The sequence below is a fragment of the Aminobacter niigataensis genome (genome assembly GCF_014200015.1).
In the GTDB taxonomy this organism is placed as follows: Bacteria; Pseudomonadota; Alphaproteobacteria; order Rhizobiales; family Rhizobiaceae; genus Aminobacter; species Aminobacter niigataensis.
The window spans coordinates 167,875-277,470 of record NZ_JACHOT010000003.1 but is presented as its reverse complement, the minus strand read 5'-3'; the positions used below and the strand labels follow the sequence as shown (position 1 = coordinate 277,470).

At 64.3% G+C, this 109,596-nt stretch carries 117 protein-coding genes and 1 tRNA gene (2 of these 118 cut by a window edge); 62 read left to right on the top strand and 56 right to left on the bottom strand.

The window, feature by feature from the left end; all coding sequences use genetic code 11:
* On the top strand, positions 1-990 hold the 3' portion of the coding sequence (locus GGQ99_RS14410) for a sodium:proton antiporter (protein ID WP_183263055.1). 438 nt of this gene lie to the left of the window's left edge; only the last 990 of its 1,428 coding nucleotides appear in the window; its start codon lies beyond the left edge, outside the window; the stop codon is at positions 988-990.
* A 139-nt stretch (positions 991-1,129) separates the two neighbouring features.
* On the opposite strand, the gene GGQ99_RS14405 is transcribed toward GGQ99_RS14410, so the two are convergent.
* From GGQ99_RS14405 to gcvA (GGQ99_RS14370), 8 genes are all read right to left on the bottom strand, one after another.
* Positions 1,130-1,837, bottom strand: coding sequence for an ABC transporter ATP-binding protein (locus GGQ99_RS14405; protein WP_183263054.1), 708 nt, complete (start codon positions 1,835-1,837; stop codon positions 1,130-1,132).
* On the bottom strand, positions 1,834-2,571 hold the full coding sequence (locus tag GGQ99_RS14400) for an ABC transporter ATP-binding protein (protein ID WP_183263053.1): 738 nt from the start codon (positions 2,569-2,571) through the stop codon (positions 1,834-1,836). The genes GGQ99_RS14405 and GGQ99_RS14400 overlap by 4 nt, the downstream gene beginning before the upstream one ends.
* Positions 2,568-3,533: a branched-chain amino acid ABC transporter permease gene (locus GGQ99_RS14395; RefSeq protein ID WP_183263052.1), complete on the bottom strand. Its 966-nt coding sequence runs from the start codon at positions 3,531-3,533 to the stop codon at positions 2,568-2,570. Before GGQ99_RS14395 ends, GGQ99_RS14400 begins: the two co-directional genes overlap by 4 nt.
* On the bottom strand, positions 3,530-4,411 hold the full coding sequence (locus GGQ99_RS14390; RefSeq protein ID WP_108605760.1) for a branched-chain amino acid ABC transporter permease: 882 nt from the start codon (positions 4,409-4,411) through the stop codon (positions 3,530-3,532). Before GGQ99_RS14390 ends, GGQ99_RS14395 begins: the two co-directional genes overlap by 4 nt.
* Positions 4,412-4,564: 153 nt before the next feature.
* On the bottom strand, positions 4,565-5,869 hold the full coding sequence (locus GGQ99_RS14385) for an ABC transporter substrate-binding protein (protein ID WP_183263051.1): 1,305 nt from the start codon (positions 5,867-5,869) through the stop codon (positions 4,565-4,567).
* Between the two features lie 165 nt (positions 5,870-6,034).
* The gene (locus tag GGQ99_RS14380; protein ID WP_425486806.1) at positions 6,035-7,462 is read right to left on the bottom strand and encodes a hypothetical protein; all 1,428 of its coding nucleotides are present in this window, start codon (positions 7,460-7,462) and stop codon (positions 6,035-6,037) included.
* A gap of 823 nt (positions 7,463-8,285) precedes the next feature.
* Positions 8,286-9,590, bottom strand: a complete 1,305-nt coding sequence (pncB, locus tag GGQ99_RS14375; protein WP_183263050.1) for a nicotinate phosphoribosyltransferase — start codon at positions 9,588-9,590, stop codon at positions 8,286-8,288.
* Between the two features lie 169 nt (positions 9,591-9,759).
* On the bottom strand, positions 9,760-10,722 hold the full coding sequence (gcvA, locus tag GGQ99_RS14370; RefSeq protein ID WP_108605757.1) for a transcriptional regulator GcvA: 963 nt from the start codon (positions 10,720-10,722) through the stop codon (positions 9,760-9,762).
* 208 nt (positions 10,723-10,930) lie between these two features.
* On the opposite strand from gcvA (GGQ99_RS14370), the gene speB reads away from it, so the two are divergent.
* From speB to GGQ99_RS14330, 8 genes are all read left to right on the top strand, one after another.
* Positions 10,931-11,992: an agmatinase gene (gene speB / locus GGQ99_RS14365; RefSeq protein ID WP_108605756.1), complete on the top strand. Its 1,062-nt coding sequence runs from the start codon at positions 10,931-10,933 to the stop codon at positions 11,990-11,992.
* A gap of 93 nt (positions 11,993-12,085) precedes the next feature.
* The gene (locus GGQ99_RS14360; protein WP_183263049.1) at positions 12,086-12,889 is read left to right on the top strand and encodes a transporter substrate-binding domain-containing protein; all 804 of its coding nucleotides are present in this window, start codon (positions 12,086-12,088) and stop codon (positions 12,887-12,889) included.
* Between the two features lie 3 nt (positions 12,890-12,892).
* On the top strand, positions 12,893-13,561 hold the full coding sequence (locus GGQ99_RS14355; RefSeq protein WP_108605754.1) for an amino acid ABC transporter permease: 669 nt from the start codon (positions 12,893-12,895) through the stop codon (positions 13,559-13,561).
* Entirely contained in the window at positions 13,558-14,205 is a 648-nt protein-coding gene (locus tag GGQ99_RS14350) for an amino acid ABC transporter permease (protein ID WP_108605753.1), read from the top strand. The genes GGQ99_RS14355 and GGQ99_RS14350 overlap by 4 nt, the downstream gene beginning before the upstream one ends.
* 79 nt (positions 14,206-14,284) lie before the next feature.
* On the top strand, positions 14,285-15,373 hold the full coding sequence (locus GGQ99_RS14345) for an ABC transporter substrate-binding protein (RefSeq protein WP_183263048.1): 1,089 nt from the start codon (positions 14,285-14,287) through the stop codon (positions 15,371-15,373).
* A 195-nt stretch (positions 15,374-15,568) separates the two neighbouring features.
* Positions 15,569-16,606 (top strand): ABC transporter ATP-binding protein, encoded by a 1,038-nt coding sequence (locus tag GGQ99_RS14340; RefSeq protein WP_108605752.1) that lies wholly within the window; start codon positions 15,569-15,571, stop codon positions 16,604-16,606.
* A complete protein-coding gene (locus GGQ99_RS14335; RefSeq protein WP_108605751.1) occupies positions 16,603-17,457 on the top strand; it encodes an ABC transporter permease in 855 nt (284 codons plus the stop codon). Before GGQ99_RS14340 ends, GGQ99_RS14335 begins: the two co-directional genes overlap by 4 nt.
* Positions 17,454-18,254, top strand: a complete 801-nt coding sequence (locus GGQ99_RS14330) for an ABC transporter permease (RefSeq protein WP_108605750.1) — start codon at positions 17,454-17,456, stop codon at positions 18,252-18,254. The genes GGQ99_RS14335 and GGQ99_RS14330 overlap by 4 nt, the downstream gene beginning before the upstream one ends.
* Positions 18,255-18,290: 36 nt before the next feature.
* Here GGQ99_RS14330 and GGQ99_RS14325 read toward each other — a convergent pair whose 3' ends face one another.
* Entirely contained in the window at positions 18,291-19,694 is a 1,404-nt protein-coding gene (locus GGQ99_RS14325) for an MATE family efflux transporter (protein WP_108605749.1), read from the bottom strand.
* A 185-nt stretch (positions 19,695-19,879) separates the two neighbouring features.
* Positions 19,880-20,773 (bottom strand): transcriptional regulator GcvA, encoded by an 894-nt coding sequence (gene gcvA / locus GGQ99_RS14320; RefSeq protein ID WP_108605748.1) that lies wholly within the window; start codon positions 20,771-20,773, stop codon positions 19,880-19,882.
* A 132-nt stretch (positions 20,774-20,905) separates the two neighbouring features.
* On the opposite strand from gcvA (GGQ99_RS14320), the gene GGQ99_RS14315 reads away from it, so the two are divergent.
* Both GGQ99_RS14315 and GGQ99_RS14310 read left to right on the top strand, forming a co-directional pair.
* Positions 20,906-21,085 carry a hypothetical protein gene (locus GGQ99_RS14315; protein WP_246389596.1) on the top strand — a complete coding sequence of 60 codons (180 nt, stop codon included), beginning with the start codon at positions 20,906-20,908 and terminating at the stop codon, positions 21,083-21,085.
* A gap of 99 nt (positions 21,086-21,184) precedes the next feature.
* Positions 21,185-21,820 (top strand): HAD family hydrolase, encoded by a 636-nt coding sequence (locus GGQ99_RS14310; RefSeq protein WP_183263046.1) that lies wholly within the window; start codon positions 21,185-21,187, stop codon positions 21,818-21,820.
* A 1-nt stretch (position 21,821) separates the two neighbouring features.
* Here the strand turns inward: GGQ99_RS14310 and GGQ99_RS14305 are convergent, their stop codons facing one another.
* The 12 genes from GGQ99_RS14305 to GGQ99_RS14250 form a co-directional block, all read right to left on the bottom strand.
* Positions 21,822-22,580, bottom strand: coding sequence for a class II aldolase and adducin N-terminal domain-containing protein (locus GGQ99_RS14305; protein ID WP_183263045.1), 759 nt, complete (start codon positions 22,578-22,580; stop codon positions 21,822-21,824).
* 64 nt (positions 22,581-22,644) lie between these two features.
* Positions 22,645-23,280, bottom strand: coding sequence for an urease accessory protein UreG (ureG, locus tag GGQ99_RS14300; protein ID WP_183263044.1), 636 nt, complete (start codon positions 23,278-23,280; stop codon positions 22,645-22,647).
* Positions 23,277-23,717, bottom strand: a complete 441-nt coding sequence (locus tag GGQ99_RS14295) for a DUF3995 domain-containing protein (RefSeq protein WP_183263043.1) — start codon at positions 23,715-23,717, stop codon at positions 23,277-23,279. The genes ureG and GGQ99_RS14295 overlap by 4 nt, the downstream gene beginning before the upstream one ends.
* Positions 23,714-24,406, bottom strand: a complete 693-nt coding sequence (locus GGQ99_RS14290; protein ID WP_183263183.1) for an urease accessory protein UreF — start codon at positions 24,404-24,406, stop codon at positions 23,714-23,716. Before GGQ99_RS14290 ends, GGQ99_RS14295 begins: the two co-directional genes overlap by 4 nt.
* Positions 24,378-24,932, bottom strand: coding sequence for an urease accessory protein UreE (locus GGQ99_RS14285; RefSeq protein WP_183263042.1), 555 nt, complete (start codon positions 24,930-24,932; stop codon positions 24,378-24,380). The genes GGQ99_RS14290 and GGQ99_RS14285 overlap by 29 nt, the downstream gene beginning before the upstream one ends.
* Before the next feature lie 186 nt (positions 24,933-25,118).
* Positions 25,119-25,574: a DUF29 domain-containing protein gene (locus GGQ99_RS14280; RefSeq protein ID WP_183263041.1), complete on the bottom strand. Its 456-nt coding sequence runs from the start codon at positions 25,572-25,574 to the stop codon at positions 25,119-25,121.
* A gap of 158 nt (positions 25,575-25,732) precedes the next feature.
* The gene (locus GGQ99_RS14275) at positions 25,733-26,278 is read right to left on the bottom strand and encodes a peroxiredoxin (RefSeq protein ID WP_108609579.1); all 546 of its coding nucleotides are present in this window, start codon (positions 26,276-26,278) and stop codon (positions 25,733-25,735) included.
* Positions 26,279-26,426: 148 nt separating this feature from the next.
* The gene (gene ureC / locus GGQ99_RS14270; RefSeq protein WP_183263040.1) at positions 26,427-28,139 is read right to left on the bottom strand and encodes an urease subunit alpha; all 1,713 of its coding nucleotides are present in this window, start codon (positions 28,137-28,139) and stop codon (positions 26,427-26,429) included.
* The gene (locus GGQ99_RS14265) at positions 28,139-28,444 is read right to left on the bottom strand and encodes an urease subunit beta (RefSeq protein ID WP_108605740.1); all 306 of its coding nucleotides are present in this window, start codon (positions 28,442-28,444) and stop codon (positions 28,139-28,141) included. Before GGQ99_RS14265 ends, ureC begins: the two co-directional genes overlap by 1 nt.
* Before the next feature lie 11 nt (positions 28,445-28,455).
* On the bottom strand, positions 28,456-28,710 hold the full coding sequence (locus GGQ99_RS14260) for a DUF1272 domain-containing protein (RefSeq protein WP_183263039.1): 255 nt from the start codon (positions 28,708-28,710) through the stop codon (positions 28,456-28,458).
* 7 nt (positions 28,711-28,717) lie between these two features.
* Entirely contained in the window at positions 28,718-29,020 is a 303-nt protein-coding gene (locus GGQ99_RS14255; RefSeq protein WP_183263038.1) for an urease subunit gamma, read from the bottom strand.
* A 15-nt stretch (positions 29,021-29,035) separates the two neighbouring features.
* The gene (locus GGQ99_RS14250; protein WP_183263037.1) at positions 29,036-29,890 is read right to left on the bottom strand and encodes an urease accessory protein UreD; all 855 of its coding nucleotides are present in this window, start codon (positions 29,888-29,890) and stop codon (positions 29,036-29,038) included.
* A 194-nt stretch (positions 29,891-30,084) separates the two neighbouring features.
* On the opposite strand from GGQ99_RS14250, the gene GGQ99_RS14245 reads away from it, so the two are divergent.
* The 3 genes from GGQ99_RS14245 (at position 30,085) to GGQ99_RS14235 (ending at position 32,415) form a co-directional block, all read left to right on the top strand.
* Positions 30,085-30,339: an acyl carrier protein gene (locus GGQ99_RS14245; protein ID WP_108605736.1), complete on the top strand. Its 255-nt coding sequence runs from the start codon at positions 30,085-30,087 to the stop codon at positions 30,337-30,339.
* A 1-nt stretch (position 30,340) separates the two neighbouring features.
* On the top strand, positions 30,341-31,552 hold the full coding sequence (locus tag GGQ99_RS14240) for a beta-ketoacyl-[acyl-carrier-protein] synthase family protein (RefSeq protein ID WP_108605735.1): 1,212 nt from the start codon (positions 30,341-30,343) through the stop codon (positions 31,550-31,552).
* A 158-nt stretch (positions 31,553-31,710) separates the two neighbouring features.
* Positions 31,711-32,415: a glutathione S-transferase family protein gene (locus GGQ99_RS14235; RefSeq protein WP_183263036.1), complete on the top strand. Its 705-nt coding sequence runs from the start codon at positions 31,711-31,713 to the stop codon at positions 32,413-32,415.
* 29 nt (positions 32,416-32,444) lie between these two features.
* On the opposite strand, the gene GGQ99_RS14230 is transcribed toward GGQ99_RS14235, so the two are convergent.
* The 3 genes from GGQ99_RS14230 to GGQ99_RS14220 all read right to left on the bottom strand — a co-directional run bounded on the left by GGQ99_RS14230 (position 32,445) and on the right by GGQ99_RS14220 (position 34,624).
* Complete coding sequence (locus GGQ99_RS14230) at positions 32,445-32,762, bottom strand: hypothetical protein (RefSeq protein ID WP_108609578.1); 318 nt, start codon at positions 32,760-32,762, stop codon at positions 32,445-32,447.
* A gap of 95 nt (positions 32,763-32,857) precedes the next feature.
* Entirely contained in the window at positions 32,858-33,466 is a 609-nt protein-coding gene (locus GGQ99_RS14225; RefSeq protein ID WP_108605733.1) for a nucleoside triphosphate hydrolase, read from the bottom strand.
* A 72-nt stretch (positions 33,467-33,538) separates the two neighbouring features.
* On the bottom strand, positions 33,539-34,624 hold the full coding sequence (locus tag GGQ99_RS14220) for a hypothetical protein (RefSeq protein WP_108605732.1): 1,086 nt from the start codon (positions 34,622-34,624) through the stop codon (positions 33,539-33,541).
* Positions 34,625-34,895: 271 nt separating this feature from the next.
* Between GGQ99_RS14220 and GGQ99_RS14215 the strand changes: the two genes are divergently transcribed.
* Entirely contained in the window at positions 34,896-35,885 is a 990-nt protein-coding gene (locus tag GGQ99_RS14215) for a serine hydrolase (protein WP_183263035.1), read from the top strand.
* A 56-nt stretch (positions 35,886-35,941) separates the two neighbouring features.
* Here GGQ99_RS14215 and GGQ99_RS14210 read toward each other — a convergent pair whose 3' ends face one another.
* Both GGQ99_RS14210 and GGQ99_RS14205 read right to left on the bottom strand, forming a co-directional pair.
* Positions 35,942-36,343 carry a (R)-mandelonitrile lyase gene (locus GGQ99_RS14210; RefSeq protein WP_183263034.1) on the bottom strand — a complete coding sequence of 134 codons (402 nt, stop codon included), beginning with the start codon at positions 36,341-36,343 and terminating at the stop codon, positions 35,942-35,944.
* Positions 36,344-36,526: 183 nt separating this feature from the next.
* Positions 36,527-37,114: an IMPACT family protein gene (locus GGQ99_RS14205; RefSeq protein WP_183263033.1), complete on the bottom strand. Its 588-nt coding sequence runs from the start codon at positions 37,112-37,114 to the stop codon at positions 36,527-36,529.
* Between the two features lie 223 nt (positions 37,115-37,337).
* On the opposite strand from GGQ99_RS14205, the gene GGQ99_RS14200 reads away from it, so the two are divergent.
* Positions 37,338-37,414: transfer RNA gene (locus GGQ99_RS14200), tRNA-Arg, on the top strand.
* Between the two features lie 233 nt (positions 37,415-37,647).
* Here GGQ99_RS14200 and betI read toward each other — a convergent pair.
* Positions 37,648-38,196 (bottom strand): transcriptional regulator BetI, encoded by a 549-nt coding sequence (gene betI / locus GGQ99_RS14195; protein WP_246389595.1) that lies wholly within the window; start codon positions 38,194-38,196, stop codon positions 37,648-37,650.
* On the opposite strand from betI, the gene GGQ99_RS14190 reads away from it, so the two are divergent.
* The 9 genes from GGQ99_RS14190 to GGQ99_RS14150 all read left to right on the top strand — a co-directional run bounded on the left by GGQ99_RS14190 (position 38,135) and on the right by GGQ99_RS14150 (position 48,584).
* Positions 38,135-40,339: a CocE/NonD family hydrolase gene (locus GGQ99_RS14190; protein ID WP_246389594.1), complete on the top strand. Its 2,205-nt coding sequence runs from the start codon at positions 38,135-38,137 to the stop codon at positions 40,337-40,339. The two genes, betI and GGQ99_RS14190, sit on opposite strands and share 62 nt — an antisense overlap.
* A 110-nt stretch (positions 40,340-40,449) precedes the next feature.
* Complete coding sequence (locus GGQ99_RS14185; protein WP_183263030.1) at positions 40,450-41,895, top strand: ABC transporter substrate-binding protein; 1,446 nt, start codon at positions 40,450-40,452, stop codon at positions 41,893-41,895.
* A 54-nt stretch (positions 41,896-41,949) separates the two neighbouring features.
* Complete coding sequence (locus GGQ99_RS14180) at positions 41,950-42,915, top strand: ABC transporter permease (RefSeq protein ID WP_183263029.1); 966 nt, start codon at positions 41,950-41,952, stop codon at positions 42,913-42,915.
* Positions 42,915-43,754 (top strand): ABC transporter permease, encoded by an 840-nt coding sequence (locus tag GGQ99_RS14175; protein ID WP_108605620.1) that lies wholly within the window; start codon positions 42,915-42,917, stop codon positions 43,752-43,754. The genes GGQ99_RS14180 and GGQ99_RS14175 overlap by 1 nt, the downstream gene beginning before the upstream one ends.
* Complete coding sequence (locus GGQ99_RS14170) at positions 43,754-44,743, top strand: ABC transporter ATP-binding protein (RefSeq protein ID WP_183263028.1); 990 nt, start codon at positions 43,754-43,756, stop codon at positions 44,741-44,743. The genes GGQ99_RS14175 and GGQ99_RS14170 overlap by 1 nt, the downstream gene beginning before the upstream one ends.
* A complete protein-coding gene (locus tag GGQ99_RS14165) occupies positions 44,740-45,495 on the top strand; it encodes an ATP-binding cassette domain-containing protein (RefSeq protein WP_183263027.1) in 756 nt (251 codons plus the stop codon). Before GGQ99_RS14170 ends, GGQ99_RS14165 begins: the two co-directional genes overlap by 4 nt.
* Before the next feature lie 358 nt (positions 45,496-45,853).
* Positions 45,854-46,426 (top strand): sigma-70 family RNA polymerase sigma factor, encoded by a 573-nt coding sequence (locus tag GGQ99_RS14160; protein WP_055981680.1) that lies wholly within the window; start codon positions 45,854-45,856, stop codon positions 46,424-46,426.
* Entirely contained in the window at positions 46,423-47,085 is a 663-nt protein-coding gene (locus GGQ99_RS14155; protein ID WP_183263026.1) for an anti-sigma factor, read from the top strand. Before GGQ99_RS14160 ends, GGQ99_RS14155 begins: the two co-directional genes overlap by 4 nt.
* Positions 47,082-48,584 (top strand): S8 family serine peptidase, encoded by a 1,503-nt coding sequence (locus GGQ99_RS14150; protein ID WP_183263025.1) that lies wholly within the window; start codon positions 47,082-47,084, stop codon positions 48,582-48,584. The genes GGQ99_RS14155 and GGQ99_RS14150 overlap by 4 nt, the downstream gene beginning before the upstream one ends.
* 6 nt (positions 48,585-48,590) lie before the next feature.
* On the opposite strand, the gene GGQ99_RS14145 is transcribed toward GGQ99_RS14150, so the two are convergent.
* On the bottom strand, positions 48,591-48,812 hold the full coding sequence (locus tag GGQ99_RS14145; protein ID WP_183263182.1) for a DUF2171 domain-containing protein: 222 nt from the start codon (positions 48,810-48,812) through the stop codon (positions 48,591-48,593).
* Positions 48,813-49,075: 263 nt separating this feature from the next.
* Here GGQ99_RS14145 and GGQ99_RS14140 point away from each other — a divergent pair, with 263 nt between their 5' ends.
* Genes GGQ99_RS14140 through GGQ99_RS14125 form a run of 4 tightly spaced genes read left to right on the top strand, consistent with a single transcriptional unit; the run spans position 49,076 to position 52,558 of the window.
* Positions 49,076-49,948, top strand: a complete 873-nt coding sequence (locus tag GGQ99_RS14140; protein ID WP_246389603.1) for a metal ABC transporter substrate-binding protein — start codon at positions 49,076-49,078, stop codon at positions 49,946-49,948.
* The gene (locus GGQ99_RS14135; protein ID WP_183263023.1) at positions 49,945-50,859 is read left to right on the top strand and encodes a manganese/iron ABC transporter ATP-binding protein; all 915 of its coding nucleotides are present in this window, start codon (positions 49,945-49,947) and stop codon (positions 50,857-50,859) included. The genes GGQ99_RS14140 and GGQ99_RS14135 overlap by 4 nt, the downstream gene beginning before the upstream one ends.
* The gene (locus GGQ99_RS14130) at positions 50,856-51,716 is read left to right on the top strand and encodes a metal ABC transporter permease (RefSeq protein ID WP_183263022.1); all 861 of its coding nucleotides are present in this window, start codon (positions 50,856-50,858) and stop codon (positions 51,714-51,716) included. Before GGQ99_RS14135 ends, GGQ99_RS14130 begins: the two co-directional genes overlap by 4 nt.
* Positions 51,713-52,558 carry a metal ABC transporter permease gene (locus GGQ99_RS14125; protein ID WP_183263021.1) on the top strand — a complete coding sequence of 282 codons (846 nt, stop codon included), beginning with the start codon at positions 51,713-51,715 and terminating at the stop codon, positions 52,556-52,558. The genes GGQ99_RS14130 and GGQ99_RS14125 overlap by 4 nt, the downstream gene beginning before the upstream one ends.
* 38 nt (positions 52,559-52,596) lie before the next feature.
* Here the strand turns inward: GGQ99_RS14125 and GGQ99_RS14120 are convergent, their stop codons facing one another.
* The 5 genes from GGQ99_RS14120 to GGQ99_RS14100 form a co-directional block, all read right to left on the bottom strand.
* The gene (locus GGQ99_RS14120) at positions 52,597-53,709 is read right to left on the bottom strand and encodes an ABC transporter ATP-binding protein (protein WP_183263020.1); all 1,113 of its coding nucleotides are present in this window, start codon (positions 53,707-53,709) and stop codon (positions 52,597-52,599) included.
* A gap of 30 nt (positions 53,710-53,739) precedes the next feature.
* Positions 53,740-55,404, bottom strand: a complete 1,665-nt coding sequence (gene bglA / locus GGQ99_RS14115; protein ID WP_183263019.1) for a beta-galactosidase BglA — start codon at positions 55,402-55,404, stop codon at positions 53,740-53,742.
* 4 nt (positions 55,405-55,408) lie between these two features.
* Entirely contained in the window at positions 55,409-56,563 is a 1,155-nt protein-coding gene (locus tag GGQ99_RS14110) for a carbohydrate ABC transporter permease (protein ID WP_183263018.1), read from the bottom strand.
* A gap of 1 nt (position 56,564) precedes the next feature.
* On the bottom strand, positions 56,565-57,581 hold the full coding sequence (locus GGQ99_RS14105) for a carbohydrate ABC transporter permease (RefSeq protein WP_108605608.1): 1,017 nt from the start codon (positions 57,579-57,581) through the stop codon (positions 56,565-56,567).
* A gap of 120 nt (positions 57,582-57,701) precedes the next feature.
* Positions 57,702-59,057, bottom strand: a complete 1,356-nt coding sequence (locus tag GGQ99_RS14100; RefSeq protein WP_183263017.1) for an ABC transporter substrate-binding protein — start codon at positions 59,055-59,057, stop codon at positions 57,702-57,704.
* A 355-nt stretch (positions 59,058-59,412) separates the two neighbouring features.
* Between GGQ99_RS14100 and GGQ99_RS14095 the strand changes: the two genes are divergently transcribed.
* From GGQ99_RS14095 to gndA, 3 genes are all read left to right on the top strand, one after another.
* A complete protein-coding gene (locus GGQ99_RS14095) occupies positions 59,413-60,432 on the top strand; it encodes a substrate-binding domain-containing protein (protein WP_108609560.1) in 1,020 nt (339 codons plus the stop codon).
* A gap of 104 nt (positions 60,433-60,536) precedes the next feature.
* Positions 60,537-60,977 (top strand): Fur family transcriptional regulator, encoded by a 441-nt coding sequence (locus tag GGQ99_RS14090; RefSeq protein ID WP_108605606.1) that lies wholly within the window; start codon positions 60,537-60,539, stop codon positions 60,975-60,977.
* A gap of 135 nt (positions 60,978-61,112) precedes the next feature.
* On the top strand, positions 61,113-62,531 hold the full coding sequence (gene gndA, locus GGQ99_RS14085) for an NADP-dependent phosphogluconate dehydrogenase (RefSeq protein WP_183263016.1): 1,419 nt from the start codon (positions 61,113-61,115) through the stop codon (positions 62,529-62,531).
* On the opposite strand, the gene GGQ99_RS14080 is transcribed toward gndA, so the two are convergent.
* Positions 62,528-63,583, bottom strand: a complete 1,056-nt coding sequence (locus GGQ99_RS14080; protein ID WP_425486813.1) for a LacI family transcriptional regulator — start codon at positions 63,581-63,583, stop codon at positions 62,528-62,530. The genes gndA and GGQ99_RS14080 overlap by 4 nt on opposite strands.
* Before the next feature lie 497 nt (positions 63,584-64,080).
* Between GGQ99_RS14080 and GGQ99_RS14075 the strand changes: the two genes are divergently transcribed.
* The 4 genes from GGQ99_RS14075 to GGQ99_RS14060 all read left to right on the top strand — a co-directional run bounded on the left by GGQ99_RS14075 (position 64,081) and on the right by GGQ99_RS14060 (position 67,978).
* Positions 64,081-64,827, top strand: a complete 747-nt coding sequence (locus tag GGQ99_RS14075) for a sugar phosphate isomerase/epimerase family protein (RefSeq protein WP_183263014.1) — start codon at positions 64,081-64,083, stop codon at positions 64,825-64,827.
* 10 nt (positions 64,828-64,837) lie between these two features.
* Complete coding sequence (locus tag GGQ99_RS14070) at positions 64,838-65,980, top strand: Gfo/Idh/MocA family protein (RefSeq protein ID WP_183263013.1); 1,143 nt, start codon at positions 64,838-64,840, stop codon at positions 65,978-65,980.
* A 204-nt stretch (positions 65,981-66,184) separates the two neighbouring features.
* Entirely contained in the window at positions 66,185-67,237 is a 1,053-nt protein-coding gene (gene mgrA, locus GGQ99_RS14065) for an L-glyceraldehyde 3-phosphate reductase (protein ID WP_183263012.1), read from the top strand.
* 327 nt (positions 67,238-67,564) lie between these two features.
* Complete coding sequence (locus GGQ99_RS14060; RefSeq protein WP_108605600.1) at positions 67,565-67,978, top strand: Fur family transcriptional regulator; 414 nt, start codon at positions 67,565-67,567, stop codon at positions 67,976-67,978.
* Here GGQ99_RS14060 and GGQ99_RS14055 read toward each other — a convergent pair.
* Both GGQ99_RS14055 and polA read right to left on the bottom strand, forming a co-directional pair.
* Positions 67,975-68,604: a LysE family translocator gene (locus tag GGQ99_RS14055; RefSeq protein WP_183263011.1), complete on the bottom strand. Its 630-nt coding sequence runs from the start codon at positions 68,602-68,604 to the stop codon at positions 67,975-67,977. The genes GGQ99_RS14060 and GGQ99_RS14055 overlap by 4 nt on opposite strands.
* Position 68,605: 1 nt before the next feature.
* A complete protein-coding gene (gene polA / locus GGQ99_RS14050) occupies positions 68,606-71,584 on the bottom strand; it encodes a DNA polymerase I (RefSeq protein WP_183263010.1) in 2,979 nt (992 codons plus the stop codon).
* A gap of 777 nt (positions 71,585-72,361) precedes the next feature.
* Between polA and GGQ99_RS14045 the strand changes: the two genes are divergently transcribed.
* The 5 genes from GGQ99_RS14045 to GGQ99_RS14025 all read left to right on the top strand — a co-directional run bounded on the left by GGQ99_RS14045 (position 72,362) and on the right by GGQ99_RS14025 (position 75,384).
* Entirely contained in the window at positions 72,362-73,750 is a 1,389-nt protein-coding gene (locus tag GGQ99_RS14045) for a M20/M25/M40 family metallo-hydrolase (protein ID WP_183263009.1), read from the top strand.
* Between the two features lie 77 nt (positions 73,751-73,827).
* Entirely contained in the window at positions 73,828-74,445 is a 618-nt protein-coding gene (locus GGQ99_RS14040) for a ribonuclease D (protein ID WP_183263008.1), read from the top strand.
* 82 nt (positions 74,446-74,527) lie between these two features.
* On the top strand, positions 74,528-74,827 hold the full coding sequence (locus tag GGQ99_RS14035; RefSeq protein WP_108605594.1) for an ATP-binding cassette domain-containing protein: 300 nt from the start codon (positions 74,528-74,530) through the stop codon (positions 74,825-74,827).
* A 71-nt stretch (positions 74,828-74,898) separates the two neighbouring features.
* Positions 74,899-75,147 carry a hypothetical protein gene (locus GGQ99_RS14030; RefSeq protein WP_183263007.1) on the top strand — a complete coding sequence of 83 codons (249 nt, stop codon included), beginning with the start codon at positions 74,899-74,901 and terminating at the stop codon, positions 75,145-75,147.
* A 36-nt stretch (positions 75,148-75,183) separates the two neighbouring features.
* Positions 75,184-75,384, top strand: coding sequence for a hypothetical protein (locus tag GGQ99_RS14025; RefSeq protein WP_183263006.1), 201 nt, complete (start codon positions 75,184-75,186; stop codon positions 75,382-75,384).
* An 18-nt stretch (positions 75,385-75,402) separates the two neighbouring features.
* On the opposite strand, the gene GGQ99_RS14020 is transcribed toward GGQ99_RS14025, so the two are convergent.
* Together GGQ99_RS14020 and GGQ99_RS14015 are read right to left on the bottom strand one after the other, a co-directional pair.
* Positions 75,403-75,783 carry a pyridoxamine 5'-phosphate oxidase family protein gene (locus tag GGQ99_RS14020; protein WP_343061732.1) on the bottom strand — a complete coding sequence of 127 codons (381 nt, stop codon included), beginning with the start codon at positions 75,781-75,783 and terminating at the stop codon, positions 75,403-75,405.
* A gap of 159 nt (positions 75,784-75,942) precedes the next feature.
* On the bottom strand, positions 75,943-76,332 hold the full coding sequence (locus GGQ99_RS14015) for a COG4315 family predicted lipoprotein (protein ID WP_183263005.1): 390 nt from the start codon (positions 76,330-76,332) through the stop codon (positions 75,943-75,945).
* A gap of 259 nt (positions 76,333-76,591) precedes the next feature.
* Here GGQ99_RS14015 and GGQ99_RS14010 point away from each other — a divergent pair, with 259 nt between their 5' ends.
* The 5 genes from GGQ99_RS14010 (at position 76,592) to GGQ99_RS13990 (ending at position 81,460) form a co-directional block, all read left to right on the top strand.
* Positions 76,592-76,825: a hypothetical protein gene (locus GGQ99_RS14010; RefSeq protein ID WP_108605591.1), complete on the top strand. Its 234-nt coding sequence runs from the start codon at positions 76,592-76,594 to the stop codon at positions 76,823-76,825.
* Positions 76,826-76,991: 166 nt separating this feature from the next.
* Positions 76,992-79,187 (top strand): transglycosylase domain-containing protein, encoded by a 2,196-nt coding sequence (locus GGQ99_RS14005; RefSeq protein WP_183263004.1) that lies wholly within the window; start codon positions 76,992-76,994, stop codon positions 79,185-79,187.
* 188 nt (positions 79,188-79,375) lie between these two features.
* Entirely contained in the window at positions 79,376-80,230 is an 855-nt protein-coding gene (locus tag GGQ99_RS14000; protein WP_183263003.1) for a hypothetical protein, read from the top strand.
* 273 nt (positions 80,231-80,503) lie between these two features.
* Positions 80,504-81,028 carry a MarR family winged helix-turn-helix transcriptional regulator gene (locus tag GGQ99_RS13995; protein WP_183263002.1) on the top strand — a complete coding sequence of 175 codons (525 nt, stop codon included), beginning with the start codon at positions 80,504-80,506 and terminating at the stop codon, positions 81,026-81,028.
* A gap of 90 nt (positions 81,029-81,118) precedes the next feature.
* Complete coding sequence (locus GGQ99_RS13990; protein ID WP_108605587.1) at positions 81,119-81,460, top strand: DUF6616 family protein; 342 nt, start codon at positions 81,119-81,121, stop codon at positions 81,458-81,460.
* Between the two features lie 56 nt (positions 81,461-81,516).
* On the opposite strand, the gene ybaL is transcribed toward GGQ99_RS13990, so the two are convergent.
* Together ybaL and GGQ99_RS13980 are read right to left on the bottom strand one after the other, a co-directional pair.
* Positions 81,517-83,319, bottom strand: coding sequence for a YbaL family putative K(+) efflux transporter (gene ybaL / locus GGQ99_RS13985; protein WP_183263001.1), 1,803 nt, complete (start codon positions 83,317-83,319; stop codon positions 81,517-81,519).
* A 193-nt stretch (positions 83,320-83,512) separates the two neighbouring features.
* Complete coding sequence (locus GGQ99_RS13980; RefSeq protein ID WP_108605585.1) at positions 83,513-83,962, bottom strand: baeRF12 domain-containing protein; 450 nt, start codon at positions 83,960-83,962, stop codon at positions 83,513-83,515.
* A 264-nt stretch (positions 83,963-84,226) separates the two neighbouring features.
* Here GGQ99_RS13980 and GGQ99_RS13975 point away from each other — a divergent pair, with 264 nt between their 5' ends.
* The 6 genes from GGQ99_RS13975 to GGQ99_RS13950 are packed head-to-tail and all read left to right on the top strand — an operon-like array spanning position 84,227 to position 89,132.
* Positions 84,227-84,412: a hypothetical protein gene (locus GGQ99_RS13975; protein WP_159097856.1), complete on the top strand. Its 186-nt coding sequence runs from the start codon at positions 84,227-84,229 to the stop codon at positions 84,410-84,412.
* On the top strand, positions 84,409-85,860 hold the full coding sequence (cysG, locus tag GGQ99_RS13970; protein WP_183263000.1) for a siroheme synthase CysG: 1,452 nt from the start codon (positions 84,409-84,411) through the stop codon (positions 85,858-85,860). Before GGQ99_RS13975 ends, cysG begins: the two co-directional genes overlap by 4 nt.
* Positions 85,857-86,162, top strand: coding sequence for a DUF2849 domain-containing protein (locus GGQ99_RS13965; RefSeq protein ID WP_108605583.1), 306 nt, complete (start codon positions 85,857-85,859; stop codon positions 86,160-86,162). Before cysG ends, GGQ99_RS13965 begins: the two co-directional genes overlap by 4 nt.
* 16 nt (positions 86,163-86,178) lie before the next feature.
* On the top strand, positions 86,179-87,849 hold the full coding sequence (locus tag GGQ99_RS13960; protein ID WP_183262999.1) for a nitrite/sulfite reductase: 1,671 nt from the start codon (positions 86,179-86,181) through the stop codon (positions 87,847-87,849).
* Positions 87,824-88,582 carry a phosphoadenylyl-sulfate reductase gene (locus GGQ99_RS13955; RefSeq protein ID WP_183262998.1) on the top strand — a complete coding sequence of 253 codons (759 nt, stop codon included), beginning with the start codon at positions 87,824-87,826 and terminating at the stop codon, positions 88,580-88,582. Before GGQ99_RS13960 ends, GGQ99_RS13955 begins: the two co-directional genes overlap by 26 nt.
* 10 nt (positions 88,583-88,592) lie before the next feature.
* Positions 88,593-89,132 (top strand): DUF934 domain-containing protein, encoded by a 540-nt coding sequence (locus GGQ99_RS13950; protein WP_183262997.1) that lies wholly within the window; start codon positions 88,593-88,595, stop codon positions 89,130-89,132.
* A gap of 2 nt (positions 89,133-89,134) precedes the next feature.
* Here GGQ99_RS13950 and GGQ99_RS13945 read toward each other — a convergent pair whose 3' ends face one another.
* Positions 89,135-89,296 (bottom strand): hypothetical protein, encoded by a 162-nt coding sequence (locus GGQ99_RS13945; protein WP_246389593.1) that lies wholly within the window; start codon positions 89,294-89,296, stop codon positions 89,135-89,137.
* A 296-nt stretch (positions 89,297-89,592) separates the two neighbouring features.
* Here GGQ99_RS13945 and grpE point away from each other — a divergent pair, with 296 nt between their 5' ends.
* The 3 genes from grpE to GGQ99_RS13930 all read left to right on the top strand — a co-directional run bounded on the left by grpE (position 89,593) and on the right by GGQ99_RS13930 (position 92,350).
* A complete protein-coding gene (gene grpE, locus GGQ99_RS13940; RefSeq protein ID WP_108605578.1) occupies positions 89,593-90,225 on the top strand; it encodes a nucleotide exchange factor GrpE in 633 nt (210 codons plus the stop codon).
* A gap of 121 nt (positions 90,226-90,346) precedes the next feature.
* Positions 90,347-90,979, top strand: coding sequence for a trimeric intracellular cation channel family protein (locus tag GGQ99_RS13935; protein WP_183262996.1), 633 nt, complete (start codon positions 90,347-90,349; stop codon positions 90,977-90,979).
* A gap of 69 nt (positions 90,980-91,048) precedes the next feature.
* Positions 91,049-92,350 (top strand): NAD(P)/FAD-dependent oxidoreductase, encoded by a 1,302-nt coding sequence (locus GGQ99_RS13930; protein ID WP_183262995.1) that lies wholly within the window; start codon positions 91,049-91,051, stop codon positions 92,348-92,350.
* Positions 92,351-92,413: 63 nt separating this feature from the next.
* On the opposite strand, the gene GGQ99_RS13925 is transcribed toward GGQ99_RS13930, so the two are convergent.
* The 12 genes from GGQ99_RS13925 to sppA form a co-directional block, all read right to left on the bottom strand.
* Positions 92,414-92,890, bottom strand: a complete 477-nt coding sequence (locus GGQ99_RS13925; RefSeq protein ID WP_183262994.1) for an SRPBCC domain-containing protein — start codon at positions 92,888-92,890, stop codon at positions 92,414-92,416.
* Between the two features lie 28 nt (positions 92,891-92,918).
* Positions 92,919-93,272, bottom strand: coding sequence for an MmcQ/YjbR family DNA-binding protein (locus GGQ99_RS13920; RefSeq protein WP_183262993.1), 354 nt, complete (start codon positions 93,270-93,272; stop codon positions 92,919-92,921).
* Positions 93,273-93,276: 4 nt separating this feature from the next.
* Entirely contained in the window at positions 93,277-94,158 is an 882-nt protein-coding gene (gene olsB, locus GGQ99_RS13915; protein ID WP_183262992.1) for a l-ornithine N(alpha)-acyltransferase, read from the bottom strand.
* 150 nt (positions 94,159-94,308) lie between these two features.
* Positions 94,309-96,597, bottom strand: a complete 2,289-nt coding sequence (locus tag GGQ99_RS13910; protein ID WP_183262991.1) for a PAS domain-containing hybrid sensor histidine kinase/response regulator — start codon at positions 96,595-96,597, stop codon at positions 94,309-94,311.
* A gap of 91 nt (positions 96,598-96,688) precedes the next feature.
* Positions 96,689-97,387 (bottom strand): SH3 domain-containing protein, encoded by a 699-nt coding sequence (locus GGQ99_RS13905; RefSeq protein WP_159091513.1) that lies wholly within the window; start codon positions 97,385-97,387, stop codon positions 96,689-96,691.
* Positions 97,388-97,742: 355 nt separating this feature from the next.
* Entirely contained in the window at positions 97,743-98,234 is a 492-nt protein-coding gene (lspA, locus tag GGQ99_RS13900; protein ID WP_108605571.1) for a signal peptidase II, read from the bottom strand.
* Between the two features lie 9 nt (positions 98,235-98,243).
* The gene (locus tag GGQ99_RS13895) at positions 98,244-99,080 is read right to left on the bottom strand and encodes a TrmH family RNA methyltransferase (protein ID WP_108605570.1); all 837 of its coding nucleotides are present in this window, start codon (positions 99,078-99,080) and stop codon (positions 98,244-98,246) included.
* On the bottom strand, positions 99,077-100,171 hold the full coding sequence (locus GGQ99_RS13890; protein ID WP_183262990.1) for an RsmD family RNA methyltransferase: 1,095 nt from the start codon (positions 100,169-100,171) through the stop codon (positions 99,077-99,079). The genes GGQ99_RS13895 and GGQ99_RS13890 overlap by 4 nt, the downstream gene beginning before the upstream one ends.
* Before the next feature lie 159 nt (positions 100,172-100,330).
* A complete protein-coding gene (lhpI, locus tag GGQ99_RS13885) occupies positions 100,331-101,296 on the bottom strand; it encodes a bifunctional Delta(1)-pyrroline-2-carboxylate/Delta(1)-piperideine-2-carboxylate reductase (protein WP_108605568.1) in 966 nt (321 codons plus the stop codon).
* A 39-nt stretch (positions 101,297-101,335) separates the two neighbouring features.
* Positions 101,336-101,665 (bottom strand): lipopolysaccharide assembly protein LapA domain-containing protein, encoded by a 330-nt coding sequence (locus GGQ99_RS13880; protein ID WP_108605567.1) that lies wholly within the window; start codon positions 101,663-101,665, stop codon positions 101,336-101,338.
* Positions 101,666-101,706: 41 nt separating this feature from the next.
* Positions 101,707-101,991 carry an integration host factor subunit beta gene (locus tag GGQ99_RS13875; protein WP_055981346.1) on the bottom strand — a complete coding sequence of 95 codons (285 nt, stop codon included), beginning with the start codon at positions 101,989-101,991 and terminating at the stop codon, positions 101,707-101,709.
* 42 nt (positions 101,992-102,033) lie between these two features.
* Entirely contained in the window at positions 102,034-103,008 is a 975-nt protein-coding gene (gene sppA, locus GGQ99_RS13870) for a signal peptide peptidase SppA (protein ID WP_183262989.1), read from the bottom strand.
* Between the two features lie 267 nt (positions 103,009-103,275).
* Between sppA and lptC the strand changes: the two genes are divergently transcribed.
* The 6 genes from lptC (at position 103,276) to ptsN (ending at position 108,501) form a co-directional block, all read left to right on the top strand.
* Positions 103,276-103,995, top strand: coding sequence for an LPS export ABC transporter periplasmic protein LptC (gene lptC / locus GGQ99_RS13865; RefSeq protein ID WP_108605565.1), 720 nt, complete (start codon positions 103,276-103,278; stop codon positions 103,993-103,995).
* On the top strand, positions 103,964-104,545 hold the full coding sequence (locus GGQ99_RS13860) for an LptA/OstA family protein (RefSeq protein ID WP_183262988.1): 582 nt from the start codon (positions 103,964-103,966) through the stop codon (positions 104,543-104,545). Before lptC ends, GGQ99_RS13860 begins: the two co-directional genes overlap by 32 nt.
* A gap of 71 nt (positions 104,546-104,616) precedes the next feature.
* Entirely contained in the window at positions 104,617-105,366 is a 750-nt protein-coding gene (gene lptB, locus GGQ99_RS13855; RefSeq protein ID WP_246389600.1) for an LPS export ABC transporter ATP-binding protein, read from the top strand.
* 204 nt (positions 105,367-105,570) lie between these two features.
* Positions 105,571-107,106, top strand: coding sequence for an RNA polymerase factor sigma-54 (gene rpoN, locus GGQ99_RS13850; protein ID WP_183262987.1), 1,536 nt, complete (start codon positions 105,571-105,573; stop codon positions 107,104-107,106).
* Positions 107,107-107,386: 280 nt separating this feature from the next.
* The gene (hpf, locus tag GGQ99_RS13845; RefSeq protein ID WP_108605561.1) at positions 107,387-107,971 is read left to right on the top strand and encodes a ribosome hibernation-promoting factor, HPF/YfiA family; all 585 of its coding nucleotides are present in this window, start codon (positions 107,387-107,389) and stop codon (positions 107,969-107,971) included.
* Positions 107,972-108,036: 65 nt separating this feature from the next.
* On the top strand, positions 108,037-108,501 hold the full coding sequence (gene ptsN, locus GGQ99_RS13840) for a PTS IIA-like nitrogen regulatory protein PtsN (RefSeq protein WP_108605560.1): 465 nt from the start codon (positions 108,037-108,039) through the stop codon (positions 108,499-108,501).
* A gap of 97 nt (positions 108,502-108,598) precedes the next feature.
* Here ptsN and GGQ99_RS13835 read toward each other — a convergent pair whose 3' ends face one another.
* Together GGQ99_RS13835 and GGQ99_RS13830 are read right to left on the bottom strand one after the other, a co-directional pair.
* Complete coding sequence (locus GGQ99_RS13835) at positions 108,599-108,856, bottom strand: BQ00720 family protein (RefSeq protein WP_183262986.1); 258 nt, start codon at positions 108,854-108,856, stop codon at positions 108,599-108,601.
* A 62-nt stretch (positions 108,857-108,918) separates the two neighbouring features.
* Positions 108,919-109,344, bottom strand: coding sequence for an Hsp20 family protein (locus GGQ99_RS13830; protein ID WP_108605558.1), 426 nt, complete (start codon positions 109,342-109,344; stop codon positions 108,919-108,921).
* Between the two features lie 129 nt (positions 109,345-109,473).
* Here GGQ99_RS13830 and GGQ99_RS13825 point away from each other — a divergent pair, with 129 nt between their 5' ends.
* A protein-coding gene (locus GGQ99_RS13825; protein WP_183262985.1) for a nucleoside hydrolase crosses the window boundary here: on the top strand, positions 109,474-109,596 show its 5' portion. Its footprint extends 819 nt past the window's final position; 123 of the gene's 942 nt are visible here — the first part of the coding sequence; the start codon lies at positions 109,474-109,476; its stop codon lies beyond the right edge, outside the window.

Here is a 109,596-nt window from a genome sequence, read left to right as displayed (position 1 = left end):
ACGACAGGCGCGTCGATGATCCTGATCCGCCCGATCATCCGTGCCAACGACAACCGGCCGTTCAACGCCCATGTCGTCGTCTTTTTCATCTTCCTGGTGTCCAACATCGGCGGCTCGCTGACGCCGCTCGGCGACCCGCCACTGTTCGTCGGCTTCCTCCGCGGCGTCGATTTCTTCTGGACCACGGCCAATCTGTGGCGCGAGACGCTGTTCGTCGGCGGCATCGTGCTCGCTACCTTCCTCGCACTCGACTGGTTCCTGCACAGCCGCGAGCAGGGCCAGCCCAAGATCAAGGACCCGACACCGGACTCCAAGGTCCGCATCCGCGGCGTCGCCAACATCGTCCTGCTGGGCGGTGTCATCGGCGCTATCCTGCTGTCGGCTTCGTGGAAGCCCGGCATCGCCTTCACCATTCAGGGCGTGCACGTCGAACTGCAGAATCTCGTCCGCGACGCCATCATCGTGGTGCTTGCGCTCGTCTCGCTGCGCATCACCCGTAAGGAGTACCGCGCCGCTAACGGCTTCAACTGGGGCCCGATCCTTGAAGTGGGCAAGCTGTTTGCCGGCATCTTCGTCTGTATCGTGCCGGTCATTGCCATTCTGCGGGCAGGGGTCGACGGTGCCTTTGCGCCATTGGTGTCGATGGTCACCGGGCCGACTGGCGCACCCAACGACCTCGCCTATTTCTGGCTCACCGGCATACTGTCGTCTTTCCTCGACAATGCGCCGACCTATCTCGTGTTCTTCGAGCTGGCCGGCGGCGATCCTAAGGAGCTGATGACCACGTTTGCCTCGACGCTGGCGGCGATCTCGGCGGGCGCGGTGTTCATGGGCGCCAACACCTATATCGGCAACGCGCCCAACTTCATGGTCTATGCCATTGCGCGCGAGAGCGGGGTCAGGATGCCCGGCTTCTTCGGCTACATGCTGTGGTCGGGCGCGGTGCTGATCCCGACCTTCCTGATCGCCGGCTTTGTGTTCTTCGGGTGAGGGGCAGCTCCCCCTCATCCGGCCGCTGCGCGGCCACCTTCTCCCCGTTGGGGAGAAGAGGTTGGCGGTGACCTTTCAGAGCTCCTCTCCCCAGCGGGGAGAGGTCTGCCGAGCGAAGCGGAGGCAGGGCGAGGGGGCTCTACCCCACGCCGACATAGCGCCTGACCAGCGCCGGATCGTCGCGCAGCCGTGCGACGTCCACCGTCTCGCGGTTGCGGCCGTTCTCGATGAAGGCGACACGGTCGGCAACCGATAGCACCGCATCCACCCGCTGTTCCACCAGGATGGTCGAAACCCCGCGCTCGCGTAAGCCGGCCACCGTCTCGCGGATCCTGGCGATCATCGACGGCATCAGCCCCTCGGTCGGTTCGTCGAGCAGCAGCACCTCGGGTTCGAGGCACAGCGCACGCGCCATCGCCAGCATCTGCTGTTCGCCGCCCGACAGCGTGCCGGAGCGCTGCTTCAGCCGGTCGCGCAGCAGCGGAAACAGGTCGAGCACGCTTTCCCGCACCGCCTTGCCCTTTTTGCGCGTCATCAGGCCGATCTCGATGTTCTCGGCGACGGTCAGTTCGGCAAACAGGCGGCGGCCCTGCGGCACGTAGGCGACACCCGCCTTCGGCACCTCATGCGCCGGCAGTTCCGTCAGTTCGCGCGCGCCCAGTTTGATGGAGCCGGCGCGGGCCGGCACCAGACCCATGATCGCCTTCAGCGTCGTCGTCTTGCCGGCACCGTTGCGACCGAGCAGGCACAGCACTTCGCCCTTGCGCAGTTCCAGGTCGAGCCCATGTAGCACCTGCACTTCGCCGTAGAAGCAATAGAGGCCGCCGATCGTCAGCGCCGCGCTCATGCGCTGGCCTCCTGCGCGGTGCCGAGATAGGCTTCCTGCACGGCCGTGTTGGCGCGGATTTCGGCCGGGCTGCCCTCGGCCAGTATCTTGCCGGCATTGAACACGGTGATGCGCCGGGCCAGCTCCATCACGACCTGCATGTTGTGCTCGATCAGCAGCACTGTGGCGTCCCTGGCGATCTCGCGCACCAGGGCGATGAAGCTATCGATCTCGCCGTCCGAAAGGCCCTGCGTCGGCTCGTCGAGGATGAGCAGGCGCGGCTTGAGCGCCAGTCCCATCGCAACTTCCAGCAAGCGCTGGTGGCCGTAGGCCAGCGCGCCGGCTTGTTCGTGCGCGCGGGCGGCCAGACCGACGCGCTCCAGCGCTTCCATCGCGCCCTGCCGCACCGCGCCACGCGATCTGCCGTCGGTCAGCGTGCGCTGCACCGGCAGGGCCACGTTCTCGTAGGCGCTGAGATTGGCGAACACGCTGGTGATCTGGAACGTGTAGGCGATGCCGCGCCGCACCCTGAGATGCGCCGGCATGTCGGTGATGTCCTCGCCGTCGAACACGATGGTTCCCGCACTCGGCGCATAGCGCCCGCAGACGAGGCTGACAAAGGTCGTCTTGCCGGCGCCATTGGGACCGATCACCGCCCGGATCTCGCCTGGCTCGATCGAGAAATCGACATTGTCGACGGCGCGCAAGCCGCCGAAGTGACGCGACAGTCCTTTCGTCGTCAGAAGCGGCGTCATGGCAGCCACCTGAGCCAGCGTTCGCGGAGTGTGCCGAGCACGCCCTTGCGGAAATAGAGCACCAAAAGGATCAGCACCGCGCCGACCACCAGCATGTAGGCCGAGGTGTAGCCGCTGGTGATGTCGATGACGTAGTACATGAACAGCGTGCCGATCAGCGGCCCGAGCGTCGTTGCGGCACCGCCGAGCAGTGCCCAGAGCAGCGGCAGGATCGAATATTGCACCGAAGCGAAGGTCGAGCCGACATAGCCGAACAGCAGCGCGTAGGCGGCGCCCGCTGCCGCGCAGATAACGCCCGATATCACCACCGCCGTAAGCTTGTTGGCGAAGGTGTCGTAGCCGAGCATCCTGGTCCGCTCCTCGTTTTCGCGGATGGCGACCAGCACGCGGCCGTGGCGCGAGCGTACGATGGCGAGCGTGGCGAACAGGGCTGCAGCAAACAGCGCCACCGCCAGCAGGTAGCGCGTGGTTGGGTTGGTCAGGTCGAGCGTTGCGGTGCCGAGCGTGATCCGCCGCGCCTGCTGCTGCAGCACCAGCCCTTCGTCGCCGCGCGTCCATTCGCCGAAATAGAGCGTGGTGAGGTAAAACACCTGGGCGAACATCATGGTCACGATCATGAAGGCGACGCCCGATGTCCGGAGCGCCAGCAGGCCGATGACCAGCGACATGACAAGGCCTGCACTGACCCCGCCGGCAAAGGCCGCCGGCACGCCCCAGCCGAGATGGTAGAGCGGCAGGCCGGCGCCATAGAGCCCTGCGGCGAAGAACATGGCATGGCCGAGGCTGAGCAGCCCGACATAGCCGAACAGCAGATTGTAGCCCATGGCGAAGACGGCGAGCACCAGCACCCGCGCCAGCACGCCATGATGATATTCGGGCAGTACGAAATTCAGCGCGACGAGCAGGGCTATGACCGCCACATGCAACGCGTAGACCTTTGCCGTCGCTTCGCCTCCGATCATTTCGCTGCCGTTCCGAACAGGCCCTGCGGCCGGAACACCAGCACCATGGCGACAATGAGCGTTGCAATGATCTTGGCGAGCGTCGGCGAGAAGAACACCGAGATGATGCCGTCGGACACGCCGATCAGAAGGGCGGCAATGACCGTGCCGCGCAGCGAGCCGAGCCCGCCGATGATGACGACGATGAACGATAGCAGTAGAGGGTCGAGCCCCATCAGGTAATGCGCCTGCTGGATCGGCACGATCAGCACGGCGGCGATCGCGGCGAGCATGGCGCCGAGCGCGAACACCGCGCCATAGACGCGTCCGACTGGGATGCCGAAGGCCTGCGCCGTCTCGCGGTCATACTGCGTCGCCCGCATCACCAGCCCGATGCGCGTGCGCGTCAGCACGAACCAGGTGGCGAGCAGCAACAGCGCCGAGGCCGCAATGATCGACAGCTTGTAGCCGGAATAGCCAAACCAGGGCAGTTGGATGCGGTAGTTGAACGGCGGCGCCACCGGCCGCGCCTCGGGGCCGTAGAAGGTCAGCGCCAATTGCTGGATGATGTAGAGCAGGCCGATGGTGGCGACGATGGTGGCTTCCGGGTTGTATTCGACGCGGCGCAGCACCAGCCGCTCCGACACCCAGGCAATGGCGCCGACGATCAGCGGCGACACCACCAAGGCGACCGCGAAGCCAAATGCGGGATGGCCGGTGAGTGTGGTGGTGATCGCCCATGCCAGAACGGCGCCCAGCATGAAGAACTCGCCATGGGCGACGTTGACGATGCGCATCACGCCGAACACCAGCGACAGGCCGAGTGCCGTCAGTGCCAGCACCGCCGAGGTGACCAGCCCTTCGAGCGTGGCGAGCAGGAGATGCGGGAAGAAGGCCATTCAGGTGCGGCGTCCTTACCCTCCCCCTTGTGGGGAGGGTGACCGCGAAGCGGTCGGGTGGGGGTACAAAGGCTCAGTTAAGCGGTTGGCAACCCCCACCCCGGCGCTTCGCGCCGACCCTCCCCACAAGGGGGAGGGTGGGGTGCCGCACCCTCACAGCGGCTGCGTCGTGTAATCACCTTCCGGTTCGTACATGCCGTCCTCGATCGACGTCCGGTGCACGACGTTGAGCTTGCCGCCTTCGACCTTGGAGATGTTCTGGTGGCCGAAGACCTGGTGGATCTTGCCGTTGAACTTCTTGTCGCCTTGGGGATGCTCGGGGCCTTCCTTGAATTCGGTCAGCGCCTCGGTCGCCTCGACCAACTTGGCACGGTCCTCCGGCCCCTTGTAGCCCGAATCCTCCATCGCCTTCTTGATGACGTAGAGCGTCTCCCAGCAGCCGAACATGTGGGCCGCGGTCGACACGTCCTTGGCGTCTGTCGTCGAGGCGCCATTGTCGTCGATGCCGACGGCCGCGCGATAGGCTTTCTGCGCCTCGCTGTCATTGGCCTGGGCGTAGCGCGGCGAACCTTCCCAGAAATGGCTGCCGTCGAGGAACTCGAGGCCCGGGCTGTTGATGTCGACGGCTTCGAGCGAGTCGATGAAACCAAACAGCTGCGGCTTGTTCGAGCCGTAGAATTCGCCGAGTTCCTTGACGAAGGTCAGAACGCCTGGGCCGACCATGACGTGGTACAGCACCTCGGTGTCGGCCGGGATCTGCGGCAGGTATTTGGTGAACGAGCTTTCGGTCGGCGGGATCGGGATTTGCGCCACCACCTCGCCGCCCTGTGCCTTGATGGCGGGCGCGAAATAGTCGCGGTGATCGTAGCCGAATGCATAGTCCGGATAGATCATCGTCACCTTCTTGCCGAGGTTGGCGGCGACCCAGGGCGCGACCGAGGTGACCTGCGAGCGCACGTCGGTGATGCCCGGCTGGAACACCCAGCGGTTCAGCTTGCCCGAGGCGACGTGGTAGCCCTCGCTGACGACGTAATAGGGGATCTTGAGCTCGCCGGCGGTCGGCGCCGAGCCGACGACGACGTGGGAAAACAACGTGCCGAAGACAATGTCGGTCTTGTGCTGGCTGGCGAACTTGGCGACCACTTCGGCGCCGCGCTTGGGGTCGGTGCCGTCATCCTCGACGATGATCTCGACCGGGCGGCCGTTGATGCCGCCGGCATCGTTGATCAGCTTGACCGCGGCGTTGGTGGTCTTCTCGTACCAGCGGCCATAGGCGGCGCCGATGCCGGTGCGGTGGGCCTGGAAGCCGATCTTGATCGGCGCCGACGACTGCGCCTGCGAATAGCGCACGAAGCCCGGTGCGGCCATCAGACCGGCGCCTGCGGCCAGACCCTTGAGTGCGGTGCGGCGCGTCAGGCCTGATTTGCCGAGGTCGAAGAAGCGTTTGCTGTCAGTCATGCCCTATCCCCTTGCCGTGCGTTTTGACCAACGTTCGCGTGGATGTGAAGCCGTTCCCCCCTGAACATGGACCGGGGCGAAAAATTGCATGTATACAAACTAGATCACCAATCCCCGGAGGTGGCAATAGTTGCTTCCCCAAGGTCAAAACCAGCTGCATTTGCACTATCCGGCCGTGGCTGTCGAGAGCAGCCAGAGGCCGAAAACAGTGTAGCCGATCATCAGCAATGTCAGCGGCAACTGGCTAAGCGAGGCGCGGGCCGCGGAGGGGTGCAGCCGCCAGGCGAGCAGGTGGGCGACAAGCACCGCCAGCACGTGTCCGCCGACGATCGCCGTCGCCTGCAGGTTCCACAGCAACCAGGCGGAATTCGCGCCCATGGCGACGCCGGCCTCGACCGGCATATGCGCCGTGCCGAACAGGTTCCAGCCGCGCGCGAACGGGTCCGACAGCGCCACCAGCGCGTATTGGCCGTTGACCAGCAGCGATGTCAGGTAGTGCGAGAAATGATAGGCGTGCGCGATCGGAACGATCGACCAGACGAACAGGCAGGTGGATTTTTGGAGGGGCTGTGTGCTGCGAACCAGCCTTTCGCCGACAAGGACGGCGAGCAGGCCGATCGCGGCAAGCAGGATAAACATCGCCGCCAGGCCGAGGCTGTTGGTGGCGACAAGTGCCGAGCGGCCGGGCAATTCGAGCGGGTTGATACCGTTGAGGCCAAGCCAGAAGAAGGTCTTGGAAAAGCCGTCGAAGGACACCGAAGCCAGTGTCGCGAGCAGGAACAGCGCTCCCGAGGGCGGCAGCGCTTCGGCCTCGTTGAGCTTGGCGCCGGGCCAGCACAAGGCGAGCTTCAGCCCGTTGCCCTGTCGGTCGCCCTCGACAATACCGAAGTGCGCGATCATGGCGAAGAACGCCGACAAAAACTCGCCCTGCCGGCTCCAGCGCTCGAAGCCGAAGGCGAGCATGGCGGCGAAGGAGAACAGCCAATAGCTGCCGACGGCGATGGCGAGGCGCGCCGGGTCGTCGGGGGCGGGGTAGATCAGCTCGAACCAGGCGAAGGCAAAGAACAGGATGAAGGCCGGCCAATAGCCGACCCAATCGGGCAGGCGCAGCGGGCTGTCGCCCCCGGCCTTGGCGCCGAATGCTCGACTGACCAGGCGATACGGCCCGTACCATGGGTTGAGCCAATGCCACAGATTGCCGAACAGGCCCTGGGCCAGCGTCAGCCCGACCCAGAGCAGTGTCCAGATCGTCAGCGGCAGCGGGTTGGACAGCGGGTCGCGTGAGCCGATGAACCCGGCGGCGACAAGAGTTGCGAAGACGGCGAAGGACACGAGGCTGACAGGCAGCCGCAGGTCGGGGATCGAACCGAGCGGCAAACGCCGGCGCCAGAAGGCTGTCAGCCGCTCCGGTGGCAGCAGCGCCAACACCAGGAAAGATGCTGCCACGGCCAATGCTGCGCCGGCTATGTAATGGCCGGTCGGCAACAGCAGGACATGGCCGCGGTCGGAGGCATGGGCGAGCGCGGGCAGGGTTTGCGATGCGGTTATGGCGCATGCGGCGAGCATCGCCGCCGCGCTGCGCCGAATGGTCATGGCTGTGTTGGTTCCCCGCATCACGCTCCCGATGTGCCATATGGCTTGGGTCGCGGGAAGGCATTTGCCTTCTCCCCTTGTGGGAGAAGGTGCCCCGCAGGGGCGGATGAGGGGTGTTGGACGGAGTGCGGCGTTTCCGAATTCCCTCCGAGAGCGCCCATTTCTCCAAACTCTCGTTTCTTCCAACACCCCTCATCCGTCTTGGCGCTGCGCGCCAATCCACCTTCTCCCACAGGGGGAGAAGGCAGGTCGCGCGCTTCCGCCCCGCCCGGTGTTCTTGTCCCGCTCAGTCGGCTTTCACCGCCTTGGGGGCTCATCACCCAGCAGGAGATCCGACCTCCCGCCAGCCCGGCACCGGCGCTTTCGCCCGCTGTCTGGTGCCACGCGGAATGGTTACAGATGGTGACAGTTTGCGCTTGGTGGGCCATTCCATTCTGGACCGCAGCGGCAACTGCCGCGTCACGGCATGGATCCCCGGGTCTCCGCACGTCGCTTCGCTCCTGCTCCGCCCGAGGATGACGAAGGCATCCGGCTTCGCGGCCAATCGTCAACGTCAGAGATTGGTAAGTCGACGGAACTGTTCCTCGTCTTATCCGCCGGTGTCCTGGCATTCCCTGCTAATTGCAAATTTCGGCGACTAGCCGAAAGCCAGCATGCCTCGTCATCCTCGGGCGGAGCAGGAGCGAAGCGACGTGCGGAGACCCGGGGATCCATGCCGTGACGCGGCAGTTGCCGCTGCGGTGCAGAAAAGCCCGAAGCGACCAAGCGTGGAAAAACCCTCCACCTTCGATGGGACCAGCCCGTGCCGCCCCCCAAACCCGGCTTAAACCTTCACCAACTGTTCCACCCGATCCTTCTCGCCGAAGATGCGGAGGTAGCGGGCGATTTCCTTTTTGTCGCCGGTGGCCTTGGCCGGGTTGTCGGAGAGCTTGACCGCGGGGCGGCCGTTGGCCTCGGTGACCTTGCAGACCAGCGAGATGGCGTTGAGCCGGTCGGTTTCCTTGGGCGCGCAGCCCTCGAAATCGTTGGTCAGGTTGGTGCCCCAGCCGAAGGACATGCGCACCTTGCCCTCGAAATGGCGGTAGGTCTCGATGATGGTGTCGACGTCCAGGCCGTCGGAGAAGATCAGCAGCTTCGAGCGCGGGTCCTGGCCCTTCTTGCGCCACCACTCGATGATGCGCTCGCCGCCCTCGATCGGCGGGGCGCTGTCGGGGCGGAAGCCGGTCCAGTCGGCGACCCAGTCGGGCGCGTCGCGCAGGAAGGCGGCCGTGCCGAAGGCGTCGGGCAGGACGATCAGGAGATTGCCGCCATAATAGCGCTGCCAGTCGCGCAGCACCTTGTAGGGTGACTGCTTGAGTTCGTCCTCGCTGTTGGCGAGTGCTGCATAGACCATAGGCAGCTCATGCGCGTTGGTGCCGAGCGCCTCGAGGTCGGTGTCCATCGCCAGAAGCACGTTGGAGGTGCCGGTGAAGGCGTCGCCGATGCCTTCCTTGAGCGCCTCCACGCACCAGCGCTGCCACAGGAACGAGTGGCGGCGGCGGGTGCCGAAGTCGGAGATCTTGATCTCGGGCAGCATCTTCAGCTGCTCGGTCTTGTCCCACATCTTGGCCTTGGCGCGGGCGTAGAGCACGTCGAGCGCGAAGGGGCCGAAGGCCTTCATCGCCGAGCGCGAGCGCAGCTCGTTGATGATGGCGAGCGCGGGGATTTCCCACATCGAGGTCAGCACCCACGGGCCGGCGAAGGTCAGCTCATATTGGCCGTCCCGCTTCTCCAGGTGATAGGGCGGCAGCTGGAAGTTCTCGAGCCAGGCGAGGAACTCGGGCTCGAAGATCTGCTTGCGGCCATAGAAATTGTTACCGCCGAGCCAGATCATCTCCTTCTTGGAGAAGCGCAGGGTGCGGGCATGGTCGAGCTGTTCGCGCAACTCGCCCTCGTCGATCTCCTCGGCGAGCTTGACCGACGTCGCGCGGTTGATCAGCGAAAAGGTGGCGTCGACCTTGGGGTGCATGCCCCAGATCATCTGCAGCATCAAAAGCTTGTAGAAGTCCGTGTCGAGCAGCGAGCGGACGATCGGATCGAGCTTCCAGGTGTGGTTGTACACCCGCCTTGCAATATCGGTCCTGGCCATGCCGCTTCATCCTCCTTGGCGCATCCGCCCTGTCGGGCAGGCGCGCGCCGCATCCTCGCTGTTAGCATTGGGATATCGCGCGGGGGCGATCAAGGCGCAGGCGAGAAAAAAGCAGCCTTGGCCCTATGGTTGCATCGGCCGAGCAAGAAAGATGAGGCGGTCCTAATGCTTAGCCGGTCGCCGTTGCTTTCTGCCCGCGGCGCTTGCGGATGCTGATCTGGCCGGTGACGGCCTGTTCGGTGCGCGCCGGTAGCTCCTCGCGTTGGGCGAACAGCCAGTCGATGAAGACCTGGGCGATGGGCGCCGATTTCACCTCGTTGCGGCAGACCACATAGAAGGCGTCGACCGCCGGCACCGACAGGTTGAACGGCGTCACCAGCTGTCCCCTGGCGAGCATGCTCGACGCAGTGACGCTGTCGCCCAGCGCCAGGCCGTGGCCGTGGACCGCGGCTTCGGTGGTCAGGCTCGCGCCCGACATGTGGTGCTGCTGCACCGGCCTAACGTCGAGCGCGTCGGCGGCCGCCAGCCAGGTGTGCCATTCGCGGCCGTCGTCGGCATGCAAAAGCACGTGGTCGGCAAGGTCGCGGACGCTGCGGATCGGCCGGTTGTTGATCAGCGTCGGGCTGACGACGGGAAACAGCTCCAGCGTCGACCATTTTTTCAGCCAGCAGTCGGTCCAGCTGCCGTCGCCATAGAGCACGCAGACATCGACGTCGGGCGCATGGATGTCGCGCGGATCGTTGGAGGCGTTGAGGCGCAGGCTGATGCCGGGATATTGCGAGGTGAAGCCGCCGACACGGGGCACCAACCAGAGCGACAGCAGCGCCGGCACGCAACTGACCGTCAGCTTGCCCGAACTCGTCGGCCGCGTCATGCGCGCGGTGGCCGAGGCGATGCTTTCGAAGGCGCCGGTCACGGCCGGCAGCAGCTCGGCGCCCTGCGGGGTCAGCTTCAGCCGCGAGCCGGCGCGCTCCAGCAGCTTGACCTTGAGCGTTGCCTCCAGCGCCCGGATCTGGTGGCTGATGGCGCCATGGGTGACGTTGAGCTCGCCCGCCGCCTTGGTTAGCGAGCCATGGCGGGCGGTCGCCTCGAATGCGCGCAGCGGGTTCAGCGGGGGCAGGCGCCGGGACATGAAATCTCCGTGTGGAGTGGCGTCGCACTGTGAGAAATTCTCACACCGAAGACCTTAACATTATCAATTGCTATTTCAACGGCGCTGCCGGAAACTCACCGCAATAACAACCAAAAAGCATGCGGGGAACACGAGATATCAGGCTGACCGCCGGGAGCGGACGGCCGCAGGCGATCGTTCCCGCATTGCGACTTTTGAGGAGGCAATCATGGGTTTCGACGTCAACAAGCTTGCCGAGCTGCGCCAGAAATACGGCGAAGGCCACGGCGGCGATCTGTTCGACCCGAAGTTTCGCCGTGTCGCCGACAAGATCTTCAACAAGGCCGGAACCCGGCTGGCGCCCTATTCGGGGGTGCCGACGTTCCTGACAGCCCCCTATCTCCAGGTCGACAACGACAATCCCGATTTCGGCGACCTTCAGGTCGCGATGATCGGCGTGCCGATGGATCTCGGCGTCACCAACCGTCCGGGTTCGCGTTTCGGCCCGCGCGCTCTGCGCACCATCGAGCGCATCGGGCCTTACAATCACGTGCTCGACTGCGCCCCGGTGCAGGAGCTGCGCGTGGCCGACATCGGCGACGTCCCGTTCCGCAGCCGCTATCGGCTCGAGCTCAGCCATGAGGACATCGAGCGCCGCATCGGCCAGGTCGTCGATGCCGGCGTGGTGCCGCTGTCGGTCGGCGGCGACCATTCGATCACCCATCCGATCCTCAAGGCCGTCGGCAAGAAGCGCCCGGTCGGCATGATCCACATCGACGCCCATTGCGACACCGGCGGCGCCTACGACCTGACCAAGTTCCACCATGGCGGCCCGTTCCGCAATGCCGTGCTCGACGGCGTGCTCGACCCGACCCGCGTCATCCAGATCGGCATCCGCGGCTCGGCCGAATATCTCTGGGAGTTCTCCTACGAATCCGGCATGACCGTCATCCACGCCGAGGAGATCAGCGGCATGGGCATCCCGGCCGTCATCGAGAAGGCCAAGAAGATCGTCGGCGACGGCCCGACCTATCTGTCCTTCGACATCGACAGCCTCGACCCGGCCTTTGCGCCGGGCACCGGCACGCCCGAGGTGGGCGGGCTGACGACGCGTGAAGTGCTGGAGATCGTTCGTGGCCTCAAGGGCCTCAACCTTGTCGGCGGCGACGTCGTCGAGGTGGCGCCGCAATATGATTCGACCACCAACACCGCGCATGCCGGCGCCCAGGTGCTGTTCGAGATACTGAGCCTGATGCTGTTCAGCCCCTTCGTCACCGGCAAGGATGCTTGATCACAGCAATTTCGACTGGCCGCTGTTTGGGAAGCAGCGGCCAGGTGCTAACGCGACTGTTCAACAAACAAACATTCCAGAGGGAACCACGACATGAACATCAAGACGCTTCTGCAATCGACGGCAGCGGCCCTGCTCGTCGCAGGCACCGCCATCTTCGCCGTGCAGCCCGCCAATGCCGACGCGCTCGAAGACATCGCCAAGGCCGGCCAGGTCAATGTCGGCGTCTTCGCCGATTTCCCGCCCTTCTCCTCGGCCAGCGCCGACATGAGCCTCAAGGGTTATGACATGGATGTGGCGCAGGCCATCGCCGACGCGCTCAAGGTCAAGCTCAACCCGGTACCGGTGACCGGCCAGAACCGCATTCCCTACCTGACCGACAAGCGCGTCGATTTGCTGATGAGCGTCGGCTACTCCAAGGAGCGCGAGCAGGTCATCGACTTCGCCGCCGCCTATGCGCCCTACTACATCGCCGTGATCGGCCCCGCCGAGCTCAAGGTCGCAGGCAAGGAAGACCTCGCCGACAAGTCGATCGCCGTCAACCGCGGCACGCTCGAAGACACCTCGCTGACCGAGGCCGCACCTGCTGGTGCCGACATCAAGCGCTTCGACAACTACAACGCCGTCATCCAGGCTTTTATCTCGGGCCAGACGCAGCTGATGGTGGTTGGCAATGACGTCGGCGCCCAGGTGTTGGCCCGCCAGGAGGCGCTGAAGCCGGAACAGAAGTTCCAACTCCTGACCTCGCCGTCGCATATCGGCCTCAACAAGAACGAGGAAGGCCTGAAGAAGGTCATCGACGACACTGTGGCGGCGATGCTCGCCGACGGCCGGCTCTCGAAGTCGTCCGAGGCGTGGCTGAAGGTTCCGCTCAACCCCGAAAACCTCAAGGATTGATCGGTGGGCTACAGCCTCGACTTCGGCTGGCTTGAAGGGGCTGCGGGCGCAATCGCCCGCGGTGCCGCCATGACGGTCTTTTTGATCGTGGTGACGACGATTGCCGGCACGCTGATCTCCGTGCTGGCCGCCGCCGGCCGCCGCAGCGGCCCGAAATGGCTGAAGCGCGCCATTACGGTCTATGTCGAGGTGATCAGGAACACGCCGTTCCTGGTGCAGCTGTTCTTCATCTTCTTCGGCCTGCCGAGCCTCGGCATCCGGCTCGACCCGATCGTCGCTGCCATCCTGGCGATGACGCTCAACATGGCGGCCTATACCACTGAGATCGTCGGCGCCGGCCTCGATGCGGTGCCGAAAGGCCAGCGCGAAGCGGCCGCTGCTTTGGGCTTGCGGCCGCGCCAGGTCTTCGTCAAGATCGTGCTGCCGCAGGCGCTGAAGGTCATCTTTCCCGCCCTGACGAGCCAGATCGTGATCATGATGCTCGAGTCTTCGGTCGTGTCGCAGATCGCAGTCAGTGAACTCACCTACGAAGCCGATATGCTGCAGGCGCGGACCTTCCGTCCCTTCGAGACCTATTTCGTCGTGGCGATGATCTATCTCGGTCTTTCGATACTGCTGCGCCGCCTGCTTGTCGGCGTCGGCCGCCGCACGCTCTCGGCAGGTGTGACATGATCGAGTTCACCTTCTGGGACATCCTGCGCAACCTGGTCTTCGCCACGCGCTGGACGGTGCTTTTGTCGATCGCGGCCTTTGTCGGCGGCGGCGTCGTCGGAATCGCCATCCTCTTCCTGCGCATCTCCAAGACCAAATGGATGCGCCGCTTTGCCAGCGGCTATATCGCGCTGTTCCAGGGCACGCCGCTGCTGATGCAGCTGTTTTTGATGTTCTTCGGCCTGCCGATGCTCGGCTTCCGCATCGAGCCATGGACGGCCGCCGTGCTCGGCCTGACCTTCTTTGCCAGCGCCTATCTCGCCGAGATCTGGCGCAGCGGCGTCGATGCCTTGCCGCGCGGCCAGTGGGATGCCGGTGCCAGCCTCGGGCTGCACTATGTCCAGGAACTGCGCCTGATCATCCTGCCGCAGGCCTTCGCCATCACCCGCGCGCCCGTCGTCGGCTTCCTCGTCCAGTTGATCAAAGCCACCGCGCTGACCTCGATCATCGGTTTCGAGGAGCTGCTCAGGACCTCGAACGCCATCAACAACGCGACCTTCGAGCCGTTCACCGTCTATGGCTTGGTGGCGCTGATCTTCTTCGTGCTTTGCTACCCGCTCACCCAATATGCCCGTTCACTGGAGGCCCGCGCCGCAGCACGCTGAACCACACTCAGTCATCATCCATCATAAGAATCCGTGGGAACAGCCGGCGCAAAGCCGGCAATAAATGAGGAGAAGACAAATGACCAAGATACTGAACCACCCGATGAGTCGCCGCGCCGTGCTCGGTGCCGGCGTCGCCTCGGCCGGCCTGCTCGCCATGCCTTCGATCCTGCGCGCCCAGGACAAGTCGATCAAGATCGGCGTCTATGGCGGCTACTTCAAGAAGTCGTTCGACGAGCACATCTTTCCCGAGTTCACCAAGGCGACCGGCATCGCCGTCGAGTCGATCGCCGAGCCGACCGGCGAGGCCTGGCTGGTGCAGCTCGAGCAGGCCGCCAAGGCCGGACAGGCTCCGGCCGACATTTCGATGATGTCGCAAGTCGCGACGCTGAAGGGGCAGGCGACCGAATTGTGGACGCCGATCGATGCGGCCAAGATCAAGAACCACGCCAATCTGCTCGATCACTTCATCAACAAGTATCCTGACGGCCGTATCGCCGGCATCGGCGCTGTGGCGTGGTACATCACGCTGGTGACCAACACCGATGTGTTCAAGGAGGCGCCGACTTCCTGGGCTGCCCTTTGGGACCCGGCAAACGCGGACAAGCTCGGGCTTCTGGCGCTTGCTTCCAACTCGTTCCTGCTCGAGGTGACGGCCACGACGTTCATGGGCGGCACCAAGGCACTCGACACCGAGGAGGGCATCCTCAAGGCGCTCGAGAAGCTGGCCGAGGTCAAGCCGAATGTCCGGCTGTGGTATCGCGACGAAGCGCAGTTCGAACAGGCGCTGAAGTCCGGCGAGATTCCGATGGGCCAATATTACCACGACGTCACCGGCCTTGCCGCGGCTGACGGCCAGCCGGTGCGCTCGACCTTCCCCAAGGAAGGCGGCATCCAGGATTCGGGCAACTGGGTCATCTCGCGCGCCTCGACCAAGGTCGACGAAGCGCACATCTTCATCGACCATATGAGTCAGCCGGCGGTTCAGTCCTTGATGTCGCGCAAGGTTGGCACTGCGCCGACGCTCAAGAAAGAGGTTCTCGACCTCAAGCCGGAAGAGTTCGCCTCCGTCTCGTCGGACATTCCGCCGATCATCCCGCGCTACGACCTCTACACCACCAAGGCCGACTGGATTAACCAGAAGTGGACCGAGCTGATCGTCGGCTGATCTGGATTACCCTCCCCCTTGTGGGGAGGGTGGCCCGCAGGGCCGGGTGGGGGTACCCGCGAAACATTGAGCTTGCAGACCCCCACCCCGTCGCTTCGCGCCGACCCTCCCCACAAGGGGCAGGGTACCAGCGCCTTCGCTGCCGACGGCAGTGCCATGCAATTCGTAGAACCTTCAAACGAGCAGGTGCCCCTCATGTCCGGACTCGTGCTTAAGGACATCACCAAGTCATTCGGCAGCTTCAAGGCTGTCGACACCGCCAACCTGTCGGTGCCCCACGGCAAGTTCGTCTGCCTGCTCGGCCCGTCTGGCTGCGGCAAGACCACGCTGCTGCGCATGATCGCCGGGCTCGAGGATCCGTCCAGCGGCGAGATCCTGCTCGACGGCACCGACATCACCCCGGTGCCGACGCACAAGCGCAATCTCGGCATGGTGTTCCAGTCGCTGGCGCTGTTTCCGCATCTGTCGGTCGGCGACAACATCGCCTATCCCTTGCGCATTCGCGGCGCCTCGCGCGAAGACCAGAAGAAGCGCTCGGACGAGTTGCTCAAGCTCATCCATCTGAGCGGGTTTTCCGATCGCCCGGTGGCCAAGCTTTCCGGTGGCCAGCGCCAGCGCGTCGCGATCGCCCGTGCACTGGCTTTGTCGCCGAAACTGTTCCTGCTCGATGAGCCGCTGTCGGCGCTCGACGCCAAGCTGCGCGAGGCGATGCAGGTCGAGTTGCGCCAACTGCAGCAGCGGCTTGGTATCACCACCTTCGTCGTCACCCACGACCAGCGCGAGGCCATGACCATGGCCGACCTCGTCGTCGTGATGGGTCACGGCAAGATCCTGCAGGCGGCCCCGCCGATCGAAATCTACCGCAAGCCGGCCGACGCCTTCGTCGCCGACTTCATCGGCATGACCAACCTGCTCGATGCCACCGCCGACAGGCTCGGCCGCGTCTCGGTGCTCGGCCAGGCCATTCCCAACCTTGTGATGCCCGAAGGCCTGACCAAGGCGTCCGTGTCGATCCGCCCGGAGGACGTGCACCTCGGACCGGTCGGCGGCGACGCGATTGCCGGCACCGTCACCTTCGTGCGCGACCTCGGCGGCACCATCGAGACCTTCGTCGAGGCCGGCGGCAAGACCATCGTTGCGGTCGCCACGCCGCGCGAGCGGCCCGAAGTGGTAGCCGGCCAGCAGGTCGGCCTGATCCTGCCGGCGGAAGCCTGCGTGGTGCTTAAGTCATGAAACGCGAGGCGCCGAAATCGCTTGCAGATTACAGCCCGCTGTTCTTCCCCGGGCTGATGCTGATCGTCTTCTTCGTGATCCCGTTCTCGACGATGATCGCCGTCAGCTTCTTCCAGCGTGATCCCTCGGGCTTCTATACGCCCGATTTCGTCTTCACCAATTATGCTCGCTTCCTCAGCTTGTTCTTCGGCAAGGTGCTCGGCTTTTCGCTGGTGCTGGCGGTGATGGTGGCGATCTGCTGCGTCGTCATCGCCTTCCCCTTCACCTTCCTTTTGACCAAGCGGCCACGCAAGGTGCAGACGATCTGGCTCGTCTGCCTGCTGTCGGTGCTGTCGCTGTCAGAAGTCATCATCGGCTTTGCCTGGTCGACGCTGTTTTCGCGCACCGCCGGCATCACCAACCTGTTTGTCGCCATCGGCCTGATGAAGGAGCCGGTGGCGCTGCTGCCGAGCTTTTGGGCGGTGCTGACGGGCATGGTCTACCAGGCGCTGCCCTACACCATCCTGGTGCTCTATCCGGCTTTGGTGCGGCTTGATCCGACGCTGCTGGAGGCCGCGCGCACGCTCGGTGCCTCGCCGGTCAGGGCGTTCATGAACGTCGTCGTGCCGGCGCTTCGCAACACCATCGTTGCCACGCTGATCATGGTCTTCGTCTTCGCGCTCGGCTCGTACCTGCTGCCGCAGATCCTCGGCCGGCCGTCGCACTGGACGCTGTCGGTGCTGATCACCGACCAGGCCATCTATCAGTCCAACATGCCGTTTGCCGCGGCGATGGCGGTGTTCCTGGTGTTGATGTCACTGGCGCTGGTGGGGCTGACGCTGCTTGTCGGACGCAGGGAGAACGCGCTGTGAAACAGACATTCCTTCGCCGGCTCTATTTCGCGGCCGTTGCCCTGTTCCTCGCGGCACCCCTGATCGTCGTTGCCGGCGTTTCGGTCAACGAAAAGCAGGACCTGGCCTTTCCGCCTAAGGGCTTTTCGCTTGCCTGGTATGCGCAGATCTTCGCCGATCCGGAATGGCGCAAGGCGCTGATCGCCTCGCTGTCGCTGGCGGTAACCGCCGCAGCCCTTGCGGTCGCCATTGCCCTGCCGCTGGCCTGGTTCCTGTGGCGGCGCATCGCACCCTGGGCCAACGTGTTCCAGATCCTCGGGCTGGCGCCGTTCATCCTGCCGCCCGTGATCACCGCGCTCGGCATGCTGACGTTCTGGGCGACCACGGGTTTCTACGGTCAGCCGTGGACGGCGGTCATCAGTCACGCCATCTTCTTCGTCACGCTGCCGCTGGTGACGCTGTCGCTCGGCTTCGCCTCGATCGACCGCTCGCTGGTCGAAGCGGCGGCGACGATGGGCGCCGACGATCGCACGGTGCTGAAGACGGTGGTGTTGCCGCTGATCCGGCCCTACCTCGTCTCGGGCTACGCCTTTGCCTTCGTGCTGTCGCTCAACGAGTACATCGTCGCCTACATGACCATCGGCTTCACGCTCGAAACGCTGCCGATCAAGATCTTCAACGCCCTGCGCTACGGCTACACGCCGACGATGGCCTCGGTGTCGGTGTTCTTTGTCGCTGTTGCGGCTCTCGTGTTCGGACTGATCGCCAGGTTCGGCGACATCAGGCGGCTGCTCGGGGCGATGTCGTCGGAAAGCTGATGCAACAAGGGCCGCGGTTTTCCGCGGCCCTTTCCTTTAGATCACCGGCTTGTCCATCAGGCCGAGTTTTTCGCGCCTGAGCCAGCGCCAAAGAAGCAGAACCGAGACGACCGCGAGGCCCGTGAACAGGCCGATCCAGATGCCACGGCCCTCGAAGCCGAAACGGAAGGCGAGGACGACGCCGAGCGGCAGGCCCACGCCCCAATAGCCTATTGCCGCGAGAATCATCGGCACCGTCGTGTCCTGCAGCCCGCGCAACTGGCCGGCCGACACCGCCTGGGCGCCGTCGACCACCTGGAACAGCGCCGCGAACACCAGGAAGCTGACCGCGAGGCCGATCACCTGGGCGTTGGCCGGGTCGGCGACGTCGATGAAGGCCGAAATCAGCAGATGCGGCCAGAACACCATCACCATCGCCATCAGCGCCATGAAGCCGACGCCGAGCACATAGGCCGTCCAGCCGGCGCGGGTAATGCCGTCATGGTCCTTGGCACCAAATGCCAGCCCGACACGCACGGTGACCGCTTGGCCGAGGCCGAGCGGGATCATGAAGGTCACCGCGCAGATCTGGATGGCGATGGCATGCGCCGCGAGCGAAGCCGAATTGATCAGCCCCATCAGGAAGGCGGCGGCGTTGAAGATGGTGACCTCGAAGGCAAGGATGCCGGAGATCGGTGCGCCGAGCTTCAGCAACGCCATGAAACGCGGCCAGTCGGCCCGCCAGAAGCGTCCGAACAGCCGGTAGCGGCGGAACTTCTTTTCCGTCATCACCACGGCGGCCATGCCGACAAACATCATCGCGCTGGCGATGCTGGTGGCAAGGCCGGAACCGGCGATACCCATCTCGGGGAAGCCCCATTTGCCGAACACCAGAAGCCAGTTGCCGAGCGCGTTGGCCGCCACCGCGATCGCCATGATGACCAGTGCCCAGCCGGGGCGCTCGAGCGCCGAGATGAACGAGCGCAACACGATGTAGCCGAAGAACGGCAACGCCGCCCATTGCAGGTGATGGACATAGATGCCGGCCTGTTCGGCGAGCTTGGGGTCCTGGCCCATGACGAGCAGGATCGCCTCGGTGTACCACAACAGGGCCCAGATCGGGATCGAGATGAGGACGGCCAGCCACAGGCCCTGGCGCACGGTGCGGCGGACATCGCGCACGGAATGTGCCTTGCGGCCGAGCTCAGCGGCCATCATCGGCGAAGTCGCATACATGAGGCCAAGCCCGAAGATCAGTGGCGCGAAATAGAGGTTCGAGCCGAGCGCGCCGGCGGCAAGCGCATCAGGCCCCAGCCGGCCGAGCATCATCACGTCGGTGGCGGTCATGGCGGTCTGCGCCAGGTTGGTGAGGATCATCGGCCAGGCGAGCGCGAGCATCGCGCGAAGCTCGTCGCGCCAAGGATTTGCCGGTGATTGCGCGCCGGTTTCGATCGCAGACATGTTTTCCGTCTTTCGTGCCGATTATCGCGAGAAATGCCGCCGATATCGTTCGATTCGGCCTCAAAACCTTCAGTTTTGGCTCGCCATGGTCAGCTTTTGAAGCAAACCGCCCGGCGTGGCAAGCCGTCACGGGCGCCAAGCATTGAGCCAGCAGGGCCGCGAATGCCCGCGCGCGGCGCGGCCGTTCAGCCGCCGAAGTCGGCGATTTCCGGCAGGATCCACTCGCGGAAGGCGCGGATCTTGGGCACGTTGCGGCGCGCTTCCGGATAGACCAGCCAGTAGGCATGGCCATCGTCGCCAAGCAGGTCGAAGGGCTGGATCAGCCGGCCCTCGGCGATCTCGTTGGTAAAGAACTTGCGCGTCAGGATCGCCACGCCCTGGCCGGCCATCGCCGCATTCGCCTCATAGGCCTGCGAGCCCATCGAGGTGTCGGGCCGCCCCTCCAGGCTGTCGGTCGGCACGTTCGCCAGTTCGAACCAGCGCTTCCACCAGACATCGGTCGGATCGAGGATGCGCAGCTTGAGCAGGTCGGCTGGCTCCTTCACCCCGCCGATGCTGTCGGCCAGGCGAGGGCTGAGCATCGGCGTATACTGGGCGCGGAAAAGCAGGTGGGAGACAAGGCCAGGCCAGGCGCCGTCCCCGGAGCGGATGCCGATATCGACCTCCTCGCGCGCAAAATCGACCATGTGGCTGGATGTGTCGAGCCGCACGGCAATGGCGGGATGGCGCATCTGGAACGAGCCGATATGCCGGGCCAGCCAGTTGGAGGCGAAGGTGAGCACGGTGGAGATGCACAAGGTGCCGCCAGAGCCGGCCCGCGCCGCGGCATAGGCCTCGCCCAGTATGTTGAAGGCGTCGCCGACGGCCGGCGCCAAGCGGCTGCCGGTTTCGGTCAGCACCACTTGCCTGGGTTTTCGCAAGAATAGCGGCGTGCCGACCCGCTCCTCCAGGAGCTTGATCTGGTAGCTGACCGCCGCCTGGGTCATGCCGAGCTCGGTCGCAGCCTTGGTGAAGCTGCCATGGCGCGCGGCAGCCTCGAAAACCCGTAGCGCCGTTAGCGGCGGCAGTTGCTGGCTCATGCCAGGGGCATCCTATGCATAAGGGCTCTTAATGGGTCGTGATCGACGTTCAATTGGAAATGCCAATCATTACAAACCAATATGTAGGCCAACGCATCAGCACTCTTCAAGCATCTCATAAGGATGACGATCATGGCCACGGTACAGGCAAGTCTTATCCATTGCGAGCAGATCAGCTGGACTGCGCGGCTGGCTGCCGTCTTCGGCGTGCGTTCCCGGCGGCGGGTCCTCGACGCCAGGGACCTCTCCGACCACCTCAAGCGCGATGTCGGGTTCCTCGACGGCAACAGCCCCTGCGGCCGGCGTCGCTGAAGGCCAGACGCACGCGCATGTGTCCTCTAAGGCCATATGAACGGTTCATTTCCGCCACCAAAGCTCCTATGAGCAATGGGGTGAACAAGGACCGGTCAGATGACACCGAAGGCAGTGTATTGGGATATGGACGGCACGCTGATCGACAGCGAGCCGCTGCACGAGCAATCGCTGGTCGCCGCACTGCGCAGCGTCGGTGTCGAGCCGCCGGTCGATCTGCACGCCCGCGTCGTCGGCCAGGCGGCGCGGCCGGTCTATGAGGTCTTGCGCGAACAATTCGGCCTCGGCCTGGAATTCGACGACTGGATCAACCTGAAATACAACCACTATATGAGGCATGCGCCGGGTCTTCTGCCGCGCGAGGGCGCGATGGAGATTTTCCGCGACCTCAAGGCGAGCGGCGTGATCCAGGCGATCGTCTCGAATTCCGACCGCATGGTGGTTGACGTCAATCTGCGTGCCGTCGGCCTTCACGAGCCGGCGATGAAGACCATCAGCCGCAACGACGTGCGCAACGGCAAGCCCGATCCCGAGCCCTATCTGCGCGCCGCCTGGCTGACCGGCATCGATCCGGTCGACACGGTGGTGATGGAAGACAGCGTCACGGGTGCCATCGCTGGCGTCGCCGCCGGCATGCGCACCATCTTCTGGCCGCAGGACAGGATCGATGGTCCTGCCGGCGCACTGATCGCGCATAGCGCCGCAGAGGTCAGGGAACTGCTCGGGCTGCACTGAGTTAGCTCCGGTACGTCGGCTCCTGCTCGTCGAGGATCGCCTTGAGCTCGGCGAGATGGCGTTCGGCCTGGCCGGGATAGTCCTCCTGCTCGAGTGCCGCCTTTTCGGCGATCTCGTCGGAGAGCGTGCGCAACGGCCGGCCAGTCCACAAGGCCTTGATGTAGGTCTCGCAGGCGCGTTCGAAATAATAGAGCCGGTTGAAGGTGTCGGCGACGCTGTCACCGATGACCAGCACGCCGTGATTGCCCATGATCATCACCTTGACCTTGGGATCGGAGAGCAGGCCGGAACAGCGCTCGCCCTCTTCCTCGAAGGCGAGCCCGCCATATTGGCCATCGACGACATGGCGGCGGAAGAAGATCGCCGTGTTCTGGTCGATCGGCGGCAGGGTGGAATCGGCCAGCGAGGCGAGCACGGTGGCGTGGATCGAATGCACATGCATGACGCAGCGCGCATGGGCGCAGTTGCGGTGGACCGCACCATGCAGGCCCCAGGCGGTCGGGTCGGGCGCATTGGGCTCGCTCATCGTCTCGGGATCGTTGGCGTCGATCAAGAGCAGGTCGCTCGCCTTGATGCGCGAGAAATGCACCTGGTTGGGGTTCATAAGGAACTTCGAGCCGTCGTCGCTGACGGCGAGCGAGAAATGGTTGGCCACCGCCTCATGCATGTTGAGCCGCGCCGTCCAGCGGAAGGCGCAGGCGAGGTCGACGCGCTCTTCGTAGAACGGCAGGTTGGTCTGCTTGAGCTGGGCGACGGCCATGTGTTCCTCCCTCTCTCCGGCTGGGGGAAGAGTGCCGCGTCATGTCAGGTGCGGCAACCGCCGCTCAGGCTGAAATCCGTTGGTCCAGCCGGAGCCCGCCATTCTCGACGATGAAGTCGATGACCGCTTCCAGTCCCTTGCCGCGCGACAGGTCGGTGAAGCCGAACGGGCGCTTGCCACGTTGGCGGGCGGCGTCGCCTTCCATGACCTCGAGATCGACGTTCACATAGGGCGCGAGGTCGCTCTTGTTGATGACCAGGAAGTCGGAACGGGTGATGCCGGGGCCGCCCTTACGCGGGATCTCCTCGCCCTGGCAGACCGAGATGACATAGAGCGTGATGTCGGCGAGGTCTGGCGAGAAGGTTGCCGCGAGGTTGTCGCCGCCCGACTCGATGAAGACGATCTCGAGGTCGGGGAATTTGCGGTTCATCGCGGCGATGGCCTGGAGATTGATCGAGGCGTCCTCGCGGATGGCGGTGTGCGGGCAGCCGCCAGTCTCCACGCCCATGATGCGCTCTTCCGGCAGCGCCTGGAGGCGGGCGAGCAGCAGCGCGTCCTCCTTGGTGTAGATGTCGTTGGTGACGACGGCGATGGAGAACTCGTCGCGCAGCGCCTTGCACAGCTTTTCGGTCAGCGTCGTCTTGCCCGAGCCGACGGGCCCGCCGATGCCGATGCGAAGCGGGCCGTTTTTCGATGTCATGACAGAAATCCCTTGATGGCGAGGAAGGCGAAGCCTGTGCCGACGAGCAGGCACAGCGGCGAATAATACAGCCGGTCGAGGCGGGCGAAGGGCATTTCCGGCGTCAGCCGATGCCACGCCGGGGTGAAGCCGGCGATGCCGCGGCCCAGGAACACCAGCGCGATCATCAGCGCCGAAGCGGCGAGCCCTGCTCTCGGGAACGGCGTGGCGAAGACCCCGACCAACGCCAGCGGCCACAGCGTCGCCAGCAACAGGCAGGCGGCAACGGCAAAGCAGGCGAAGGGCGTCGGCATGGCGTCGATGCCACGGAAGCCGGCGACCGCACGGGCGCAGGACGCCTGGTCGGTGCCGGGCCAGACGCCGCCAAGGCCCCAATAGACGTGCAGCGAGGTCAGGAGATAGAGCACCGCGGCAAGCGCGAAGGCGATCAGGATCATGAGCGGAAAAGCCTCGAGTGCTGGGTTTCGTGGCGCATGGCCACGATGTCGGAGGCAAGCGCCGCCGAGCCGAGGTTGTTGAGGCTCGACGCCGCAGCGCGGGCGGCAACCGCAAGCGCCACCGGCTCGAACGCGGCGATGATGCCGATCGCCGCGACCTGGCCGACCACGCCGAGGCGAATTGCAGCCTGGACGAGGTTGGTCGAGAAGGCCTGCAGATAGGCCGCAAGTGCATCCTCGAGCGCGATGCCATTCGCGCCTGAAACCGCACCGACGGCGACGCAATAGGGGCATTCGGCCGGCAGCTTTTCAAACACCGGATTCGGCCAGGCGGAGGCGGCGGTGAGGAAGGCCTGTCCCTGCAGCATCGTTTCCATGTGCCGCTCGTGCGAGCCGGCCAGCGCCTCGCCGAGTGCGGCGATCTCGGCGAGATCGCCATCCTCTCGGGCGCGGCGCCACGCTTCGGCGAACAGCACGGCATCGTTCCAGCCGGAGCCGAGTTCGGCAAGGGCTGCCAGCCAGCCGGCAAGGTCGTCGCGGCTGGCGACGAGCCCGTCATGCACGGCGCGTTCGAGGCCATGGCTGTAGGAGAAGCCGCCGACCGGGAACGCCGGCGACAGCCACGCCATCAGCCGCAGCAGCGCTGCACCCTTGCCGGGCTCAGTCATGGTGGTGATCGTGTCCGCCATGATGGTGGTTGTGATCGCCATGGTGGTGGTTGTGATCGTCCCCATGGTCGTGCGAATCACCGTGACGGTGGTCGTGGCCGTGACCGGAATAGGCGCCGCGCACCGGCTCGAACGGCTCCAGGATGTCGCTGACCTGGGCGCCGAGGCCCTCCAACATCGCCTTGATGACATGGTCGCGCAGGATGAGGATGCGGTCGGCTTCGATCGCCGCCGCCAGGTGCCGGTTGCCGATGTGCCAGGCAAGTTGCGTCAGGTGTACCGCATCATGGGCGCGGATTTCATAGAGCTCTTCCTCTGCGGCAATGATCTCGGCGTGGCGGCCGTCGTCGAGCACCAGCACGTCGCCGGTTTCGAGCACGACGGGCTCGGGCAGGTCGACCAGCACGCGGTCGCCATGGACGAGTTCGATGGCGCGGCGGCGGATATGGCGTTCGTCATGGGCGAGCACGGCAAGGTCGAACGGCAGCTGGCGCTGCGCATCGGCACGGACGGCTTCGGCGCGAATGAGATGGGGAGCGCGCAGCATCGGTAAGCTCTTTCCTTTCACATGAAGTCGGGGTGTTAGCCGGTTCGGGTGATGGTGTCGAACAGGACCAAAACCGCGATATCTGACAGGTTACAGTAGCCGTGATGATGGCGTGATGGAATCGTCCGCTGCGGGTGGCGACAAAGTGCCACCAGCGCAGGTGGCTAGCATCTCGATTGCAGCCAACTACTCCGGGAAGAATTCCAAATCGAGGACCTGACCAATGCTGAAAGGGCAATCTGACGGGAAGGCGTCTGCAAACAGTCCGGTTTCGGTGGCGGCGTTCGATCGTGCAAGCGCATATTCCTCGGCCAGAACCTTCCTCGGATAGCTGTTCAGGCTTGGGCTGTCCTTGACCACCCGCGAAATCCGCCAACGCTGTTCGGTAATCGTTGCTTTCCAGCTTCCCGCCCGCTGATCCGGCTGGAACCGCCACTTCAAAAGATGGACAAGCAGCACATTGAGCCTGCTTTCGATTTCGCGTTTGTCACCGCGCCCCAAGCTTTCGATCTCCTCGGCGAGATTTTCCCGGTCGAGCTCCTGCAGATTTCCCTCGCGCAGCAGCGCGCCTTGCTCTGCGCACCAGCGAGCATAATCGGCCTCGTAGGGCGTCAATTGCGGTTTGCCGAAAATCTTGTTCATGGCACGCATCCTGCGCCGAAATACGCACATCGCCAATAGATCTTGGCGTGGATGAAGTTCCCGTGCCCTTTGCCGATTGACCGGCCGTATTCGAGGTAACAAAAAACCCCGGCGCGCGGAGGCGGCCGGGGTTTCGATCTTGGCGAGAACGCTGAAGCTTACGCGGCTTCGGCGACGTCGTCGTTCTTGAGCGCTTCAAGGATGTTCTGCGGCGAGGAAACGCCATAGGGATCGCTGTCGCAATTGTCGGAGAAGCCTTCTTCCTCGAACCACTTCTCGATGCGGCCGTTGTTGATGACGGCGGCGTAGCGCCATGAGCGCATGCCGAAGCCGACATTGTCCTTGGCAACCAGCATGCCCATCTTGCGGGTGAATTCGCCCGAGCCGTCCGGGATCAGCTTGACCTTGTCGAGGTTCTGCGACTTGCCCCAGGCGTTCATCACGAAGGCGTCGTTGACCGACACGCAGTAGATTTCGTCGATGCCCTGGGCCTGGAATTCGCCGAACAGCTTTTCGAAGTCGGGCAGCTGGTAGGTCGAGCAGGTCGGGGTGAAGGCGCCCGGCAGCGAGAACAGGACGACGCGCTTGCCGTCGAAATAGTCGGCCGAGGACTTGTCTTCCCAGCGGAAGGGATTGGGGCCGCCAACGGCTTCGTCGCGCACGCGGGTACGGAAGGTGACGGCAGGAACTTTTTTCCCGAACATGTAGAACTCCATTTCCAAGATAGCGGGAACCCCCGATCTTGGGCTCGGGAGTCCTGCCGGATATTTTTGCTAGCGAGGGCTAGATAACAATTGGCCGGAGGCGGTTCCAGCATTGCTGGCGTGGCATCAGGTCGCGGGTGGACTGACGTCAGAACAGGAAGTAGCGCTGCGCCATCGGCAGAACCGTCGCCGGCTCGCAGGTCAGAAGCTCGCCGTCGGCGCGCACCTCGTAGGTCTCGGGGTCGACCTCCATCTGAGGCATCGCGTCGTTGAGGATCATCGAGCGCTTGCCGATGCCGCCACGGGTGTTTTCGACCGCCACCATCTGCTTCTCCACGCCGATGCGCTCGCGCAGGCCGCCCTCCAGCCCGGCCTTGGAGACGAAGGTGATCGAGCTGTTGGTCAGCGCCTTGCCGAAAGAGCCGAACATCGAGCGGTAGTGACTCGGCTGCGGCGTCGGGATCGAGCCATTGGGGTCGCCCATGGGTGCGGTGGCGATCCAGCCGCCGAGCAGCACCATGTCGGGCTTGACGCCGAAGAACGCCGGGTTCCACAGCACGAGGTCCGCGCGCTTGCCGACTTCGATCGAGCCGATCTCGCGCGACATGCCATGGGCGATGGCCGGGTTGATGGTGTATTTGGCGATGTAGCGGCGGGCACGGAAATTGTCGTTTTCGCCTTTTTCGCCCGGCAGCGCGCCGCGCTGGCGCTTCATCTTGTCGGCCGTCTGCCATGTCCGGATGATCATCTCGCCGACGCGGCCCATGGCCTGGCTGTCCGACGAGATCACCGAGAACGCGCCGAGGTCGTGCAGGATGTCCTCCGCCGCGATCGTCTCCTTGCGGATGCGGCTCTCGGCAAAGGCGATGTCTTCGGGGATCGACGGCGACAGATGGTGGCAGACCATCAGCATGTCGAGATGCTCGGCGATGGTGTTGACCGTGTAGGGCCGGGTCGGATTGGTCGAGGCCGGGATCACGTTCGGATACTGGCAGACCTTGATGATGTCGGGAGCGTGGCCGCCGCCGGCACCTTCGGTGTGGAAGGAATGGATGGTGCGGCCCTTGAAGGCGGCGACCGTGTCCTCGACGAAACCGCCTTCGTTCAGCGTGTCGGAGTGGATCGCGACCTGGATGTCGTAGGCGTCGGCGACCGACAGGCAGGTGTCGATGGCCGCCGGCGTCGAGCCCCAGTCCTCGTGCAGCTTGAGGCCGCAGGCACCAGCCAGCACCATCTCTTCCAGCGCGCCCGGCAGCGAGGCGTTGCCCTTGCCGAATACGCCGATATTCATCGGCAGGCCGTCGAAGGCCTGGATGATGCGGGCGATGTTCCATGGTCCAGGCGTGCAGGTGGTGGCGAGCGTGCCGTGCGCCGGACCGGTGCCGCCGCCGACCATGCAGGTCACGCCGGAGTTCAACGCCTCGTCGACCTGCTGCGGCGAGATGAAATGGATGTGGGTGTCGATGCCGCCGGCGGTCAGGATCTTGCCTTCGCCGGCAATGATCTCGGTGCCGGGACCGATGATGATGGTGACGCCGGGCTGGGTATCGGGATTGCCTGCCTTACCGATGGCGGCGATGCGGCCGTCCCTGAGCCCGACATCGGCCTTGTAGACGCCGGTGTGGTCGAGGATCAGCGCATTGGTGATGACGCAGTCCATCGCCCCCTGGGCGCGGCTGAGTTGGCTCTGGCCCATGCCGTCGCGGATGACCTTGCCGCCGCCGAACTTCACTTCCTCGCCGTAGACGGTGAAGTCGTTCTCGACCTCGATGAACAGCTCGGTGTCGGCGAGCCGGACCTTGTCGCCGACGGTCGGACCGAACATCCGGGCGTAATCGGGACGGGAGATGATTGCTGGCATCAGAGCTTTCCCATCACCTTTTTCTGGAAGCCGTAGACCTCGCGCTTGCCGCCCAGCGGCACCAGCGTGACGTCGCGCTCCTGGCCCGGTTCGAAGCGCACGGCGGTGCCGGCGGCGATGTCGAGCCGCATGCCGCGCGCCTTCTCGCGGTCGAACTTCAGGCCGTTGTTGGTCTCGTAGAAATGATAGTGGCTGCCGACCTGGATCGGCCGGTCGCCCGTGTTGGCGATCTTGAGCGTGACTGTCGGCTGGCCCTTGTTGAGCTCGATTGAGCCGGGGGCGGTTATGATTTCGCCGGGGATCATGGTGTCGCTCCTCAGGCTGCCGATTTCGGCGTGCAGCCTTCGGCTTTCAGCACGCGCTTGGTCGAGGCGGGATATTTCAAAAGCATGGCGGCGGGCCGGATCGGGCGGGCGGAAAAATTGCCGCCGCAATTGGGGCAGGTGCCGCCGAGCACGCCGTCAGCACAGTCCGTGCAGAAGGTGCATTCGAAGGTGCAGATCACCGCGTTTGTCGCCGCGGGCGGCAGGTCGCGGTCGCAGCATTCGCAATTGGGGCGCAGTTCGAGCATGGCGGCCTCAGCGGATCGGTTCGTGCACGGTGACCAGCTTGGTGCCGTCGGGGAAGGTGGCTTCCACCTGGACGTCATGGATCATCTCGGCGATGCCATCCATCACCTGGGCGCGGGTGATGACATGGGCGCCGGCCTCCATAAGCTCGGCGACAGGGCGGCCGTCGCGTGCGCCCTCGACGATGAAGTCGGAAATCAGCGCGATTGCTTCGGGATGGTTGAGCTTGACGCCGCGTTCGAGCCGCTTGCGCGCCACGATCGCTGCCATGGCGATCAGCAGCTTGTCCTTTTCCCTTGGCGTCAGGTTCATTCGCGCACCGAAATCCTAGAGTGACCACAGTCTGGGCAAGCCTGCCTGTCCGTTGAGCAGGGCTACCAGGGGCATGAGTCGTTTACGTAGCTGGTAGCCGTCCTCGGCGTACAGCCTCGCAAGAAGCTTGCCAGTTCCGGCCACATTCCAGGCGCTGACACCGCCATCGTCGCCGATGATTCGCCGCGCCGGCTCCACCAAGACCTCGGTTTCGTCGGAGATCAAGAGCAGCGTTGCCATGGCGATGCGCCCGCCGGCAGATGCCGGCTTGGCGAGCGTCGTTTCCATGTCGGGGCCGACGGAAAATTCTTCCGCGTGGACGAGCTTTCCCTCGCACCGAATGCGCCAGCGGTCGCGAAACAGGCCGTTATTCGCGCGCTCGCCCATGGCGCTGCGGCCGAAGACCGTCGCTTCGACGATGAGCGCTTCAGCACCTCTAGCCATGTCGACATCGAGCGAACGGGAGAATGCGGAGCGGTCGAACACGATCGTCTCCTGTGGCAGCCATGCTAGCCGACCGCCTTCGCCAACCGTTAGCCGCACGTCCACTTCTGCCTGGCCGGCCAGCGCGCGGTAGACCTTTTCGCACGCCTGGGTGGTGATCGATGCCCGCGCGCCGGCCCCGACCGCAACCTCCCATCCGATGCGGTCACCGCCAGTCAGGCCACCAGCCATGTTGATCAGCACCGCCTCCAGCGGATCGCCCCCGGTATCGGGCAGCCTGATCTTGGCGGCGCCGTCCTGGTAGAGCCGGGCGAGGCGGCTGCGTCCGGCACGATGCTCGATCTCGATGCGGGCGCGTGCCGCCACGCGTTGCGAGGAAATCGCTGCTGCGTCCGTCGCTGCGGACAAGGATGCGCTGATGGTCATGATGCCCTGAGGTTTAGCCGAGACGACGCGATTGTCGATATATAGCTTGTTGCCTCACGGCGTTTCGGTTTCTATAGAGAGATGCCTTTTTGGCTCATTTCGGGGGCGAACAGTGCAATTCGGGCTCGGAAAGGGCCCGACACGACGGTCGTGCGACGCCGGCCAATGTAAGAGAGTTCTGGGGAAGGGTACTGATGGCTGATCAGCTGGCAACGGAAATCATCGACAAGATCAAGGCGCATGCAGAGACCGGCGGCGAAGAGATCACGCTCGATACCGAATTGACCGCGCTCGGCATCCATTCTCTCGAACTGACCGAGATCATCTTCGATCTCGAAGAAGAATACGGCATCGAAATCGAGATGAACACGGCCGATGCCTGGAGCAGCCTCAAGAATGTCGGCGACATGGTTGAAGCCGTTCGCGCCCTGATTGCACAAAAAGCCTGAGATGAAGCGTCCTCGCATCGTCATTACCGGCATCGGCGGGCTGTGCGGGCTCGGCACCGACGCGCCTGCCATATGGGACTCCATGCGCGCTGGCCACTCGGCCATCGGGCCGCTGACCAATGGCGCCCTGCATGAACTCAAGATCCGCATCGGCGCCGAAATCAAGCAGCTGCCCGAGCACGGTATCGACCGCAAGCAACTCGTTTCGATGGACCGCTTCAGCCTTCTCGCCGTGATCGCGGCCAAGGAAGCGATGCGCCAGTCCGGCCTGGTCGTCGACGAAAACAACACCAACCGCGTTGGCACCATCGTTGGCGTCGGCGTCTGCGGCTGGGAAGCGATCGAGGAAAACTATCGCGCCATCCTGCTCGAGGGCAAGAACCGCGCCGGCATCTTCACCGTGCCGAAGGTCATGCCGGGTGCTGCGGCCGGCCAGGTCAGCATGAACCTCGGCCTGCGCGGTCCCGTCTTTGGCGTCACATCCGCCTGCTCCTCGTCCAACCACGCATTCGCCACAGCGATGGACCAGCTCCTGCTCGGTCGCGCCGACGCGATCGTTGCCGGCGGGACCGATGCGCCGCTGGTGTGGGGCGTGATCAAGGGCTGGGAAGCCTTGCGTGTCGTTGCGCCCGACACCTGCCGGCCGTTCTCCGCCGACAGGCAAGGGCTGGTTCTCGGCGAGGGCGCTGGCATGGCCGTGCTCGAAACCTACGAACACGCCATCGCGCGCGGCGCGACCATCCTGGCCGAACTGGCCGGAACCGGCATGTCCGGCGACGCTTCCGACATCGTCGCACCGACGGTCGAAGGCCCGACTGCCGCCATGCGTGCCTGCCTGCTCGATGCCGGCCTGGCACCGGAAGAGGTCGACTACATCAACGCCCACGGCACCGGCACCAAGGCCAACGACCAGATCGAGACTGCAGCCATCAAGCGCGTGTTCGGCGCCCATGCGCACAAGCTCTCGGTATCGTCGACCAAGTCGATGCACGCCCATTGCCTCGGCGCCTCGGGCGCGCTCGAAATGATCGCCTGCGTCAATGCGGTGCGCGAGGGCCTGGTGCCGCCGACCGCCAATTATCGCGAGGCCGACGCCGACTGCGACCTCGACGTGACGCCCAACGTCGCCAAGGCACGCCCTGTGCGGGTGGCGATCAGCAACGGCTTTGCCTTTGGCGGCACCAACGCCGTCGTGGCGGTGAAGGCGGCCTGACCGGCCGTCTTCGATCTCCCGGAGTCATAATCTCCAGATGTCATCTGGATAAAACAGCGCGCACGCATATTGATGACGCGCGCCTGCATGCCTAACTTTTGCATGCCCCACCATTCCGGCCAGCGCTTCGCGTCGGCCCACCCCACGAGGAACCGTCGATGAGCGATCTCACTCCATTTCCGATTGCTGCGCGCTGGCCGGCGCAACACCCGGACCGCATCCAGCTCTATTCGTTCCCGACGCCGAACGGCGTCAAGGTCTCGATCGCCCTCGAAGAGCTTGACCTGCCCTATGAGGCCCATGCCATCAACATCGGCAAGAACGAGAGCTGGACGCCGGAATTCCTGGCGCTGAACCCGAACGGCAAGATCCCGGCGATCATCGATCCCAACGGTCCGGGCGGCAAGCCGATCGGCCTGTTCGAGTCGGGCGCCATCCTGCTCTATCTCGCCGAAAAGACCGGCCGCCTGATCCCGGCCGACCGGGTGCGGCACTACGAGACCGTGCAGTGGGTGTTCTTCCAGATGGCCTCGGTCGGCCCGATGTTCGGCCAGCTCGGCTTCTTCCACAAATTCGCCGGCCGGGAGATCGCCGACAAGCGTCCGCTCGAGCGCTACCGCGACGAGTCGCGCCGCCTGCTCGGCGTGCTCGACCAGCGGCTCGCCGGCCGCAAGTGGATCATGGACGATGACTTCACCATCGCCGACATCTCGCTGCTCGGCTGGGTGCGCAACCTGATCGGCTTCTATGAAGCGGGCGACATCGTCGGCTTCAAGAGCTTCGAGAATGTCGCGGCGTGGCTGGAACGCGGCCTAGCACGGCCGGCGGTGCAGGCCGGGCTGAACATCCCGGCGCGCTCCTGAGGACCGGCGTCAAGCGAAGGCGCAGGAGCCTACTTGGCCTTGGCTTTCGCCTTGCCGCCGTCGCGGGTGATCACTGAGGCGGCAATGCCGGCTACGCCGCTCGCCACACCCTTGACCTTGCGCATCACCCGGGCGGCCACCGATGGCCGCTTGTCGGCAGCGGCCTTCTTCGGGCTGGCCGCCTTCGCGGGTTTCTCAGCTGCCGGCGTGACTTTCTTGGGCGCGGCCTTGCCGAACGCCGGCTTGGCTGCGTCTTTCGACCGTTCGGCCATTGCCGGGCCTGCACCCGCCTTCGACTGAAGTGCCTTGCCCGACCTGGGGGCAGCTTTCTTTGCCTTGGTAGCCATGGCTGTCGCCTCGCTGTTGCGCATGTCCGGACCCGCATTTGCAGGTCGTCCGCATGTCAGACAACGGGCAGTTGGCGCTTCGGTTCCGCTTGCGCTCAGATCACCAGATCAGCCTTGCGCCGCGCGGCGAGCACGCGGTCGATGTTGGGCATGTCGTTGCTGTCGATCCAGTTGCGGGCGTCGGCGTCGGATCGGCCATGCTCGCGCCAGCGTTCGACCAGGCGCCGCTCGAGCTCCTCGCGTGGCGCATCGACGAAGATGGTGAAGTCGAACAATGAGTCGAGCCGCTGCCAGGGTTCCTCGTCGAGCAGCAGATAATTGCCTTCGACAAGGATGAACTTGACGTCGGCGCCGACGATCTCCGCTCCCGCGCGCGACAGCTCGATGCTGCGGTCGAAAACCGGGATGGCGATGTCGGGCTCCGCGGCCCGCAACCGCTTGAGCAGCACCTCGAAGCCGGCGAAGTCGAAGGTTTCGGGCGCGCCCTTGCGCGCGCTCAGGCCGCGCGTCTCGAGCACCTTGTCGTCGAAGTGGAAGCCGTCCATCGGCACCACGGCCGCCGAGCCTTCGGGCAGCACGTCGCGCAGGGCCGACGACAGCGTCGACTTGCCCGAACCGGGCGGCCCGGCGATGCCGATCACGAAGCGCTCGGCATGATGGGCGCGCTTGAAGAGGGTGGCGGCGATATGGGCGATCTCTGACATGGGCCTTCCCGATGGTCTCGTTTGGCATCCTGCTGGAGCATCAGACAAAATTGAGGCGGCGAAGGTTCCAGTTCAAGTGCGTTTTGCAATTCGCAGGAACGCATCGTCGAATGAGGTCTCACGGCTGCTCCCATCTGCGAACGTCAGCCGAAGCCTTCCTTCGCTGGGAGCAATCGAAACCGGCGGCTGGCCGCCCTCCAGCGGCAGGGCGCCGATAATCTGGCGGAAAGCAACATGCCCGCCGAGCGCAAAGGCGGTTTCCACGCCCTCGCGCCGCAGCCAGTTGTCGCCGAGCGACGCGGCATGGCCTATCGCCGTGCGGCCATCCTCGATGCCGAGAACGCCGGCACGGCCGTTCCATGGCGCATAGTAGCGGCCGCCATTGCTGATCCACAGCATGGTCACCGGAAATTCGGCCGGGTTCTTCAGCACCAGCACGACGTCGGCTTCGGCCTTGCGTGCCACAGCCGTCCAGCCCATGCCGCCGTGATCGGCCTCGACAAGCGTGACGAAATCCTCGTGCCGGCGGCTGGCGCTGAAATCGGCGAGGTCGACCTCGCCGCCGGATGCGGCGGGGAAGCGCGTCGGATCGGTGCTGCTGGCGGGGTAGGCGAGCAGATGGCTGCCGCGCGCCGGATCGGGTTCGGTCGCGTCCGGTGGCGTCGCCGCCAGCCGCTTCGGCGAAAACGCCAGCCGCCCGCCCGCCCGCATCTCGGTCATCGGATGGTGGGCGACCGAGATTGCGCCCGAACCGCCGGTAAAGCTGTGTTCCTGGTAGAGGAACGGATGGCCGTCGCGCAGGATCAGCGTCTTTTCGACCACAGCGCCCATCACCTTGTGCTGCAGCCGGAAGCCGGCGCGTCGACCGCCCGGAATGGCTTCGTCGGAGACGAGATCCCATGCGCTGTTGGCCGGCCAGCCGTGCAGCGGTGCCGCCTCGACGTCGCTGCGCGAAAACGGCGCGCAGAGGAATTCGCCCGACAGCCTGACAACGCCCGCCGGCAGCCCTTCCGGCAGGTCCGGCCTGTCGATCCATGGCGCGCGGTGCAACGGCCTGATTCGGCGTCCGCCGGCTTCGATGGCGAGATCGGCGACGTGGCCGACCGACAGGTCCAGTGCGACGGAAATGCCCTCGGCCTGCAATCGATGCACGTTCATCTGCCAAATCACTCGCTGTTGCTGTCCCACAAGCCGCCTTTTTCACGCCCGACGCAAGCTTGCAGGTGTAACCAATAGTCAACACCGCTGGCGCAACATGCGCCTGGCGCGACGAGCCAAATGGACGGCTTGTCCCACATTCTGTAGTTTCCGGCTGTTGTTGCCGGCCGGCATCCCACTCAGCCAGAGTTTTTGGCGACCACCGACAGGTTTTTCCTTGTTAGCCCAAGCCTTCCTTCTTCCGCTCTGCTTCAGGTTCTTCCGGCGGCCCGTGCCCGCCCTGTTTCGCCAGCTGGCGGCGTTGCTTGCCGTGGCAGCCTTGCTCGCCGGCTGCGCTACCACGGAAACGCTCAGTGTGGCCCCGCCGGCCGCGCCGGAAAAATATGCGGCCATCGTCGTCGACGCCTCCAACGGGCGCACGCTGTTCCAGGCCTATTCGACGGCGCCGCGTTATCCCGCCTCGCTGACCAAGATGATGACGCTGTACCTGACCTTCGAGGCGATGCAGCAGGGGCGGGTCTCAAAGACCACGCTGATCCCGGTGTCGGAGAATGCCCGCTCGCAGCCCCCCTCCAAGCTCGGTTTCAAGCGCGGCGAGCAGATCGAGCTGGAAGCGGCGGTCCGCGCCCTGGCGACCAAGTCGGCCAACGACGTGGCTGTAGCGGTCGGCGAGTATCTCGGCGGCTCGGAGGAGGGTTTTGCCCGCCTGATGACGTCGAAGGCACGCCAACTCGGCATGAACGCGACGGTGTTCCGCAATGCGTCGGGCCTGCCCGACGCCGCCCAGCGCACCACCGCCCGCGACATGGCCGTGCTCGGCATGGCGCTGCGCAAGCATTTTCCGCAGCATTATTATTATTTCTCGGCCACCGATTTCAATTTCCGCGGCAAGCGGGTGCGTGGCCACAACGACCTGCTCGGCCGGGTCAATGGCGTTGACGGCATCAAGACCGGTTACATCAGGGCGTCGGGTTTCAACATCGTCACCTCGGTCAATGCCGATGGCCGCAAGCTGGTGATTGTCGTGATGGGTGGCGACAGCGCACGCAAGCGCAATGCCCATGTCGAGGAACTGATCGTGCGCTACATGCCGCAAGCTTCGGGCGGCAGCCTGGCCTCGTCGCTGTTCCAGCCGGCGGCGCAGCCCGTGCCGATGCCGACTGAGACGGCGGTCGCGATGCCGGCCGTCACATCGATGCCGGCACCCGCCGCTGCAGCGGCCCCGGCTTCCGGACCGGTGCCGATGGCCGAAGTCTACTGATGCGCATACCCGGCGATTGATCTGCCGGGGAGCTTGCGTAGTCAGCGACCCGTCGCTCAGGCCGGCGCCTTGTATTGTGCGTCGCTGACATGCTCGAGCCAGTCGACGGCTCGGCCGTCCTGCGCTTCCTGGATCGCGATGTGCGACATCGCCGTGGTGGCCGCGGCACCATGCCAGTGCTTTTCGCCGGGCGCGAACCAGACGACGTCGCCGTTGCGGATTTCCAGCACCTCGCCGCCCCAGACCTGGACCCAGCCGCAGCCTGACGTGACGACCAGGGTCTGACCGAGCGGATGGGTGTGCCATGCCGTGCGCGCGCCGGGCTCGAAGGTGACGTTGACGGCGCGCACCATGGCCGGTGCCGGCGCCTCGATGATCGGGTCCTGGCGCACCGCGCCGGTGAAATAGTCGGGCGAGGGCGTTGCCGACGGCCGCGATCCGCAGCGTTTGATGTCCATTCCAAGATCTCCTTCAAGACAGATGGCCGGGGTATCGCGGTAGCCAGCGCGGCTGCAGGGCTGGTTTGCCCTGCCTGAGCTTATGGCTGTTTCCTGACAGGCGCCATCCAATGCTGCCATGACGCATCTTCGGTCGGCTTTTTCGGCCGGCTTGGCCGCAGTCAAAGTCCGTGGGAGCCAGGGTCAATCGGCAAAAGCCACCGCTGCCCGCCCGCTGGTCAGGTCAGCGATCATCCTGGCGACCGCCGCGGCGTCGGCCTCGGGCAGGGCGAGGGTCAGCACAGCGCCGGTGGCGGTGAAAGTCTCGGCGATGGTGCGGACGCCCGGCACAGCCGCGAGCCGGGCCTGGACGATCGCCAGGTCGGCGAATTCAAGCGTCGCCACGGCCTCGACGGTAACCACCAGCGGCACCTTGGCCGCCGCGCGCAGGCAGGCCGATGCGGAGCCGCCATAGGCGCGGACCAGCCCGCCGGTGCCGAGAAGCACGCCGCCGAACCAGCGCGTGACGACCACGGCGACGTTGTCGAGCGCCTGGCCGTCGAGCGCCTGCAGGATCGGCTTGCCCGCCGTGCCGCTCGGCTCGCCGTCGTCGCTGAAGCGGTATGCCTGCCCGACGCGCCAGGCCCAGCAATTGTGGTTGGCGCCTGCATCCGAATGGGCCGAGATGAACGCCTTGGCCGCGGCCTCGTCGGCCACCGGACTGGCGACGGCCAGAAAGCGGCTCTTCTTGACGTCCTGGGCGAAACTTTCGATCTGCGCGAGGGTGAACATGTCAGCCGCGTTAGACAATGCGCGGCGATGATCGTCAATCGCGCCGGCATCGGCATCACGGTGGCGCCAGCCCGCCCGGCAGTGCGTGCCGCAACTGCATTCGCCGGTGTCCGTGCTTGCCGCGCGATTTGCCACTTCCCCCGTTGAAGCCAGCCGCCGCATCGGTTATGAACGCGCGTCGTCCGGTTCGCCGGATGGTGGTCCGCGGTCAGCGTGCGGACGAGCACCCGTAGCTCAGCTGGATAGAGCGCTGCCCTCCGAAGGCAGAGGTCACAGGTTCGAATCCTGTCGGGTGCGCCATTTAACAGATTGAAAACAGATATGGTTTTCCGTCTGATTGCTCCCCAAAAGATTGATCGATTTGGCTGCTGGCACAGTTCCAGCACAGGCGGGTCGGTTCATGGCTCCGCTTCGGAAGCGAGCAAGCAAGTTTCATGTGCAGGTGAGGAGGACAGGCTTTGCGCCGGTAACGCGCTGGAATGGTCGCGGGCAACAAGCGGCAGCCGGGCATCGAAATTCACCGAACCGATCGCTCATTCCTCCACAGCAGGAATGAGCAGGCAGATGTAACGCCAGCAGATTCTGCGGCTTCGCTCCAGATCTGCCTCCTCATAGTCGCTCGCGATCTGCCAGAAAAACCCGTCGATCATCGCGGCGATACCGTGGACCGTATCGTCCACCTGTTCCGGCGGAACCAGCCGTCTGACGGCATAGCGGATGTTCGACACGAAACGGGCGCCCGTCAGTTGGTACAGATGCTTGATGCGCGGTTCCGTCTGGGACGCGATCATGAACTGCATCCATGTCGCCGCTCGCTTCGGGGCACCCAGGTGTTGCGGTGCGAACGAACCGTCGACGATCGCGCGCAGCCGCTGCGCTGGCGTGGGATCAGCGGGCGCCACCCTCATGATGTCCTGACGAAACAGGTTCGAGAGATTGCGCATCGCCAGCGCCATCAGCTCTTCCTTGCTGTCGAAATAGTGATTGACCAGGCCGGCTGACATGCCGGCGCGGCCAGCAATGCTGGCCATCGTCGCTCCGGCCAATCCTTCCTCAGCGATGACTGCGATCGCCGCATCCATCAGCTCGTCGCGGCGCATCGCCCTGATTGATCGCCTTGCCATTTGCGCTACCTTCCAATTATATATTGATTGCTCATTCAATATATTATACGTTCATTTAATCCAAGCCGGAGTTCACATGCCAGCCGTCGTCATTTCCGGGGTAAAAACAGTCGAAACCCATTGGATTCCTTTGGCCGATGGCCGCAAGCTCGCCGCACGGCTGTTCCTCCCCGAAGGTGCTGAAGACAATCCTGTCCCTCTAATCCTGGAATACATACCGTATCGCCGCCGCGACGGCACGCGTAAGGGCGACGACGAAATACACCTGTTCTTTGCCGCCCACGGCTACGCCTGTGTCCGCGTCGATATTTCCGGAACCGGCGATTCCGACGGCTTGCTGGAGGACGAATACGTCAAGCGCGAGCAGGATGACGGACTGGAAATCCTGGCCCATCTTTGTGCCCAGCCATGGTGTACGGGCGTCGCCGGCATGATCGGCATCAGCTGGGGCGGATTCAGCGGCCTCCAGGTCGCCGCGAGGAAGCCGCCGCAATTGAAGGCGATCGTCACCGCATGCTCGACGGATGACCGTTATGCCTGTGACGCCCATTACAATGGCGGCCTGCTGATCAACGACAATTTCGGCTGGGGCGGCGCCTTGTTCAGCTACGCGGCGCTGCCGCCTGACCCTGCCGTTGTCGGCGAAGAGCGCTGGCGTGAAATGTGGAAACATCGCCTCGAGGACCACAAGAACCACGCCGCCCAATGGCTGAACCACCAGCGTCGCGATGCTTTCTGGAAGCAAGGCTCGGTCTGCGAGGATTACTCTTCGATCGAATGCGCCGTGCTGGCGGTCGGTGGCTACCTCGATGGTTATACGCAGGCGATCTTCAATCTTGTCGAGAACCTCGAGGCGCCGGCGAAGGGGCTTTGTGGGCCGTGGGGCCATACCGAGCCCCATGGCGGGGTCCCCGATCCAGCCATCGGCTATCTCCAGGAGTGCATCCGCTGGTTCGATCACTGGCTGAAGGGCATCGAAAACGGCGCCGAGCGCGACCCGGACATGCGCCTGTACCTGATGGACTATGCGAAACCCCACTCGCATATGGGTGCCAGGTCGGGCCGTTGGCTGGGATTCCCGCAATGGCCGGCAAGACAGATCGTTCGCAAGCAATTGTGGTTGAACGCCGGTTGCCATCTCAGCGAAACACCGGATGCAGGCGGCGCGAAACCTGCCATTTCCTCGCCACTCACCACCGGCGTGCAAGGGCAGGAATGGTGCCCCTATGGCCAGGGCAGGATTGCCGCGGAAGGCGCGCGCGACCAGCGGACCGACGACGGCGGGTCGTTGTGCTTTGACACCCAGGTGCTGAGTGCGGAGATGCCACTTGCCGGAGTGGCGAAAATAAAGCTGCGTGTTGCCGCCGACAAGCCGCAGGCGCAGGTTTGCGTCAGGCTGAACGACGTGGCGCCCGATGGCACCTCCGCCTTCCTGACCTTTGCCCTGCTCAATCTCACGCACCGGAAAAGTCATGAGTTCCCGGCACCTTTGACCCCCGGTCAATTCGAGGATGTCGAGCTTTCGTTCAAGCCGATAGCGCAAACGATCCCGGTGGGACATAGGTTGCGGGTGGCGATTTCATCGTCCTATTGGCCGATGGCATGGCCATCGCCGCAGCGCACGACGCTGACCATTGATTGCCAGGCTTGCCAGCTCGACCTGCCCATTCTGAATACGGAAGATGGGCTTGTGCCTGTCCAGTTCGAGGAGGCTGCCTGGGCCGAGCCCGGTGCGGTGACGGTCAAGGAACCGGCACGCCAGTTGCGCTCGCTCACGACAGACCTGCCTACCGAGCGAACCGAATTGACGGTGTTGTCGGATGACGGCCGGTTCGTCATCGAGGAAACGGGCACGGAAATCACCGCCTGGCGCCGCAAGGTCTATGGCATCGATGACAATGACCCGGCCAGCTGCGTCACACAGGTGACTTGCCATGAAGAATTCACGCGGCCTGATTGGAACGCGCGTCTGGATTGCGAAATCATCATCAGCTGCGACCTCGCCAATTTTTACATCGGCGGCTGGGTCAAGGCTTATGAGCGCGGGCAGATATTTGCAGAACGGAGATATGACGAGGTCATTCCGCGCGACTGCATGTAACAAATAAAAGGGGGAACAGCATGAGCGTGAATCGTAGAACTTTCCTTCTAGCTTCATCGGCAGCGGCACTTCTGCCTTTTGCGGGGTTTGCGCGGGCCGCAGGCGACCGAATGAACCCGGTCATCGCCGTGGATGCGGATATCGGCAGCCTCGACCCGGGCAATCGCGTTGGCACGACCGAGGGCAACATCATCCGTTCGGTTTGCCAGACACTGGTGCGGTTCGAGCCGGGCAAGCTCAGCTGGTCCAACGATGCGGCCAAGGAGATACGGCAGGTTTCCGATACCGAGTTCGAATTCGAGCTCAACGCAGGCCAAATGTTCACCGGTGATTTCGGCGAGATGACCGCCGAAGACGTGAAGTACTCGTTCGATCGCTACATCAATGGCGACAACGGCAAGAAACTTGCCTACGCCGACGATATGGAGGCTCTGAAGTCGGTCGAAATCACGGGAAAATACACCGGCAAGCTCATCCTGAAGCACCGCTCCGCAGCGCTGTGGCTGATCGGTATCTGCGACGCCTCCGGGGCAATCCTGTCCAAGAAGGCCTGCGAACAGCTGGGTGACAAGATCGCCACGACCCTCATCGGTTCGGGGCCGCTGCTGCTCAAGGAATGGCGCCCCAAGGAGCAGTTCCTGCTTGCCGCAAATCCCGACTACAAGGGTCCTTTCAAGGCTCGCGTCGGAGAAATCACCGGCAAGATCATTCCCGAACGCAGGACCTCCTTCCTGGCCTATCAGGCGAAGGAACTGGATTTCACGGCCTTCGACGCCGACCAGCTCGACACTGCGAAGACGCTGCCGGACACGGACGTGATCGACATTGCCGGCGTCGACTACACCTGGATCGGCATCAACGTCCAAAAAGGTGCCCTTGCCGATGTCAAGGTGCGCCAGGCGATCCGCTGGGCGATCGACGTCGATGCAATCATTCAAGGCGCCTATGCCGGCGCCACCTCGCGCGCAAAGACGCTTCTGGCTCCAGGCCTGCTCGGCAACTGGGCGGATGCACCGCTCTACAACCGGGATCTCGAAAAAGCGCAGGCGCTGCTGGCTGAAACCGGCCTGAGCGGCCTGACCTTCAGCTTCACCTGCCTCAACGACGCCACCTCGCTTGCCGTGGCCCAGATCGCCCAAGCCAATCTTGCCGAAGTCGGCATCACGCTCAACATCAACCCGATGGATTCCGGCGCCTATTGGGCGCTTGGCGCCGACAATGCCAGCAAGGATCTCGAACTCACGCTCATACCCTACACCTCCAAATTCGATCCGAGCTTCCAGACACAATGGTTCCTTGGCAGCCAGGTCGGTCTGTGGAATTGGCAACACTGGAACAGTCCCGAGTTTGACAAGCTGCACCAGCAAGGCGTGGAAACGCTGGAGAAGGCCCAGCGAGAGGCAATCTATATCGAGATGCAGAAGCTGCTCGACGAATCCGCGTCCTGCATCTGGATCACCCATGGCCGGAATTTCTTTGTCGATGCGTCGTGGTTAACGCCGATGCTCCTGCCGAATGGCAAGGACTGGCAGTTTGAGTACTTCGACAGAGCGTGAGCTAACAATGATGTAGGTCGATCAAGCCGGGGAACCTTGGGGGAGGGGAAACAGATGATCAAAGCGCAGCGGACGGCCGCGTTCATCGCATCGCGCCTCGTGTCGGTCGTGCTGACCATTGCCGGCGCCACCCTTCTACTGTTCCTGATGATGCGTCTTGTCCCGGGAGACTTCGCGTCCGTGATGCTTGGTCCGCGGGCGACGCCTGAGCTTCGCGTTCAAATCACGCAGGCCATGGGCCTCGACCGTAGCATCCCGGAGCAGCTCTGGCTGTTCTTCAGCCGCATCGCCACCGGCGATTTCGGTGTCGATGTCGTATCGAATCGGCCGATCCTCGATATCGTGATGGATGTGATCCCCAACACGTTGGCGCTGGCCTTCAGCGCGCTGGCGCTGGCGTTGCTCGTCGGCATTCCGATCGGCGTGATCGCGGCGCTGAAGCCGGGTTCGTGGCTGGATAGCGGCCTGGCCCTGCTGTCCATTTCCTTCATCACGACACCTACTCTGGTGGTGTCGGTCGCCCTCTTTCTCGTCTTCGCCATCGGCCTGCATTGGTTGCCCGTGGCGGGGGCCGGAGAACCGGGCGACACGATCGACCAACTACGGCATTTGATTCTGCCGAGCGTGGCACTGGCACTTGGCTGGATCGGCTACATCTCGCGGCTTGTCCGCGCTTCCTTGCTCGACACCCTGGCGGAACTTCACGTGCGGACCCTCCGCGCCTACGGCGTGTCGGAGTACCGCATCGTCGGATTGTATTCCTTGAAGCTCGCGCTGGTGCCGATCGTGTCGATCCTCGGCATCGGCCTGGGCGAATTGATCGGCAGTTCGGTTGTGGTGGAGATCATCTTCGCCCGTCCCGGCATCGGAAGCCTGATCTTCAACTCCATCGCGCAGCGCAATTATCCGATTGTGCAGGCTTGCGTGGTGTTCATCGTCACCTTTTACATCATCGCCAATCTGATGGTCGACATGATCAACGCACTGCTCGACCCTCGCATTGCGGCGGGTCGCGGGTGATGGGGTCTTTCGCGACACTGAAACGCATCTGTTCGGAGCGCGATGGCAGGCTCGGCCTCGTTTTTACGCTCGTCATCCTCATATTCGCGATCGTCGGGCCACTGGTCAGTCCCGACCCCAATCTCATCGATGTGAAAGCCCGCTTTGCGCCACCGGGAGCGGCGCATCTTTTGGGAACCGACAACCTGGGGCGCGATCTTGTTGCCCGCACATCCGCCGGCACACGCTATGCGCTCGCGCTGGCAGCGATGATCGTCGTCATCTCCTCGGTCGTCGGATCGCTGATCGGCGTCGTAGCGGCTGTTGCCGGTCCTCGGATCGACCGGGTGATTACCGGTGTCTTCGACATCGTCAACGCATTTCCGCCGCTCATCCTGGCATTCGCCCTCATCGCCCTCTACGGCAAGGGACCAATCACCTTTGTGCTCCTGGTCACAGTCGTCTTCATCCCGCAGTTTGGCAGGATGGCGCGGGCGCGGGCGCAAAGCCTGCGGAGCCTGAGCTTCATCGAGGCCGAGCGCATGCTGGCCGTGCACCCCGCCACCATCGTGGCCCGGCACTATTTGCCCAATGTCGCCGGTCCCATCATCGTGCTGGCCAGCATGAACCTGCCCGTCGTCATCGCCTTCGAGGCATCGCTCTCGTTCCTCGGCTTCGGCGTGCAACCGCCAAAATCCTCGCTCGGCACGTTGATCAAGGATGGCTTCGTGTCGATCAACCAATCCTGGTGGCCCATCATCGCGGCCTCGCTGGTCCTGGCGATCGCAACGCTCGGCGCAACCCTCCTCGGGGAAGCACTGCGGCGGGTGATCGACCCCAAAACGACAGGAGCGCGCTGATGGCGATCTCGGTGCGCAATCTGTCGGTCGACTATAATCTGTCCCATGTTACCGCGCATGCACTGCGCGACATCTCGCTGGAGATCGGCAAAGGCGAGATACTCGGTCTTGTCGGCGAATCCGGCAGCGGAAAATCGACCGTTGCCTTCGCATTGATGGGCCTGCTCGCCAACAATGCAAAGGTTACGTCAGGCACCGCTACCATCGGCGGCCGGAGTTATGACCTGACACGGCGCGACGCCACGGCTCCACTGCGGGGACGCGGCATGGCGATGATCTTCCAGGATCCGATGCTGTCGCTCAATCCGGTGTTCACCGTCGGCACACAGCTCTGCGAAGTCCTTCGCCGGCGGTTGCCGGGTGGTGACCGCAAGGCGCATGTCGCCATGGCCGAGGAGGCGCTGGCAAAGGTCAAGCTGAGCGACCCGAAGCGGCGGATGGGCCAGTACCCTCACGAATTGTCCGGTGGCATGCGCCAGCGCGTGGTGATCGCCATGGCGCTTCTGTCCGAGCCGGTGCTGCTGATCGCGGACGAGCCGACGACGGCGCTCGACGTCACGGTCGAAGCGCAGATCATGCGCGAGATCGTCAGCCTGCGAGACCGCATAGGCTGTGCCGTGCTTCTGATCACCCATAGTCTTGGGCTGGTGACCGAATATTGCGACCGCATATCGGTACTTTATGCCGGCGAACGGCTGGAACACGGCACGGTCAAGCAAGTCCAGCAGCAGCCCGGTCATCCCTATACGCGCATGCTCTTTGACTGCGAGGTCGCAATCGATCGCCAGCGCGCCGTCAACGTTACCGAAAACCGCTTTACCGTCATTCCCGGGGAATTGCCTGACCCGTTCCGGCGTCCATCCGGTTGCATTTTCAACGGCCGCTGCGATGTCTCGTTCGACGCTTGCGCGACGACTGTTCCGGACGAATTTGCGGTCGGTGACGCAGCGGACCACGGCGCGCGCTGTCTCTTGCTGGCGGGTTCATGATGGATGCCATCTCGATCAGCAAGGCGAGATTGCGTTTTGGCCAGACCATCGCTCTCGACGATGTATCCCTCGCCATTCCGCAAGGCACGTGTTTCGGCATTGTCGGCGAGTCCGGTTCCGGAAAGACGACGCTGATGCGGGCCATTCTCGGGTTGCAGAAGCTCGACCAGGGCGATGTCTGCATTCTGGGCATGCCGCTGTCGCATAGCCGCGCCGCGCTGAAGAAGAGGGCGCGTGTCTTGCAGCCGATCTTCCAGGACCCAGCAGCATCCCTTTCCCCGCGCAGTCGCATCCGCACGCTGATGGGCGAAGTCGCCACGGTCTTGAACGAACCGCTGGCGGTGACATACGAGCGCCTTGGCGTCATCTTGAACCGGCTTGGCCTGCCGAAAGGCATCCTCGACAAATACCCTCACGAGATCAGCGGCGGTCAGGCTCGGCGGGTGGCCATCGCGCGTGCGCTGCTCATGAAACCGTCCATCCTGATCGCCGATGAGCCGACAGCCGGCCTGGACGTCTCCGTTCAGGGCGACTTGCTCAATCTCTTGCAAGACATCAGGCAGTTGGAAAACATGACGCTTGTCGTCATCAGTCACAATCTGGCTGTTGTTCGGTTGATCGCTGAAAACGCTGTCGTGATGCGTGCTGGAAAAGCGGTCGAGAGCGGCGATGTAGCCTCGATGTTTCAATCGCCACGAGACGCTTACACGCGCGAGCTTCTTTCAGCCTGGCCGCGCCTGCGCGTCGAATAAGAAATTTCCCCACATGGGCAACACCAGCCGCCCCGAGTCTCCTTCAGGCTGGGTAAAAGTTTGGGGGCAACGTCAGCTTGAATCCTGTCGGGCAAGCCAGCTTTTTGGTATGATCGGGAGCTGTGCTTTGCGCTCGGACTGGCCAAGTGGGCGTACCAAATGCCCGCTTCTCGGCCGACCCTATCGGACAGACAGAGCCGTATTGGGCCCTGCCACGGCCGGGGATGCTGCCGCTCCCTGCGCCGGACTGGCCATGTCGGGGAAGTTCGGCTAGCTTTCCCTCATCCGAAACATTCCGGTGAACCTTTTTGCGGCCAACAACGACCAAGCAGACAGGAGCCCGGCGGTTGCACCGGCCATGAACATCGCATCAGACCCCATGTCCGATCGTGATCTCGTGAGCCGCGTCGCAAACGGCGACCGCGCCGCTTTGCGGCTCCTGTTCACGCGCCACCACGCACGGGTCTACCGTTTCGTGGCGCGCCAGACGGGGTCGGAAGCCATGGCGGATGACGTTGCCAATGAAGTGTTTCTGGAGTTGTGGCGCAAGGCGCCGCAGTTCGAAGGCCGTTCGGAGGTCTCGACCTGGCTGCTCGGCATCGCCCGCTTCAAGGCGCTGTCGTCGCTGCGCAAGCGCAAGGAAGACTGGCTCGACGACGACGATGCCGCCGCAGTGCCCGACGGCTCGGATACGCCCGAAGTGGTGACGATGAAGCTGGACAAGGGCGCTGCCCTGCGCCGCTTCGTCGATGCGCTGGCCGAGGAGCACCGCACCGTCATCGACCTCGCCTATTATCACGGCAAGTCGGTGACCGAGATCGGCGAGGTGCTCGACATTCCGGTGGCGACGGTGAAGACGCGGATGTTTTATGCCCGCAAGAAACTCGGCGAAGCCCTGAAGGCCGCCGGATACGACAGGGGCTGGCCATGAGCGCTGCCGAAAAGATGTCCCGTCGCGACGAGATCGAAACGCTGCTGCCGTTCTACCTGAACGGCACGCTGGAAGGCGCCGAACTGGCGACCGTCGAGGACTGGCTCGCCAGCGATCCGGCCGCACCCGCGGCCCTCGAAGCCGCCGAGGCCGAGTTTTCCGGCACGATGGCGTCCAACGAGGCGATCCGCCCGCCGGCCGATGCGCTGAGCCGCTTCTCCAGGCTGCTCGATGCCGAGGCCGGGCCGGTCCGCGAGCCGCAGGCGCAGTCGCTGCTGGCGCGTGCCTGGGAGCGGTTCATGGGCGTGCCCGTGGGCGTCGCCTGGGCCGCGGCGGCAGCATTGCTGGCCTTCATCGTCGTGCAGGGCGTGGTGGCGCCTTCGGGCACCGGTTCCGACATCCAGGTCGCCGGCACCGGCGCGGAGCAGTCGAAGCTGCCTTTCGCGCTGGTCACCTTCAAGCCTGACGCCAGGATGGCCGACATTGCCGCGCTGCTCGGCGACAACGGCGCGGCGATCATCGATGGCCCGACGGCCAGCGGCGTCTTCCGCATCGCCATTCCTGCCGAAACTGTCGCCGACTACGATCGCATCGTCGGCCTGATCGCGGCCGCACCCTTTGCCGACACGGTAACAGTGGGAAGGAAGCCTGCGGGATGACGCTGCCGAGGCGAGTTGCAGGACTGATGCTGGCGGCGACATTGTTCGCCGCCACGCCTGCATTTGCCCAGACCAACGATCCTAGCCTGACGCCGCAGCAGCTCGACTGCCTCAGCCGAGCGACGGCGGCGACGGCTGCAGACTGCCTGCAACCTGGCGCGCAGCCGACGCCGGGCGGTCCGGGTTCCGGCGGCGGAATCCCGCCCCGGGCCGTCGGCCTGCCCGAATTGCTGGTCGACCTCTTTCCCAATCCCGGTGATTTTCCCGGTGTCGCATCCGGGGGGCAGCCAGCGACGCCGGTGCCGACGCCCAATCCGCTCCGCGACCCGGCCGCCGCAAGTCCGGATCCGTCAGGTGGCGGCGCGCAGGCGGGTGGTCAGCCGACACCGCCGCCGCCTGATGTGCCACCACCCGGAACTGCGATCACCGCGCCGCCGCGCGCCATAGCGGGTTCCTTCGTGCCCGACGAAGTGCTGGTCACCGTCGATGGCGGCGCGCCTGTCGCGCAAGCTGTCGCTGCCGCCTATGGTCTGGAAATCCGTTCGCAGCGTCTGTCGGCCCTGCTCGGCACCAGCCTTGTCCGCTACGGCATTCCCGATGGCCGGCCGGTCGGCACGGTGCTTGCCCAGCTTGCCGGCGACGGCCGCACCGCGACCCGTGAAGCCAACCACATCTATGAGCTGCAGCAGGCAGCAGCAGGGCCCAATTTCGCCTTCCAGCGCATCGCGCTCGACGAGGCCGCCGCCAATGGCGAGAACGTCAGCATAGCGGTCATCGACACCGCCATCGACGACACTCACCCGGCGCTGAAGGGCGTCGTCGCCGGCAGTTTCGACGCCATGCCGGGGGTGACGGTCACCGCACGCGACCACGCCACCTCGGTTGCCGGCTTGATCGCCGGCACCGGACCGTTCAAGGGCATGGCGCCGGGCTCGAAGATCTTCCACGCACGCGCCTTCGAAGGCGGCAAGTCGAACATGGAGATCATTCTCAACGCGCTCGACTGGGCCGCCGAGCAGAACGTCCAGATCGTCAACATGAGCTTCGTCGGGCCCAAGAACGCATTGCTGGAGCAGGCCAGCCGCGGCGCCCGCGCCCGCGGCATGATCCTCGTCGCCGCTGCTGGCAACAATGGCCCCGGCGCGCCCTATGGCTATCCCGCCGCCTACAAGGGCGTCATCGCGGTAACGGCCACCGATGCCAAGGACGCCCTGATGAAGCAGGCCAACCGCGGGCCCTACGTCTACATCTCCGCCCCCGGCGTCGACGTCATGGCCCCGGTCGGCGGCGGCACGGACCTAGTAACGGGCACCTCGTTTGCCGCAGCGGTAGTCAGCGGCGCGATTGCCAATTTGTTGCACAACGAGCCAGGCCGCTCTGCAGAATCGATCGAAAAGGCACTCGCCGCCACCGCCACCGATCTCGGCGACAAGGGCCGCGACACCGATTTCGGTTTTGGCCTGATCAACACCAAGGCTGCCGAGGCCGTGAAGGAGTAGGGGCCTCTAGCCCGCCTTGCCTTCCTCTTCGAATGTCACCGCGACATCGGCATTGGCCGACAGCCGCACCTTGTTGCCTTCGGTCTCGGCGACGAGCGCGGTGGAGATGTAGTGATGGTGGCCGCGATGGCTGCCTTCGCCGCTGTCCTTTTTCGTGAGCTTGATGCGCCCGTTCTCGACCTTGTCGACGGTGCCGATATGCACGCCGTCGGCGCCGATGACTTCCATATGCTCGCGAATTGCTGTGCTGGCTGACACGACCGTTCTCCTTGTCTGGGATTGGCAAACGAAAACGCGCTCAGCCTCGATTGGATGCAAGGCCCGAGGCCGTCGCAGCGGAATTCGCATTTCTTATTGCAAACGATTTGCAATTGCATTGACAGGTGACGCGGCTGCCACTAGGTAAAGCATCGTATCTGCCGCCCATCGGGCGCGTATTCTCGAACGGGATTTCCATGACAGCGCTACGCACCACCTTCGCCGCCATCGCCATGCTCGCGGCCATGCTCGGGCTATCGGCCTGCTCCCAGGACAGCGATGCCGGCGGCAAGATGAAGGTGGTGACCACCTTCACGGTGATCGCCGACATCGCCCGCAACGTCGCCGGCGACGCAGCCGAGGTGGAATCGATCACCAAGCCGAACGCAGAGATCCACAACTACCAGCCGACGCCGGGCGACATCCTGCGCGCCCAGAAGGCCGATCTCGTGCTGTGGAACGGGCTGAACCTCGAACTGTGGTTCGAAAAGTTCTTTGAAAACCTTGATGGCGTGGCGCAGGCCGTCGTCTCCGATGGCGTAAGCCCGATGGGCATCGCCGAAGGCCCCTACACCGGCAAGCCCAACCCGCATGCCTGGATGTCGCCCGAGGCGGCGCTCATCTATGTCGAGAACATCCGCAAGGCCTTCGCCGAGAAGGATCCTGCCAATGCCGAGGTCTATGCCAGGAACGCGGCCGCCTATTCGGAGAAGATCAAGGCAACGGTCGCGCCGATTCACAAGGCCATCGAGACCATCCCCGCCGAGCGCCGTTGGCTCGCCACCAGCGAAGGCGCGTTTTCCTATCTCGCCCGCGATTTCGGCTTGAAGGAGGTCTATCTTTGGCCGATCAATGCCGACCAGCAAGGTACGCCCCAGCAGGTGCGCAAGGTGATCGACCTCGTCAAGGCCAACAGCATTCCGGCCATGTTCAGCGAAAGCACGGTGTCGTCGAAGCCGGCCGAGCAGGTCGCGCGGGAAACGGGCGCCAAATATGGCGGTGTGCTCTATGTCGACTCGCTGAGCGATGAAGGCGGCCCGGTGCCGACCTATCTCGACCTGCTCAGCGTCACCACCCAGACCATCGTCAAGGGACTTTCCCAATGAACGTTCCGCTGAAGGGGCGCCCCGCGGCCCAGGCTCAGGCCGGCGACGGCCTCAGCGTCGACAACATCTCGGTGACCTACCGCAACGGGCACACGGCCCTGCGCAACGCCTCCTTTTCCATTCCGCGCGGCACCATCACGGCGCTTGTCGGCGTCAACGGCAGCGGCAAGTCGACCCTGTTCAAGTCGATCATGGGCTTCGTGCCGCTCGCCACCGGTAGCGTTTCGATCCTGGGCCAGCCGGCCCGCGAGGCGCTGAAGAAGAACCTCGTCGCCTATGTGCCGCAAAGCGAGGACGTCGACTGGAACTTTCCGGTGCTGGTCGAAGACGTGGTCATGATGGGCCGCTACGGCCACATGAATTTCCTGCGCATGACGCGCAGTATCGACCGCGAGGCGGTGGACGCGGCGCTTGAACGCGTCGGCATGGCCGACTTCCGCAAGCGCCAGATCGGCGAGCTCTCGGGCGGCCAGAAGAAGCGCGTCTTCCTGGCGCGTGCGCTGGCGCAGGAAGGCGAACTGATCCTGCTCGACGAACCCTTCACCGGCGTCGACGTGCGCACCGAAGAAGCGATCATCGCGCTTTTGCAGGGCCTGCGCGATGAAGGCCGGGTGATGCTGGTTTCGACGCACAATCTGGGCTCGGTGCCGCGCTTCTGCGACCGCGCCGTTCTGGTCAACCGCACCGTTCTCGCCTCCGGGCTGACGGCCGAAACTTTCACCAAGGCCAATCTCGAAAAGGCCTTTGGCGGCGTGTTGCGCCAGTTCATCCTGGGCGGCGCCGAGCTACACCAGGACGCCGCCGACAAGCGTCAGGTGACAGTGCTGACCGACGACGAGCGCCCCTTCGTCATCTATGGCGACGGCAACGGCAACGACGCTGCGGCCAAGAAGGGCGGGCGCAAGAAATGATCGCCATGCTCAGCGAGCCGTTCGGCTATGGCTACATGCTCAACGCGATGTGGGTGTCGGCGCTGGTCGGCGGCGTCTGCGCCTTCCTCTCGGCCTATCTGATGCTCAAGGGCTGGTCCCTGATCGGCGACGCGCTCTCGCATTCGATCGTACCCGGTGTTGCCGGCGCCTACATGCTCGGCCTGCCGTTTGCGCTTGGCGCCTTCCTTTCGGGCGGGCTTGCGGCCGGCGCCATGCTGTTCCTCAACCAGCGCACCAAGCTCAGGGAAGACGCCATCATCGGCCTGATCTTCACCTCGTTCTTCGGGCTCGGCCTGTTCATGATCTCGCTGTCGCCGGCCTCGGTGAACATCCAGACCATCGTGCTTGGCAACATCCTGGCAGTGACGCCGGCGGACACGCTTCAGCTGGCGCTGATCGGCGGCATTTCGCTGGCTATCCTGCTCGCCAAGTGGAAGGACCTGATGGTCGCTTTCTTCGACGAGAACCATGCGCGCTCGATCGGGCTCAACCCCGACATGCTCAAGGTGCTGTTTTTCATGCTGCTGTCGGCCTCGACGGTGGCGGCACTGCAGACGGTGGGCGCCTTCCTGGTCATCGCCATGGTGGTGACGCCGGGGGCGACGGCCTATCTTCTGACCGACCGCTTTCCCCGGCTGATCGTGATCAGCGTTGCGATCGGCTCGATCACCAGCTTCGTCGGCGCCTATGCCAGCTATTTCCTCGACGGCGCCACTGGCGGCATCATCGTGGTGGCCCAGACGCTGATCTTCCTGATCGCGTTTGTCTTCGCGCCGAAGCACGGGCTGCTGGCGGCGCGGCGGCGGGCAAGGCTGGAACTGGAGGCGGGGGCATGATCGAAACCCTCGCGCTCCCCTTCGCCTTTCCGTTCATGCAGCAGGCGTTCGCCATCTCGCTGCTGGTGGCGGTGCCGATGGCGCTGCTGTCGTGCTTCCTGGTGCTCAAGGGCTGGTCGCTGATGGGCGATGCCATCAGCCATGCCGTGCTGCCCGGCGTCGTGCTCGCTTATATCGCCGGCATCCCGCTGGCCATCGGCGCCTTCGCCGCCGGCATGACCTGCGCGCTGGCGACCGGCTATCTCAAGCAGAACAGCCGGGTCAAGGAAGACACCGTCATGGGCATCGTCTTTTCCGGCATGTTCGGCCTCGGCATCGTGCTTTACACCAAGATCCAGACCGACGTGCATCTCGACCACATCTTGTTCGGCGACATGCTGGGTGTCAGTTGGTCCGATGTCGGCCAGAGCGCGGTGATCGCTCTGATCGCCACCGGGGCCATCGGCATCTTCCGCCGCGACCTGCTGCTGCACGCCTTCGACCCGCAGCATGCGCAGGCCATCGGCCTGCCGGTCAGGCTGCTGCACTACGGGCTGTTGACCGTGCTGTCGCTGACCATCGTCGGTGCGCTGAAAGCTGTCGGCATCATCATCGCCATCGCCATGCTGATCGCGCCGGGCGCAATTGCCTATCTGCTCACCGACCGCTTCGAGCGCATGCTCATGGCGTCGGTGCTGGTGGCGGTAGCGTGCTCGTTCGGAGGCGTCTACCTCAGCTTCTTCATCGACAGCGCGCCGGCGCCGACCATCGTGCTGCTGATGAGCCTGACCTTTGTCGTTGCCTTCTTCATCTCGAGGCGCCGGACAGCGCTTCGGGAGCGACAGGTGGTGGTGGCGGATTGAGCCCTCTGCCCTCCCCACAAGGGGGAGGGTGAAGAGCGTCACGCGGCTGCCGCTGCCAATCTGCGGCGGGCAAACGAATGGCCTTCGCTGTCGAAGATATGCAACTCGTCGGGGCTGGCGGCGAGCCGGATCTTCGCACCGCGCTTGACCTCGACATTGCCCGGAAGCTTGGCCACCAGCGGCTGGTCGGCGCGGCCGATGTCGACATAGACGAGCTGGACCTCGCCGAGCTGCTCGACATAGTCGACGAGCCCCTCGAACAGGTAGTCGTCGCCGGTCGCGACATAGAGGTCCTCGGGCCGCACGCCGAAGCTCACTGCCTTGCCTTGGGCATCAGTGGGTGTCGCCACCGGCACCGGGGTCTTGTGGCCGCCGACATGGCTGACCAGGCTGGTCTCACCGGCCCGCTCGATGGTGCCGCCAACGATGTTCATCGCCGGCGAGCCGATGAACTGGGCGACAAACAGATTGCCGGGGTGCTTGTAGAGTTCCATCGGCGTGCCGACCTGCTCGATGCGGCCGTCCTTGAGCACGACGATACGGTCGGCCAGCGTCATCGCCTCGACCTGGTCGTGGGTGACATAGATCATCGTCGTGTTGGGCATCGACTCCTTGAGCTTGGCGATCTCGATGCGGGTGGCGACGCGCAGCGCTGCGTCGAGGTTCGACAGCGGTTCGTCGAACAGGAAGACCTTGGGGTTGCGCACGATGGCGCGGCCGATGGCGACGCGCTGGCGCTGGCCGCCCGACATCGCCTTGGGCAGCCGGTCGAGATACTTGGTCAACTGCAGGATCTCGGCGGCGGCGCGCACGCGCTTGTCGATCTCGGCCTTGCTTTCCTTGGCGATCTTCATGCCGAAGGCCATGTTGTCGTAGACGGTCATGTGCGGGTAGAGCGCGTAGGACTGGAACACCATGGCGATGCCGCGCTTGGATGGCGGGATGTCGTTGACCTTCTCGCCGGCGATCTCCAGCGTGCCGCCGGTGATCTCCTCGAGCCCGGCGATAGAGCGCAGCAGCGTCGACTTTCCGCAGCCCGAGGGGCCGACGAAGACGATGAACTCACCCGATTTGATGTCGAGATCGATGCCGTGGAGAATGTGCAGATTGCCGTATGATTTCTTGACGTCCCTGAGCGTTAGATCGGCCATGGTTTCCTCCCAGATTTCTGTCAGCGTCGGTCAGGCGAAGCGCCCGAACCAGGCGCCGTAGCTGCCGAGCCGGACTGCGCCGGCGTCTGCCTTTCCATCAAGTCCGTGTCCCGCCAAAGGCTGCAGGCCCCTGCCTCCGAGATCGACCGTGGCCGGTGCGCTGCCGAGATTGAAGACGCAGACGATCTCCTCGTTGCCCTCGCGGCGGCTGAAGGCCACCGTGTCGCCCTGTGTGTCGAGGAACGAGATGTTGCCCTTGGCAAGTGCGGGATGCGACCGGCGGAACGAGAGAAACCGGCGGTAATGTTCGAGCAGCGAGGCGGCGTCGCCTTCCTGCGTGTCGACCGCCTTGGCCAGATGGTCTGCCGGCGCCGGCAGCCACGGCTTGGCCTTGGAGAAGCCACCATTGGCAGCGTCCTTGTTCCACACCATCGGCGTGCGGCAGCCGTCGCGGCCCTTGAACTCCGGCCAGAAACGGATGCCATAGGGGTCCTGCAGATCCTCGAAGGCAAGACTGGCTTCAGTCAGGCCGAGCTCTTCGCCCTGGTAGATGCAGACCGAACCGCGCAGCGACATCAGCAGCGCCGAGACGACCTTGAGATAGGCGGTGCGGTCGGCCTCGCCCATGCCCCAGCGCGAAGCGTGGCGGACGACGTCGTGGTTGGAGAAGGCCCAGCACGACCAGCCGTCGCTGGCGGCCTTGCCGAAGTCCTCGAGCACCGTGCGCACCTTGGCGGCAGAGATCTTCTCCGGCGCCAGGAAGTCGAAGGCGTAGCACATCTGCACCTTGTCGCCGCCGGCGGTGTAGGACGCGACGACCTCGAGCCCGCGCTGGGAATCGCCGACCTCGCCAACCGCCGCTGCGGCAGGGTACTCGTCGAGCACGGCGCGGAAGCGGGCGAGGAATTCAAGGTTCTCCGGCCGGCTCTTGTCGTAGATGTGGTCCTGGAAATTGTAGGGGTTCACCGCCGGTGCGGTCTGGTCGTTGCGCTCCTCCGGCGGCAGCGCGGGATTGTCCTCCAGCCCGGCCGAGTGGAAGTAGAAGTTGATGGTGTCGAGGCGGAAGCCGTCGACGCCGCGGTCGAGCCAGAACCGGGTGACGTCAAGCAGCGCGTCCTGGACGTCGCGGTTGTGGAAGTTGAGGTCGGGCTGTTCGGACAGGAAATTGTGCAGGTAATACTGCATGCGCCTGGTGTCCCACTGCCAGGCCGAGCCGCCGAAGATCGACAGCCAGTTGTTGGGCGGGCTGCCGTCTGGCTTGGCGTCGGCCCAGACGTACCAGTCTGCTTTGGCGTTGTCGCGGCTCGCCCGGCTTTCTTTGAACCAGGGATGCAGGTCGGAGGTGTGCGAGATGACGCCGTCGATCATCACCTTGAGGCCGAGCCGGTGCGCTTCCGCGATCATCGCGTCAAAGTCGGCCAGCGTGCCGAACATCGGGTCGATGTCGAGATAATCCGAGATATCGTAGCCGAAATCCTTCATCGGCGACTTGAAGAAGGGCGAGATCCATACGGCGTCCGCGCCGAGGTCGGCGATGTGCGGCAGCCGCGAGATGATGCCCTTCAAGTCGCCGATGCCGTCGCCGTTGGAGTCCTGGAAGCTGCGAGGGTAGATCTGGTAGATCACCGCCCCCCGCCACCAGTCGCGATCCGCAGCGGGAGCGGGGTTTTCGATCTTGCGCATTGCGGCCTGCATGGAGCTAGCCTCCCTTGACTGAGCCCGCGAGCAGCCCGCGGACGAAATAACGTTGGAGCGAGAAGAACACGATCAGCGGCACGATGATGGTGACGAAGGCCGAGGTGGTGAGGATTTCCCAGTCGCCGCCGCGCGAGCCGAGCAGGGCGTTGAGCTTGCCGGTCAGCACCAACTGGTCGGAGCCGGAGCCCAGGAACACCATCGCCACCAGAAGGTCGTTCCAGACCCACAGGAACTGGAAGATGGCGAAGGAGGCGAGCACCGGGAAGGACAGCGGCAGCACGATCTTGACGAAGATCTCGAAGTCGCTGGCGCCGTCGATGCGGGCCGACTCCATGATCTCGCGCGGCAGGCCGGCGATGTAGCTGCGCAACAGGTAGATGGCGAAGGGCAGGCCGAAGCCTGTATGCGCCAACCATATGCCGAGATAGGTCTTGGCCGGCACGCCGAAGAACAGCCCGACACCGTTGTAGAGCTTGAGCAGTGGGATGAGCGACATCTGCAGCGGCACGACGAGCAGGCCGATGATGACGGCGATCAGCAGCGCGCGGCCTGGAAATCGCATCCAGGCCAGCGCATAGGCGGCATAGGCCGCGATCAGGATCGGGATGATGGTCGCGGGAATGGTGACCGTCAGCGAGTTGATGAAGGAGCGGCCGATGCCCTCGGAAAACAGCACCGTCTGGTAGTTGTCGGTGGTGAAGCGCGGCGGCGCCGACGACGCGTAGTAGACGCGCTGGCCGCGGCCGCCCTCGAAGGCTTTGGGCGACTGCAGCACGAAGGAACCGTCGGCGTTGAGCTGCAGTGAGACGCCTTCGCCGAGATCGGCAACCGTGCCGGCTTCGTATTGCGTAGGCTGCTGCGCCTTGGTGCCGAAGGCGCTGATGTTGCGTGCCGGACCGTCGCCGAAGATGTTGCCCTCGATGACGAACTTGCCATCCTTTTCGATCTGGGCCGAAGCACCCGGCAGGCGGCCGGCTTCGGTCTGCGACGAGGTCGAAAGTGCTGTCCACCAGCCGGAGACGATGAGCTGGTCCTTGTCGCGCAGCGAACTGACCAGGATGCCGAGCGTCGGGATGGTCCAGATGGCGACGAAGACAAGCACTGCGATATGGACGCCGAAGCGGCCGAAGAAGGACTTTCCGCTTGCGCTGGCCATGTCAGTGACCTCCCCCGCCTTCGCGATTAGCCTGGCGGATGTTCCAGATCATGATCGGCACGACCGCGAGCATGATGATGACGGCGATCGCAGCACCGCGGCCGAAATCGCCGCCGCCGCGGAACATCCAGTCGAACATCAGGTTGGCCAGCACCTGGCTGTTCCACTGGCCGTTGGTCATCGTCAGCACGATGTCGAAGACCTTGAGCACGAGGATGGTGATGGTGGTCCAGACCACCGCGATGGTGCCCCAGATCTGCGGCACCATGATTTTCCAGAAGATCTGGAACGGGTTGGCGCCATCGATGACGGCGGCCTCGATTGTTTCCTCCGGGATGCCGCGCAGGGCCGAAGACAGGATGACCATGGCAAAGCCGGTCTGGATCCAGATCAGGATCACCATCAGGAAGAAGTTGTTCCAGAACGGCGTCGAGATCCACACCTGCGGATTGCCGCCGAGATACTGCACGGCCGCGTTCAGGATGCCGATCTGGGTCTGGCCTTCGGCGCGGTATTCGTAGACGAATTTCCAGATAACGCTGGCGCCGACGAACGAGATGGCGAGCGGCAGGAACACCAGGCTCTTGGCGATGTTGCCCCACCAGATCTTGTCGGTGAGCACCGCGATGATCAGGCCGAAGAAAGTGCAGGCGGCCGGCACGACCGCGAGCCACAGCAGGTTGTTGAAGATTGAATTTCGAAATTCGCGGTCGCCGAAAGCCCAGCTGTAATTGGCGAGGCCGACGAAATTCTGGCCGGTGCGGTCCATGACGGAGAGCCTCAGCGTTTCGATCACCGGGTAGACGAGATAGACGGTGACGATCAGCATCGCCGGACCGACGAACAGCCACGGCCGGATCAGGCCCTGGCGGCGCAGATTGTCGACAGCGGCAGCACCCGAGACGCCGCGCGAAGGAAAGACCGCGTCGAGGATCTTGTTGGCGCCCCAGTAGTAGACGACGCAGCCGCCGACGCCGATGATGATTGTGAAAATGGCCGAAAGTATCTGTGCCGTCATGGGATCATCCCCCTGGGATCAGGCTGACATCGCTCAGAATTACGAATGGAAAAGCCGGGCGTCCGGACCCGGGCCAACAGGCCCGGATCACAACTCGCATGGACGTCCGCGGGGCGCGCGCTACTTGATCGCGTCCCAACTCTTCTGGATGTCGGCGGCGACATCGGCCGCAGGCTTGCCGCCGACGAGGTCGATCATGCCGGTCCAGAAGGCGCCGGCGCCGATCTTGCCCGGCATCAGGTCGGAACCGTCGAAGCGGAAGGTCGAGGCGTTGACCAGGATGTCACCCTGCTTCTTCAGCGCTTCGTTGCCATAGGCTTCCTTGTTCGCCGTCTTGAGCGGGGTCAGGAAGCCCGATTGGGCCATCCAGACCTCGTGGGCCAGCGGCATCTTCAGGAAGTCGATGAAGGCGCGCGCGGCCTTGGAGTCCTTGGCGATGGTGAACAGCGTTCCGCCGCCGAGCACCGGATTGCCGAGCTCTGGCTTGGCGGCCATCGGCGGCAGGTAGAAGAAGTCGGCATCCTCGCCGAGCTTGGTGCCTTCAGGGAAGAAGGACGAGATGAACGACGCCTGGCGGTGCAGGTAGCACTTCGGCGGCACCGCAAAGAGGCCCTTCGGGCTGTCGCGGAAGTCGGTTGCGGCGACCGCCGCCTTGCCGCCGTCGACATATTTGTCGTTGGTGGCGATCTTGGCGAAGATGTCGAGCGCGCCGACCACGGCCGGATCGTTGAACGGAATCTCGTTCCGGGTCCACTTGTCGTAGACGTCGGGCGCCTGGGTGCGCAGCATGATGTCTTCGACCCAATCGGTCGCCGGCCAGCCGGTGGCGCCGCCCGAGCCCAGGCCGATGCACCACGGTACGCCACCATCGGCGACGATCTTGTCAGTCAGGGCCTGCATCTCTTCCCAGGTCTTGGGCACCTCATAGCCGGCTTCCTCGAAATTTTCCGGCACGTACCAGACCAGCGACTTCAGGTCGGCCTTGAACGGGAAGCCGTAGAAGCCGGGCTTGCCGTCCTTGTCCTTGTAGGTGCCGAGATCGACCCAGGACTGGCCGGCGCCGTAATTCTCCTTGACGAAGTTGGCGGTGCCCTCGTCCAGGGCGGTGAGCAGGCCCTTCGACGCCAGATCCTGGATCAGGCCGGGCTGCGGCAGGATGGCGATGTTGGGCGGGCTGCCGGCCTGGGTGTCGATGACGATCTGCTGCTCGTAGTTCTCGGACGACGAGTAGTTGATGGTGGCGCCGGTGGCCTCGCTGAAATATTCGAGCACCGAGCGGGCCAGCGCTTCGTCTTCGCCGCGCCACGGCCCGAAGATCGAGAGCGTCTCGCCCTTCAGGTCGACCTTCTTGAGTTCTTCGAAATTGGCCCAGGTGAAACGGGCGTCCTCGCCCGGCTTGAACTTCAGCTCCGCCGAGGCGGGCGCGCTCAGGGCGACGGCGGCCAGCGCCACGCCCAGTAACAGGGACTTCCTCATGGTCTTCCTCCCAGTGGATCGAAAACTCCGGACGGAACCTCCATTCCGTCCGCCTGCACCGCCCCGACTTTGCCTCAGACTTGCGCGAGCTGCAACTACACCGCACAACGGCATTTCAAAGCGCTTTGGCTAGCTTCATCACGCCACCGGAATTGAAAAGAGTCAAGAGCGCGGCCGAACTAATCGATTTAAATTTGCCTTGCATGTGCGGTGCAGCATGCTTTTTGGGCGTCGCAGCAGTAAATTCTGCTTCAAACCAAGCACCTGAGGGCCTAGTCTTGCCGGCGCGACACGGCTACTTGGTTCGGCGATCGAACCAGGCTGTATCTAAAGCGCTTTGGGAATCGGGACCGAGGTGAACCTCAAGCAACTTTCGACCATGCTCCAGCTTTCGCAGACGACGGTGAGCCGTGCGCTCAACGGCTATCCCGAGGTCAACGAGGAAACGCGCCGCCGCGTGATGGAGGCGGCCAAGCGCCATGGCTACCGGCCCAACCCCAGCGCGCGCCGGCTGGCGACCGGCAAGGCCGGCATGATCGGCTACGTCATGCCGACGGGCGCCGCCGTCGACATCGATCCGCATTTCGTCGAGTTCCTGTCGGGCCTTGGCGACTACGCCCGCGGCCACGAGCTTGACCTGGTGCTGAGCCCGGCCGATGCCCAGGACGAGGAGACGACCTACCGGCGCATCGTCGCCAACAAGCAGGTCGACGCGCTCTACATCTCGGCGCCTCGCGCCGCCGACAGCCGCATTGCGCTCGCCCACCAGCTTGGCGTCCAGTTCATCGTTCATGGCCGCAGCGAGGGGCTGGACTTCGACTATCCCTACATCGACATCGACAATGAAGGCGCCTTTCACGACGCGACGCGGCTGCTGGTCCAACTCGGCCACAAGCGCATTGCCCTGATCAACGGCGACGACACCCAAACCTTTGCCATCTTCCGCGAGCGCGGCGTCAGGCGGGCGCTGTTGGAAAGCGGACTGGCGCTTGATCTCAGGCACATTCGCTCCGAGGTCATGATCGAGGAGAACGGCTATCGCGCCGCCCGCAGCCTGCTCGAAGCGTCCGACGCGCCGACGGCGATCGTCTGCTCCAGCCTGATCATGGCGCTGGGCGTGGTCAGGGCGGCGCGCGACCTCAATTTGTCGCTGCCCGGCGACCTGTCGCTGGTCAGCCATGACGACGTCTTTCCCTGGCTGAAGCCCGAGCATTTTTCGGTGCCCCTGACGACTACGCGCTCCTCCATTCGCGCCGCCGGCGCCCGTGTCGCCGAGCGGCTCGCCGCCCGCATCTCGGGGCTGGAGGACGGTGCCCGCGGCGAGGTCTGGCCGGTCGATCTCGTGGTGCGCGGTTCGATCGCGGGCGCGCGATAGCGGGCGCTGTTTCCACAACGGGGCTGCCGTTGTGGCCGTTCATCTGGGGATGAACGCGTACATAATCTTTTGCAACTGGGTGTCATCTGGCACATAGTCGCGCCATGATGAAAACCGCAGCCAAGCCCGTTTCCAAGAAGCCCGACTATGAGAAGGCGTTGCGCAAGGCGGGCATCCGCATCACCCGGCCGCGCAAGATCATCCTGGGCATACTGGGCGAGACCGAGGACCATCCCGACGCGCTCGAGATTTTCCGCCGCGCCGAAACCATCGACAAGAGCATCTCCCTGTCCACGGTCTACCGGACGATGAAGCTGCTGGAGGAGATGGGTGCCATCCACCGCCATGCCTTCGAGGGCGGGCCGTCGCGCTTCGAGCAGGCCGGCGGCGATCACCACGACCATCTGATCGACATCGAAACCGGCAATGTCATCGAGTTCCGGTCCGACAGGATCGAACAACTGCAGCAGGAAATCGCTCGCCAGCTCGGCTACGACATCGTCCATCACCGGCTCGAGCTCTACGGCCGCCGCCGCAAGGATTGATGACGTAAGGTCAGGGCACGACGAGTTGATCGGCCTCTGCCGGTGCCTGGACGCGCGCGAGTTGACCTTGTCACGGGCCCGGTCAATCATGCCGCCACCCCGGACCACAGCAATCAGCAGACAGGAACAGCGACCATGGAAAAAGCCGAAATCGGACTGATCGGGCTTGGCACGATGGGCTCGAACCTGGCGCTCAACATCGCCGAAAAAGGCCATCGCATCGCCGTCTTCAATCGCACCCCGGCGAAGACCCAGGCCTTCGTCGAACAGGCCGGCGACCTGCGCAACATGATCGTGCCCTGCGCCTCCATCGCCGAGCTGGCCGAGGCCATCCGCCCGCCGCGCCCGGTCATCATCATGGTGCTGGCGGGCACGCCGGTCGACGAGCAGATCGCAGCGCTTCGCGGCGTCATGTCGGCCAACGACATCGTCATCGACGCCGGTAATGCCAACTTCCGCGACACCATGCGCCGCTTCAAGGAGCTCGAGGGCTCGGGCCTGACCTTCATCGGCATGGGTGTCTCGGGCGGCGAGGAGGGCGCGCGCCACGGCCCCTCGATCATGGTCGGCGGCACGCCTGAATCCTGGACGCGCGTCGAAGACGTGCTGACCGCGATATCGGCCAAGTTCAAGGGCGAGCCATGCGCGGCCTGGCTCGGCACCGACGGTGCCGGACATTTCGTCAAGACCATCCACAATGGCATCGAATATGCCGACATGCAGATGATCGCCGAGATCTACGGCATCCTGCGCGACGGCCTCGGCATGAAGCCGAAGGAGATCGCGCCCGTATTCGCCGGCTGGAACAAGGGCAGGCTGGAGTCCTACCTGATCGAGATCACCGCATCCGTACTCGAAGCCGACGATCCCACGACCGGCCGCCCTGTGGTTGACATAATCCTCGACCGCGCCGGCCAGAAGGGCACCGGCAAGTGGTCGGTCATCGAGGCGCAGCAGCTTGGCATTCCGGCAACGGCGATCGAGGCGGCGGTGGCGGCGCGCGTGCTGTCGTCGATGAAGGACGAACGGCTTGCGGCGGAGAAGGCCTATGGCGCCAACACGCTGAAGTTCGCAGGCAGCCGGGACGAAGTGCTCGGCGACCTGGAGCTGGCACTGTTTGCCGGCAAGATCGCTGCCTACGCGCAGGGTTTTGCCGTGATGGCCGGCGCCTCGAAGGAGTTCGGCTGGAACCTGCCGATGCCGACCATCGCCAAGATCTGGCGCGCCGGCTGCATCATCCGCTCGCAGTTCCTCGACACCATTGCCGAAGCCTTCGGCAAGGCCGAACCGTCGACCAATCTTCTGATGGTGCCGGCCTTCGTCGAGATGATGGGCAAGGCGCATCCTTCGCTCCGCCGCATCGTCGCCCGTGCCGCCGAGGCCGGATTGCCGGTGCCGGCGCTGTCGTCGGCGCTGGCCTATTTCGACAGCTATCGCCAGGGCCGCGGCTCGACCGACCTGACCCAGGCGCAGCGCGACTTCTTCGGCGCCCACGGCTTCGAGCGCATCGATGCGCCCGGCGCACATCACGGCCCGTGGGGAAGTGGAAGCTAGGCTTCGTAGGCCTCCACCGCTCTCGGGTGGCTGATGCTCTGCAGCGAGGCCATGTCGCGTCCTGAAATGCGGCCAAGCACGGCGTGGGCAAGTTCCGCGCCGGCCAGCCGGATGTCCTCATTGACGACATAGAGCTGCGGCCGCAGCAGGTGCAGCAGCTTCGATGTCTGCTTCGAGACGATGTCGACATCCTGGCCGAGCTTGAAGCCGGCATCCTCGACACCCGCGACCAACGCGAACGTGCCGGCACCCGCTCCGCTGACGAAGCCGTCGGGGCGGTTGGGCCGAAGCATAAGCTCAGTGGTGAGTTTGCGGAGCTCTTCGATCGAATGGTCGACCGTGGCGGTCGGGAAAGGCACCTCGCTCAAGCCTTGCTCCATCAACGCATCGGCAAAGCCATCGCGCATGTGCCTGTAGTAGCTGAGGTTCGAGGGCGGTGCGAGCAGTGCCAGCCGCTTCCGGCCCAGCGCGGCAAGCTTCTCCACCGCCTCGCGCGAATAGGCACGGTTGTCGAAGTCGTGGAAGGGGTGCTCGATACCCATATGCGTGCGGCCATGCGTGGCGAAGGGCATGCCGTGCTCGGTCATGTAGCGCACGCGCGGGTCGTCGGGTTCGATATGCGAGATGATGACGCCGTCGGCGGAAGCGGTCTCGACGACATAGCGCACCGGTTCGAGCGGATCGTTTGTGCGCGAATAGGGCGTGACGACGAGGTGATAGGGCGTTGGCGCCAGGGCCTCCGAGATGCCGTAGATCAGGTCGGAGACGAAGCCGCCGATCTGCTCTTCGGTGTTGAGCACCAGACTGATGACATTGGTCTTACCGGTCCGCAGGCGCACGCCCGCGCGGTTGGGACGATAGCCGATCTGCTTGGCGACCAGTTGCACGCGTTGCCGGGTCGCCGCCCCGATTTCGGGGGCGTCCTTCAGTGCACGGGAAACGGTGGTCACGCCAAGCCCTGTCATGAAGGCGATGGTCTTCAGCGTTGGTGGGCTGGCCTCGCCACCGGCCGCCTGCGCGGCACTTTGGTCCGGCGGTGTCTTGTCGTTCATAGCCATTGCCCCGCCGTCCTTACTGATCGGCATATCGCATCTGCATCATGGACCGCGCAAGCTTTTCCGACAAGAACTGTAACGTTGCAATAGGATTTCCTGGAGGGGCCAAAACGAGCGTTGAGGCGACTTCAGACCGGGCTGCAGAATTGCCAGCGGCATCGCAGCGCTGCGTCGGATGCTTCGACAATATGACAACGGAAATAGTCGGTTACAGCGAAATCAAGCCGGATTTTCTTGACCCGGGGGCGAGGCGCTTTAGTTCGGGTCCCGAAGAAAATCACTACACTGGCCTTGCTGCCCATTGCGTCAGGTCGCGAGTTGACTTACGCTCCAAATCTGTAACGTTACAGATAAGGGCCGATGCGACTGCGACGGCGTAAATTTTTGGCCGCTGCTGCTGCTGTCGGGCCGATTTCGGGCGCGGGTTGCCGTCGAGACGACGCATGCCGCGCTGGCCAAGATGAACCGCATACGCAACCAACCGGACGAACGAGATGGACTGGTCATTTCAACTCTACAGCGCGCGCAACTTTCAGCCTTGGGAAGATGTGCTGAAGACGCTTGCCTCGCTCGGCTACACCCAGGTCGAAGGGTATGGGGGGGTCTACGAGAATCCGGAGGCGTTCCGCGCGGAGCTCGACAAGAACGGACTATCCATGCCGAGCGGTCATTTCGGCATCGACATGCTCGAACGGGACTTCGGCGCAGCCAAGGGCATCGCCGAAACGCTGGGCATGAAGCTGATCGCCTGCCCTTGGCTCGAACCGGCGGAACGACCGACCGATGCGGATGGCTGGCGCGCTTTCGGCCGGCGCCTCGCCGCGATCGGCAGGAAAGCCAGGGACGCCGGCTTCGATTTTGCATGGCACAATCATGACTTCGAGTTTGCACCAGTAGCCGGAGGTCTCGTGCCGCAGCGCCTCATCCTGGAGGCCGCGCCCGACATCGGCTGGGAAATGGACGTCGCCTGGGTGATCCGGGGCGGCTCCGACCCGCTGCATTGGATCGAGGAGTTCGGCCCGCGTATCGTGGCCGCCCACGTCAAGGACATCGCGCCCGATGGCGAGGCCAAGGACGAGGACGGCTGGTCGGATGTCGGCCATGGTGTGGTCGACTGGGCGGGATTGGTGATCGCATTGCGCAACCGGACGCCGGCACAATACTTCGTCATGGAACACGACAATCCTGCCGATTTCGAGCGCTTCGCGCGTCGCTCGATCGCAGCGGCCACGACCTTCTAGGGAGCATCGCATGGCAAGGAAACTCGGAGTCGGGGTGGTTGGCTGCGGCAACATCTCCACGACCTACTTCAAGCACGCGCCGGCGTTCAAAGGCATCGAGATGCGCGCCTGCGCCGACATCAAGATGGACGCGGCGCGCGCCCGGGCAAAGGAATTCAAGCTGCGCGCCGAGACGGTCGAGGGGCTGCTGGCATCCGGTGACATCGACATCGTCGTCAACCTGACGATCCCGGCGGTGCACTACGAGGTCTCCAGGCAGGCGATCGATGCCGGCAAGCACGTCTATTCGGAAAAACCCTTCGTGCTCGCCATCAAGGACGGGCTCGACTTGAAGAAGCGGGCAGAGAAGAAGGGCGTGCGCATCGGCTCGGCACCCGACACCCACCTCGGTGGCTCGCACCAGTTGGCGCGGCACCTGATCGACACGGGCAAGCTCGGCAGGATCACCAGCGGAACCTGCCATGTGATGAGCCACGGTATGGAGCAATGGCACCCCAATCCCGACTTCTTCTTCCAGCCGGGCGGCGGGCCGATTCTCGACCTCGGGCCCTATTACATCGCCAATCTGGTGCAACTGATCGGGCCGGTGGCCCGCGTCGCAGCCTTGTCGTCGATACCGGCCAGGGAACGCACGATTTCGTCCAAGCCACGCGCGGGCGAAAAAATCCCGGTGACCACGCCGACGACGATCCTGGCGCTGATGGAATTCGAGAACGGCGCGGTGTTCACCTTCAATGCCAGCTGGGACGTCTGGGATAGCGGTCACGCCCCGATGGAGCTCTATGGCGAGGCCGGTACCATCCACATGCCGGACCCCAATTTCTTCGGCGGCGAGTTGCGTTACACCAAGGGTGAAAAGCCGCTGAAGACGCTGCCGAAATGGGACCACCCGTTCTCCGTGCCCAACGAGAAGCATCCGGAAGGCATGATGGCCAACTACCGTACGGCTGGCCTGGCCGACATGGCGCTGGCGATCATGCAGGGCAGGCCGCACCGCTGTTCGCTCGAACTCGCCAACCACGTCATCGACATCATGACCGGCATCCTGAAGTCGGGCGAGACGAGGAAGTTCGTCGAGATGCAGACCACTTGCGAGCGGCCCGCGCCGCTGGGGCCCGCCGCTGCGAGGGGGCTGCTGGCGAATAAGCAGTAGACAGCCCGAGGTGACATTTGCTTTAGGGCAAGGCATGTTCGATCTGGAACATGCCCCTCATCCGGCCGCTTCGCGGCCACCTTCTCCCCGCTGGGAGAAGAGTCTGGCGCCAACGCTGCTGCACTCCTCTCCCCTCGGGGAGAGGTCGTCTGAGCGAAGCGGAGGACGGGTGAGGGGGCAGTCTACAAATTCAAGGAAAGCGCTATGTCCTGGCAACCCGCCGCAAACCGCTACGAAAACATGGTCTACAACCGCTGCGGCAGGTCGGGCCTCAAGCTGCCTGCGATTTCGCTCGGCCTGTGGCACAATTTCGGCGAGGACACGCCGCACCAGACCAAGCGCGCCATCTGCCAGAAGGCCTTCGACCTCGGCATCACTCACTTCGACCTCGCCAACAACTACGGCCCGCCGCCCGGCTCGGCAGAAACGGCCTTTGGTGAGATCCTGCGCACCGACTTCGCCGGCCTGCGCGACGAGATGATCATCACCACCAAGGCCGGCTACGACATGTGGCCGGGGCCGTATGGCGAGTGGGGCAGCCGCAAATATGTGCTGGCGAGCCTCGACCAGAGCCTCAAGCGCATGGGGCTCGACTATGTCGACATCTTCTATTCGCACCGCTTCGACCCCGAGACGCCGCTTGAAGAGACGATGGGCGCGCTCGACCATGCCGTGCGCTCCGGTAAGGCGCTTTACGCCGGCATCTCGTCCTATAACGCCCAGCGCACGCGCGAGGCCGCCGATATCCTGAAGCGGCTCGGCACGCCGTGCCTGATCCACCAGCCGAGCTATTCGCTGATCAACCGCTGGGTCGAGGATGACGGCCTGCTCGATGCGCTCGACGGGCTCGGCATCGGCTCGATCGTGTTCTCGCCGCTGGCCCAGGGCATGCTGACCGGCAAGTACCTGCAAGGCGTGCCCGAGGGCAGCCGCGCATCGCAGGGCAAGTCGCTGCGGCAGGCTTTCCTCAGCGACAAGACGCTCGCCAACATCCGTGCGCTCAACGCCATTGCCGAGCGCCGCGGCCAGACACTGGCGCAGATGGCGCTGGCCTGGGTTCTGCGCGGCGGTCGCGTGACCTCGGCGCTGATCGGCGCCAGCCGCCCCGAGCAGGTCGAGGATTGCGTCGGAGCGATCAGGAACCTCGCCTTCAGCGACGCTGAGCTGGCCGAGATCGACCAGTATGCGCGCGACGCCGACATCAACCTCTGGGCACGCTCGGCAGAGCGCGAAGGCCCGGCGCGGCAGAAGAAGTAAATCTCCCGCTACCTTCGCCTGCCTTGGCGGCCTTGCACCCCCACACCTCGCCCCTCCCCACAAGGGGAGGGGGACAATCCGTGCCCTGACGTGGGGCATGCGGGCGAAGCGGTTTCGGTCACATGTTTTGGCGTCGCCCGAATCCCTCTCCCCCCTTGTGGGGAGGGGTTAGGGGTGGGGGTAAGGGCCGGCGCGCGGCGGCTGAAAGCTCCAACATTGTCTTTGGCAGCCGGACGCGCTAGCAAAACCCTTGTTCAATCGCCATCTTCAGGCGGTGGATTGTTCCGTCCGGGTATTGGCCTGGCCGAGGAAGGTGAAAACGGAAAAATGGCGGCGCGGGCTACGCTGACGAAGAACCAGCAGAAGGTTCTGGAGAAACTCGAAGCGGCGACCGGGCCGCTCAGCGCCTATACGCTGCTCGACCAGCTGCGCGACGAGGGCTTCCGCGCGCCGCTGCAGGTTTATCGTGCCCTTGAATCGCTGATGAAGGACGGGTTTGTTCACCGTCTCGAAAGCCTGAACGCCTTCGTTGCCTGCTCCGAGCCGCACGACCACAGCCATCACAACCATCGCATGACGGCCTTCGCCATCTGCGACACCTGCGGCCAGGTCACCGAGATTTCCGACGAGACGATCGGCAAGCGCCTCGACGACTGGGTCGGCTCGACCGGCTTCGTCGCCAAGAAGGCGGTCATCGAGTTCCGCGGCACCTGCGCCAAATGCGCGGCGATTGCCGCCTAACGCGCCGTCGACAACGCGAACCAGATAGCCACCGCAGCGAGCAGAGCCGACAGCGCCCGGCGCGCGATGCGCTCGCGCCTGCTATCGTTGAGGAACGGCTCGAGCGTCCCTGCCAGCGTGACGATCAGCGCATGGATGACGGTCGCAACCGCAACATAGATTGCGGTGAGCGTGATGGTCTGCGACAGCACCGGCCGCTCGGCCACAATGAAAGTCGGCAGGACCGCGACATAGAACACCGCAGCTTTCGGGTTGAGCAGGTTGGTGACCAGCCCGCGCATGAAGTAGCGCCGGTCGGCGTCCTTGTCGGTCGCGACGACTTCGGCCGCGCCCCTCCAGCCTTCATAGGCAAGGAACAGCAGGAACAGCACGCCGGCCCATCGCAGGCCCTCATAGAGCAGGTTCGAAGCTTGAATCAGTTCGGTGACGCCCAGCGCCGCGACAATGCCGAGGACAGCGAGGCCGAGCGCGATGCCGGCCACGGTGGCGAAGCCGGCGCGGCGCCCTTCGCCGGCCGACACCAGCGCCAGGTAGGTCATGTTCGGCCCGGGCGTTAGCTCGATGATCAGCGACGTCAGGGCGAAGGAGGCGAGCGTCGCCGCGTCCGACGACGTCGCGAACTCCATGTCAATGCGCCTCGTCCCAGCTGTTGGCGCCATGGGCGTCGACATGCAGCGGCACCGACATCGACACCGCCGGCATGGCGGCGTTTTCCATGACATGGCGGACGACGGGGATCGTCGCCTCCACCTCGTTCTCGACGGTCTCGAAGATCAGTTCGTCGTGCACCTGCAGCAGCATCCGAGCCGACAGTCTGGCAGCGACAAGAGCGTCTTCCATGCGGATCATGGCGCGGCGGATGATGTCGGCGGCCGTACCCTGCAGGCGTGCGTTGATCGAGGCGCGTTCGTTGAAGGCGCGCACCGAGGGATTGGACGACCGGATTTCCGGATAGTGGATGCGCCGGCCGAAGATGGTCTCGACATAGCCATTCTCGCGGCAGAACGCCTTGGTCTCGTCCATGTAGGCGCGGATGCCGGGGAAGCGCTCGAAATACTTCCTGATGTAGTCGGAGGCTTCCTCGCGCGGGATCGACAGCTGGTTGGCGAGGCCGAAGGCGGAGATGCCGTAGATGATGCCGAAATTGATCGCCTTGGCCCGACGGCGGATCTCCGACGGCATGCCTTCCACCGGAACCGAGAACATCTCGGACGCCGTCATCGCATGGATGTCGACGCCGTCGGCGAAGGCCTGCTTGAGCTGGCCGATGTCGGCGACATGGGCAAGCACGCGCAGCTCGATCTGGCTGTAGTCTGCCGAGATCAGCTTGTTGCCCTTGTCGGCAATGAAGGCAGTGCGGATCTTGCGGCCTTCGGTGGTGCGGATCGGGATGTTCTGCAGGTTCGGGTCCGACGACGACAGCCGTCCCGTCGTAGTGGCGGCGAGCGCGTAGGAGGTGTGGACGCGCTTGGTCTCAGGATTGATGAAGCCGGGCAGGGCGTCTGTATAGGTCGACTTGAGCTTGGTCATCTGGCGCCAGTCGACGATCTTGCGCGGCAGCTCGTGGCCTTCGGCGGCAAGGTCTTCCAGCACCTGCGCCGATGTCGACCACTGGCCCGTCTTGGTCTTGGTTCCGCCGGGCAGGCCCATTCGGCCGAACAGGATGTCGCCGAGCTGCTTGGGCGAGCCGATGTTGAAGCGCTCGCCGGCGATTGCGTTGATTTCGTCTTCGAGACGGGCAGCACCCTGGGCCAGTTCGCCCGAAAGCCGCGACAGGATCTGGCGGTCGACCGAGATGCCGCGCTGTTCCATGCGCGCCAGCACCGGCACCAGCGGCCGTTCCAGCCGCTCGTAGACCGAGACCACACCCTTGGCAGCGAGGCGCGGCTTGAGCACGCGCCACAGCCGCAGCGCCACGTCGGCGTCCTCGGCCGCATAGGCGGTCGCCTTGTCGATGTCGACCTGGTCGAAGCCGACGACATTCCTGCCCGAACCGGCAATCTCCTTGAACGGGATCGGCGCGTGGCCGAGCCACTTCTCCGACAGGGAATCCGTTCCGTGGCCGCCATTGGTGCCGCCGTCGAGCACGTAAGACAACAGCATCGTGTCGTCGAACGAGTGCACGTCGATGCCGTGCCGGTCCAGCACCACCAGATCGTATTTCAGGTTCTGCGCCACCTTGAGCACGGAGGCGTCTTCGAGCAGCGCCTTGAGTGCGGCGATCGCGTCGCGCACGGGTACCTGGTTCTCGACCAGTCCGCCGCCGAGAAGATCGCCGCGGCCGCTCTTGTGGGCCAGCGGCACATAGGCGGCGCGACCGGGTGCCGTTGCCAGGGAAAAGCCGACCAGTTCGGCCTGCATCGGGTCGAGCGAGGTGGTCTTGGTGTCGAAGGCGACGACGCCGGCCTGTCTTGCCTCGGCGATCCAGTTGTTCAGGGTCGCCAGGTCGCGGATGGTGACATAGGCCGCATGGTCGAACTTTTGCGAGGCTGCCCGTTCGGCGATCTTGTTGGCGAGGGCGGTGGGAGTGTCGTGCACGTTGCCGCTTTCGGCAGAGGCGGACGAGGGGGCTGCGGCTGCAGCGTTGCCTCCGTTCGCACGCGCTGCAGGAGCCGCGGCGGTCGCCGCCGGTGCCGCTCCCGAACCGACGTCAGGCCCATGCCTGTCAGCGCCCCACTGCACGCTGACAGGCACAGCCTCGACCTCGCCGGCCTCCGTGCCGGTGGCCTCGGCGACGCGGCGCGTCAGCGAGGTGAATTCCATCGTCTTGAGGAAGCCGATCAGCTTCGGCCCGTTGGGCGGCTGCAGCACGAAGTCTTCGAGCACGTCGGTCACCGGCACGTCGACCTTGAGCCGCACCAGTTCGCGCGAGATGCGCGCCTTGTCGGCGTTGTCGATGATCGACTGGCGGCGCTTGTCCTGCTTGATCTCGGCGGCGCGCGCGAGCAGCGTGTCGAGGTCGCCGAACTGCTCGAGCAGCTGTGCCGCCGTCTTCGGGCCGATGCCGGGCACGCCCGGCACGTTATCGACCGAGTCGCCGGTCAGCGCCTGCAGGTCGATCATCTTCTCGGGCGGCACGCCCCACTTCTCGACGACCTCGGGGACGTTGATCTGGCGATCCTTCATCGGGTCGTACATCGACACGCTGGGACCGACGAGCTGCATCAGGTCCTTGTCGGAAGAGACGATGGTGGTGTCGCCGCCCGCCTCGCAGGCGAGCCGGGCATAGGTGGCGATCAAATCGTCGGCCTCGAAACCCTCCATCTCGATGCAGGGCAGCTCGAACGCCTTGGTCGCCTGCCGGATCAGGCCGAATTGCGGGATCAGGTCTTCCGGTGGCGCCGAGCGGTTGGCCTTGTACTCGGGGTAGAGCTCGTTGCGGAAGGTCTTCGAGGAATAGTCGAAGATGACCGCGAAATGCGTCGGCACGACCCCAGCTTCGGTGTTGCGTGCGTCGAGCATCAGCTTCCACAACATGTTGCAGAAACCTGAGACGGCACCGACCGGAAGGCCGTCGGACTTGCGGGTCAGCGGCGGCAGCGCGTGATAGGCGCGGAAGATGTAGCCGGAGCCGTCGACAAGGAAGAGATGATCGCCTTTTTTCATGGCGATACGGGTAGCTTGGCATAGCGCGGCTGTCCATGGTCAAGCTGGCCCTGCCGCCGTCTACTGACAAGTCCTTTGCCCGTGCTGGACCGCGGCCGGTGCCCGTCGGCCGGACCGCCCCCGCGCTCGGGGAACCGGTTTGCCCCGGCACATCATGGAGAAGATTTTTTACTCTGCGATGCGGTTGCAATGGCGGCTGCGGCGCGAGAGCGATGGTATGTTTCAAGTCGCTATCAAGATCACCCACGAGCACATTACGCAGGGGAAGAATTCAGCCCAGTCACCAACATCGGCCATCTTTCGGTGGGTGTTTTCGACAATGCTCAGGCGGATACGTCAGTCGCTATCCATGGCGACGATTTCGATGCCCGGGACACCCGGCGTATTACCGGCCGAGGAATACATCTGCGGGCGATGGCAGGGCTGACTGCGCGCGGTGGGCGATCACGCGCATGTTACAAAAGTGTAATCTTCGTGCCCTTGAATCGCCATGTTCAAAGGAACAAATAATGGGCATCGGCAGTTTTTGCCGAAGTCCGGTCTCAGGCCCGTCCCCCGCCTATCCGGACCCTGCGGCAGCCTCATCCCCCTCTCCGGGCTGCCGCACCGTTTGAAGAATGTGCCGCCGTGGCTCCCCCCTCCACCACGGCGGCACTTTTTTGTCCCGACATTGCCACGATGGCTTACGTAGCCTTGGCAGTTGGCCCAATCCTGCCGGCTTTTCGTTTTCTCTTTGGCCAACTAGGTTGCGCCGCAGAAGAATCGAAAGGCACCCCAATGTCCGCTCTCTCGTCGGTCCTCGACCGTCTCGACAACAATCTCGACCAGTCGCTGGAGCGCCTGTTCGGCCTGCTCCGCATCAAGTCGATCTCCACCGATCCGGCCTTTTCAGGCGATTGCCGCAAGGCCGCCGAATGGCTGGTCGCCGACCTCAAGTCGATCGGCTTCGACGCCAGCGTCCGCGACACGCCCGGCCATCCGATGGTGGTCGCCCACCATGACGGCCCCGCCGGTTCGCCGCATGTGCTGTTTTACGGCCACTACGATGTCCAGCCGGTCGACCCGCTCGATCTGTGGGAAGCCGATCCGTTTGATCCCAAGGTCAAGGAACTGGAGCCCGGCCGCAAGGTCATCACCGGCCGTGGTTCGTCCGACGACAAGGGACAGCTGATGCTGTTCGTCGAGGCCTGCCGCGCCTGGAAAGAGGTGCATGGCGGCCTGCCGTGCAAGATCACGCTCCTGTTCGAGGGCGAGGAAGAATCGGGCTCGCCGTCGCTCAAGCCGTTCCTCGACGCCAATTCGGAAGAGCTGAAGGCCGATTTCGCCATGGTCTGCGACACCGGCATGTGGGACCGCGAGACGCCTGCCATCTCAATCGCGCTGCGCGGTCTCGTCGGCGAGGAGATCACCGTGCACGCCGCCGACCGCGACCTGCATTCGGGCGAATATGGCGGTGCCGCCGCCAACCCGGTGCGCATCCTGGCCAAGGTGCTGGCCGACATCCACGACGACACCGGCCACATCACCATCCCCGGCTTCTATGACGGCGTCGAGGAAACCCCTTCGCAGATCCTGAAGTCGTGGGAAACGCTTGGCGAGACCGCCGAGAAGTTCCTTGGCGAGGTCGGCCTGTCCATTCCCTCAGGTGAAAAGGGCCGCTCGGTACTCGAACTGGTTTGGGCGCGTCCGACCGCCGAGTTCAACGGCATCATCGGCGGCTACACCGGCAAGGGTTTCAAGACCGTGATCGCATCCCAGGCTTCGGCCAAGGTGTCGTTCCGCCTCGTCCACAAGCAGGATCCGGAAAAGATCCGTACCGCCTTCCGCGAGTTCGTCAGCGCGCGCATTCCCGCCGACTGCAGCGTCGAGTTCGACAAGCATGGCGGTTCGCCGGCGATCCAGCTGTCCTACGACTCGCCCTTCCTCAACAAGGCCAAGGACGCGCTGACCGACGAATGGTCGAAACAGGCCGTGATGATCGCCGTCGGCGGCTCGATCCCGATCGTCGGCGACTTCAAGACCTATCTCGGCATGGAATCGCTGCTCGTCGGCTTCGGCCTGCCCGACGACCGCATCCATTCGCCCAACGAGAAGTACGACCTGACTTCGTTCCACAAGGGCCAGCGCTCATGGGCTCGCATTCTCGACGCACTGACCCGTTCGTGACCGCCTAAGATCAACTTTCTGTTGATTTTTCCTCCGATCGCGGCAAGTGAGAAGCCAAGCCGCGATCGGAGACAATGATGACCATCCGCTTTCACAAGCACGACCTGCCCGACCTCACGCACTACGACGTCGATGCGGTCGCCATCGACACCGAGACGCTGGGGCTGAACCCGCATCGCGACCGGCTCTGCGTCGTCCAGATCTCGCCGGGCGACGGCACCGCCGACGTGATCCAGATCGCGCCCGGGCAGAAGAAGGCGCCGAACCTGACGAGCCTGCTCAGGAATCGCAAGGTGACCAAGCTGTTCCATTTCGGCCGCTTCGACATCGCCGTGCTCTACAACGCCTTCGGCGTCATGGCCGAGCCGGTGTTCTGCACCAAGATCGCCTCGCGCCTGACCCGCACCTACACCGACCGCCACGGCCTCAAGGACATCTGCAACGAGCTTCTCGGCGTCAGCCTGTCGAAGCAGCAGCAGTCGTCGGACTGGGCAGCCGAGACGTTGTCGCCCGAGCAGCTCGAATATGCCGCATCCGACGTGCTTTACCTGCATCGGCTACGCGACGTTCTGGCCGGCCGTTTGGAGCGCGACGGCCGCACCAAGGAGGCCGAGGCCTGCTTCCGCTTCCTGCCCGTCCGGGCGAAGCTCGACCTGATGGGCTGGGACGAAGAGGACATTTTCGCCCATAGCTGACGCAGCGGCAGGGACCTTCGAGGGAACGAACGGACAGGCTTGGCCGTTTGGGGTGCGTTACCTGATGAAAGGATGCACCCGAATGGCCACGACCCGTGAAGAAATCCAGACCGAACTCGAAGCGCAGGTTTCCCAGCTCACCAAGCAGGTCGCGTCGCTGACCAAGGCGATGTCCAAGCGCAGCGCTAGCGCCTTGGCGGAAGGCCGTGATAGTGCCTCCGAACTTTATGACGGCTTCTACGACCGCTTCACCGAAGCCCTGCCGGTGATGCGCAAGCAGGCGCGCGCGGCGCAGAAGACCGCCCAGGACAATCCGATGACGACAGCACTTGTCGGCGTCGCCGTTTTCGGCTTGCTCGCTGCTTTGCTTACCCGTCGATGAGTTTTGCCGCCGCGTGGCTTTACCGGGCCGCGCGGTCGGCTATCGTTGGTTCGCAAATCTGAGGGATCCGCATGAGCGCCAAGACACCCATCGCCACCGCCCCGACCGACGGTTCCAAGGTCACGGTCTACTGGACCGACCGCGACGGCCAGGAAAATGAATCGCTCGCCCAGTACCGCTCCCTGGCGCGGCTGAAGGCGGCCGGCGGGCAGTGGGACGAAACCGACGAGGGTTGGTGGGCCTATGTCGACAGCGATACCCAAAAGCGCATCGCCCCGCATTCGTGGGCGGCACCCGGCAGCGACGACGACGAAGAATAAGCGTATGCTCGCGGCTGCCAGCCTGGGAGAACAGCCATGGCCGAAAGACCCGATCAGAAAGAGCACGAATTCATGGTCACGGCCGTGGAGCCGGCGAGCGAGCCTACCCTGGACGGGGTCGCGGTGACGCTGGTCGACGCGCGCGGCGGCCGCGTGCGCCTGCACATGGACACCGACATGGCCGAACTCCTGCGCGAGCGCATCTCGGCCGCGCTCAACAAGACAATCGGGCCGTGAAGTCGCGCTCAAGCCTGATCAGGCTTGGTCAAATGCATGCCTGCCGGTGAGGCTTTCGATCCTGATGCGAAAAAACACCGGAAGGACTGCTGTTGCGGGTGGGGCTGACGCTGGCTTCAGGTCCCCGGGCTCCCACCAGTTGGCGTGCTGTTGAAGGGCCGACAAGGCATGGCTCCGGTTGCGTAGCCATTGTGGTGTGTCCGGCATCTCTTCATAGACCCCGTAAACGATGACGCTTCGCCATTCGCGATTTGCGCTGAACTCGTCGACCTGGACGCAGACATGAGCGTTCTGACGCATCCAGTCGATCTTCTGCCCGGGCATTGAAAAGCCGTACAGGTGATTTTCCGACAACGCGTAGTGGAACGGAACGAGATAGGGCTGGTTGTCCCTTGGCACAGGCCAGCCGCCCAAATCGCCTTGATGCGAGGAACGAGATATTTTCCTCTCGCGTCGTCTCCTGCACGATCATCTTGCGCCTCGGCCGGTTCGTTAGAAAGTCTTGTCTTGGCCAGATAGCGGCGCCCGGAGACGCCGCCGTCAACTGACAATCAGCGGCTAGCTGGCCTTGGCCATATGCCACACGCCGCCCATGCCTTCGCCGTTCATATCGCCGGCCTTCTTGTCCTTGGCATAGGTATACAGCGGCTTGCCGTCATAAGCCCACATCTTGGTACCGTCGGTACGGTCCACGATGGTCCATTTGCCGTCGGTCTTTGCCCCGGCGTCAGCCTTGAGTGCGGGCCACGATGTCGCGCATTCCTCGTAGCAGGCCGATGTACCGGCCTTGTCCTTGTCGAATGTGTAAAGCGTCATGCCCTGGGCGTCGGTGTAGATATTGCCCTTCGCGGTTTTCGTCATCATTGCAGGTTCGGCCGCAAAGGCCAGTCCGGCTGTCATGCCGATAGCCGTGAGCGCGGTCGCAAGTCCAAGTGCAATGCGTTTCATGTCAATATTTCCTTATTGTTATTAGTAGGCGGTCGAATGCCGCCACGAGCTAAACGGCTGCCGAGGAAGCTTCGTTCCGGTCAAGGTCGAACTAATCGAGCGGGCAGATGTCGGCAGCTCTTGTGAGCTCATGCTTTTCCGCCAGCGGCACCTGTTTTCAGGCAGACGCAAATATTCTGCACCCGCCTTTGAACCTTTTCTCTCCTGGAGCCGACCAAGCTTCGTGAGGTGGACAAATCTGTTTCAAAGGAGAGAACCCATGAGTGCACTACGCAATGTCATTCTGGCCGTGGTTGCGGCCTCCGCCGTGACCGCATGTCAGTCGACCGAAATACGCCGCTGCGAATGGAAGCCGAAGGACCCGCGCTATCTTGAGAGCAGCAACTGCTGCAACAAGAACGATCCGTCGAGCCCCTGCTACAAGAGCAGCGACCGGCCGGATCGCCCCGACAAGCCGAACGACCCGCGCCCGAACGATCCGATTCCGGGTTGATTTCTGGCAATTCCACGGCCGCCGCCTCCGAGAAGGTCGGCGGCCTTGGCATGATATCCACTGCCTTGCCTGTGGGCACGCAGGCGCCGCCACTTAATCCCTCCTTAAATCGCCGCATTTACTGTTCAACCGGAACGCCATTGGCATGGGGGCCGGACAAACAGGTATGGCGAACCGGAAAGACAGACGCATCGAGCCCAGCTTCGATGGACCGCGCAATGAGGCGGAGGACGATGTCTTTTCGGTGCGCGAGGAGGACCGCGTCGTGCCCAGCCGCCGCAAGGCCCCGACCAAGCGCAAGTCTTCCAAGACGCGGTCGACATCGCGTGGACGGTCCAGCAAACCCAAGCGCGGCATGTTCGGCATCCTTGGCCGGCTGGTCTACTGGGGCTTCGTGCTGTCCATCTGGGGCGGCATCGCTGCCGCCGGCATCGTCGTCTATTACGGCGCCAAGATGCCGAGCTCGACGACCTGGGCCATCCCCGATCGTTCGCCCAACATCAAGATCATCGGTGTCGACGGCAGGCTGGTCGCCAATCGCGGAATGACCGGCGGCGAGGCCGTCGGCCTGCACGAGATGTCGCCCTATATCCCGCAGGCCGTGATGGCGATCGAGGATCGCCGCTTCTATTCGCATTTCGGCTTCGATCCGATCGGCCTTGCGCGCGCGGTGTCGACCAGGGTCCTGCACGGGCGCTTCACCCAGGGCGGCTCGACGCTGACCCAGCAGCTCGCCAAGAACCTGTTCCTCAAGCCCGACCGCACGCTGGAGCGCAAGGTGCAGGAGGTGCTCCTGGCGCTGTGGCTGGAGCAGAAGCACACCAAGGACCAGATCCTCGAAATGTACCTCAACCGGGTCTATTTCGGCTCGGGCTCCTACGGTGTCGAAGCTGCATCGCGGCGCTATTTCGGCAAGTCCTCACGCGACGTGACGCTGGCCGAGGCTGCCTTGCTCGCCGGCCTGCTCAAGGCGCCGTCGCGCCTGTCGCCGGCACGCGACCCCAAGGCCGCGGAGGCCCGCGCCCAGCTCGTGCTGGGAGCGATGCGCGGCGAGGGCATGATCGGCGAGAAGGAACTGAAGACGGCGATGAGCGCGCCGGCAACGCGCGCCGCCTCGTTCTGGACCGGTTCGGAAAACTATGTCGCCGACCGCGTCATGGAAGAATTGCCCGGCCTGATCGGCGAGGTCCGCTCCGACATTATCGTCGACACCACAGTCGACATGACGCTGCAGGATCTGGCCGAGAAATCGATCCGCCGGCTGATCGACGAGAGCGGCCAGAAGCTCAATGTCAGCCAGGGCGCGCTGGTGTCGATCGACAATTCGGGCGCCGTGCGTGCCATGGTCGGCGGCTACGACTATTCGACCAGCCAGTTCGACCGCGCCTCCGAGGCGCGCCGCCAGCCGGGATCGGCCTTCAAGCCGTTCGTCTACATGGCAGCCCTCGAGCAGGGCCGTACGCCCGACAGCATGCGCAACGACGCGCCGATCAAGATCGGCAAATGGACGCCGGAAAACTACAACGGCAAATATTTTGGCCGGGTCACGCTGAAGACCGCGCTGGCGAAGTCGTTGAACTCGGTGGCAGCACAGCTCGCCATGGAAGTCGGCCCCAACGCGGTCGTCGAGGCAGCTCATCGCATGGGCATCGAATCCGACCTCCAGCCCAATGTCTCGATCTCGCTCGGCACCTCCGAGGTGACGCCGCTGGAGCTGACGGCGGCCTATGTGCCGTTCGCCAATGGCGGCTACCGCCCCGAAGTGCACATGATCCGCCGCGTCACCACGGCCGACGGCAACGTGCTCTACGAGAACACCTCGGGCGGCGGTCCACGCGTCATCAGCCCCGAAGTCGTCGGCATGATGAACGCGATGATGACCGGCGCGGTCGAGGAGGGCACGGCCAAGAAGGCTGCCTTCGCATGGCCGGCGGCCGGCAAGACCGGCACCAGCCAGAATTCGCGCGATGCCTGGTTCGTTGGCTATACCGCCAACCTCACCACCGGCGTGTGGTTCGGCAACGACGACGGCAAGCCAATGAAGAAGGTCACCGGCGGCGCGCTGCCGGCGCTGGCCTGGCATGAGTTCATGGTCGCCGCGCATGAGGGCGTCCCTGTGGCAGCTTTGCCGGGCTCCTGGACGCCGCAGCCTGCGGCCCCCGCTGTCGCTGTCGAGGACCAGCCGCTCGACGAAGACACCTTCCCGGCAGCACCCCAGCCTGTCCGGCAGCAGGTCGGCGATGCAACTGGCATGTCGCAGGAGCCGACGGCTTCGATCCGCCGCCCGGTGCCGCCCGCCGACGTTGGCGGCCCGGTCCAGCGCCGCGAAACGTCGATCCTCGACGTTCTGCTGGGCAACTAGACGCCCCGGCCATCCGGCAACTGTGTCCGCACTGCCCACGGAATTCAGCCGCGGACATAGTGTTGCCCGAATGCTTCAGGTCGCGGAAAACCCGCCAGGGTTGTGGCTTGTCAGGCACTCCTATTATTACGAATCACTAATTTAGCGATATAGGATTCCCTCATCGAATCTCAGGCGAGGGGCCATCCGTGAAGACACTTCTTTTAAGCGTCTGCCTTGCAGCGCTGACCACATCCGCATTCGCAGCAGATGCCCTGGCGCCGGTCGACGACACGGTCGTTCGCCAGATCTCGGGCTATGGTGAAATCTACGGCGGCGGCGTGTGGTTCGATGAATTCGACGACGGTGACATCTGGGCCTATGGCGGCGCCGTGCGCATCAACGTGCCCTTCGCCGAGCGCTGGAACGCACAGGGCGACCTCACCGTCGATGCCATCGACATCGAAGGCACCAGGCTGCACAGCATCGGCGGGGTCCTGCATCTCAACTGGCGCAATCCCGCATCTTACGCTGTTGGCGGCTTCGCCGAGGTCAAGACCTATGGCTTCTCCGATGGTGGCCCCGACCAGGATATCTGGGATTGGAAGGTCGGTCCCGAGGCTCAGGTCTATTTCGGCAACGTCACCCTTTACGGCCAGGCCTATTACGGTGGGCTTGAAGCTGACGGGCTGCCCTTCGACGTCGATCTGATGGGCATTCGCGGCGTGGCGCGCTACTTTGCGCAGGACAACCTGCGCTTCGACGCCGAGCTTGGCTTCCACCGGATGAATATCAGCCAGGGCGGCATGGAGCTGGATTTCGACGTCGTCGCCTTGGCTCTCCAGGCGACCTACCGCTTCACCGACACCCCTTGGTCGGTCTTCGGTCGTTATCAGTATGAAAACGTCTCGATATCGGAGGCGTCGGATAGCCTGGACCTGCACAAGCTCACGATCGGCCTGCGCGCCAGCTTCGGCAGCGGAACGCTGCTCGACGAGGATCGCAACGGCGCCACGATGGACACCTACCGGCCGAATTTCGTCCTGCCACTCGTCGGCGGCTGACCGGCACTTCAGACGCAAAACGAAGCCGCGCAGGCAACTGTGCGGCTTTTGCTTGCCTGGACCTGCGCAGGCCGATTCAGTCGGCGAGGCTTGGGGCACGGGACGGTGTCCGCCGGCCTTCCACCATCCCCCGTCGATGGCGCGGGCGATCTCGCGTATTTCTGACTGCCTGGAGCGAGGTCAGGCGCCGATTGACATATAGTTTTCTGACTGCCTGGAGCGAGGTCAGGCGCCGATTGACATATAGTACGGTGCCATACTATATGGCGACATATGACAATGCTTGAGCAAAAACACCTCGCTTTACTGGACGAAGCCAAGCGCCGGGGCCAGCCCGAAACCGGCTTGCGGCTGTGCCTGGAAATTCTGGCGCTATCGTCGGCGATCGACCGGGATTGTGCCGCACGCCTTGCCCCGCATCAGCTTTCCGAGGGCAAGTTCGTGCTGTTGTTCTTGCTGCACGATCGCCCCGAGGGGCTCTCGCCGCACGAGTTGGCCGAGCGCGCCGGCGTCACGCGCGCGACGATCACCGGGCTGCTCGACGGGCTCGAACGCGATGGTTTCCTTGCGCGCCATGCGGGTCTTGAGGACCGCCGCAAGGTCTCGGTGCGCCTTAGCGCCAAGGGACAGGCGGCGGCGCGTGTCCTGTTCGACGAGCATACCAAGTGGATCGCCACGCTGTTCGCCGGCTTCAACGCCGACGACAGGCAGATGTTTGGCGATCTGCTGCGCCGTGTCTGGCAAAATCTCGATCCCACCGTGACACAGGCAAGCGCTCAAGCAGCCGAACCAGGCTGACCCGGCGTCCCACCGTCCCCATCAATCCCGCGTATGCCTGTGCGGCCGCATCCCGTGGCCGTGGGCAGCGCTTTATCGAAAGGAAACACCGTGGCGCACTATCTGGCCGAGCTCTATACCCCGAAACCCGCATGGCAGGCGCTCGACGCCGCCGGGCGGCAGGCCTTCTTCGAGGCCATAGGTGCCGGCATGGCTGCCTTGTCGGCGCTCGGCGTCGAGGCCATCGCACTGGGCGAAACCGATGCCACCAAGATGCATCCTGCGCCGTATCGCTTCTTCGCCATCTGGAGCTTCCCCGACAATGCCGCGTTGGATGCGCTGTTGCAGGGCATCGCCGCTTCGGGATGGCACGACTATTTCGACACGATCAATGCGTCTGGACCCGGCACCGATCTGCCCGGCCATCTCGCCCAGCTCGCCGCCAGCAGGTGAAGCTGATCATGCCGACACGGGGTCGTCGGGCCTGATTGCTCGAACCCTCCGGCCGGTCAGGCCGCTACCGGCGCGCCTGGCTCCGGTTCGCCGGCCGGCGGCGTGCCGGCACTTGCCACCACCTGCTCGACGATACCCCGCGCGATTTCGCGCTCGCCCATGATCACCTTGTCGGCACCAAGGCCGGTGAGGTGGTCGACTTCGGCATCGGAATGGGCGCGTGCGATGATGACCATCGCGGGATTGGCGGCCTTGGCCTTGAGGATGATCTGGCCGGCCTCGAAGGCATTGGGGATGGCCAGGATCAGCCGCCTGGCCCCGGCAGCATTGGCGGAGGCGAAGACTTCGCCCTTGACCGCGTTGCCGGCGACAGTCTCGATCCCCTCGGCCTTGAGCCTGGCGATCGTCTTGTCCGCATCCTCGATGACCAGGAACTCCATTCCGGCGGCCTTCAGCGACTGGCCGACGAGCGAGCCGACGCGGCCGTAGCCGATCAGGATCGTATGGCCGGTCAGCTTGGTCGGCGGCGGCGCGTCCTCGTCGTCCTTCACATGCACGGTCGTCGTGGTCGCAACCTCGCCGGGTTCGGTCGCCGGGCCGATCGGGACGGCTTCGACGGCTTCGGGGATACCGGCGCGCTTTTCGAGCCAGGGCTTCAGCCGCGCAGCGCCGGCAAAGGCCAGCGGATTGAGCACGATCGACAGGATGGCGCCTGCAAGGATCAGGTCCCGGCCTTGCTCGGGCAAGAGGTCGAGGCTGACGCCGAGGCCGGCCAGCATGAAGGAGAACTCGCCGATCTGCGCCAGGCTCGCCGAAATGATGAGCGCCGTTGCGATGGGGTAGCCGAAGGCGATGACGATCAGGAAGGCAGCCACCGACTTGCCTATGAGAATGATGAACAGAGTGCCGAGGATCGGCCAGGTATTGCTGAGCAGGCTGGTCGGGTCGAACAGCATGCCGACCGAGACGAAGAACAGCACCGAGAAAGCGTCGCGCAACGGCAGCGTCTCTTCCGCCGCCTGGTGGCTGAGTTCGGACTCGCTCATCACCATGCCGGCGAAGAAGGCGCCGAGCGCCAGCGACACGCCGAACAGCTTGGCGGCACCGAAGGCGACGCCGAGTGCTATCGCCAGCACCGACAGGCGGAACAGTTCGCGCGAGCCGGTATGGGCGACGTAATGCAGCAGCCAGGGAATGATGCGGCGTCCGACGACCATCATCAGCACGACGAAGGCCGCGACCTTGGCAAGCGTGATGCCCAGCACGCCCCATACGCCGACGTCGAAGCCCAGCGCGAGGATGTTGGGCGCCTGCGATGCCTGCTGCTCGCCGCCGAGCACGCCGGCCAGCGCCGGCAGCAGCACCAGCGCCAGAACCATGGCGAGGTCCTCGACGATCAGCCAGCCGACGGCGATGCGGCCGCGCTCGGTCTCGATCATGCGCCGCTCCTGCAGCGCCCGCAGCAGCACCACGGTCGAGGCAACCGACAGCGCCAGGCCGAAGACGAGGCCCGCGCCGAGCGACCAGCCGAGCATCCAGGCAAGGCCGACGCCAAGCACCGTGGCAAAGGAAATCTGCACGACCGCCCCGGGCACCGCGATGGCGCGCACTGACAACAGGTCCTTGAGCGAGAAATGCAGGCCGACGCCGAACATCAGCAGGATGACGCCGATCTCGGCGAGTTCCAGTGCCAGTTCCTGGTCGGCGACGAAACCGGGCGTGTTCGGCCCGACCAGCACGCCGGCGATCAAATATCCGACGAGCGGAGGCACCCTGAAGCGGTTGGCGAGTGCGCCGAAGATGAATGCCAGCCCCAGACCGGCGACGATAGTAGCGATGAGGGGCGTGTCATGCGGCATTGTCCCGGCGGCACCTTTCGGAAAGTCAAAATTGTGTGGGGTGCGGCGGTGAAATCCGCTGCATTTCCAATATGGTGGACGCAGGTCAGCATGCGCAACCCTGTGCGGCCAAGAAACTTGGCTCGTGCCGAAAAAAGTGCCGGCATCGCTGCCGGCACTCCTCGCCTGGTTGCTGGGGAACTACTTCTGCGGGTCAGGCTGCCATCAGGATCGTCTCGATGTCGGACACGCTGTGATTGGTCAGCGTCTTCGGAATTTCGGCTGAGACGCGCTCATCGACTTCCTTGTGCAGCTTCTTGCGCAATTCGCCGAGCACCAGGGGTGGCGCCACCAGTACGATCTCCTGGAAATCGCCGGCATGGGCGAGCTTGTACAGGCGAGCTGCGATTTCGTCGGCGAAGCGCTCCTTGGCGACCCTGTGCCAGTCGGTGTCGTCGACCGCGCTGCGATGGATCGAAGGGCCGTCGCTGTAGCGGCCGGGGCGATCGCTGCCCTGCTCGCGCGTCGGCGGGTTGTCCTGCTCCATCTCGCGCACGACCTCAAGGTTCGGATATTTGGTGTCGCCCTGGTTCTTCAGGAACAGCGCCTTTTCGCCATCTGCCACCAGCACCCAGATCCCGTGCTTCAGATTGATGTGCGTCATCTCGTGCTCCTTCTTGTCCGCATCGTCCCCGCTTGGTGAACGCGGGGGCGACGGCACGGTTCCGAATGACGGCCGCGATGGCGGCGAAGGGCATCTGCCCGTAATTCTACTAATTTGGTAGAAATTAGGAAAAACGCGTTTCGGGGCACCATCGTCTTCCTTGCGAGCAAGCACTATGGATTGGCGATCTGTGCGGGCGGCACCTGGCCGCGGACCCGGTGAATGCAGGCGATTGTCGGGCTTCGCAGAGGCAGCCGGCTGCCAATGGCCGCAGCAGCGAGGCAGGGATTGAAATACCCTGGCATCGCCGCGGTGGAATATTTTTCTCCTCGGGCTGGGGCGCGGGCAAAAGCGATTGCCTCCCATCTCGACGCGCGCGAGTGCATTTCTTCTGCAGCGCAGCAATGGCGGCTAGAAATGACGGGTATTCCGGAAACCCTCGCGTCATGACTCAAGCCGCCGCCAAGTTGAACGCCTTCCCGATCTTCCTCAAGGTCGAAGGCGAAGCCGTGGTCATCGTCGGCGGTGGCGACGAGGCGCTGGCCAAGGCGCGGCTGCTCGGCCAGTCGAGCGCCGAAATCCGCATCATCGCCGATCATGTCGAGCCGCAGCTCCGCGACTGGATTGCCGCCAACGGCGCGACCCGTATTCACACTGCCTATGACGCCTCGCTGATCGGTCGTGCCGTCATGGTCTTCGCCGCGACCGGCAACGAAGCGCTCGATCGCCGCATTTCCCAGGACGCACGCGAGCTCGGCATCGTCGTTAACGCAGTGGACCGTCCTGAACTCTGCGATTTCTTCACGCCCGCGCTCGTCAATCGTGCGCCGGTAGCCGTCGCCATCGGCACCGAAGGCGCAGGGCCGGTCCTCGCCCAGATGATCCGCGCTCGCATCGACCGCATGCTGTCGCCCCAGCTTGGCGCGCTGGCCACGCTGGGTGCCAGCTTCCGTGATTCCGTCGAGCGTTTGTTGCCCAAGGGCAATGTCCGCCGCGGCTTCTGGCGCGAGTTCTTTGAAGGCGTCCCCGCCCGGACGTTGGACAACGGTACCCTGGCCCAGGCGCATGACGCGGCGACCGAACTCCTGTTGCAGAACGGCGAAGCCAAGGGCCATGTCGCGCTCGTCGGTGGCGGTCCCGGCGCCGAGGACCTTTTGACCCTGCGCGCCCATCGCCTGCTGATGGAAGCCGACGTCATCGTCCACGATGCGCTGGTGCCCGAGGCGGTGATCTCGATGGGCCGCCGCGACGCAGAACGCCTGCCGGTCGGCAAGCGCAAGGGCTGCCATTCCAAGACCCAATCCGAGATCAACGACCTGCTGGTCGAACTGGCCCGGGCAGGCAAGCGCGTGGTGCGCCTCAAGTCTGGCGATCCGCTGGTCTTCGGCCGTGCCGGTGAAGAGATGCAGGCGATGCGCGACGCCGGCGTCTCCTACGAGGTCGTGCCGGGCGTCACCTCGGCCTTTGCCGCTGCCGCCGATTTCGAGCTGCCGCTGACGCTGCGCGGCGTCACCTCTTCGATGGTCTTCACCACCGGCCACGACCTCAAGGGCGGCTCGCTACCCGACTGGGCCAAGCTCGCCATCTCGGGTGCCACAGTTGCCGTCTACATGGGCCGCTCGGTCGCGGCCGATGTCGCCGGCCGGCTCATCGATGCCGGGCTGTCGCCCGACACGGCGGTTGCCGTCGTCGAGAATGCCAGCCTGAAGAACCGCCGCCGTTTCCACGGCACGCTCGCCGACCTGCCGTCGCTCGAAGCGCGCAGCGATCTCGATGGACCTGTCATGACCATCATCGGCGATGCGGTCGCCGGCGCCAATTTCGAACTTTCCGAGCCGCTGGCGGCACACAGGCACGAACAGGCCGCGCGTGCGGCGCTCGAAGGAAGCAGGGCATGAAGATCCTTACCGCCAACCGGCTGACCGACGGCGAGGCCGTATGGTTCGCAGCCGACGGCACCTGGGCCGAGACCATCGATGTCGCCGAGACCGTCGACGACAAGGCCGGCGAAGCCCGCCTCGAGGCGATCGGCAAGGCCGCCCACGACAACAACGAGGTGGTCGACGTCAACCTGATCGACGTGTCGCTGGTCGGCGGCACCATACGCCCCCTGAGGCTGCGCGAGGCGATCCGCGCCGCCGGCCCGACCAACCGCCTTGACCTTGGCAAGCAGGCCCGGCCCTCGGCCGGTGCCGCCTGAAGACCGGAAGACGACCATGTACCGTTACGACGAGTTCGACCATGATTTCGTGAAGGCCCGCGTCGCCGAATTCAGCGACCAGGTCGAGCGCCGCCTTGGTGGCGAGATCACCGAGGATCAGTTCCGGCCGCTGCGCCTGATGAACGGCGTCTATCTCCAGCTCCACGCCTACATGCTGCGCATCGCCGTGCCCTACGGCACGTTGAACTCGAAGCAGATGCGCATGCTCGGCCACGTCGCCCGCAAATACGACAAGGGCTACGGCCACTTCACCACGCGCCAGAACATCCAGTTCAACTGGCCGGCCCTGTCGGATATTCCGGCGATCCTCGCCGACCTCGCTTCGGTCGAGATGCACGCCATCCAGACCTCGGGCAACTGCATCCGCAACGTCACCGCCGACCACTTCGCCGGCGCTGCCGCCGACGAGGTTGCCGATCCGCGTCCCTATGCCGAGATCCTGCGCCAGTGGTCGTCGGTGCATCCGGAGTTCTCGTACCTGCCGCGCAAGTTCAAGATCGCGGTGACCGGTGCCGAGCGCGACCGCGCCGCCATCCAGACCCACGACATCGGCCTGCATCTCAAAAAAAACGACAAGGGCGAGCTTGGCTTCGCCGTCTATATCGGCGGCGGCCAGGGCCGTACGCCGATGGTCGCCAGGAAGATCCGCGACTTCCTGCCGGAGGAACACCTGCTGTCCTACACCACGGCGATCCTGCGCGTGTACAACCTGCACGGCCGCCGTGACAACAAGTACAAGGCGCGCATCAAGATCCTGGTCCACGAGACCGGCGTCGACGAGATCACGCGTCAGGTCGACGCCGAATGGCAGGCGCTGAAGGACGGCGAGCTCAAGCTGCCGGAAGCCGATGTCGCTGCGATCCAGGCCTATTTCGCGCCGCCGGCACTGGCGGCGCGGCCCGAGGGCGACGAAGCTGTCAAGCTGGCGCGGCTCGATTCCAAGAGTTTCGGCGACTGGATCGACCAGAACGTCTTCACCCACCGCAATCCTGATTATGCTGCCGTCACGATTTCGCTCAAGGGCATCGGCGAGGTGCCGGGCGACGCCACCGACAGCCAGATGGAGGCCGTCGCCGACATCGCCGAGAGGTACGGCTTCGACGAGATCCGCGTCAGCCACGAGCAGAACCTGATCCTGCCGCATGTCGCCCGCGCCGACCTCAAGGCGGTCTACGACGCGCTGGTGGCGATCGAGCTTGCCACCGCGAATTCGAACCTGATCAGCGACATCATCGCCTGCCCGGGCCTCGACTATTGCGCGCTGGCCAATGCCCGTTCGATCCCGGTAGCACAGGAAATCTCGAAGCGCTTCGCCTCGCTCGAGCGCCAGCGCGACATTGGCGAACTGAAGCTCAAGATCTCCGGCTGCATCAACGCCTGCGGCCACCACCATGTCGGCCATATCGGCATTCTCGGCGTCGAAAAGAAGGGCGCGGAGCTCTACCAGGTGACGCTCGGCGGTTCGGCCGACGAACATACGTCGGTCGGCGAGATCATCGGCCGCGGCTTCGGCCCGGAAGAGATCACCGACGCCATCGAGACGATCGTCGAGACCTATCTTGCGATCCGGCTCGACCGGTCGGAAAAGTTCCTCGACGCCTATCGCCGCATTGGCCCGGCGCCGTTCAAGGAGGCGCTTTATGCTAGCGAAGCCAAGGCAGCCTGACGCCGACATCGAAGCGCAGGTTCTGGCCGAAGCCGCATCGCTCGACGCGCTCTACGGCAATCTCTCGCCGCTGGAGATCATCGAGCGCACGGCCGTCGACCGCTTTGCCGGCGAAATTGCCGCCGTTTCCTCGTTCGGCGCGGATTCGGCGGTGCTGCTGCACCTGATCTCCGAAGTCGATCGCAACCTGCCGGTGATCTTCCTCGATACCGGCAAGCATTTCGGCGAAACGCTCGACTATCGCGACGCGCTGGCCGCCGATTTCGGCCTGACCGACATCCGGGTCATAACCCCCGACGAGGCGGCCCTGGCGCGCATCGACCCGACCGGCAATCTGCACCAGACCAGCACTGACGCCTGCTGCGACGTGCGCAAGGTCGAGCCGATGGCCCGCGGCGTCGAGCCCTTCAGTGCCTGGTTCACCGGCCGCAAGCGGTTCCAGGCGTCGACGCGCGCGGCCTTGCCGGTGATCGAGCAGATCGGCCCGCGCTTTCGCATCAATCCGCTGGCGCGCTGGACGACCTCGGATCTCGCTGACTACATGCGCAAGCATGCCTTGCGCGAGAACCCGCTGGTCGCCTACGGTTACCTGTCGATAGGCTGCTTCCCGTGCACCCAGCCGGTCAAGCCCGGCGAGGATGCCCGCAGCGGGCGCTGGGCAGGCCAGGGCAAGACCGAATGTGGTATACATCTCTCCGGCCTCGAACAGTCGCTGACCGACGCATCCCTCTAGGAATTCTGCAATGACCGACGTGACACCGGAGACCAAGACCCGCCTCTGGACCCCGGAGGGTTTCCGCGACGACGGCTGGATCCATGCCGAGGATGCCGGTGCCCTGGCCGGCAACAGCCGGGTCATCCTGTCGCTGCCCGCCTTCCTCGAACTCGATCCCCAGCAACGCGAGGCCGCCAAGGAGCGCCTTGGCGTGCTGCTGCAGCCGGGTGACCAGTTGGAGTCGATCGTGGACCTGCTCGACCAGCTGTCGCTGGTGGCGCTTGCCTTTCCGGCCTTCAACGACGGACGTTCCTTCTCGAAGGCCGAACTGCTGCGCAGCCGCCACGGCTTCGATGGTGCCGTTCGTGCGACCGGCCAGGTATTGATTGATCAGTTGCCGCATATGCTGAGGGTGGGCTTCGACGAGTTCGAGGTGTCGCATCCGGTGCTGCTGAAGCGGCTTGAAGCGGGGCAGGTCGGCGGCTTGCCGCTGCACTATCAGCCCGCGACGAAGCCGGCGGACAAGGGTGCCGGCTATTCATGGCGACGGGTGCAGGCCAAAGCCTGAATCTAGGGTTTTGGATGAGGTTGCGTCCGCTCAGCCGCTTCCAGCCTGTCGAGCAGGCGGCGAAGCTTTTGTGGCAGATCGTCCTCAGCCTGGAATGCCGGCAACGCTTCCAGAACGCGCAGATTGCTTTCCGTGGCCAGTTCGCCTCGGATGTTGGTCGCCAACTTGGCTGTTGCGATTTTGTCGATGCGTCTGCTCGGCATGGCAAAGGACCTGTTCCTTCCTCGGCAAAACTCCTGCCAAATGCAAATGGTTCCCAAATCGATCGCCCGCCATGGCAATGGTCGGCCTCTATGGTAAAACTTGAATTAACATTGAAGTATGGGGGCTTGCCGGACCGCCGCTCGGGGCGGCGAAAGGGCGCGGCATCGCGCCCGGCGGCCCTTGCCCCTTGATTTTTGGCCCCCGAACCTCGATATCGGGCGCAACTTCCAACGTATCCGAATAACGGGAATTGGCGATGAGCGACCAGGCAAAAGACGAACGCGCGCCCGACGAGACGGCGGCTGTCGAGGCCCAGGCCGAAAAGATCGAGGGCGGCGTCGATGGCGATTATGAAGCCGTCGTGCGGCTGCTGAAAGAAAACGAGGAACTGAAGGACCGCGCCCTGCGCACGGTTGCCGAGATGGAGAACCTGCGCCGCCGCACCGCGCGCGACGTTCAGGATGCCCGTGCCTATTCGGTGGCCAACTTCGCCCGCGACATGCTTTCGGTTTCCGACAATCTGCGCCGCGCCATCGAAGCGGTTTCCGACGAGGCCAAGGCTGCCGGCGGCGCTGGACTTGCAAGCCTCATCGAAGGCGTCGAGGTGACCGAGCGTGCGATGCTCACGGCCCTGGAACGCCATGGCGTGCGCAAGCTCGACCCGCAGGGCGAGAAGTTCGATCCCAATTTCCACCAGGCGATGTTCGAGGTGCCGAACCCCGACGTGCCGGCCAATACGGTCGTGCAGGTCGTGCAGTCCGGCTACACCATCGGTGATCGCGTGCTGCGTCCGGCCATGGTCGGTGTCGCCAAGGGCGGCCCCAAGCATGTCGCCGAGGCTCCGGCGGAGCCCGGCCCGGTCAACGAGCAGGCCGAGAAGGACGCGTAGGCAGCGAATAGCGAATAGGGAGTAGCGAATAGGGAATTGGCGGGTAATGTGGCTGTAAAGCCGGGGTGCCTGCAATGTTCTTCTTTTATTCGCTACTCACTACTGCCTATTCGCTCCCTTCATGAATCCGCTGCTCTACCTCGACTATGCCGGCGTGGCGGTGTTTGCCGCCACGGGCGCGCTTGCCGCCTCGCGCAAAGAGCTCGATGTCATCGGCTTCCTGTTCCTGGCGAGTTTCACCGGAATCGGCGGCGGAACGGTCCGCGACGTCATCCTTGGCTTGCCGGTGTTCTGGGTGGTCAACCCGGCCTATGTGCTGGTCTGCGCCGCGATCGCGGTCCTTGTCTTCTTCACCGCCCATCTCGTCGAATCCCGCTACAAGCTGCTGCTCTGGCTCGATGCCCTGGGCATGGCCGCCTATGCCGCCATCGGTGCGGCGAAGGGCCTGGAAGCCACCGGCTCGCCGACGGTTGCCATCATCATGGGCATGCTGACGGCGACCTTTGGCGGCATCCTGCGCGACCTGCTCGCCGGCGAGCCGTCGGTCCTGCTCAAGCCCGAGATCTATGTCTCGGCGGCGATGGCGGGGGCAGGCATCTACACGCTGGCCGAGCTCGCCGACCTGCCGCCCGAGGTGTCGGCGGTCGTCGCCTTTGTCGCCGCCTTCATGGTGCGTGGCGGTGCGCTGAAATTCGGCTGGACCTTCCCGGCCTATCGCAGCCGCCCCGGGCGGAGGCCGGAAGACATTCCCTGAGCCGCGGACCTATATACCTGTCAGGAAAGCCGGTCTTACTATGTCTCGGCAAGGCAGAGGAAAGAAACGATGCAGCATCGGGTTGTGGTCGTCGGCGCCGGATTCGGCGGCCTGGAAGTCGTCAAGGACCTGGCCGGCGCGCTTGTCGGCATCACCCTCATCGACCGGCGCAACCATCACCTGTTTCAGCCTCTGCTCTATCAGGTGGCCACCGCCTCGCTGGCGACATCGGAGATCGCCTGGCCGATCCGCTCGCTGGTGCGGGACAGGCCCGAGATTACGACGGTGCTGGCGAATGTGACGGGCGTCGATGCCGCGCGCCGGCACGTGTTGCTCCAGGACGGCAAGACGGTGCCCTACGACACGCTGGTGCTGGCGACCGGCGCCCGCCACGCCTATTTCGGCCATGACGAATGGGAGCCTTTCGCCCTTGGCCTGAAGACCCTCGAGGATGCAACGACCATCCGGCGGCGCATCCTGATGGCGTTCGAGCAGGCCGAGCGCGAGACCGACCCAACCAGGCAGGCGGCGTTGCTGACCTTCGTCATCGTCGGCGCCGGTCCAACCGGCGTGGAAATGGCCGGAACGATCGCCGAGCTGGCGCGGGACACGCTGCGGCGGGAGTTTCGCAACATCGACACCGCCAGGGCCCGCGTCGTGCTGATCGAGGCCGGACCGCGGGTGCTGGCAGGCTTTCCCGACGATCTCTCGGACTACGCCCTTCGTTCGCTGCGCAAGCTCGGCGTCGAGGTCGAGCTCGGTCGCGCGGTTTCTGACTGCACGGCTGACAGCGTCGCCTATGGCGACGTTCGCCTGGCCACCAGAACCATCATCTGGGCCGCCGGCGTGCGCGCCTCGCCCGCCGCCGAGTGGCTGGATGCGCCGGCCGACAGGGCAGGGCGCCTCGAGGTGATGCCCGACCTGACGGTGCCCGGTCATCCCGACATTTTCGCCATTGGCGACGTGGTGACGGTGGCAGGCCCGACCGGCAAGCCCGTTCCGGGCATTGCGCCTGCCGCCAAGCAGGAGGGCAAGCATGTCGCCGGCATCATCAAGGCACGGCTGGGCGGCAAGACCGAGCCAATGCCGTTTCGCTATCGCCACCAGGGAAGCCTTGCCCAGATCGGCAAACGGCGCGCGGTGATCGACTTCGGTCGCATCAAGCTGCGCGGCGCATTGGCGTGGTGGTTATGGGGTGCCGCCCATATCTACTTCCTCATCGGCTCGCGCGCCCGGTTGAGTGTGGCAATCAACTGGCTCTGGATTCATGCCCGCAACCAGCGTAGCGCACGGCTGATCACCCAGGGCGAGGCCGCCGACCTGTCGCTCGCCAAGCAGGCCGAGCCGCCAGCGCCCGGCCGGATCAGGTGAAACTGCCCACGCCGATCTTGAACCACGCCTCAAGTGCCACAGTTTGCCAGCCGGGTTCCCGTCCTACGTTTCGGTGAAAGCGGCGAGGTTTTCGAGCGAAGAGGCGATGCCCTCGCGATGGTCGTCCTCGCCGATTCCCGGCGGCACATCCTCGCACCGGACAGTGACTTTTGTGCCGCCTTTGACGGGCTCCAGCAGGGTGATGATCCGCATGCTCCCGGCAAAGGCGGGGTCATCCGATTCGAACGCGATGAGCTCGACGACGTGGCTGTTGGGCACCAGCTCGACGAAGCGGCCCTCGAAGACGTCGGCGCTGTCGGTGGTCTTGCCGTGCGAACCGGCACCTTCGTAGATGAAAGCCATGCGAAAGGTGCCGTCTTGGCGGGGTTCGAAGGCCAGGATTTCGGCCCGCATGCCCTTTGGCGGACGCCAGCTTGCCACGGCTTCCGGGTCCACCAGCGCGCGATAGATAACCTCGGGCGGAGCCTTGATGATCCTTGACCCGATATCGGTCCGCCGGGTCTCCCGGGTATTCGTCATCCTTCGTCCCCTCCGTCTCCCCGGCCGTTCAGGCCGTCGCTTGCCGTGCCTTGACCAGGCTTTTGGGCGCCTGCATCAGCCAGGCGCGTTCAAGCCGTGTCCTCAACTGATCGAGCGGGATGTCGTGCACGCGGACCAGCATTGCCGGCCAGCCCTTGTAGTGGGCGGTCTCGAAATAGAGATGCGGATCGGCCTCCATCAGCATCTCCTTCTCTTCCAGCGCACACATCACCGCGACCGTGTCGGCATCCTTGACGCGGCAGAGGAATTTCTTGCGGACGTGAAGAGACGGCGTGCCGTAGGACGTGCCCTCAACCACCTCCGCCAGCCCCTCGGCCGCTGCGCGCAGCTTGTCGAAGGCGGGCTGGAGGTTGTCGGCCATGATGCTAAGCGGCGAAGCGCTGCGTTTCACCGCCATAGTAATTGATGTAGCGGGTGCCGATTTCCTTGACCGGCATGACGACAAAGACGTCGACGGTGCCGAAATCATGGTCGATGACGCAGCCGTCGCCGATCTTGGCGCCGACGCGCAGATAGCCCTTGACCAGCGGCGGCATGGCCGTGATCGCCGCCTTGGCATTGACCGCCTCGATCGGCATCAGGTCCATCTGGCAATAGCGCCCGGCGACCGCGCGCACGTCCCAGTCGGCGCTGGTGCGGCAGTGATGGGCGAGATAGGTCAGCGCCTCGGCATGTGCCGCCGGCACCGTGCCGTGGAACGAGGCGCAGCCGGTCATGACGTCGATGTCGTAACGGTTGAGATAGGCCCAGATGCCCTGCCACAACGCCTCGATGGTCCGCTTCGAGCGGTATTCCGGCAGCACGCAGGAGCGGCCGAGTTCCAGGAAGCGCTGGCCGGGATGGCGGGCGATCAGCTTGTTGAGCTCGAATTCGTCGTCGGAGTAGAAGCCGCCGGCTTCAGTAGCGCGTTCCTGGCGCAACAGGCGGTAGGTGCCGACGATACGGCGATGCTCGGGGCCGTTGATCGAGGTGTCGAAGACGAGAAGATGGTCGCAAATGTCGTCGAACCGGTCGGCATCGCGTCGGTCGATCGAGTGCAGCGCCTGCTTCCTTGCACCGAGTTCGTCGAAGAACACGCGATAGCGCACTTCCTGGGCCGCCGCGATCTCTGATTCGTTGCGGGCGAGGCGAACCTCCAGTGTTCCGATCCGTCCGAGCGGCGCTTCAGGCAACAGAGGTTTGGAAGGCACGGTCACCTTGGCGCCATTGGCTTTCTGAGTGTCACTGTCCGGCAAGGCTGTATGCACGGGTGATTCTCCTTCGAGCCATCCCTCCTGGCGCGGGGATACGGTGTCGGTGCTACAGGATTGTGACAGTATCGTGATCGACCCGCCCGGGCAAGACTTGGTCGGGCGGCAAGAGAGCCTAGCCGGCTAGGAAAATCAGGCAGTTGTAGTTCAGGCTGCCGCCCGTTGCTCGACAAGGTTGATCAGTACGTCGGGGTCGAGTGGCTTGGTGACAAAGCCACTGGCGCCATGGGCAAGCACTGCATGGCGGGTCTTTTCCTGGCTGTCGGCCGACAGGACGAGGATCGGCACCGCGGCAAGGCCATGCTGTTCTTCATGCCTGCGGATGGCCGAAATCGCGTCCAGCCCGTCCATCACCGGCATGTGCATGTCCATCAGCACGACGTCATAGCGGCGCTTGCGGGCGGCCCCTGTCACGGCTTCGACGGCGGCCTTGCCGTTGCTGACGACGTCGACCCGGTGACCCGCCTTCAACAATGCCGCACGGGCCAGCATGGCATTGATCTCGTTATCTTCGGCGATCAGCACCGAAAGCCCCTGCAGGTGGCGGCTCGCAGCCGGCTTTGCCGCGGCGCGGCGGCTCGTCGGCTGCGGCTGCAGTCCATTCTGGTTCGCCAAGAGCACACGGAGCAAGGTCTCGGCGCGCACCGGCCTGGCAAGGAAGGTCGAGTAGCCGCTGGCGCGCAATTCGCCCAGCAGGCCGCGGTCGGTAGGCGCAATCAGCGTCACGGCCTCGCTCGCCGCGAAGCCGTTCTCGCGCAATTGCCTGAGCACCCGGCCGTCGTTTTCTTCCATCGCCGCATCGACGAGGATCGCATTGCAGCCGTCGGAAATGGCGGCTGCCTGCTCCGGGGTGACGACGACATTGGCGCGACCGCCATGGGCGCGGATGGTGTCGGCGATCGCTTCGGCCTCGGTGGCGTTCCTGGACAGGATCACGGCGCAGCGGCCGGCCAGGACATCGGTTTTGGCCGGCGTTCCGTCGGTGGCGCCATAGGCGGGCAGGTCGAAGAAGAACTCCGAGCCTTCGCCGGGCATGCTCCTGGCGGCGATGGTGCCGCCCATCGACATGACCAGCCGCTTGGAGATGGCAAGACCGAGGCCGGCGCCGCCATGCGAGCGGGTGGAGGTGCCGTCGCCCTGCTCGAACTCCTCGAAGATGCGTTCCATGTCCTCGGCGCGCAGGCCGGCGCCGGTGTCGGTGACGGTGAAGCGGATCCTGCCGGGGTGTTCGTCGCCGGTCCGCTCGACCGTGAGGCGCACGCCCCCGGCGTCGGTGAACTTGATGGCGTTGCCGATCAGGTTGAGCAGCACCTGGCGCACGCGGCCGGGATCGGCGGTGATCATCTGCGGCACGTCGGGTGCGACGTGGCAGCCAAGGCCGATGCCCTTGCCGTAGGCGCGCGCGGCCAGCAGTTCGACCACGTTGTCGGCGATCTCGCGCGGCGACATCGGCTGCGGCTCTGGGTCGAACCGGCCGGCCTCGATCTTGGAATAGTCGAGCAGGTCCTCGATCAGCGCGAGCAGGGCGCTTGCCGATGTCGAGATTGCGCCGACATAGGTGCGCTGCTCGGGCGAAAGCTCGGTGTCGTGAAGCAGCTTCGCCATGCCCATGATTCCGTTCATCGGCGTACGGATTTCGTGGCTGACGGTGGCGAGGAAGCGTGACTTGGCCTGGCTCGCATATTCGGCGCGCTCGCGTGCGCTGATCAGCGCCGTTTCGGCGCGCTTGCGGGCGGTGATGTCGCGGGCGATGGCCCGGTGCGACACGGCGTTGCTGGTCTTGTCGCGCACCGACAGCTCGATCCACGAGAACCAGCGCACCATGCCCGCCGAGCGGATGCCGACATCGGTCGAGCTCAGGCACTCCCCCTCCGAGAAGGCGGCATCCGGCACCACGCCGACATCGACGCCGATTTCAGACAGGGTGCGGCCGGCGAGGTCGCGCTGGTCCTGCCCGATAAGCTCGGCGAACACCTTGTTGGCGTAGACGATGCGGCCGTCGCGGTCGCGGTGCACAACCAGGTCGCCGAGCGCGTCGATGAGACCGCGGAAACGCTCCTCGCTTTCCTGCAACTCCCACATGCGGTCGGCGAGCGTTTCGATCTCGGCGCGGCTGCGCGAGGCGTTTTCGCTGATCGCTTCCGCGGCACGTTCACGCTCGCCCAGGCTACGGGCGAGCAGCACCAGACCGCTGAGGCCGGCCGCAAGCAGGCCGATGCTGATGAACGCTGGCGCACCAGTCAGGTGGGAAAGGCCGGCAAGGACGAGCACGGCGACCAGGGTGGTGAAGTAGAGGCCGCGCGGCGGCTCCTTCAGCAGTTCCGGCGCCAGCGGTGGCGGCGAGATGATGCGACGGTGCGACATCGCGGCGCCGGCGCCGATATCGGCGGCACCTTGCGTCGTCGTTCCTTCCGCGGTCTCGGACTCCGTCATCATGGCGGAATGCTAGCGCGGAGAGCTTAGGGAAGATTTGGGCGGATAGTTCGAATTTTAGCGGTCGCGCGCTTTTTGGCTGTAATCGTGAGAACTACTGGACGTAGCTCTTGTAGACGTAGCCGCGCTTGCCGTTGAAAACGATTTCGCACCATTGCGTGCACGAGACCACTTCGACGGCGGTCTTGGCGGGTATGACGCCCAGGACCGCGCCACCTTTCTGGGGCTTGGCGCGCATGTTCACCGAGCGTTTGACCGTGCCGCCGCGCGTGCCCTCGGTGGTCTTTATCTCGGCCTGGAGCGCCTTGACGGCTGAGGTCTCGCCGGGATCGGTCTCGGCGTGGGTTTCGGCCAGCGCGAGTGGTGCGGTTTCGCTGAGATCCCTTGCGATCACCTTTTCGGCGCCGGGGATTGCCGGCATCGCCTCGAGCGGCTGGGTCGCGCCTGCGGCCACGACCTGCGCCCAGCGCGGATCGGCCGCCAGCGGCATGTCGGACGCTTCCGACGCGGACGCTTCCGAAACCAGGATCGAACTGCGCGAGGTGGCAACCCGCTCCTTGCGGCCGGTTGGTTCGGCTGTAATGGTTGTGATCTTTTCTTTTGCCGGCTCGGCAGCGGCCTGCTGGATCTCCTGCACCGCGTCGACGGACTGCTGGCCCATATGCGGGAGGATGAACAATGCAGAGACGGCGGTGACGCTCATGAGCGCGGTCATGGCCAGGACGCCGCAGACCAGGCCACGGTTAGGCGCGTTCTCGCGCCACGAGGCGGTCTCGGTCTTTGTGAACATCATAGCGGAGCGCGGCTGATTCGCTGCGCCCAACCCGAAGGGCATTTTCACAAGCAACTCTCCACTCAGGCCCCAAGCGCTCGCAATATCGAGCGTCCCCACCTGTCGTTTCGACCCGCAAATCTTCGCCACGTGGCCGCAAGACAGTTTAGGCGGTGCCTTTCGGCCCGTCCGCCGAACGCACCATGATCACCGATTGTGGCAGAGCTTGGACCCGATTGCGACCTTCGTCAAAAAATTCTTAACCGCTAAATGAAGTCTGTGGGAAAATTCCGTCTAACTTCACGTAGAGATAACTGAACGTAAGACAACTTGATCCGGCCCGGATTCGGTCCGGATTGGCGGTGCGACGGCAGAATTAATCGTCGGATGGGGCCGCCTGGTGGCGGCTGCGCCGCCACGCCAGGAACTCGTCGAGCACGACCAGTGCTGCGCCGACCGAGATGAAAACGTCGGCAAGATTGAAGATGGCGAACGACCACACTGGCGTGTGGAACAGGATGTAGTCGATGACGTGGCCGTAGACGGTGCGGTCGATCAGATTGCCCAGCGCCCCGCCGACGATCAGCGCGAAACCGAAGCGGGATATGATCTGCGCCGGGGTCGTGCGGATGGCCAGGTAGCTCACAAAGGCGATGACGATGCCGGTCAGCACGATGAGGCCGGTATCGCCGACGTTTGAGAACATCGAAAAGGCGATGCCGGTATTGTAGGTGCGGTAGAGCGCCAGGAACGGCAGCACGTCCACTTTCTCGTGCATGACGAGCATGGTCTCGACGAGCAGCTTGATCCACTGGTCGAGTGCGACGGCGAGTATCGTCACGAGCCCATAGAATGCGGCTGGCTTCACATGGGGCTCCTAAAGCTTCAGGGCGTTGCGCCGGATCTCGAACAGCATGACGCCGGTGGCCACCGCCAGGTTGAGCGAATCGGCGCGGCCCGCCTGCGGGATGCGCAGCAGCTTGTCGCAGCCATTGGCCAGATTGTCGGGCAGGCCCTGCTGCTCGTTGCCCATCATCAGGAGCACCGGGCGGTTGCCGAAATCGACGGAACGATAGTCGACCGCGCCCTTGAGGTGTGTGCCGGCGACGGTGCCGGGGAAATCCTTGCGCCAGGCGAGGAAGCCCTCGGGGGTGGTCTTGGCGACCGGCACGGCAAAGATCGACCCCATCGTCGCGCGCACGGTTTCGAGCGAGAACGGGTCGGTGGTTTCGCCGACCAGGATCACGCCCTTGGCGCCGACGGCATCGACGGTGCGGATGACGGTGCCGAGATTTCCCGGGTCGCGGACCCGGTCCAGCGCCACCCAGACGTCATTGCTGTGCGGGCGAATGTCCTTGAGCGGCACGAAGCGCTGCGTGAACACGCCGACCACCGCCTGCGGATTGTCGCGCCGGGTGATCGCCGTAAGCACCTTTTCGGAGACCTCGAGCACGTCGCCGCCCAAGGCGACGGTGCGCGCCGCGACTTTCTCGACGGCCTGGTTGCCCAGCGCCGACTTGGCGAAGATCAGCGTCTTGATCGTCCAGCCGAGATCGAGCGCGTCGATGACCAGCTTCAGGCCTTCGGCCATGAAGGCGTTCTGCTGGTCGCGGAATTTCTTGAGCGCCAGGGCCTTGATGTCCTTGACCAGCGGATTGGCCAGGCTCGTCACTTCCTTGACGCGGCCGGGCGCCCCGGTGCGGTGTTCGCTCATTGGGCTACCCAGCGCGAGAAAAGCGATGTGGACAGGGCTCGGCCGGCCGACTTCTCGCGGATGACCAGTTCGCCCGATTCGATGGTGCCGCCCATGCCGGCGAAGGTGTCGCGCATCAGGGCATGGATGGCGAAGAACGAGGCGCGGATCGAATAGGCCGTCAGCACCACTGCCAGCGGCTTCGGCGTCAGGATCGAGCGGCAGATGTCGGTCATGGCGGGCAAGCTCTCGAACAGTTGCCACACCTCGCCCTTGGGGCCGCGGCCATAGGCCGGCGGATCGAACAGGATGATGTCGTAGCGGCTGCCGCGGCGCTCCTCGCGCTCGACGAATTTCATCGCGTCCTCGCAGATCCAGCGGATCGGCTTGTTGGCGAGGCCTGCCATCTCCTGGTTCTCGCGGGCCCAGCCGATGGCCTTCTTGGAGGCGTCGACATGGGTGACTTCGGCGCCGGCGCGTGCCGCGACCAGCGAGGCCACACCGGTGTAGCCGAACAGGTTGAGCACCTTGACCGGGCGTTTGGCGTCCTCGATCAACCGCGCCATGTGGTCCCAGTGCCTCGCCTGCTCGGGAAACACGCCGACATGGCGGAACGAGGTGAAGCGGCCCTGATAGTGCAGTCCGTCATGGCGCATCGGCCAGGTCTCGCCGAGCGGTGCCTTCGGGAAACGCCAGCGGCCAAGGCCTTCTTCGTCGGTGTCGCCGGTGAAGACGGCGTCGGCGCGCTCCCATTCCTTGGCCGGCAGTGCGCGCTGCCAGATAGCCTGGCCCTCGGGCCGGACGATGCGATAGGGGCCGTATTGTTCGAGCTTCTCGCCGTCGCCGCTGTCGAGCAGGGCATAATCGTCGTTGGGCGCGACTTCGAGGATCAGCGGCAGGCGTTCGGCCGGCAAGGCGCCTTCGCGGCGCACCAGCTTGCGCGGTTCCGCCTTCGGCTCCGGCTGATGGTCCTGTCTTGGAGCCAGGCGCTGCTGCTCCGGCTTGCGCTCCGGCTGCCGTTCGACGCGGTCGCGCGCCTGCGCGGGTGCGGCACTGCCCTTGCGGGAGGGCTGCGGGCGGCTGTCGCGGCGTTTGTCACGCGGGTGCTTCAAGGAAAAATCTCTCCGGACGGTTGGCCGCTTTTGACACAGGGCACCGCACGCCGCAACCTGACGGGAGGTCGCGCGCCCGGACAGGACGATTTCCGGCAGGGCCGTAGCTGCGCGTTCTGCAGCAGAAAGCCAGCTACGTGATCGCCAGGGTTCGCGGGGCTATGCCTTAAGCGCCTTATAGACGGCGATGCCGGCGGCGAGGTCCTCGAGTGCGGCGCCCACTGACTTGAACAAGGTGATCTCGTCCGCCGACTGGCGGGCGGGCTTCTGGTCGCGGGCGAGTTCGTGCAGGTCGGCGACGATGTCGTCGGCCTTGAGCACGCCTGCGGCAATCGGCTGGACGATGTCGCCGGCTTCCTTGGTGGCGCCGGCGCGGGTGTCGACATAGACACGGGCCTTGGCGATTGCGTCGTCGTCGGCCTCGCGCATGCCCGGCGTGAAGCCGCCGACGAGGTCGACATGCGCTCCCGGCTTGAGCTTGGCGCCCTTGACCAACGGCACCGTCGAGATCGTGCCGGCGGTGATGATGTCGGCCCATCCGAGCTCGGCGTCGAGATCCGATACGGCTTTCGCCTCAAAACCGTCGCCGCGCAGCGAGGCGGCAAGCTTCTCGGCGTTGGCAAGTGTCCGGTTCCAGACGCGGATCTCCTTGACCGGCCGCACCGCGGCATGGGCGCGGGCAAGGAACTGGCACTGCGCGCCGGCGCCGATCACCAGCAGCTTCGAGGCATCCTCGCGCGCCAGGTAGCTTGCTGCCAGCGCCGAGGCGCAGGCCGTGCGCCATTGCGTCAGGCGCGGACCATCCATCAGCGCCTGCGGTTCGCCGGTGACCCCGTCGAGCAGCAGGTAGAGCCCGACCACGGCGGGCTTGGCGATGTCGTTGTTGTCGGGCGAGACGGTGACGATCTTGACGCCGATATGGCCCTCGGCGGCAGCGCCCGCAGCCTTGAAGTCGGTCCAGGCGGGCATCAGCAGCAGCGTCGAATCGGTGCCTTGGGCACGCTCGACGGTGTGATGGTGGCGCACCGGCTGCACCGCGCCCTCGCGGAAGGCGGTGCGCAATGTCTCGACCAATCCGGGAAAGGTCAGCGCCCGGTCGATGTCGCCGGCCGAAAAGTGCAGCATGGAATTCTCCTTGAAAAGGCGCTCACGCGCCGGAGCGGATCAGTTGGGGCGCGGCAGGGCCGGGCCTTGAGCAACCGGAGGCCGCTGGGCCGCTGCCTGGCGCAGGCTTTCGGCTTCGAGACCGCGCTGGCGCGCCACCTTGCGGTAGCGGCCCTGCTTGAACCAGGTCACCGCGCCGCCGAGGATGACGCCGAGCGCCAACGCCAGGAACAGCAGCACGAACAGCGGTGCCTGAACCGTCAGCGCCGGGTTGCCCGGGTTGAACGGATCGAGCGTGAAGGCGGTAGGGGCGCGGTTGGCCACGGCGAGTGCGATGAGCACGATCGCCACCGGCACGAACACCACGATGAGCATGAAGCGATTGAACATGAATCTTCCCGTTTGAGCCCCCGGGGCGGCCGCACGCCGGCCTATTTCGCCGAGTTCAGCCGCTCGCGCAGCTCCTTGCCGGTCTTGAAGAACGGCACCCACTTTTCCTCGACCTCGACGGATTCGCCGGTGCGCGGGTTGCGGCCGGTGCGGGCCGGACGGTTCTTGACCGAGAACGCACCGAAGCCGCGCAGTTCGACACGGTTGCCGTCGGCCAGCGCATCGGTGATTTCGTCGAAGATGGCGCTGACGATGTTCTCGACATCCCGCAGGAAAAGATGCGGATTGCGTGTCGCAATGATTTGCACCAGTTCAGACTTGATCATGAGCGCGGTCCCCGTCGAAATTATGATGATTTTGCTTGTTTTTCAGTCGCCTGACACGGCTTTTTCAGCCTGCCAGAGCGACAGCATACCGTCAAGGAACAAGCGTTCCGCGCCCATTTCCCTGAGCAGTTCGGCGGAGAAGTCGCCGACGCCGAGCGTGCGGCCCAGCGCCTGCGCCAGTGCGCGCGGCAGGAACATGCTGCCGCTGCCTGCCGGCTTCCATTCGACCACCGACAGCTTGGCGTCGACACCCTTGGTGCCGAGCCATGCGATGGCCTGGTCTTCGCCGCCGACCTCGTCGATCAGCTTCTTGGCAAGCGCCTGGCGTCCGGTGAATACCGAACCGTCGGCGAGCGCGGTGGCTTCCGCCTTCGACATCGAACGGCGCTCGGCGACGATGCCGACGAACCAGTCGTAGCTGTCGAGGATCATGTTGCGCATCATCGCGCGTTCTTCCTCGGTCGTCGGGTTGAAGGGCGAGGGTTCGGCCTTCAGCGGCGACGACTTCACTTCTTCCAGCTTGATGCCGAGCTTGTCCATGAGGCCGGTCAGGTCGGGAAACTGTACGAGCACGCCGATCGAGCCGACGATCGACGACTTTCGCGCGACGATGTGGTCGGAAGCCGAGGCGATCATGTAGCCGGCCGATGCTGCCAGCGTACCGACCTGGGCGACGACAGGCTTTTCGGCGGCCAGCTTGCGAACGGCATCGAAGATCGCCTCGCCGCCGGCGGTGGTGCCTCCGGGCGAATCGATCGACAGGATCACGCCCTTGACCGAACTGGACTTGCGCACCTGGTCGAGCCGGTCGAGCAGGTCCTCGTCCTCGGTGATGGTGCCTTCGATCCTGACCTTGGCGATATGATCGCTGGCCACACCGGGAATTCTCTCGCCGGCAAGCCATGTCGAGAGGCCGACAATGGCCAGTCCGGCGATGAGGAAGGCTGCGATACGCCAGAAAGTGAGCTTGCGCCGCAACCGGCGTCGGTCGATCAGATCGTCGGCTTTCATGGACATTGCGGGCCTCGCATGCTGTGCAAGCCTGCGCTTTTATCGCAACGGTTTGGCGAGAGCCACCGCTTTCCTGACGCAGCTGCCGTTGCGGGACCTTGGATTTGTAAGGTAAATAGCCATATTCGGGTTTGCATTTCGGCAGCCGGATGCGCGTCTATTGCGCGTCCGGCCGCAACTCTTTGACCTTATGGTCATATTTTTGTGGCTTTCATCCGTTTCACCGTGCCGGCCTGAAGGCGGCCTGGAATAGTTCGAAGAAGGACATTTGCGTTGGCGCGACCAATCGAGACGAGCGGCGGCGGAAGCGGCGTTGCGGTGGACACCGCGATCGCGCTTGCGACGTCGCGCGCCGATGCCTTCGATCTTGCCGCGCGCCATTCGCGCCGGGTCCGCGTCCTCAAGCGCGCCTTGCCGGCAGCCGCGGTGGCGCTTGCCGTCCTGTTCGGCGGCTATTCCTATCTTGCCGCACCGCCCTCCCTCCAGGTCAAGGCCGAAGGAGCCGCCTTCTCGGAGGGCAAGCTGGTGATGGCCAAGCCCCAGCTCAGCGGTTTCACCCGGGACAATCTGCCCTATTCGATGACAGCCGAGCGCGCGGTTCAGGATCCGGCCAACCAGGGCGTCGTCGAATTGCATGGCATTGACGCCAATCTGCCGCTCTCCGCAGACAACGTCGCCGAGGTCGATGCGGCACGCGGCGTCTACGACCGCGTAGGCAATACGCTCAACCTGACCGAACAAGTAACCGTAACGACCAGCGACGGCATGGTCGCCAAGCTTAAATCGGCGTATCTCGACATGGGCAGCGGTGCGATGAAGACCGACGAACCGGTCGAAATAACCCTTGACGGTTCGAAGATCACGTCCGATTCGATGTCGATGCTTGAGAACGGCAAGGTGGTCGTCTTCGAGAAGCGTGTGCGCATGGACATTGATCCGGCGCGAATGAAGGCGGCACAGAATGGCAGCGGAGGCGGGAGTGCGGCAAATTAGGTCTTGGCGGTCATTGGCCGCCCTAGCATGCGCAGGGGTGGCGCTTGGCGTGACGGGTGCTTACGCCCAGGACAGCCAGAGCAGGCTTTCGGGCCTCAAGCTGTCGGGCGACCAGCCGATCCAGATCGAGAGCGACAAGCTTGAGGTCCGCGAATCGGAGAATCTGGCGATCTTCACCGGCAATGTCAGCGTCACCCAGGGCCCGACGGTGATGAAGTCGGGCAAGATGACCGTCTACTACGCCAAGGATGGCGGCTCGGCGGCCACCGGTTCGGCCAACATCGATCGGCTCGAAGTCGATGACAAGGTCTATGTGAAGTCCGACAAGCAGGTTGCCACCGGCGATCGCGGCACCTTCGACATGAAGACCGAGGTGCTGGTGATGTCGGGCAAGGAAGTCGTCCTGTCCGAAGGCGACAACGTGCTCGTCGGCTGCAAGCTCACCGTCCAGATGAAGACCGGTCTCGCCCAGGTCGATGGCTGCAACAAGGGCACCAAGGGCAACGGCCGCGTCATGATGTCGATCACGCCGGGTTCGCAGAAGAAATAATGACGGAGGCATCCCCGCTGTTGTCGCGTCTGAAGCCTGGCTCGGCGCAGGAACTCGCCGCGCCCGCGACGATGGGCAGTGCCAGGAACGGCAAGTTCAAGGGCACCCTGATCGCCAAGGGCCTGACCAAGAGCTACAAGGGCAGGCAGGTGGTGTCGGGCGTGACGCTGGGCGTGCGTGCCGGCGAAGCCGTCGGCCTGCTCGGCCCCAACGGCGCCGGCAAGACGACCTGCTTCTACATGGTCACCGGCCTCGTGCCGGTCGACCAGGGCACCATCGAGATCGACGGTTTCGACGTCACGCAGATGCCGATGTATCGCCGTGCGCGCCTCGGCATCGGCTACCTGCCGCAGGAAGCCTCGATTTTCCGCGGCCTTTCGGTCGAAAACAACATCCGCGCCATTCTCGAAGTGGTCGAGAAGAGCCGCAAGGAGCGCGAGAAGTCGCTCGATGCGCTGCTCGAGGAATTCCACATCAGCCACCTGCGCAAGGCCCCGGCGATCGCCCTTTCGGGCGGCGAGCGGCGGCGGCTCGAGATTGCGCGGGCTCTCGCCAGCCGGCCTAACTACATGCTGCTCGACGAGCCCTTTGCCGGCATCGACCCGATCGCCGTCGCCGACATCCAGCAGCTCGTCCGCCACCTGACCAAGCGCGGCATCGGCGTCCTGATCACCGACCACAACGTCCGCGAGACGCTCGGCCTCATCGACCGCGCCTATATCATCCATGCCGGCGAGGTGCTGACCCATGGCCGCGCGGACGAAGTCGTCGCCAATCCCGACGTCCGCCGCCTCTATCTCGGCGAGGGTTTTACCCTCTAGCTGGCGATTGCACAGCCTGCGCGCGAACCGGGCAGCGGTTTGTTGCCATTGCGTGTCTGCTTGGCATGCCGAGGGTGTCCTGCGCTGCAAATAGCGTCGGCGAAGCCCCAATCTGCTTGACATGCAAAAGCTGGGCCAGTTCTATCTCGCTGGTAGGCGTGCCGGTTTTCGGCCGTCCTGGGTCGGGATCGGTTACCTCAGATAATGGCGCTGTCGGCAAAACTACAGCTACGGCAGTCGCAGTCCCTGGTGATGACGCCCCAGCTGATGCAGTCGATCCGGCTGCTGCAGTTCACCCACACCGAGCTTGAGCGATTCATCGACGACGAGATCGAGCGCAATCCGCTGTTGGAACGCGCCGAAGCGCCCGAAGACGCGCCCGGCGACCAGTTTCCCAAGATTGAAACGCAAGGCGAGGCCAACGCTGCGCCGAGCGACGACTGGTTCGAAGGCGAGGCCGGCTGGAGTTCCGAGGCCATCTCCGAAAAGCTCGACACTTCGCTCGAGAACCTGTTTCCCGACGATCCCGGTGCCGTCGAGCGAATGGGCCCGGACCTTGCCATGCAGTGGAAGTCGGCCTCCGCCGGTTCCAGCTCCGGCGGCTCGTCCGAAGGCTTCGACATGGAGGATATGGCCGCTGCAGCAGTGACACTGCGCGATCATGTCGGCGAGCAGATTTCATTCGCCTTTGTCGATCCGGCGGAGCGGCTGGTCGCTTCCGAATTAACCGACTGGCTCGACGAGGCGGGCTACTTCCGAGGCGAGCCTGTCGAGATCGCCGGGCGGTTCGGTGTCGACGAGGCCTTTGTTCTCAAGGTGCTTGCCAGTTGCCAGGGCCTCGATCCGGCTGGCCTGTTTGCGCGCGATCTTGCCGAGTGCCTGCGCATCCAGCTTGGGCGCCGCGACCGCCTCGATCCGGCGATGGCGGCACTGGTCGACAATCTCGAACTGCTGGCCAAGCGCGATTTCCAGAGCCTCAAGCGCATCTGCGGCGTCGACGAGGAGGATCTGCTCGCCATGCTGGCCGAGATCCGTGCCCTCGACCCCAGGCCGGGCGGCGGCTTTGTCGGAGGTGCAGCCGACACCATCGTGCCCGACGTCGAGGTGCGCCAGGCCGCCGACGGCAGCTGGGCCGTCGAGCTCAATCCGGAGACGTTGCCGCGCGTCCTGGTCGACCAGGTCTATTTCGCCGAGGTGACGGGCCGCACCAAGGACCAGGGCGAGCGCAACTTCCTCTCCGAGTGCCTGCAGAATGCCAACTGGCTGACGCGCAGCCTCGACCAGCGCGCCAAGACCATCCTCAAGGTCGCCGCCGAGATCGTCCGCCAGCAGGACGCCTTCCTCGTCCATGGCGTGCGCCATCTCAGGCCTGTCAACCTGCGCACGGTCGCCGACGCCATCGGCATGCATGAATCGACGGTCAGCCGCGTCACGGCCAACAAATACATGCTGACGACGCGCGGCGTCTTCGAACTGCGCTACTTCTTCACCGCCTCGATCGCGTCTGCCGAGGGCGGCGACGCCCACTCTTCAGAGGCAGTCAGGGACCGGATTCGACAGATGATCGAGGAGGAGCAGGCCGCTGACGTGCTTTCGGACGATGCCATTGTGGATATCTTGAAGAAAAGTGGCGTCGACATCGCTCGCCGCACCGTCGCAAAATATCGTGAGGGCATGAACATCGCCTCGTCGGTGCAGCGCCGGCGCGAAAAGCGCGCTATAGCAGGTACCGCGAACTAGCCGCAAAGCGGTGTATTTGGGCCGATCCGGGCCCTTGATTGACAATCCCTAATGAAGTGTCTAGAAGCCCGCCCGCATGAAGAGGGCTAAGCCCGCCAAGGAAAGATGCGGCACAGGATGGCTTGCGACACGAGCCAGCGGCTGCCGGGTGGTGGCCCAAGATCAGCCGACAGGTTCGGACTTAAATTCGGTGTGGCAAGCGAGGCAACGCTTGTTTGCATCGGCCACGGGTATAAACTCGGACCAGTTTGAAGTCTGAACAGAAAAGGTCAGTTTTCAGATGAGCCTGCGTATTTCAGGAAAGCACATGGATGTCGGCGATGCGTTTCGTGCGCGCATCGAAGGACGTATCGGCGAAGCGATCGGCAAATATTTCGATCGTGGATTTTCCGGACACGTCAACGTCGTGAAGGCCGGCTCGCGCTACACCGCCGATTGCGTGGTGCGGCTCGATTCGGGCATGTCGTTGCAAGCGACCGGAGACGCCCAGGAACCGACTGCCGCGTTCGACGCGGCGGCCGACAAGCTCGAAACCCGCTTGAGGCGCTACAAGCGCCGGCTCAAGTCACACAATATGGGTGCAGGCAACGGCGAGTTGACCGACATTGCCTACTCGGTGGTGGCAGCCCTCGTCGATGACGACGAAGACGTGCCCGAGGATTTCGCACCCGCCATCGTCGCCGAATCGACGATGGTACTGAAGACCATGTCGGTGGCTTCTGCGGTCATCGAGCTCGACACCAAGGACAGCCCCGTTGTGGTCTTCCGCAATGCCGGCAACGAGCAACTCAACATCGTCTACCGCCGGTCTGATGGAAACATCGGCTGGATAGATCCCTCGACCGCAAAGGTCGCTCAGGGATAGTCGCCGCCGACCGCATGTGGGGATTTGGGGTAATGCGGCGATGAGCACAGCAAGGGAATTTCAGCATGGATCTGAGTGATCTGATCGAGGTACCGGCGATCATGCCGGCCTTGAAGGCGAACTCGAAGAAGCAGCTTTTGCAACTTCTCGCCGAAAGGGCCGCAGCGATTTCCGGCATCCCCGAGCGGGAGGTGTTCGACACCATCCTACAGCGCGAGCGTCTTGGCTCGACCGGTGTCGGCAATGGCATCGCCATCCCGCATGGAAAGCTCGCAGGGGTGAAGCGCATTACCGGCGTCTTCGCGCGCTTGGAAACGCCGGTCGATTTCGAGGCGCTGGACGACCAGCCGGTCGATCTCGTCTTTCTGCTTCTGGCTCCTGAAGGCGCCGGTGCCGATCATCTCAAGGCACTGTCGCGCATCGCGCGTGTGCTGCGCGATGCCGACACGGTTGCCAAGATTCGCGGCACCCGCGATTCGTCGGCCATACACGCGCTGCTGTCGGAAACGCCTGCGTCGCACGCCGCCTGATTTCGATTGTTGGAAAAAGCTTGGAAGGGCCGCGTCTTGCGGCCCTTTTCCGTTTCGCCTGTCACATCGGCCTGCCGGGCCGACAACCCCTGCAAGGTTAGTGGATGGCGACGGTCGTCAGATCGTTTTCCATGGCGCCGGCAAGGGCGCGGTCACGGGCATCGGACAGCAGGATCGGCTCGCCATTGGCGGCAAACAGCGCCCACAGCTCAAGGCCGGGATCGATCTGCGTCAGGCCTGGGAAACGGCCGCGCAGGTCGTCGCTGGAAACCTTCCGGAGATAGGCGACGGAGCCTTCGCCGAGATGGGCGAGTTCACCCGTGGTCATGGTGTGTCTCTGGTCAGTATTGGGCATTTTCAGCCTCCTTCTAGCCTGGATGCCATGATGGCCATCCCGCATGAGAGCTTCGGCAGTGTTTATTCTGCTACCGATATGTTTATTTTTCGTACTAGGCGTTCAGCTTCCGGTCGGTCGAGGTCGACCGACAGCAAACCGTTCTTCAGGTCGGCGGCGATAACCCGCATCCCGTCGGCCAGCACGAAGCAGCGTTGGAACTGCCGCGAGGCAATGCCCCGATGCAGGAACTCGCGCTCCTTTTCGTCACCCTGTCGGCCACGCACGATGAGTTGGTTCTCCTCGACGGTGACTTCCAGGTCGTTTTCGGCAAAACCCGCCACCGCCAGCGTGATCCGCAGCCTTTCGCCCCGTTCGTCGGCATCCCGGATGCGTTCGATGTTGTAGGGCGGATAGCTGTCGCCCGACTTGGCAAGGCGCTCCAGCGTCTTTTCCATCGTGTCGAAGCCCAGAAGCAGCGGGCTCGAGAAGGGCGTCATACGGCTCATGTTACAGCTTGTCCTCCGAGAGCGACATAATGCGGAAAAACCCGGATGGCATTTTTCCGACAGTTGTTGATATGGTCCGCCCCGTCGGCAACTTCAAGACTGCAAAAACCTGCCCAACAAGGAAAGAAAATGCCCGTACCGCGCAAGATTATCATCGACACCGACCCCGGTCAGGACGATGCCGTCGCCATATTGCTGGCGCTCGGAAGCCCCGAACTCGATATCCTGGGAATCACCGCTGTTGCCGGCAAC

What these genes read in the sequence shown, in the direction of transcription:
- GGQ99_RS13905 (WP_159091513.1), bottom strand. Translation starts at nt 97,387, where the DNA reads ATGATGTTCACAAAGACCGAGACCGCCTCGTGGCGCGAGAACGCGCCT.
- GGQ99_RS14180 (WP_183263029.1), top strand. Translation starts at nt 41,950, where the DNA reads ATGATCAAAGCGCAGCGGACGGCCGCGTTCATCGCATCGCGCCTCGTG.
- GGQ99_RS14240 (WP_108605735.1), top strand. Translation starts at nt 30,341, where the DNA reads ATGAAGCGTCCTCGCATCGTCATTACCGGCATCGGCGGGCTGTGCGGG.
- sppA (WP_183262989.1), bottom strand. Translation starts at nt 103,008, where the DNA reads ATGTCCATGAAAGCCGACGATCTGATCGACCGACGCCGGTTGCGGCGC.
- GGQ99_RS14170 (WP_183263028.1), top strand. Translation starts at nt 43,754, where the DNA reads ATGGCGATCTCGGTGCGCAATCTGTCGGTCGACTATAATCTGTCCCAT.
- GGQ99_RS14390 (WP_108605760.1), bottom strand. Translation starts at nt 4,411, where the DNA reads ATGGCCTTCTTCCCGCATCTCCTGCTCGCCACGCTCGAAGGGCTGGTC.
- polA (WP_183263010.1), bottom strand. Translation starts at nt 71,584, where the DNA reads ATGAAAAAAGGCGATCATCTCTTCCTTGTCGACGGCTCCGGCTACATC.
- GGQ99_RS14175 (WP_108605620.1), top strand. Translation starts at nt 42,915, where the DNA reads ATGGGGTCTTTCGCGACACTGAAACGCATCTGTTCGGAGCGCGATGGC.
- GGQ99_RS14120 (WP_183263020.1), bottom strand. Translation starts at nt 53,709, where the DNA reads ATGGCCGATCTAACGCTCAGGGACGTCAAGAAATCATACGGCAATCTG.
- GGQ99_RS14205 (WP_183263033.1), bottom strand. Translation starts at nt 37,114, where the DNA reads ATGTTCACCCTCGCGCAGATCGAAAGTTTCGCCCAGGACGTCAAGAAG.
- GGQ99_RS14060 (WP_108605600.1), top strand. Translation starts at nt 67,565, where the DNA reads ATGGCGGCGCGGGCTACGCTGACGAAGAACCAGCAGAAGGTTCTGGAG.
- GGQ99_RS14340 (WP_108605752.1), top strand. Translation starts at nt 15,569, where the DNA reads ATGTCCGGACTCGTGCTTAAGGACATCACCAAGTCATTCGGCAGCTTC.
- speB (WP_108605756.1), top strand. Translation starts at nt 10,931, where the DNA reads ATGGGTTTCGACGTCAACAAGCTTGCCGAGCTGCGCCAGAAATACGGC.
- betI (WP_246389595.1), bottom strand. Translation starts at nt 38,196, where the DNA reads ATGGATGCGGCGATCGCAGTCATCGCTGAGGAAGGATTGGCCGGAGCG.
- GGQ99_RS14005 (WP_183263004.1), top strand. Translation starts at nt 76,992, where the DNA reads ATGGCGAACCGGAAAGACAGACGCATCGAGCCCAGCTTCGATGGACCG.
- GGQ99_RS14145 (WP_183263182.1), bottom strand. Translation starts at nt 48,812, where the DNA reads ATGGAAGTCATCGGCGCCGACGGCGTGCATATCGGCACCGTCGACAAG.
- GGQ99_RS14220 (WP_108605732.1), bottom strand. Translation starts at nt 34,624, where the DNA reads ATGAACGTGCATCGATTGCAGGCCGAGGGCATTTCCGTCGCACTGGAC.
- GGQ99_RS14135 (WP_183263023.1), top strand. Translation starts at nt 49,945, where the DNA reads ATGAACGTTCCGCTGAAGGGGCGCCCCGCGGCCCAGGCTCAGGCCGGC.
- GGQ99_RS14150 (WP_183263025.1), top strand. Translation starts at nt 47,082, where the DNA reads ATGACGCTGCCGAGGCGAGTTGCAGGACTGATGCTGGCGGCGACATTG.
- GGQ99_RS14360 (WP_183263049.1), top strand. Translation starts at nt 12,086, where the DNA reads ATGAACATCAAGACGCTTCTGCAATCGACGGCAGCGGCCCTGCTCGTC.
- hpf (WP_108605561.1), top strand. Translation starts at nt 107,387, where the DNA reads ATGAGCCTGCGTATTTCAGGAAAGCACATGGATGTCGGCGATGCGTTT.
- GGQ99_RS14255 (WP_183263038.1), bottom strand. Translation starts at nt 29,020, where the DNA reads ATGAACCTGACGCCAAGGGAAAAGGACAAGCTGCTGATCGCCATGGCA.
- GGQ99_RS14110 (WP_183263018.1), bottom strand. Translation starts at nt 56,563, where the DNA reads ATGGCCAGCGCAAGCGGAAAGTCCTTCTTCGGCCGCTTCGGCGTCCAT.
- ybaL (WP_183263001.1), bottom strand. Translation starts at nt 83,319, where the DNA reads ATGCCGCATGACACGCCCCTCATCGCTACTATCGTCGCCGGTCTGGGG.
- grpE (WP_108605578.1), top strand. Translation starts at nt 89,593, where the DNA reads ATGAGCGACCAGGCAAAAGACGAACGCGCGCCCGACGAGACGGCGGCT.
- GGQ99_RS14055 (WP_183263011.1), bottom strand. Translation starts at nt 68,604, where the DNA reads ATGGAGTTCGCGACGTCGTCGGACGCGGCGACGCTCGCCTCCTTCGCC.
- GGQ99_RS14275 (WP_108609579.1), bottom strand. Translation starts at nt 26,278, where the DNA reads ATGTTCGGGAAAAAAGTTCCTGCCGTCACCTTCCGTACCCGCGTGCGC.
- rpoN (WP_183262987.1), top strand. Translation starts at nt 105,571, where the DNA reads ATGGCGCTGTCGGCAAAACTACAGCTACGGCAGTCGCAGTCCCTGGTG.
- GGQ99_RS14265 (WP_108605740.1), bottom strand. Translation starts at nt 28,444, where the DNA reads ATGATCCCCGGCGAAATCATAACCGCCCCCGGCTCAATCGAGCTCAAC.
- GGQ99_RS14130 (WP_183263022.1), top strand. Translation starts at nt 50,856, where the DNA reads ATGATCGCCATGCTCAGCGAGCCGTTCGGCTATGGCTACATGCTCAAC.
- GGQ99_RS14400 (WP_183263053.1), bottom strand. Translation starts at nt 2,571, where the DNA reads ATGACGCCGCTTCTGACGACGAAAGGACTGTCGCGTCACTTCGGCGGC.
- GGQ99_RS14035 (WP_108605594.1), top strand. Translation starts at nt 74,528, where the DNA reads ATGGCCACGACCCGTGAAGAAATCCAGACCGAACTCGAAGCGCAGGTT.
- GGQ99_RS14160 (WP_055981680.1), top strand. Translation starts at nt 45,854, where the DNA reads ATGAACATCGCATCAGACCCCATGTCCGATCGTGATCTCGTGAGCCGC.
- mgrA (WP_183263012.1), top strand. Translation starts at nt 66,185, where the DNA reads ATGTCCTGGCAACCCGCCGCAAACCGCTACGAAAACATGGTCTACAAC.
- pncB (WP_183263050.1), bottom strand. Translation starts at nt 9,590, where the DNA reads ATGGCCAGGACCGATATTGCAAGGCGGGTGTACAACCACACCTGGAAG.
- GGQ99_RS13910 (WP_183262991.1), bottom strand. Translation starts at nt 96,597, where the DNA reads ATGATGACGGAGTCCGAGACCGCGGAAGGAACGACGACGCAAGGTGCC.
- GGQ99_RS14015 (WP_183263005.1), bottom strand. Translation starts at nt 76,332, where the DNA reads ATGAAACGCATTGCACTTGGACTTGCGACCGCGCTCACGGCTATCGGC.
- lhpI (WP_108605568.1), bottom strand. Translation starts at nt 101,296, where the DNA reads ATGCTGCACTTTTCGGCCGGCGACATCGACCGGGCGCTGACCTTTCCC.
- GGQ99_RS13965 (WP_108605583.1), top strand. Translation starts at nt 85,857, where the DNA reads ATGAAGATCCTTACCGCCAACCGGCTGACCGACGGCGAGGCCGTATGG.
- GGQ99_RS13860 (WP_183262988.1), top strand. Translation starts at nt 103,964, where the DNA reads ATGGCAGCGGAGGCGGGAGTGCGGCAAATTAGGTCTTGGCGGTCATTG.
- GGQ99_RS14155 (WP_183263026.1), top strand. Translation starts at nt 46,423, where the DNA reads ATGAGCGCTGCCGAAAAGATGTCCCGTCGCGACGAGATCGAAACGCTG.
- cysG (WP_183263000.1), top strand. Translation starts at nt 84,409, where the DNA reads ATGACTCAAGCCGCCGCCAAGTTGAACGCCTTCCCGATCTTCCTCAAG.
- GGQ99_RS14250 (WP_183263037.1), bottom strand. Translation starts at nt 29,890, where the DNA reads ATGACCATCAGCGCATCCTTGTCCGCAGCGACGGACGCAGCAGCGATT.
- GGQ99_RS14105 (WP_108605608.1), bottom strand. Translation starts at nt 57,581, where the DNA reads ATGACGGCACAGATACTTTCGGCCATTTTCACAATCATCATCGGCGTC.
- GGQ99_RS14305 (WP_183263045.1), bottom strand. Translation starts at nt 22,580, where the DNA reads ATGGCCGTCGCCCAGCTCAAGCAGACCAACCTGCCGTTCTACGAAGAG.
- GGQ99_RS13975 (WP_159097856.1), top strand. Translation starts at nt 84,227, where the DNA reads ATGGCCGCAGCAGCGAGGCAGGGATTGAAATACCCTGGCATCGCCGCG.
- GGQ99_RS14040 (WP_183263008.1), top strand. Translation starts at nt 73,828, where the DNA reads ATGACCATCCGCTTTCACAAGCACGACCTGCCCGACCTCACGCACTAC.
- GGQ99_RS13875 (WP_055981346.1), bottom strand. Translation starts at nt 101,991, where the DNA reads ATGATCAAGTCTGAACTGGTGCAAATCATTGCGACACGCAATCCGCAT.
- GGQ99_RS14080 (WP_425486813.1), bottom strand. Translation starts at nt 63,583, where the DNA reads ATGAACGACAAGACACCGCCGGACCAAAGTGCCGCGCAGGCGGCCGGT.
- ptsN (WP_108605560.1), top strand. Translation starts at nt 108,037, where the DNA reads ATGGATCTGAGTGATCTGATCGAGGTACCGGCGATCATGCCGGCCTTG.
- GGQ99_RS14075 (WP_183263014.1), top strand. Translation starts at nt 64,081, where the DNA reads ATGGACTGGTCATTTCAACTCTACAGCGCGCGCAACTTTCAGCCTTGG.
- GGQ99_RS14385 (WP_183263051.1), bottom strand. Translation starts at nt 5,869, where the DNA reads ATGACTGACAGCAAACGCTTCTTCGACCTCGGCAAATCAGGCCTGACG.
- GGQ99_RS14125 (WP_183263021.1), top strand. Translation starts at nt 51,713, where the DNA reads ATGATCGAAACCCTCGCGCTCCCCTTCGCCTTTCCGTTCATGCAGCAG.
- gcvA (WP_108605748.1), bottom strand. Translation starts at nt 20,773, where the DNA reads ATGAGCCAGCAACTGCCGCCGCTAACGGCGCTACGGGTTTTCGAGGCT.
- GGQ99_RS14260 (WP_183263039.1), bottom strand. Translation starts at nt 28,710, where the DNA reads ATGCTCGAACTGCGCCCCAATTGCGAATGCTGCGACCGCGACCTGCCG.
- GGQ99_RS14070 (WP_183263013.1), top strand. Translation starts at nt 64,838, where the DNA reads ATGGCAAGGAAACTCGGAGTCGGGGTGGTTGGCTGCGGCAACATCTCC.
- ureC (WP_183263040.1), bottom strand. Translation starts at nt 28,139, where the DNA reads ATGCCAGCAATCATCTCCCGTCCCGATTACGCCCGGATGTTCGGTCCG.
- GGQ99_RS14045 (WP_183263009.1), top strand. Translation starts at nt 72,362, where the DNA reads ATGTCCGCTCTCTCGTCGGTCCTCGACCGTCTCGACAACAATCTCGAC.
- GGQ99_RS14245 (WP_108605736.1), top strand. Translation starts at nt 30,085, where the DNA reads ATGGCTGATCAGCTGGCAACGGAAATCATCGACAAGATCAAGGCGCAT.
- GGQ99_RS14350 (WP_108605753.1), top strand. Translation starts at nt 13,558, where the DNA reads ATGATCGAGTTCACCTTCTGGGACATCCTGCGCAACCTGGTCTTCGCC.
- GGQ99_RS13895 (WP_108605570.1), bottom strand. Translation starts at nt 99,080, where the DNA reads ATGAGCGAACACCGCACCGGGGCGCCCGGCCGCGTCAAGGAAGTGACG.
- GGQ99_RS14295 (WP_183263043.1), bottom strand. Translation starts at nt 23,717, where the DNA reads ATGATCCTGATCGCCTTCGCGCTTGCCGCGGTGCTCTATCTCCTGACC.
- GGQ99_RS13930 (WP_183262995.1), top strand. Translation starts at nt 91,049, where the DNA reads ATGCAGCATCGGGTTGTGGTCGTCGGCGCCGGATTCGGCGGCCTGGAA.
- GGQ99_RS13935 (WP_183262996.1), top strand. Translation starts at nt 90,347, where the DNA reads ATGAATCCGCTGCTCTACCTCGACTATGCCGGCGTGGCGGTGTTTGCC.
- lptB (WP_246389600.1), top strand. Translation starts at nt 104,617, where the DNA reads ATGGGCAGTGCCAGGAACGGCAAGTTCAAGGGCACCCTGATCGCCAAG.
- gcvA (WP_108605757.1), bottom strand. Translation starts at nt 10,722, where the DNA reads ATGTCCCGGCGCCTGCCCCCGCTGAACCCGCTGCGCGCATTCGAGGCG.
- GGQ99_RS14090 (WP_108605606.1), top strand. Translation starts at nt 60,537, where the DNA reads ATGATGAAAACCGCAGCCAAGCCCGTTTCCAAGAAGCCCGACTATGAG.
- GGQ99_RS14235 (WP_183263036.1), top strand. Translation starts at nt 31,711, where the DNA reads ATGAGCGATCTCACTCCATTTCCGATTGCTGCGCGCTGGCCGGCGCAA.
- bglA (WP_183263019.1), bottom strand. Translation starts at nt 55,404, where the DNA reads ATGCAGGCCGCAATGCGCAAGATCGAAAACCCCGCTCCCGCTGCGGAT.
- GGQ99_RS14010 (WP_108605591.1), top strand. Translation starts at nt 76,592, where the DNA reads ATGAGTGCACTACGCAATGTCATTCTGGCCGTGGTTGCGGCCTCCGCC.
- GGQ99_RS14290 (WP_183263183.1), bottom strand. Translation starts at nt 24,406, where the DNA reads ATGGCGGACACGATCACCACCATGACTGAGCCCGGCAAGGGTGCAGCG.
- GGQ99_RS14230 (WP_108609578.1), bottom strand. Translation starts at nt 32,762, where the DNA reads ATGGCTACCAAGGCAAAGAAAGCTGCCCCCAGGTCGGGCAAGGCACTT.
- ureG (WP_183263044.1), bottom strand. Translation starts at nt 23,280, where the DNA reads ATGACATCGAAAAACGGCCCGCTTCGCATCGGCATCGGCGGGCCCGTC.
- GGQ99_RS14225 (WP_108605733.1), bottom strand. Translation starts at nt 33,466, where the DNA reads ATGTCAGAGATCGCCCATATCGCCGCCACCCTCTTCAAGCGCGCCCAT.
- GGQ99_RS13955 (WP_183262998.1), top strand. Translation starts at nt 87,824, where the DNA reads ATGCTAGCGAAGCCAAGGCAGCCTGACGCCGACATCGAAGCGCAGGTT.
- GGQ99_RS13880 (WP_108605567.1), bottom strand. Translation starts at nt 101,665, where the DNA reads ATGTTCAATCGCTTCATGCTCATCGTGGTGTTCGTGCCGGTGGCGATC.
- GGQ99_RS13920 (WP_183262993.1), bottom strand. Translation starts at nt 93,272, where the DNA reads ATGGCCGACAACCTCCAGCCCGCCTTCGACAAGCTGCGCGCAGCGGCC.
- GGQ99_RS14395 (WP_183263052.1), bottom strand. Translation starts at nt 3,533, where the DNA reads ATGATCGGAGGCGAAGCGACGGCAAAGGTCTACGCGTTGCATGTGGCG.
- GGQ99_RS13950 (WP_183262997.1), top strand. Translation starts at nt 88,593, where the DNA reads ATGACCGACGTGACACCGGAGACCAAGACCCGCCTCTGGACCCCGGAG.
- GGQ99_RS13960 (WP_183262999.1), top strand. Translation starts at nt 86,179, where the DNA reads ATGTACCGTTACGACGAGTTCGACCATGATTTCGTGAAGGCCCGCGTC.
- GGQ99_RS13995 (WP_183263002.1), top strand. Translation starts at nt 80,504, where the DNA reads ATGACAATGCTTGAGCAAAAACACCTCGCTTTACTGGACGAAGCCAAG.
- GGQ99_RS14335 (WP_108605751.1), top strand. Translation starts at nt 16,603, where the DNA reads ATGAAACGCGAGGCGCCGAAATCGCTTGCAGATTACAGCCCGCTGTTC.
- GGQ99_RS14185 (WP_183263030.1), top strand. Translation starts at nt 40,450, where the DNA reads ATGAACCCGGTCATCGCCGTGGATGCGGATATCGGCAGCCTCGACCCG.
- GGQ99_RS14280 (WP_183263041.1), bottom strand. Translation starts at nt 25,574, where the DNA reads ATGAACAAGATTTTCGGCAAACCGCAATTGACGCCCTACGAGGCCGAT.
- GGQ99_RS13925 (WP_183262994.1), bottom strand. Translation starts at nt 92,890, where the DNA reads ATGACGAATACCCGGGAGACCCGGCGGACCGATATCGGGTCAAGGATC.
- GGQ99_RS14325 (WP_108605749.1), bottom strand. Translation starts at nt 19,694, where the DNA reads ATGTCTGCGATCGAAACCGGCGCGCAATCACCGGCAAATCCTTGGCGC.
- GGQ99_RS14405 (WP_183263054.1), bottom strand. Translation starts at nt 1,837, where the DNA reads ATGAGCGCGGCGCTGACGATCGGCGGCCTCTATTGCTTCTACGGCGAA.
- GGQ99_RS14190 (WP_246389594.1), top strand. Translation starts at nt 38,135, where the DNA reads ATGCTGGCCATCGTCGCTCCGGCCAATCCTTCCTCAGCGATGACTGCG.
- GGQ99_RS13980 (WP_108605585.1), bottom strand. Translation starts at nt 83,962, where the DNA reads ATGACGCACATCAATCTGAAGCACGGGATCTGGGTGCTGGTGGCAGAT.
- GGQ99_RS14285 (WP_183263042.1), bottom strand. Translation starts at nt 24,932, where the DNA reads ATGCTGCGCGCTCCCCATCTCATTCGCGCCGAAGCCGTCCGTGCCGAT.
- GGQ99_RS14315 (WP_246389596.1), top strand. Translation starts at nt 20,906, where the DNA reads ATGGCCACGGTACAGGCAAGTCTTATCCATTGCGAGCAGATCAGCTGG.
- GGQ99_RS14345 (WP_183263048.1), top strand. Translation starts at nt 14,285, where the DNA reads ATGACCAAGATACTGAACCACCCGATGAGTCGCCGCGCCGTGCTCGGT.
- GGQ99_RS14380 (WP_425486806.1), bottom strand. Translation starts at nt 7,462, where the DNA reads ATGACCATTCGGCGCAGCGCGGCGGCGATGCTCGCCGCATGCGCCATA.
- gndA (WP_183263016.1), top strand. Translation starts at nt 61,113, where the DNA reads ATGGAAAAAGCCGAAATCGGACTGATCGGGCTTGGCACGATGGGCTCG.
- GGQ99_RS14140 (WP_246389603.1), top strand. Translation starts at nt 49,076, where the DNA reads ATGCTCGCGGCCATGCTCGGGCTATCGGCCTGCTCCCAGGACAGCGAT.
- GGQ99_RS13830 (WP_108605558.1), bottom strand. Translation starts at nt 109,344, where the DNA reads ATGAGCCGTATGACGCCCTTCTCGAGCCCGCTGCTTCTGGGCTTCGAC.
- GGQ99_RS14165 (WP_183263027.1), top strand. Translation starts at nt 44,740, where the DNA reads ATGATGGATGCCATCTCGATCAGCAAGGCGAGATTGCGTTTTGGCCAG.
- GGQ99_RS14210 (WP_183263034.1), bottom strand. Translation starts at nt 36,343, where the DNA reads ATGGACATCAAACGCTGCGGATCGCGGCCGTCGGCAACGCCCTCGCCC.
- GGQ99_RS14100 (WP_183263017.1), bottom strand. Translation starts at nt 59,057, where the DNA reads ATGAGGAAGTCCCTGTTACTGGGCGTGGCGCTGGCCGCCGTCGCCCTG.
- GGQ99_RS14030 (WP_183263007.1), top strand. Translation starts at nt 74,899, where the DNA reads ATGAGCGCCAAGACACCCATCGCCACCGCCCCGACCGACGGTTCCAAG.
- GGQ99_RS14310 (WP_183263046.1), top strand. Translation starts at nt 21,185, where the DNA reads ATGACACCGAAGGCAGTGTATTGGGATATGGACGGCACGCTGATCGAC.
- GGQ99_RS13835 (WP_183262986.1), bottom strand. Translation starts at nt 108,856, where the DNA reads ATGCCCAATACTGACCAGAGACACACCATGACCACGGGTGAACTCGCC.
- GGQ99_RS14025 (WP_183263006.1), top strand. Translation starts at nt 75,184, where the DNA reads ATGGCCGAAAGACCCGATCAGAAAGAGCACGAATTCATGGTCACGGCC.